Origin of the sequence: Micromonospora sp. WMMD710 (assembly GCF_029626045.1) — a bacterium.
In the GTDB taxonomy this organism is placed as follows: domain Bacteria; phylum Actinomycetota; class Actinomycetes; order Mycobacteriales; family Micromonosporaceae; genus Micromonospora.
Genome location: NZ_JARUBD010000001.1, coordinates 3650479 through 3765821 on the forward strand (window position 1 = coordinate 3650479; position 115343 = coordinate 3765821).

General features: G+C 72.5%; 107 protein-coding genes, 3 tRNA genes and 2 pseudogenes (2 of these 112 only partly in view). 35 read left to right on the plus strand and 77 right to left on the minus strand.

The features are described from left to right. The 4 genes in view from O7620_RS16735 to O7620_RS16750 are tightly spaced (at most 50 nt apart) and all read right to left on the minus strand, a layout consistent with a single transcriptional unit that may run on beyond the window. Nucleotides 1-736, minus strand: the 5' portion of a protein-coding gene (locus O7620_RS16735) for an ABC transporter permease (protein ID WP_278123732.1). The gene continues 482 nt to the left of window position 1, outside the view; 736 of the gene's 1218 nt are visible here — the first part of the coding sequence; it begins with the start codon at nt 734-736; the stop codon falls past the left edge of the window. Next, nucleotides 733-1425 (minus strand): ABC transporter ATP-binding protein, encoded by a 693-nt coding sequence (locus tag O7620_RS16740; protein ID WP_278127039.1) that lies wholly within the window; start codon nt 1423-1425, stop codon nt 733-735. Before O7620_RS16740 ends, O7620_RS16735 begins: the two co-directional genes overlap by 4 nt. A 50-nt stretch (nt 1426-1475) precedes the next feature. After that, nucleotides 1476-2582, minus strand: a complete 1107-nt coding sequence (locus O7620_RS16745; protein ID WP_278123733.1) for a peptidoglycan-binding domain-containing protein — start codon at nt 2580-2582, stop codon at nt 1476-1478. Further along, a complete protein-coding gene (locus O7620_RS16750) occupies nt 2572-3180 on the minus strand; it encodes a hypothetical protein (protein WP_278123734.1) in 609 nt (202 codons plus the stop codon). The genes O7620_RS16745 and O7620_RS16750 overlap by 11 nt, the downstream gene beginning before the upstream one ends. 113 nt (nt 3181-3293) lie before the next feature. Here O7620_RS16750 and O7620_RS16755 point away from each other — a divergent pair, with 113 nt between their 5' ends. The 3 genes from O7620_RS16755 to O7620_RS16765 all read left to right on the plus strand — a co-directional run bounded on the left by O7620_RS16755 (nt 3294) and on the right by O7620_RS16765 (nt 7512). After that, nucleotides 3294-3995: a response regulator transcription factor gene (locus tag O7620_RS16755; RefSeq protein WP_192580344.1), complete on the plus strand. Its 702-nt coding sequence runs from the start codon at nt 3294-3296 to the stop codon at nt 3993-3995. Further along, nucleotides 3985-5823 (plus strand): HAMP domain-containing sensor histidine kinase, encoded by a 1839-nt coding sequence (locus O7620_RS16760; RefSeq protein WP_278123735.1) that lies wholly within the window; start codon nt 3985-3987, stop codon nt 5821-5823. The genes O7620_RS16755 and O7620_RS16760 overlap by 11 nt, the downstream gene beginning before the upstream one ends. 93 nt (nt 5824-5916) lie before the next feature. Further along, nucleotides 5917-7512 carry an NAD(P)/FAD-dependent oxidoreductase gene (locus O7620_RS16765; RefSeq protein ID WP_278123736.1) on the plus strand — a complete coding sequence of 532 codons (1596 nt, stop codon included), beginning with the start codon at nt 5917-5919 and terminating at the stop codon, nt 7510-7512. A gap of 271 nt (nt 7513-7783) precedes the next feature. Here the strand turns inward: O7620_RS16765 and O7620_RS16770 are convergent, their stop codons facing one another. After that, nucleotides 7784-9364, minus strand: coding sequence for a Rieske 2Fe-2S domain-containing protein (locus tag O7620_RS16770; RefSeq protein ID WP_278123737.1), 1581 nt, complete (start codon nt 9362-9364; stop codon nt 7784-7786). A gap of 197 nt (nt 9365-9561) precedes the next feature. On the opposite strand from O7620_RS16770, the gene O7620_RS16775 reads away from it, so the two are divergent. Continuing rightward, the gene (locus O7620_RS16775; RefSeq protein WP_151490290.1) at nt 9562-9783 is read left to right on the plus strand and encodes a DUF2631 domain-containing protein; all 222 of its coding nucleotides are present in this window, start codon (nt 9562-9564) and stop codon (nt 9781-9783) included. A gap of 79 nt (nt 9784-9862) precedes the next feature. On the opposite strand, the gene O7620_RS16780 is transcribed toward O7620_RS16775, so the two are convergent. The 8 genes from O7620_RS16780 to O7620_RS16815 all read right to left on the minus strand — a co-directional run bounded on the left by O7620_RS16780 (nt 9863) and on the right by O7620_RS16815 (nt 19087). Continuing rightward, nucleotides 9863-11014 (minus strand): DivIVA domain-containing protein, encoded by a 1152-nt coding sequence (locus O7620_RS16780; RefSeq protein WP_278123738.1) that lies wholly within the window; start codon nt 11012-11014, stop codon nt 9863-9865. Nucleotides 11015-11045: 31 nt separating this feature from the next. Beyond that, nucleotides 11046-12203 carry a 23S rRNA (adenine(2503)-C(2))-methyltransferase RlmN gene (gene rlmN / locus O7620_RS16785; protein ID WP_151490292.1) on the minus strand — a complete coding sequence of 386 codons (1158 nt, stop codon included), beginning with the start codon at nt 12201-12203 and terminating at the stop codon, nt 11046-11048. A gap of 104 nt (nt 12204-12307) precedes the next feature. Then, nucleotides 12308-13777 (minus strand): phosphatidate cytidylyltransferase, encoded by a 1470-nt coding sequence (locus O7620_RS16790; RefSeq protein WP_278123739.1) that lies wholly within the window; start codon nt 13775-13777, stop codon nt 12308-12310. Nucleotides 13778-14051: 274 nt separating this feature from the next. Continuing rightward, a complete protein-coding gene (gene frr, locus O7620_RS16795) occupies nt 14052-14609 on the minus strand; it encodes a ribosome recycling factor (protein WP_088946658.1) in 558 nt (185 codons plus the stop codon). A gap of 87 nt (nt 14610-14696) precedes the next feature. Next, nucleotides 14697-15464 carry a UMP kinase gene (pyrH, locus tag O7620_RS16800; protein WP_151490294.1) on the minus strand — a complete coding sequence of 256 codons (768 nt, stop codon included), beginning with the start codon at nt 15462-15464 and terminating at the stop codon, nt 14697-14699. A gap of 161 nt (nt 15465-15625) precedes the next feature. Next, the gene (tsf, locus tag O7620_RS16805; RefSeq protein ID WP_151490295.1) at nt 15626-16453 is read right to left on the minus strand and encodes a translation elongation factor Ts; all 828 of its coding nucleotides are present in this window, start codon (nt 16451-16453) and stop codon (nt 15626-15628) included. A 134-nt stretch (nt 16454-16587) separates the two neighbouring features. Next, nucleotides 16588-17487 carry a 30S ribosomal protein S2 gene (rpsB, locus tag O7620_RS16810; protein ID WP_151490296.1) on the minus strand — a complete coding sequence of 300 codons (900 nt, stop codon included), beginning with the start codon at nt 17485-17487 and terminating at the stop codon, nt 16588-16590. Between the two features lie 373 nt (nt 17488-17860). Continuing rightward, entirely contained in the window at nt 17861-19087 is a 1227-nt protein-coding gene (locus tag O7620_RS16815) for a hypothetical protein (protein ID WP_347403771.1), read from the minus strand. Nucleotides 19088-19338: 251 nt separating this feature from the next. Between O7620_RS16815 and O7620_RS16820 the strand changes: the two genes are divergently transcribed. The 5 genes and pseudogenes from O7620_RS16820 to O7620_RS32090 all read left to right on the plus strand — a co-directional run. After that, on the plus strand, nt 19339-19698 hold the full coding sequence (locus O7620_RS16820) for a YraN family protein (RefSeq protein WP_151490298.1): 360 nt from the start codon (nt 19339-19341) through the stop codon (nt 19696-19698). 30 nt (nt 19699-19728) lie between these two features. Continuing rightward, nucleotides 19729-21249 carry a YifB family Mg chelatase-like AAA ATPase gene (locus O7620_RS16825; protein WP_151490299.1) on the plus strand — a complete coding sequence of 507 codons (1521 nt, stop codon included), beginning with the start codon at nt 19729-19731 and terminating at the stop codon, nt 21247-21249. After that, a complete protein-coding gene (locus O7620_RS16830; protein WP_278123741.1) occupies nt 21246-22433 on the plus strand; it encodes a DNA-protecting protein DprA in 1188 nt (395 codons plus the stop codon). Before O7620_RS16825 ends, O7620_RS16830 begins: the two co-directional genes overlap by 4 nt. A 281-nt stretch (nt 22434-22714) precedes the next feature. After that, complete coding sequence (locus O7620_RS16835) at nt 22715-23725, plus strand: tyrosine recombinase XerC (protein ID WP_151490301.1); 1011 nt, start codon at nt 22715-22717, stop codon at nt 23723-23725. A gap of 186 nt (nt 23726-23911) precedes the next feature. Next, nucleotides 23912-24607, plus strand: a pseudogene (locus O7620_RS32090) (aminotransferase class V-fold PLP-dependent enzyme); the annotation flags it as partial. Nucleotides 24608-24806: 199 nt separating this feature from the next. On the opposite strand, the gene O7620_RS16845 reads toward O7620_RS32090, so the two are convergent. Then, a complete protein-coding gene (locus O7620_RS16845; protein WP_347403772.1) occupies nt 24807-25520 on the minus strand; it encodes a M23 family metallopeptidase in 714 nt (237 codons plus the stop codon). Nucleotides 25521-25746: 226 nt separating this feature from the next. Between O7620_RS16845 and O7620_RS16850 the strand changes: the two genes are divergently transcribed. After that, entirely contained in the window at nt 25747-26874 is a 1128-nt protein-coding gene (locus O7620_RS16850) for a sulfite oxidase (protein WP_278123743.1), read from the plus strand. 52 nt (nt 26875-26926) lie between these two features. On the opposite strand, the gene O7620_RS16855 is transcribed toward O7620_RS16850, so the two are convergent. From O7620_RS16855 to proS, 12 genes are all read right to left on the minus strand, one after another. After that, nucleotides 26927-27250, minus strand: coding sequence for a DUF2469 domain-containing protein (locus tag O7620_RS16855; RefSeq protein ID WP_007075222.1), 324 nt, complete (start codon nt 27248-27250; stop codon nt 26927-26929). Next, nucleotides 27247-28059 carry a ribonuclease HII gene (locus tag O7620_RS16860; protein WP_278123744.1) on the minus strand — a complete coding sequence of 271 codons (813 nt, stop codon included), beginning with the start codon at nt 28057-28059 and terminating at the stop codon, nt 27247-27249. Before O7620_RS16860 ends, O7620_RS16855 begins: the two co-directional genes overlap by 4 nt. Next, the gene (locus tag O7620_RS16865) at nt 28053-28526 is read right to left on the minus strand and encodes an NUDIX domain-containing protein (protein ID WP_278123745.1); all 474 of its coding nucleotides are present in this window, start codon (nt 28524-28526) and stop codon (nt 28053-28055) included. Before O7620_RS16865 ends, O7620_RS16860 begins: the two co-directional genes overlap by 7 nt. 49 nt (nt 28527-28575) lie before the next feature. Continuing rightward, the gene (lepB, locus tag O7620_RS16870; RefSeq protein ID WP_151490306.1) at nt 28576-29211 is read right to left on the minus strand and encodes a signal peptidase I; all 636 of its coding nucleotides are present in this window, start codon (nt 29209-29211) and stop codon (nt 28576-28578) included. A gap of 10 nt (nt 29212-29221) precedes the next feature. Next, complete coding sequence (lepB, locus tag O7620_RS16875; RefSeq protein WP_151490307.1) at nt 29222-30091, minus strand: signal peptidase I; 870 nt, start codon at nt 30089-30091, stop codon at nt 29222-29224. Nucleotides 30092-30272: 181 nt separating this feature from the next. Further along, a complete protein-coding gene (gene rplS / locus O7620_RS16880; RefSeq protein ID WP_030335223.1) occupies nt 30273-30629 on the minus strand; it encodes a 50S ribosomal protein L19 in 357 nt (118 codons plus the stop codon). A gap of 143 nt (nt 30630-30772) precedes the next feature. Then, nucleotides 30773-31546, minus strand: a complete 774-nt coding sequence (gene trmD / locus O7620_RS16885) for a tRNA (guanosine(37)-N1)-methyltransferase TrmD (protein WP_151490308.1) — start codon at nt 31544-31546, stop codon at nt 30773-30775. Between the two features lie 10 nt (nt 31547-31556). After that, nucleotides 31557-32108 (minus strand): ribosome maturation factor RimM, encoded by a 552-nt coding sequence (gene rimM, locus O7620_RS16890; RefSeq protein ID WP_278123746.1) that lies wholly within the window; start codon nt 32106-32108, stop codon nt 31557-31559. Then, a complete protein-coding gene (locus tag O7620_RS16895; RefSeq protein WP_172862164.1) occupies nt 32108-32368 on the minus strand; it encodes an RNA-binding protein in 261 nt (86 codons plus the stop codon). Before O7620_RS16895 ends, rimM begins: the two co-directional genes overlap by 1 nt. Then, entirely contained in the window at nt 32343-32816 is a 474-nt protein-coding gene (gene rpsP / locus O7620_RS16900) for a 30S ribosomal protein S16 (protein WP_151490310.1), read from the minus strand. The genes O7620_RS16895 and rpsP overlap by 26 nt, the downstream gene beginning before the upstream one ends. 230 nt (nt 32817-33046) lie before the next feature. Further along, complete coding sequence (locus tag O7620_RS16905) at nt 33047-33667, minus strand: DUF402 domain-containing protein (RefSeq protein ID WP_151490313.1); 621 nt, start codon at nt 33665-33667, stop codon at nt 33047-33049. Between the two features lie 37 nt (nt 33668-33704). Further along, entirely contained in the window at nt 33705-35111 is a 1407-nt protein-coding gene (gene proS, locus O7620_RS16910) for a proline--tRNA ligase (protein WP_151490311.1), read from the minus strand. 309 nt (nt 35112-35420) lie between these two features. Between proS and O7620_RS16915 the strand changes: the two genes are divergently transcribed. Further along, entirely contained in the window at nt 35421-36023 is a 603-nt protein-coding gene (locus tag O7620_RS16915) for a TetR family transcriptional regulator (protein WP_151490312.1), read from the plus strand. Between the two features lie 497 nt (nt 36024-36520). Here O7620_RS16915 and O7620_RS16920 read toward each other — a convergent pair whose 3' ends face one another. From O7620_RS16920 to ftsY, 9 genes are all read right to left on the minus strand, one after another. After that, on the minus strand, nt 36521-37600 hold the full coding sequence (locus O7620_RS16920) for an amidohydrolase family protein (RefSeq protein WP_278123747.1): 1080 nt from the start codon (nt 37598-37600) through the stop codon (nt 36521-36523). A 54-nt stretch (nt 37601-37654) separates the two neighbouring features. Then, on the minus strand, nt 37655-39208 hold the full coding sequence (gene ffh, locus O7620_RS16925; protein ID WP_151493268.1) for a signal recognition particle protein: 1554 nt from the start codon (nt 39206-39208) through the stop codon (nt 37655-37657). Between the two features lie 114 nt (nt 39209-39322). After that, on the minus strand, nt 39323-39979 hold the full coding sequence (locus tag O7620_RS16930) for a response regulator transcription factor (RefSeq protein ID WP_278123748.1): 657 nt from the start codon (nt 39977-39979) through the stop codon (nt 39323-39325). Further along, nucleotides 39976-41139: a sensor histidine kinase gene (locus O7620_RS16935; RefSeq protein ID WP_278123749.1), complete on the minus strand. Its 1164-nt coding sequence runs from the start codon at nt 41137-41139 to the stop codon at nt 39976-39978. Before O7620_RS16935 ends, O7620_RS16930 begins: the two co-directional genes overlap by 4 nt. 373 nt (nt 41140-41512) lie before the next feature. Further along, nucleotides 41513-43789 (minus strand): [protein-PII] uridylyltransferase, encoded by a 2277-nt coding sequence (locus O7620_RS16940; protein ID WP_278123750.1) that lies wholly within the window; start codon nt 43787-43789, stop codon nt 41513-41515. 16 nt (nt 43790-43805) lie between these two features. After that, a complete protein-coding gene (locus tag O7620_RS16945) occupies nt 43806-44144 on the minus strand; it encodes a P-II family nitrogen regulator (protein WP_172862163.1) in 339 nt (112 codons plus the stop codon). A gap of 25 nt (nt 44145-44169) precedes the next feature. Then, complete coding sequence (locus O7620_RS16950; RefSeq protein ID WP_151490814.1) at nt 44170-45582, minus strand: ammonium transporter; 1413 nt, start codon at nt 45580-45582, stop codon at nt 44170-44172. A 275-nt stretch (nt 45583-45857) separates the two neighbouring features. Continuing rightward, a complete protein-coding gene (locus tag O7620_RS16955; protein WP_192580334.1) occupies nt 45858-46721 on the minus strand; it encodes an aminoglycoside phosphotransferase family protein in 864 nt (287 codons plus the stop codon). 6 nt (nt 46722-46727) lie between these two features. Further along, nucleotides 46728-47918 carry a signal recognition particle-docking protein FtsY gene (gene ftsY / locus O7620_RS16960; RefSeq protein ID WP_151490815.1) on the minus strand — a complete coding sequence of 397 codons (1191 nt, stop codon included), beginning with the start codon at nt 47916-47918 and terminating at the stop codon, nt 46728-46730. 184 nt (nt 47919-48102) lie between these two features. Between ftsY and O7620_RS16965 the strand changes: the two genes are divergently transcribed. From O7620_RS16965 to O7620_RS16985, 5 genes are all read left to right on the plus strand, one after another. Beyond that, nucleotides 48103-49830, plus strand: a complete 1728-nt coding sequence (locus O7620_RS16965; protein ID WP_278123751.1) for an alkaline phosphatase D family protein — start codon at nt 48103-48105, stop codon at nt 49828-49830. Nucleotides 49831-49840: 10 nt separating this feature from the next. Next, the gene (locus O7620_RS16970) at nt 49841-50281 is read left to right on the plus strand and encodes a MarR family transcriptional regulator (RefSeq protein ID WP_278123752.1); all 441 of its coding nucleotides are present in this window, start codon (nt 49841-49843) and stop codon (nt 50279-50281) included. Between the two features lie 145 nt (nt 50282-50426). After that, nucleotides 50427-52046 carry an MDR family MFS transporter gene (locus O7620_RS16975; RefSeq protein WP_278123753.1) on the plus strand — a complete coding sequence of 540 codons (1620 nt, stop codon included), beginning with the start codon at nt 50427-50429 and terminating at the stop codon, nt 52044-52046. Between the two features lie 9 nt (nt 52047-52055). Next, complete coding sequence (locus O7620_RS16980) at nt 52056-52550, plus strand: universal stress protein (protein WP_192580335.1); 495 nt, start codon at nt 52056-52058, stop codon at nt 52548-52550. Nucleotides 52551-52597: 47 nt separating this feature from the next. Next, entirely contained in the window at nt 52598-53131 is a 534-nt protein-coding gene (locus O7620_RS16985) for a DinB family protein (protein ID WP_151490818.1), read from the plus strand. Between the two features lie 7 nt (nt 53132-53138). Here the strand turns inward: O7620_RS16985 and O7620_RS16990 are convergent, their stop codons facing one another. The 3 genes from O7620_RS16990 to O7620_RS17000 form a co-directional block, all read right to left on the minus strand. Beyond that, the gene (locus tag O7620_RS16990) at nt 53139-53759 is read right to left on the minus strand and encodes an HAD-IA family hydrolase (RefSeq protein ID WP_278123754.1); all 621 of its coding nucleotides are present in this window, start codon (nt 53757-53759) and stop codon (nt 53139-53141) included. Next, nucleotides 53759-57373 (minus strand): chromosome segregation protein SMC, encoded by a 3615-nt coding sequence (gene smc / locus O7620_RS16995; protein ID WP_278123755.1) that lies wholly within the window; start codon nt 57371-57373, stop codon nt 53759-53761. Before smc ends, O7620_RS16990 begins: the two co-directional genes overlap by 1 nt. Nucleotides 57374-57722: 349 nt before the next feature. Continuing rightward, the gene (locus O7620_RS17000; protein WP_007456482.1) at nt 57723-57917 is read right to left on the minus strand and encodes a hypothetical protein; all 195 of its coding nucleotides are present in this window, start codon (nt 57915-57917) and stop codon (nt 57723-57725) included. Nucleotides 57918-58290: 373 nt separating this feature from the next. On the opposite strand from O7620_RS17000, the gene O7620_RS17005 reads away from it, so the two are divergent. Together O7620_RS17005 and O7620_RS17010 are read left to right on the plus strand one after the other, a co-directional pair. Continuing rightward, nucleotides 58291-59406 carry a CAP domain-containing protein gene (locus O7620_RS17005; protein ID WP_278123756.1) on the plus strand — a complete coding sequence of 372 codons (1116 nt, stop codon included), beginning with the start codon at nt 58291-58293 and terminating at the stop codon, nt 59404-59406. Nucleotides 59407-59523: 117 nt separating this feature from the next. Continuing rightward, a complete protein-coding gene (locus O7620_RS17010) occupies nt 59524-60366 on the plus strand; it encodes an endo alpha-1,4 polygalactosaminidase (RefSeq protein ID WP_278123757.1) in 843 nt (280 codons plus the stop codon). A 46-nt stretch (nt 60367-60412) separates the two neighbouring features. Here O7620_RS17010 and O7620_RS17015 read toward each other — a convergent pair whose 3' ends face one another. From O7620_RS17015 to rsmD, 9 genes and pseudogenes are all read right to left on the minus strand, one after another. Then, the gene (locus O7620_RS17015; RefSeq protein ID WP_278123758.1) at nt 60413-62632 is read right to left on the minus strand and encodes an MMPL family transporter; all 2220 of its coding nucleotides are present in this window, start codon (nt 62630-62632) and stop codon (nt 60413-60415) included. A 220-nt stretch (nt 62633-62852) separates the two neighbouring features. Next, entirely contained in the window at nt 62853-63710 is an 858-nt protein-coding gene (gene mutM, locus O7620_RS17020) for a bifunctional DNA-formamidopyrimidine glycosylase/DNA-(apurinic or apyrimidinic site) lyase (RefSeq protein ID WP_151490824.1), read from the minus strand. 217 nt (nt 63711-63927) lie between these two features. Continuing rightward, a pseudogene (gene rnc / locus O7620_RS17025) lies at nt 63928-64647 on the minus strand (ribonuclease III); the annotation flags it as partial. Next, on the minus strand, nt 64644-65627 hold the full coding sequence (locus tag O7620_RS17030; protein WP_151490825.1) for a phosphate acyltransferase PlsX: 984 nt from the start codon (nt 65625-65627) through the stop codon (nt 64644-64646). The pseudogene rnc and the gene O7620_RS17030, both read right to left, overlap by 4 nt. Before the next feature lie 114 nt (nt 65628-65741). Further along, complete coding sequence (gene rpmF / locus O7620_RS17035; RefSeq protein WP_030335284.1) at nt 65742-65915, minus strand: 50S ribosomal protein L32; 174 nt, start codon at nt 65913-65915, stop codon at nt 65742-65744. A gap of 5 nt (nt 65916-65920) precedes the next feature. Then, on the minus strand, nt 65921-66484 hold the full coding sequence (locus O7620_RS17040; RefSeq protein WP_151490826.1) for a YceD family protein: 564 nt from the start codon (nt 66482-66484) through the stop codon (nt 65921-65923). Between the two features lie 110 nt (nt 66485-66594). After that, entirely contained in the window at nt 66595-67092 is a 498-nt protein-coding gene (locus tag O7620_RS17045) for a hypothetical protein (protein ID WP_151490827.1), read from the minus strand. Between the two features lie 262 nt (nt 67093-67354). Continuing rightward, on the minus strand, nt 67355-67843 hold the full coding sequence (coaD, locus tag O7620_RS17050) for a pantetheine-phosphate adenylyltransferase (protein WP_278123759.1): 489 nt from the start codon (nt 67841-67843) through the stop codon (nt 67355-67357). After that, entirely contained in the window at nt 67840-68403 is a 564-nt protein-coding gene (rsmD, locus tag O7620_RS17055) for a 16S rRNA (guanine(966)-N(2))-methyltransferase RsmD (protein WP_278123760.1), read from the minus strand. Before rsmD ends, coaD begins: the two co-directional genes overlap by 4 nt. A gap of 305 nt (nt 68404-68708) precedes the next feature. Between rsmD and O7620_RS17060 the strand changes: the two genes are divergently transcribed. Then, nucleotides 68709-70235: a cell wall anchor protein gene (locus O7620_RS17060; protein ID WP_278123761.1), complete on the plus strand. Its 1527-nt coding sequence runs from the start codon at nt 68709-68711 to the stop codon at nt 70233-70235. Between the two features lie 185 nt (nt 70236-70420). Beyond that, nucleotides 70421-72283: an RICIN domain-containing protein gene (locus tag O7620_RS17065; protein WP_278123762.1), complete on the plus strand. Its 1863-nt coding sequence runs from the start codon at nt 70421-70423 to the stop codon at nt 72281-72283. A gap of 94 nt (nt 72284-72377) precedes the next feature. Here the strand turns inward: O7620_RS17065 and recG are convergent, their stop codons facing one another. Together recG and O7620_RS17075 are read right to left on the minus strand one after the other, a co-directional pair. Then, entirely contained in the window at nt 72378-74576 is a 2199-nt protein-coding gene (gene recG, locus O7620_RS17070; protein WP_278123763.1) for an ATP-dependent DNA helicase RecG, read from the minus strand. Beyond that, a complete protein-coding gene (locus O7620_RS17075; protein WP_278123764.1) occupies nt 74573-76186 on the minus strand; it encodes a DAK2 domain-containing protein in 1614 nt (537 codons plus the stop codon). Before O7620_RS17075 ends, recG begins: the two co-directional genes overlap by 4 nt. A 164-nt stretch (nt 76187-76350) precedes the next feature. On the opposite strand from O7620_RS17075, the gene rpmB reads away from it, so the two are divergent. Together rpmB and O7620_RS17085 are read left to right on the plus strand one after the other, a co-directional pair. After that, nucleotides 76351-76542 (plus strand): 50S ribosomal protein L28, encoded by a 192-nt coding sequence (rpmB, locus tag O7620_RS17080; protein ID WP_007456456.1) that lies wholly within the window; start codon nt 76351-76353, stop codon nt 76540-76542. Between the two features lie 178 nt (nt 76543-76720). Further along, entirely contained in the window at nt 76721-77977 is a 1257-nt protein-coding gene (locus O7620_RS17085) for an ATP-grasp domain-containing protein (protein ID WP_278123765.1), read from the plus strand. Nucleotides 77978-77987: 10 nt separating this feature from the next. Here the strand turns inward: O7620_RS17085 and O7620_RS17090 are convergent, their stop codons facing one another. Together O7620_RS17090 and O7620_RS17095 are read right to left on the minus strand one after the other, a co-directional pair. Next, nucleotides 77988-78449, minus strand: coding sequence for a GNAT family N-acetyltransferase (locus O7620_RS17090; protein ID WP_278123766.1), 462 nt, complete (start codon nt 78447-78449; stop codon nt 77988-77990). Between the two features lie 29 nt (nt 78450-78478). Beyond that, complete coding sequence (locus O7620_RS17095) at nt 78479-79468, minus strand: thiamine-phosphate kinase (protein ID WP_278123767.1); 990 nt, start codon at nt 79466-79468, stop codon at nt 78479-78481. A gap of 96 nt (nt 79469-79564) precedes the next feature. On the opposite strand from O7620_RS17095, the gene O7620_RS17100 reads away from it, so the two are divergent. Both O7620_RS17100 and O7620_RS17105 read left to right on the plus strand, forming a co-directional pair. After that, the gene (locus tag O7620_RS17100; RefSeq protein WP_088646044.1) at nt 79565-79798 is read left to right on the plus strand and encodes an Lrp/AsnC ligand binding domain-containing protein; all 234 of its coding nucleotides are present in this window, start codon (nt 79565-79567) and stop codon (nt 79796-79798) included. Further along, nucleotides 79799-80479 carry a DUF3515 family protein gene (locus O7620_RS17105; protein ID WP_278123768.1) on the plus strand — a complete coding sequence of 227 codons (681 nt, stop codon included), beginning with the start codon at nt 79799-79801 and terminating at the stop codon, nt 80477-80479. 46 nt (nt 80480-80525) lie between these two features. Here O7620_RS17105 and O7620_RS17110 read toward each other — a convergent pair whose 3' ends face one another. Both O7620_RS17110 and O7620_RS17115 read right to left on the minus strand, forming a co-directional pair. Further along, the gene (locus O7620_RS17110; RefSeq protein WP_278123769.1) at nt 80526-81626 is read right to left on the minus strand and encodes a D-alanine--D-alanine ligase family protein; all 1101 of its coding nucleotides are present in this window, start codon (nt 81624-81626) and stop codon (nt 80526-80528) included. A 179-nt stretch (nt 81627-81805) separates the two neighbouring features. Further along, nucleotides 81806-82024 carry a hypothetical protein gene (locus O7620_RS17115; RefSeq protein WP_151489780.1) on the minus strand — a complete coding sequence of 73 codons (219 nt, stop codon included), beginning with the start codon at nt 82022-82024 and terminating at the stop codon, nt 81806-81808. 276 nt (nt 82025-82300) lie between these two features. Here O7620_RS17115 and O7620_RS17120 point away from each other — a divergent pair, with 276 nt between their 5' ends. Both O7620_RS17120 and O7620_RS17125 read left to right on the plus strand, forming a co-directional pair. Next, complete coding sequence (locus tag O7620_RS17120; RefSeq protein WP_151489781.1) at nt 82301-83146, plus strand: helix-turn-helix transcriptional regulator; 846 nt, start codon at nt 82301-82303, stop codon at nt 83144-83146. Between the two features lie 5 nt (nt 83147-83151). Continuing rightward, nucleotides 83152-83352 (plus strand): DUF397 domain-containing protein, encoded by a 201-nt coding sequence (locus tag O7620_RS17125; RefSeq protein WP_151489782.1) that lies wholly within the window; start codon nt 83152-83154, stop codon nt 83350-83352. 98 nt (nt 83353-83450) lie between these two features. Here the strand turns inward: O7620_RS17125 and O7620_RS17130 are convergent, their stop codons facing one another. The 5 genes from O7620_RS17130 to O7620_RS17150 all read right to left on the minus strand — a co-directional run bounded on the left by O7620_RS17130 (nt 83451) and on the right by O7620_RS17150 (nt 88317). Continuing rightward, complete coding sequence (locus O7620_RS17130) at nt 83451-84500, minus strand: ROK family protein (RefSeq protein WP_278123770.1); 1050 nt, start codon at nt 84498-84500, stop codon at nt 83451-83453. Nucleotides 84501-84664: 164 nt separating this feature from the next. Further along, nucleotides 84665-85444: a putative protein N(5)-glutamine methyltransferase gene (locus O7620_RS17135; RefSeq protein WP_278123771.1), complete on the minus strand. Its 780-nt coding sequence runs from the start codon at nt 85442-85444 to the stop codon at nt 84665-84667. Then, on the minus strand, nt 85444-86571 hold the full coding sequence (locus O7620_RS17140) for a cystathionine gamma-lyase (protein WP_278123772.1): 1128 nt from the start codon (nt 86569-86571) through the stop codon (nt 85444-85446). The genes O7620_RS17135 and O7620_RS17140 overlap by 1 nt, the downstream gene beginning before the upstream one ends. 7 nt (nt 86572-86578) lie before the next feature. After that, on the minus strand, nt 86579-87586 hold the full coding sequence (locus O7620_RS17145) for an NAD(P)H-dependent glycerol-3-phosphate dehydrogenase (RefSeq protein WP_278123773.1): 1008 nt from the start codon (nt 87584-87586) through the stop codon (nt 86579-86581). Then, nucleotides 87583-88317, minus strand: coding sequence for a lysophospholipid acyltransferase family protein (locus O7620_RS17150; RefSeq protein WP_278123774.1), 735 nt, complete (start codon nt 88315-88317; stop codon nt 87583-87585). Before O7620_RS17150 ends, O7620_RS17145 begins: the two co-directional genes overlap by 4 nt. Nucleotides 88318-88443: 126 nt before the next feature. Here O7620_RS17150 and O7620_RS17155 point away from each other — a divergent pair, with 126 nt between their 5' ends. Genes O7620_RS17155 through O7620_RS17175 form a run of 5 tightly spaced genes read left to right on the plus strand, consistent with a single transcriptional unit; the run spans nt 88444 to nt 94194 of the window. Continuing rightward, complete coding sequence (locus O7620_RS17155; RefSeq protein WP_278123775.1) at nt 88444-89160, plus strand: NTP transferase domain-containing protein; 717 nt, start codon at nt 88444-88446, stop codon at nt 89158-89160. 22 nt (nt 89161-89182) lie between these two features. Further along, on the plus strand, nt 89183-89380 hold the full coding sequence (locus O7620_RS17160; RefSeq protein ID WP_278123776.1) for a cold-shock protein: 198 nt from the start codon (nt 89183-89185) through the stop codon (nt 89378-89380). 54 nt (nt 89381-89434) lie between these two features. Continuing rightward, nucleotides 89435-91783, plus strand: a complete 2349-nt coding sequence (locus O7620_RS17165; RefSeq protein ID WP_278123777.1) for an RNA degradosome polyphosphate kinase — start codon at nt 89435-89437, stop codon at nt 91781-91783. A 24-nt stretch (nt 91784-91807) separates the two neighbouring features. Continuing rightward, nucleotides 91808-93328: a CYTH and CHAD domain-containing protein gene (locus tag O7620_RS17170; protein WP_278123778.1), complete on the plus strand. Its 1521-nt coding sequence runs from the start codon at nt 91808-91810 to the stop codon at nt 93326-93328. After that, nucleotides 93316-94194: an NUDIX hydrolase gene (locus O7620_RS17175; RefSeq protein WP_151489792.1), complete on the plus strand. Its 879-nt coding sequence runs from the start codon at nt 93316-93318 to the stop codon at nt 94192-94194. The genes O7620_RS17170 and O7620_RS17175 overlap by 13 nt, the downstream gene beginning before the upstream one ends. 6 nt (nt 94195-94200) lie before the next feature. On the opposite strand, the gene O7620_RS17180 is transcribed toward O7620_RS17175, so the two are convergent. From O7620_RS17180 to leuC, 4 genes are all read right to left on the minus strand, one after another. Then, complete coding sequence (locus O7620_RS17180; protein ID WP_278123779.1) at nt 94201-96216, minus strand: endonuclease/exonuclease/phosphatase family protein; 2016 nt, start codon at nt 96214-96216, stop codon at nt 94201-94203. A gap of 141 nt (nt 96217-96357) precedes the next feature. Beyond that, nucleotides 96358-97005, minus strand: coding sequence for an HU family DNA-binding protein (locus O7620_RS17185; RefSeq protein WP_347403773.1), 648 nt, complete (start codon nt 97003-97005; stop codon nt 96358-96360). 172 nt (nt 97006-97177) lie between these two features. Further along, entirely contained in the window at nt 97178-97765 is a 588-nt protein-coding gene (gene leuD, locus O7620_RS17190) for a 3-isopropylmalate dehydratase small subunit (protein WP_151489795.1), read from the minus strand. Nucleotides 97766-97780: 15 nt separating this feature from the next. Continuing rightward, nucleotides 97781-99223, minus strand: coding sequence for a 3-isopropylmalate dehydratase large subunit (gene leuC / locus O7620_RS17195; RefSeq protein WP_278123781.1), 1443 nt, complete (start codon nt 99221-99223; stop codon nt 97781-97783). Between the two features lie 49 nt (nt 99224-99272). Between leuC and O7620_RS17200 the strand changes: the two genes are divergently transcribed. After that, nucleotides 99273-99959, plus strand: a complete 687-nt coding sequence (locus O7620_RS17200; protein ID WP_007456408.1) for an IclR family transcriptional regulator — start codon at nt 99273-99275, stop codon at nt 99957-99959. 81 nt (nt 99960-100040) lie between these two features. Here the strand turns inward: O7620_RS17200 and O7620_RS17205 are convergent, their stop codons facing one another. From O7620_RS17205 to O7620_RS17225, 5 genes are all read right to left on the minus strand, one after another. Beyond that, nucleotides 100041-101267: an IS110 family transposase gene (locus O7620_RS17205; RefSeq protein WP_278121797.1), complete on the minus strand. Its 1227-nt coding sequence runs from the start codon at nt 101265-101267 to the stop codon at nt 100041-100043. Nucleotides 101268-101705: 438 nt separating this feature from the next. After that, a tRNA-Glu gene (locus tag O7620_RS17210) sits at nt 101706-101778 on the minus strand. Between the two features lie 152 nt (nt 101779-101930). After that, nucleotides 101931-102003: transfer RNA gene (locus tag O7620_RS17215), tRNA-Glu, on the minus strand. Between the two features lie 134 nt (nt 102004-102137). After that, nucleotides 102138-102209: transfer RNA gene (locus O7620_RS17220), tRNA-Gln, on the minus strand. Between the two features lie 108 nt (nt 102210-102317). Continuing rightward, nucleotides 102318-103121, minus strand: coding sequence for a fumarylacetoacetate hydrolase family protein (locus O7620_RS17225; protein ID WP_278123782.1), 804 nt, complete (start codon nt 103119-103121; stop codon nt 102318-102320). A gap of 173 nt (nt 103122-103294) precedes the next feature. On the opposite strand from O7620_RS17225, the gene O7620_RS17230 reads away from it, so the two are divergent. Together O7620_RS17230 and O7620_RS17235 are read left to right on the plus strand one after the other, a co-directional pair. After that, nucleotides 103295-104698 (plus strand): hypothetical protein, encoded by a 1404-nt coding sequence (locus tag O7620_RS17230; protein WP_278123783.1) that lies wholly within the window; start codon nt 103295-103297, stop codon nt 104696-104698. A 34-nt stretch (nt 104699-104732) separates the two neighbouring features. Continuing rightward, nucleotides 104733-105611 carry a 3-methyladenine DNA glycosylase gene (locus O7620_RS17235; protein WP_278123784.1) on the plus strand — a complete coding sequence of 293 codons (879 nt, stop codon included), beginning with the start codon at nt 104733-104735 and terminating at the stop codon, nt 105609-105611. A gap of 48 nt (nt 105612-105659) precedes the next feature. Here the strand turns inward: O7620_RS17235 and O7620_RS17240 are convergent, their stop codons facing one another. From O7620_RS17240 to O7620_RS17280, 9 genes are all read right to left on the minus strand, one after another. Beyond that, nucleotides 105660-106253, minus strand: coding sequence for a TetR family transcriptional regulator (locus O7620_RS17240; protein ID WP_278123785.1), 594 nt, complete (start codon nt 106251-106253; stop codon nt 105660-105662). Between the two features lie 73 nt (nt 106254-106326). Beyond that, the gene (locus tag O7620_RS17245; RefSeq protein ID WP_278123786.1) at nt 106327-107325 is read right to left on the minus strand and encodes an aldo/keto reductase; all 999 of its coding nucleotides are present in this window, start codon (nt 107323-107325) and stop codon (nt 106327-106329) included. 110 nt (nt 107326-107435) lie between these two features. Beyond that, nucleotides 107436-107861, minus strand: a complete 426-nt coding sequence (gene arfB, locus O7620_RS17250) for an alternative ribosome rescue aminoacyl-tRNA hydrolase ArfB (RefSeq protein ID WP_278123787.1) — start codon at nt 107859-107861, stop codon at nt 107436-107438. Between the two features lie 34 nt (nt 107862-107895). Further along, a complete protein-coding gene (locus tag O7620_RS17255) occupies nt 107896-108192 on the minus strand; it encodes a hypothetical protein (RefSeq protein WP_151492551.1) in 297 nt (98 codons plus the stop codon). A 99-nt stretch (nt 108193-108291) separates the two neighbouring features. After that, nucleotides 108292-109152, minus strand: coding sequence for a trypsin-like peptidase domain-containing protein (locus O7620_RS17260; protein ID WP_151492552.1), 861 nt, complete (start codon nt 109150-109152; stop codon nt 108292-108294). 38 nt (nt 109153-109190) lie between these two features. After that, the gene (locus tag O7620_RS17265) at nt 109191-110150 is read right to left on the minus strand and encodes a VWA domain-containing protein (protein ID WP_151492554.1); all 960 of its coding nucleotides are present in this window, start codon (nt 110148-110150) and stop codon (nt 109191-109193) included. Continuing rightward, nucleotides 110147-111139 carry a DUF58 domain-containing protein gene (locus O7620_RS17270; protein WP_278127041.1) on the minus strand — a complete coding sequence of 331 codons (993 nt, stop codon included), beginning with the start codon at nt 111137-111139 and terminating at the stop codon, nt 110147-110149. Before O7620_RS17270 ends, O7620_RS17265 begins: the two co-directional genes overlap by 4 nt. A gap of 17 nt (nt 111140-111156) precedes the next feature. Next, nucleotides 111157-112206: a MoxR family ATPase gene (locus tag O7620_RS17275; protein ID WP_278123788.1), complete on the minus strand. Its 1050-nt coding sequence runs from the start codon at nt 112204-112206 to the stop codon at nt 111157-111159. Between the two features lie 340 nt (nt 112207-112546). Continuing rightward, entirely contained in the window at nt 112547-113056 is a 510-nt protein-coding gene (locus O7620_RS17280) for a hypothetical protein (RefSeq protein WP_151493043.1), read from the minus strand. Nucleotides 113057-113361: 305 nt separating this feature from the next. Here O7620_RS17280 and O7620_RS17285 point away from each other — a divergent pair, with 305 nt between their 5' ends. Further along, entirely contained in the window at nt 113362-114384 is a 1023-nt protein-coding gene (locus O7620_RS17285) for an endonuclease/exonuclease/phosphatase family protein (protein ID WP_278123789.1), read from the plus strand. A 50-nt stretch (nt 114385-114434) separates the two neighbouring features. On the opposite strand, the gene cimA is transcribed toward O7620_RS17285, so the two are convergent. After that, a protein-coding gene (gene cimA / locus O7620_RS17290; protein ID WP_278123790.1) for a citramalate synthase crosses the window boundary here: on the minus strand, nt 114435-115343 show its 3' portion. Its footprint extends 675 nt past the window's final position; the window shows 909 of its 1584 coding nt (coding positions 676-1584); its start codon lies beyond the right edge, outside the window — the gene reads right to left on this strand; the stop codon is at nt 114435-114437.

Genomic DNA, 115343 nt, shown 5'->3' on the forward strand with positions numbered 1-115343 from the left:
CGCGGACGTTCTCCAACGCGTCCTCGCGGGCCCGCACGTACACCACCGTGGGGTGACCGTCGAAGCCGAGCAGGTCCCGGGCGGCGTCCCAACCGACCAGCACCGACCGGTCGAGGTCCGGTGCGATAGGCAACGGCTCCAGTACGCCGATCACGGTGAACCAGCGCTCGGCGATGCGCACCTGGGGCGGCTGGGCCGGGTCCACGGTGCTGAACCCGAGACGGCTCGCGGCCACGTAACCGAGGACGGCGGTCGGCAGCTTCGCCGTGCCGTCGTCGAGGAAACGGCCGGTGCGGACCCGGCCGTTGACCGTGTCCAGCAGGTCCGGCCGCGTGGCCAGCGTGGCGAGCCCCGCCGTGTCGTACCTGTCCACCAGGTCGTTGCGGCGGACCGCGACGTGCGTGTTCGCGACGGCGCTCACCGTCTCGACCGGCCCGATCCGGTCCACCATCGCAACGGATTCCTCGGGCAGCAGCACTGGCGGATCCCGATCCGGCACCGGCTCGGCGCGCAGCAGATTCGTGCCGAGGGCGGAGAGCTGATTCATCAGGTCACGCTGACTGGACGCCGGGATGCCCACCACCACGATCATCGTGGCGATGCCGATGGAGATGCCCAGGGCGGAGAGGACCGCCCGCATCCGCCGGGTGGTGAGCCCGAGCAGACCGAGCCGGAGTACGTCGGTCGGGGCGAGCCGGGGTGGCCGGCCACCGTGTGCCGGCTTCTGCGTGCTCATCCGCGGCTCCTGTCAACGGTGTCGGAGACGATCCGCCCGTCGCGGATGTCCACCTGTCGGGGCGTACGGGCGGCGAGGTCCCGATCGTGGGTGATGACGGCGATGGTGGTGCCCTCCGCGTGCAACGCCAGCAGCAGAGCCAGCACCGCCTCCCCGTTGGCGGTGTCCAGGGCGCCGGTCGGCTCGTCGGCCAGCACCAACGCCGGATCGTTGACCAGCGCCCGCGCTATCGCCACCCGCTGCCGCTCCCCACCGGAAAGCTGGTGCGGCAGGTGGTCGACCCGGTGCGCCAGGCCGACCCGCGCCAACGCGTCGATCGCCGTACGGCGCCGCCGACGACGGGGTACGCCGGCGTAGAGCAGCCCGGTGGCGACGTTCTCGGCGGCGTCGAGCCCTCCGACGAGGTGGAACTGCTGAAACACGAAGCCGAGCCACCGGCCGCGCAGCGCGGAGAGCCGACGGTCGGACAGGTCGGTGACCTCCTGCCCGGCGATGCGTACCCGCCCGCTGGTGGGCAGGTCGAGGGTGCCCATGATGTTGAGCAGGGTCGACTTGCCGGAACCGGACGGTCCGACGATCGCGAGCAGTTCACCGGCGCGGACGGTCAGCGAAACGTCGTCCAACGCGGTGACACCATCCGGGTACGTCCGGCTCACCCGGTCGATGCTGAGGACCGGTTCCGCGTACACCGGGATGACCTCGGTCGGCGCGTCCCCGGCGCGGGTGGGGATCGCGGTGCTCACCCGGCCGTCACCACCTGGAGGCCCTCGGTGACGCCGGCACCGCTGACCTCGACGAGACCGCGGGAGAACATCCCGGTCTCCACGGCCAGCAACCCGCCGTCGGGCAGTTGGAGGGCGTGACCACCCTCGCGGAGCGCCACCAGCGCGCCGACCGGCACGGTCAGCACGTTCTTGCGGGTGCTCGTGGTGAACGTGACCTGGACCGACGCCGCGTCCAGCTTCGCCACGTCCGCCGCCTTGACCGGTGTGACGAGGACGTCCACCTTGGGTGGACCGTCCTGGCCGGCTCCCGCGTCCGGGCCGCCACCCTGGACGGTGTGCGAGATCGAGGCGACCCGGCCGGGGATCTCGGAGCTGTCCGGCAGGGTGACCGCCACGGCGGCGCCCACCCGGATGGTGGCGACCTCGGTCGCCTCCACCGCGACGGTCACCAGCTTGGCCTTCTCGGTGACGGCCAGCAGGTCACCGGCGACCGGATCACCGGGCAGGGCCTTCACCGCGCTGACCCGGACCGGCCCGGACAGCACCACGGCCTGCCCGACCTCGATCCGGCCGGTGGGTTCCAGGTCGAGCGCCTGCTGCCACTTCTTGATAGCGGCCACGAGCGCGTCGGTGAGCAGAGCCCGACCCGGGTCGATCTTCGTGCCGTCCTTGGCCCGAGTCGGCTGCGTACCGGTGGCGTACCCGAGCGCCTTCAGGTTGTCCCACACGATCCGCACGTCGCTGCCCACCAGGCCGGGCTTGTCGAGGGTACGAAAGAGCGGGGTGTCGCCGAACAGCACCGGCACCGGCCGGTCGTTGACCCAGTACAGCGGCTTGCCCCGGGCCACCGTGTCGCCCACCTTCGGCAGCCGGGTGACGATCCCCTCGCCCGTCCCCTTGACCACCCGCTCCGGGCCGAAGCCGAGCGTCCCGTCCAGGGACCGGCTGTCCGACAGGTCGGTGCGGGTCACCTTCGTCGTCGTCACCGGCGGCGGGGCGCTCGCCGTGTCGTCGGCGCCATCACGCCGCAGGGCCAGCACGCCGATGCCCGCGCCGACGGCGACCACCACGGTCACGAGCGCCACCACGATCGCCGTCCGTCGGCTCGGCCTACTTGCCACCGAACGCCTCCATCGTGCACTCCTTCTCGGCCTTTTCCATCGCCGGAGCGTCGAGGCCGCCCGTCGGGTCGGCAACTCCGTCGTCGTACGTCCAGCCGGAGCCGTCCGGTAACGCGTGGATTTTCATGCCGCGGCCGCGCAGACACTGCACGTAGTCGTTCCACTGGCTCACGTAGTTCGGGTTCCTCTCCTCGTCCAGCTCCGGTGGCTGAAGAGGCAGCTTGTTGGCGCACGCCACGTACGCCGCCTTCGGCTCGCCGCTCTGGTCCAGGGAGATCACGTTGCTCCCCTCGGCGGCCGCTGCCTCCATCCGGACCTTGTTCTCCTTCACCCCGTTGTCCCGCAGGCAGATGTTGTAGGTGTTCCAGAGCCGGTTCGTCTCGTCGTCGGTCATGTCCAGACGCAACTGGGGGCGGCCGGTCGCGGCCGCACCGGAGGCGGACGCGCTCGGCGCGACGGATGCCGTGGCGAGGGAGGCGACATCGGCCGTGCTGCCGGCGTCGGCGTCGGCGTCGGATGTCGCACCGCCACAGCCGCTGAGGACGGCGGCGAGCAGGGTGAGCACGACGAGCCCGAGTCGTTGTGGTGCCTTCGTCATGCCGAGCAGCATCACGAGCACTTGTCAGAGACCTGTCAGAGATTGGTGCTCATCCGGTAGCCCCAGCTCAGCGGCACCGCCAGCGGGCGGCTCGGCAACGTACAGTCGCTGCCGTGGGTGCGCGGGTGCTGGTGGCCGAGGACGACGAGAAGCAGGCCGAGTTGGCCCGCCGCTACCTGGAACGCGAGGGGCACACCGTGGTCGTCGTCGGCGACGGGCGGGCCGCCCTGGAGCAGATCCGCCAACGTTCACCGGATCTGCTGATCCTCGACGTGATGATGCCGAAGGTCGACGGCCTGGACGTCTGCCGCATCCTGCGCCGCGAGTCCGACCTGCCGGTGCTCATGCTGACCGCCCGGTCGACCGAGGACGACCTGCTGCTCGGCCTGGACCTGGGCGCCGACGACTACATGACGAAGCCGTACAGCCCTCGCGAACTGGTGGCTCGGGTGCGGACACTGCTGCGGCGGGGACAGCGGACGGCGCGGCTGGCCGATCCGGTGCTGCGCGTCGGCGCCCTGCACGTCGACCCGGTCCGCCACGAGGTACGCGCCGACGGACGACCCGTCGACTGCACACCTGGCGAGTTCCAGCTGCTGCAGGCGATGGCCGCCCAACCCGGACGGGCCTTCACCCGCGACCAGCTTCTCGGCTACCTGCACGGGTTCGACCGGTACATCACCGGCCGGACCGTCGACGTCCACGTCATGAACCTGCGCCGCAAGATCGAGGCGAACCCGCGCAAGCCGACCCGACTGGTGACGGTGTACGGCGTCGGCTACAAGCTCACCGAGGAGAGCTCCCATGCGGCGTGAGGTGCCGCTGCACCGCAGCCTGCTGCTCCGGCTGCTGGTGCTGGCCGTCCTCATCGCCGTCGGCTCGATCGCGGCGACCGCCTGGCTGGCGGTACGGACCACGACCGGGGCGATCCGGCAGGAACAGGGGCAGGCGCTCGCCGACGACGCCCGCATCTACGACACGCTGGTCGGCTACGCGGCGACCCACCCCACCTGGGACGGCGTCGACGCGACCCTGCGACCGCTCGCCGCGCAGGTCGGCCGGCGCATCACCCTGACCACCGAATCCGGCACGCCGGTGGCCGACTCGGCACCCGAGGCGGGTCCGCTGCCGTCGAAGCCGTCCGCGACCGTCGACGCGCTCGCCGTCGACACCGCCCTGGTCCTGGGATCCGGCACGGCCGTCGACGCCGCGCGTATCGACCCCCGCGCCTCCGGCCCGTACCTGCTCCCACCCGACGAGCGCCGGACGCTGCGCGACAGGGCGGACCAGGCCGCCCTGTGCCTGCGGGTACGGATCAGGATCGCGGTTGTCGTCGAGCTGGGGCCCACCGGCCGGCCCCGGCTCAACACCCCCGGCACCGACCTCAACGACAGCGACTCAGCGCGCTGCGACCTGGCACGCGAGGAGCTGGCAGCCCCGACAGCCACCGAACGCAAGGCGCTGGCACAGCTGAACGCGCTGGTGAACACCTGCCTGGCCCGGCGCAAACTGACGCCCGTGAACGTCGCCCTGGACTGGACCTGGACGACGCGGCCCCGCCCCGAGCGGTACACCGAGCCGGACCTCACCGGGGTCGCCCAGGATCACAGCCGCGCGGCCAACGCCTGCGTGGGCACCAGCCGGCGGGAACAGCTCCTTGCCTACGTCGCCCCGGCGGCGACCCTGTTCGTCAGCGATCCTGCTGGTCACCCCACCACGACCTTCGACCTGTCCCGGGCCAACCAGATCCGCATCGCGGCGGTCGCCGGCCTCGTCCTGCTGGTCAGCGTCGGGGTCACCGTGCTCGCCGGCATCCGGCTGACCCGGCCGCTGCACGCGCTGACCGGGGCGGCGCAACGGATGCGCGACGGCGACGGATCCGCCCGCGTCCGGGTCACCGGCCGGGACGAGATTGCCCGGCTGGCCGAGGCGTTCAACGACATGTCCGAGCGGCGTGAGCGTCTGGAACAGCTACGCCGGGCGATGGTCAGCGACATCGCCCACGAGATGCGTACCCCGGTCACCAACATCCGGGGCTGGTTGGAGGCCGCCGAGGACGGCGTCGCCGTCCTGGACCAGAGGTTGGTGTCCTCGCTGCTGGAGGAGGCGACGCTGCTCCAACACGTGATCGCCGACCTGCAGGACCTCGCCCAGGCGGACGCCGGTGCCCTGCGGCTGCACCCCGAACAGGTCTACCTCGCCGACCTGCTCCCCCAGGTGGCGGAGGCGCACCGCGTCCAGGCCGACCGTGCCGGTGTCACGCTCGCCCTGCGGGTCGACGCCGACCCGCAGGTGTACGCCGACCCGGTACGGCTGCGCCAGGCCGTCGGCAACCTGGTCGCCAACGCGGTACGCCACACCCCCGCGGGCGGCAGCGTGACGATCGACGCCCGGACTGCGGACGGCGAGGTGACCATCGCCGTCGCCGACACGGGCAGCGGCATCAGCGCCACGGACCTGCCCCGGGTGTTCGACCGCTTCTGGCGGGCGGAGAAGTCCCGCAGTCGGCAGACCGGTGGCAGCGGCCTGGGCCTGGCGATCGTCCGCAAGCTCGCCGAGGCCCACCAGGGCACGGTGACGGCAACCAGCGAACCCACCCGAGGCTCCACCTTCACCCTCCACCTCCCCGCTCCGCACTCTTGATCAAGAGGTTTGCGTCAACCGGACGGCGTCTGATGACGCAAACCTCTTGATCACCACAAGGGTGGGTGGGTGGGTGGACTAGGCTGCGGCGGCATGAGTGGTGAGATTCCGGCCCGCGCCGACGTCGTGATCGTCGGTGCCGGGCACAACGGCCTGGTCTCCGCGGTCCTGCTGGCGCGTGCCGGCCTGGACGTCCTCGTCCTGGAGGCCGCCGACGTGCTCGGCGGCGCGACCCGCACCGAGAACCCGTTCCCGAAGGTGCCGGGGCTGCGCCACTCCACCGGCTCGTACCTGCTCGGGCTGATGCCGCCGGAGCTGCTCGCCACCCTCGACGTACGGATCCCGGTGCTGCGCCGCGACCCGCACTACTTCCTGCCCACGCCGGGCGGCCTCGGCTCGCCGTACCTGCTCTTCGGCAGCGACACCACCGCGACCCGGGCACAGCTCGCCGAGTTCTTCTCCCCCGCCGACGTGGCCGCCGACGACGCCATGCAGGCCGAGCTGGCCGCGCTGCGCGAGGATCTCGCCCCGGCCTGGCTGGCCGAGCCGCTGACCGTCCAGGAGACCGCCGAGCGGTACGTCCGTCCGGCGTTGCGGCAGGTCTTCGTCGACCTCGTCCAGGGCTCGGTGGCCGACTACCTGGCCCGGTTCGAGTTCCGCTCCGAGCTGCTGGTCAGCATGTACGCCGTCACCGACGGGCTGTCCGGGCTCAACGCCGGCCCGGACGACCCCGGCACCGGCCACAACTTCCTCGTGCACAACATGTGCCGGCTGCCCGGCTCCGGCGGCACCTGGATGATCGCCGAGGGTGGCATGGGCACGGTCTCGCGCACGTTCGCCGAGGCCGCCCGCGCCGCCGGTGCGACCATCCTGACGGGTACGCCGGTGAGCGCGGTGACGCTCGACGGCGGCGCGGCCAGTGGCGTCGTGCTGGCCGACGGTCGGCAGGTCGCCGCCCGGGTGGTGCTCGGCGCGTGTGACCCGTACCGGCTGATGGACCTGTTGCCCGACGGCGCGCTGCCGGCGCCGCTCGGCGAACGGATGGCGGCGGTCCGCCGCCCCGGCACCACCCTGAAGCTCAACCTGGCGCTCACCGGGCTGCCGCACTTCTCCTGCCTGCCCGAGGGCACACCGAGCCCGTTCGGCTCGACCATCCACCTGCTGCCCGGCTCCGCGTCGCTGGTCGGTGGCGACACCACCTCACCGATGACCGCGCTGCGCGGCATGTGGGCCGACGTGCAGGCCGGGCGGCTGCCGGCGGAGCCCACCATCGAGTGGTACCTGCACACCACCGTCGACCCGTCGCTCTCCGACCCCGCCGGGCACCACTCGTCGGCGCTGTTCGTCCAGTCGGTCCCCTACGAGCTGGCCGGCACCACCTGGGACGCCGAGCTGCCCGGGTACGTCGACCGGCTCATCGAGATCGTCGAGCGGTACGCCCCCGGCACCGGCGACCTGATCGCCGACGCGGTGCCGCTGCCCCCGCCGGGCATCGAGGCGCACTTCGGCATCACCGGCGGGCACATCCACCACGTCGACAACACCGTCTCGTTCACCGACCGGATGCCGTACGCCACCGGCATCGACGGCGTGTACGCGGGCAGCGCCGGCTGCCACCCGGCCGGCAGCGTGATCGGCGCCGCCGGCCACAACGCGGCCCGCCGCATCCTCACCGACCTGGGACGCTGACCCTGTTCCCGGTCGCGCCGGCCGACGGTCGGAGATCCCCCGGACCGCCGATCAGGTAGTAGCCGACCAGCAGGAGGTACGCGCCTTCTCCCGGCCGCGTCCGTACCGGTACTCGCTCTCCCGCGCGTCCGCCCCCGCCACGCCCGCCCCGCTCTCGTCGCGCACCCCTCCCCGCGATCTTGCACTTTCGGTCGCCGTTCTGGGGCGATTGCGGTGCTTTGCACCCGCAGAAAGTGCAAGATCGCGGAGCGGAAGGGGCAGCGCCGCGGGGTCAGCTCAGGGCTTCGCCCGCCGGGGCGGGGGTTTCCGCGTCGACGCGGTGGGCGCGCACCTTGTGGCCCACGCTGGTCAGGCAGCGGCCGCTGGGCAGGTCGAAGCGCCAGCCGTGCAGCTGGCAGGTGAGCTGGTCACCCTCGACAATGCCGAAGCGGGTCAGGTCCGCCTTCAGGTGCGGGCAGCGCCGCTGCACCACCCAGTCGCCCAGCGTGATGTCCTCGGCGTCGGTGCTGCGCTCGTGCTCGTCGTACCAGCCCTCGGCGTACTGGAGACGCTCCTCCGACAGGCACTTGAAGAACGCGTAGACGAACTCGTTGTACTGGCCGATCCGGGCCGCCGAGAACCGGCAGGACAGGAAGAGCGAGTTGACCCAGTCCACCTCGTCGATGAAGAGCAGGTGCTCGATCAGCGACCGCTCGGTACGGAACCGGTAGCGGACCTTCTCGTCGGCGTACGGCCGGACCTCCTTGCCCGGGAAGTCCACCACGATCGACTCGACGCTCTCGCCGTCGTACCCCACCAGATCGAAGCGCACCGGACCGCCCACGCCCTTGGCCAGGTAGATCGACTCGTCGAGCAGCGGCTCGATCCGGCGCTTCATCTCGCCGAGCACGTCCACCTCGGGGTGCCGCCAGGACGCCTTCTCCGCATCGATGACGGGGCGCTTCCGCTCCCGCATCTCCTCCAGGTGGGCGACCTTGTTCGCGAAGAACTCGTCCACCGGCACCGGGTGGGTGGTGCTCGCGCCCTCGGTGGTGACCTCCGCGACGCTGCCCGGCAGCAGCACGATCCCGTTGGTGCCGCCGACCTTGGCGTACTCCGACAGGAAAACGGACTGGTCGGGGAAGATGTTGCCCTCGTCGCCGTGGATGTCGTTGAACTGCCACAGCGCGTCGTCGAGGAAGCACGGCGGGCCGGCGATCGGGAAGACGTGGTCGGCCTTCAGGTCGTCGATGTAGCGCCACGTCCGGTCGAACTGCCGGTCGCGCTTCTGCTTGCCGAACGCCGTCTTCGCCGCCTGCGGCAGCTCGTAGACCATCGGATACCAGATCGCCCCGGAGAACTGCAGCAGGTGCGCGTGCACGTGCCCCAACTCGGCGAAGACGCTCAGGTCGGTCGGTCGGGCGTCGTTCTGGTTGAGCAGCCGCACCCCGTCGTACTCCACCCAGAGCGACGAGTCGCCGATCGGGCCGTCGGTCGGGCTGGTCAGCGCCTGAATCATGATCTTCAGGCCGCCGGGCAGCTCCACCACCTGCTCGTTGGGCGCCTTCAGGAACTTCGTGAAGCCCAGCGCCCGGAACTCGTCCTCCATCTCCGAGGTGGGGAACTCGGGGAGCAGGACGGTGGCGTCCTTGGAGACGAAGTCCCGCAGGTGCTTCGCGTCGAAGTGGTCCCGGTGCAGGTGGGAGACGTACAGGTAGTCGACCTGGCCCAGGCTCTCCCAGTCGAGCAGGGAATTGTCCGGGAAAGGAAACCAGGAGGCGAAGTAGGCCGGGTTGACCCACGGGTCGCACAGGATGCTGCCCGCGGCCGTGTCGATCCGCATACTGGCGTGCCCGGTTCCGGTCACTCGCACCGCACAGTCCCCCTCAAACAGACAATCAGGTGTACGCCAAACGCTACCGGAGGGAGTCTGACCGTCGCCCCGCGACGCCGGTAGTGACGTCCGGCCTGGGCGGGCAGGGCCAACGGCCGGGAAACACCCACCGCGCCGCCCCGGGCAGGAGGCGTGCCAGACTAACCGGAGATCCGATCGCGAGGGAAGGACCGACAGTGGCAGGAAGCGAGCCGGTAACGTCGCCAGACCAGCACAAGCCCGGGCACCGGAAGGCCGGGCGCATCGGCGCGGTGCTGTCCGCGCTGGCGCTGCTGGCGATGATCTGCGGCAACCACGAGGGCAGGGTCGAGGACATCTGGCTGGTCGGCCTGGCCGCGCTGCTGCTGATCATCGTGATCGGCGACGCCGTGCTGCGGCGCAACGGCCTGCGTTCCTGACCTCGCCGGACACCCGGCTGACGTACGCCGAGGGCCCGCCCCCACCCGGGGACGGGCCCTCGTCGCGTACGCGTCGGACTCAGCGCCCGAAGAGGATGTCCTGCACGTCCTTGAGCGCGGCGTCGACCTCGGCCTCGAAGTAGCCACCGGGCACCAGGCCGAACCGGAGCGTATCCAGGTCCTTCGGGTCGACCGGCATCGGGTTGCGGCGCTGCATGCCGCCGAGCAGGGTCTCGAAGAACCGGTCCACCTGGTCCGGGTCGTACCCGCTGCCGAAGCGACGGACCTGGAAACTGCGCCGGATCTGGTCGACCCGGTACAGGTCACTGCCGGGAGGACCGGCCATCGGCGGGCCGCCCACCGGCGGGCCGGCCATCGGAGGGCCGGCCACGGCGGGCGGACCGGCCATCGGCGGACCACCGATGCCCGGCTGCGGCATGGGAGGCGGACCGGCCGGACCACGGCGCATGTCGCGCAGGTCCCGTTCCGGCATCCGAATCTCGGCGGTCATGTCGGCGCGACCGTGCCGGCCGGCCTCGAAGCCGTCGAAGCGCGGCTCCTCCGGCGGGTAGCCGCCGGACGAACGCGGGTCGTCGGGCGGCCCGTAGCCGCCGGGCATGCGCTGGTCGTCCGGGGGGCCGTAGCCGCCGGGCATCCGCGGGTCGTCGGGCGGCCCGTAGCCGCCGGGACCGGCGGGCAGGCCACGAGGCGGTACGCCGTGCCCGCCCATCGGACCGCCGGGGCCCATCGGGCCGGGACCGGCCGGACCACGCGGCGCGTCGTAACCACCACGGGGGGCGTCGTACCCACCGGCGAAGGCACCCGTCGGCTCGTCGTAGCGGCCGTACCGGTCGGGCGGGCCGGGCTGCGCCGGCATCGGCCGCGGCGGCATCGGCTGCGGCACCATGCCCCCACGGTCGTCACGCATCGGCGGACCCATCCGGTCCGGTGGGCCCATCCGGGGGTCACCGCCGCGCCCGGCGCTGGTGCGCTCCTCCAGCTCGGCCAGCTGTCGCTCGACGCGGTCCAGGTGCAGGTCGACCTGCCACTCGTCGTAGCCGTTGAACCGGACCCGGAAGACGACATCGTGGACCTCCTGGGAGGCCACCGGCGCGCCGACCTGCCGGCCGTCGAGCGTCGCCTCGACCCGGTCGAGGAAGGCATCCACCTCGTCGACCTTGTATCCCCGGCGGAGCGCCTTGCGCCGGAAACGCTGACCCTGACTCGCCACTATGTCTCCTGGTCTCGTTCGCCACGCCTGGTCACGCCGGTGCCTCTCCGGCGCGGTCGGTGTTGGTGTCGGTGTCCTCGGCGGCGGCGAGCTGGCCACACGCGCCGTCGATCTCACGACCTCGGGTGTCCCGTACGGTGGTGGACACCCCGGCGTCGCGCAACCGCCGGACGAACTCCCGCTCCACCGGCTTCGGGCTCGCGTCCCAGCGGCTGCCCGGCGTCGGATTGAGCGGGATGAGGTTCACGTGCGCCAACTTGCCGGCCAACAGCCGCCCGAGCAGATCGGCTCGCCACGGCTGGTCGTTCACGTCCTTGATCATCGCGTACTCGATCGACACGCGACGGCCCGTCCTGGCGGCGTAGTCCCACGCTGCGTCCAGCACCTCGGCTACCTTCCAGCGCTGGTTTACCGGCACGAGTTCGTCGCGCAGATCATCATCGGGGGCGTGCAACGACAACGCAAGGGTCACAGAGAGGTCTTCGCTGGCCAGTCGGCGGATGGCCGGAACCAGGCCCACCGTGGAAACGGTGATGTGCCGCTGGGACAGGCCGAGGCCCTCCGGAGCGGGGCTGACCAGCCGGCGGATCGCCGCGATCACCCGGTTGTAGTTGGCCAGCGGCTCGCCCATGCCCATGAACACGACGTGCGACAGTCGCGGCGGTGAGCCGGAGACCGCGCCGGACGCCGCCACGCCGGCCAGGTACACCGCCTGGTCGACGATCTCGGCGGTCGACAGGTTGCGGGTCAGCCCGGCCTGGCCGGTCGCGCAGAACGGGCAGGCCATCCCGCAGCCCGCCTGGCTGGAGATGCAGACGGTCACCCGGTCCGGGTAGCCCATCAGCACGCTCTCCACCAGCGCGCCGTCGTGCAACTTCCAGAGCGCCTTGCGGGTGGCACCGTCGTCGCAGGCCAGCTCCCGGACCGGGGTGAGCAGCGTGGGCAGCAGCTGGTCGGCCAGCCGCTCCCGGGTCGCCGCCGGCAGGTCGGTCATGGCCTGCGGGTCGCGCACCAGGCGCCCGAAGTAGTGGTTGGAGACCTGCTTGGCGCGGAACGCGGGCTCACCCAGGCCGGTCACCAGCTCCTGGCGACCGGCCAGGTCCAGGTCAGCGAGGTGCTGAGGAGGCATGGAGGCCCGGCGCGCGGTGGGGGCGTCCGAGATGGCGGGGATCAAGGGCAGGCTCGTCATGGCTGGTCCAGTGTGTCACGCCTCCGGCGGCACACACCCGTCCGGAGGTGCCGAACCGGTCCCGACCGCCGGATCGGGAGGACCGGGGCGCCGTGATCCATGCCTCACCCCACCACCGGCACGAAGATCGCCAGCAGCAGGTACGCCGTCGGCACCGCGAACAGGATCGAGTCCAGGCGGTCCATCAGGCCACCGTGGCCGGGCAGCAGGTTGCTCATGTCCTTGACACCGAGATCCCGCTTGATCATCGACTCGGCGAGGTCACCGAGGACCGCCGCGCAGGAGACCGCCACCCCGAACAGCGCACCCCACCAGGGAGCCACGTCCAACATCAGCCACAGCAGCAGGGCGCTGCCCAGCGCCGCGGCGGTGACCGAACCCGCGAAGCCCTCCCAGGACTTCTTCGGGCTGATCGACGGGGCCATCGGATGACGGCCGAAGGAGACCCCGGCGGCGTACCCACCCGTGTCGGAGAGGACCACCGCGATCAGCGTGGCCAGGATGCGCAGCGGGCCGTCGTCGGGCGCCGCCGCCAGCAGGGCCGCGAAACCGCCGAGGAACGGCACGTAGACCGCGATCAGGGTGGCCGCGGTGAGATCCCGCTGGAAGCCGGCCGGGCCGTCGCCCAGCCGCCAGATCATGGTGCCCAGCACGGTCACGAGCAGTCCCAGGCTGAGCGCGTCCGGGCCCGCGAACCAGGCCAGACCCACCGTCAGCACGCCACCGGCGACCAGCGGCACCAGCGGCGGATGCGCGCCGCTGCGGCGGACGGCGCGGGCCATCTCCCAGATGCCGACGGCCATGGCTCCGGCGATCACCGGCAGAAACGCCAACGGGTAGAAGACCAGCGGCACCACGATCAGCGCGCCGAGGCCGAGCCCCACCCCGATCGCCGCCGGCAGGTTGCGGCCGGCACGCCCGGTGCCCACCTGCTGGGTGGCCGGGCGGTCGACGCTGGCCCGCCGTCGACCCTTCGCCCGCCGACCGGTCGGCGGCTCCGGCTCGACCTCCGGATCCAGATCCGGTCCGATGTCCGCCCCGATGGGCGCGAGCTGCGCGGTCGGGTAGTCGACGTCGTCGTAGCGGACCGGGCCACCACCGTTGTCGAATCGCCGCGGCTCGTCGTAGCGGCCCGGCTCGTCGTAGCGGCCCGGCTCGTCGTAGCGGCCCGGCTCGTCGTAGCGCTGCGGGCCGTCGTGACGGGTCGGGGTGCCGTCGCGACCCGCGGGCGGACGGTCCGCGTACCGACCGGCACGGCCCCGGTCGTCGTACCGGTGAGGTTGGTTGCGGTCGTCCTCGTAACGGTCCCGGTCGTCGAAGCGGTCGTGCCGATCGCGGTCGTCGAAGCGGTCCCGGTCGTCCGGGCGGACCGCCCGGCCGCGCTCGTCGTACGGATCCGCCGGAACCGGCTCGGCGTACGGGCGGGTGCGGGGCTCGGCGTACAGCTCAGGGCCGGACGGACGGCGAGTCCACTGACCCGCCTCGATCTCGGTCTCGGGCCAGGGCAGGGCCACCGGGCGCTCCGGTCGGTCCCAGCCGCGCGGCTCTCCCGTGTAGGGGTCGGGGTGGGACATCACGCACCGCGACGTGGCGCGAGAACGACCACATGACGCAAGACCACAACCATCCCCTACACGCGCGGTGTTCCTCCGATTGACCGCCCCGACGGTCGGTCGATTCCCGGTGTTCACCACCCGGTGGCCGGGAATCCTGCCGAGCCTACTGCACCCGCCGATCGGGTGAGGCGGACGATGGCGCGCCCCGTCGCGCATACGGCACGAGGCCCGCCCCCGGTTCGGGGTCGGGCCTCACGTCGACTGCGTCACCTGGCGAACGCCGGGCCGGTCCTCAGACCTCCAGCAGCTCGGTCTCCTTGTGCTTGACCAGGTCGTCGATGCTGGCGACGTAGCGCTGGGTCAGGTCGTCCAGCTCCTTCTCGGCGCGGCGGCCGTCGTCCTCGCCGGCCTCGCCGTCCTTGACGATCCGGTCCAGCTCCTCCTTGCCACGGCGGCGGACGTTGCGGATCGCCACCTTGGCCTCCTCGCCCTTGTGCCGAGCCACCTTGATCATGTCGCGGCGACGTTCCTCGGTCATCTGCGGGAGCAGGATACGCAGCTGGTTGCCCTCGTTGTTCGGGTTCACCCCGAGGTCCGAGTCGCGGATCGCCTTCTCCATCGCGTTGATCTGCGAGTTGTCGTACGGCTTGATGATGGCCATCCGCGGCTCGGGAACCGCGATGGACGCCATCTGGGTCAGCGGCGTGGGCGTGCCGTAGTAGTCGATGATGACCTTGGAGAACATGGCGGCGTTGGCGCGACCGGTACGGATGGCGCCGAACTCCTCCTTGGCGTGCTCGACCGCACGCTCCATCTTCTCCTCGGCCTCGAGGAGGGTGTCGTCGATCACCGGTCTCCTCGCCTCCTTCTGTGCTCGTCGTGGGCTCTGCTGAAAGTCGTCAGGACCGCTGCTGCCGTCACCTCGGGCGGGGCGGGCTCAGGCGGTGATCAGGGTGCCGATCTTGTCGCCACCCACCGCGCGGATGATGGTGTCGTCACCCTGCGCACCGAAGACCAGCATCGGCAGGCCGTTCTCCATGCAGAGGCTGAACGCCGCCGCGTCGGCCACCCGCAGGTTGCGGCGCAGCACCTCGGAGAAGGTGATCGAGTCGAGCTTGCTGGCGGTGGGGTCGATCCGCGGGTCGGCGGTGTAGACGCCGTCCACGCCGTTCTTGCTCATCAGCACCACGTCGGCCCGGATCTCCAGCGCACGCTGGGCGGCCACCGTGTCGGTGGAGAAGTACGGCATGCCGGCACCGGCGCCGAAGATGACCACGCGGCCCTTCTCCAGGTGCCGGATCGCCCGCAGCGGGATGTACGGCTCGGCGACCTGGGCCATGGTGATGGCGCTCTGCACCCGGGTCTCGATGCCCTCCTTCTCCAGGAAGTCCTGCAACGCGAGGCAGTTCATCACGGTGCCGAGCATGCCCATGTAGTCGGCGCGGGCCCGGTCCATCCCGCGCTTCTGCAGCTCCGCGCCACGGAAGAAGTTGCCGCCGCCGACGACCACGGAAACCTGCACGCCGCGGCGGACCACGGTGGCGATCTGCCGGGCGATGGCCTGGACGACGTCCGGGTCGACGCCGATCGCGCCGCCACCGAACACCTCACCGGAGAGCTTCAGCACCACCCGGCGGGCGCGCCCCGGCGGCGGTGCCGTCGGATCGTCCACAGCCAGCGTCCGGTCACTCACAACCTGCGTCATCCGCCCCGCCCTTCCCCACGCGCACACCCCGTGCGCCGCGTACCGCGAACCTGCCGCTGCTGACCCTATGTGACGAGGAGGCCGCGGTGCCTGTCACGTACACCGGCGGCCTCCTCGTCGACGTCTCCTGCACACGGGCGCGCGCGGCGCCCGGTGGCGGCTCAGGCCTGGCCGACCTCGAACCGCACGAAGCGGGTGACCTCGATGCCGGCCTCGGCCAGCATCTGCTTCACCGACTTCTTGTTGTCGGCCACGGACGCCTGCTCGACGAGGACGTAGTCCTTGAAGAAGGCGTTCACCCGACCCTCGACGATCTTCGGTAGGGCCGCCTCGGGCTTGTTCTCCTCGCGGGCGGTCTGCTCGGCGATGCGCCGCTCGGACTCGACGACCTCGGCCGGAACCTCGTCCCGGGTGAGGTACTTCGGCCGCATCGCGGCGATCTGCATGGCCACACCACGAGCGTCGGCGTCGCCCGCCTCGTCGCTCTTGCCGGTGTACGACACCAGCACACCAACGGCCGGCGGCAGGTCCTGGGCCTTGCGGTGCAGGTAGACCGCGGTGGTGCCCTCGACCTTGGCGAAGCGGTTGAGCACCAGCTTCTCGCCGATCTTGGCGGACTGCTCCTGGATCAGGTCGGCGACGACCTTGCCGTCCAGCTCGGTGGCGAGCAGCTCCTCGGCGGTGTTCACGCCGGAGCGCTCACCGTGCTCGACGAGCTGCTGGGCCAGCGCGATGAACGACTCGGTCTTGGCGACGAAGTCGGTCTCGCAGTTGAGCTCGAGCAGCGCCTTGCCGGAGTGGGCGACCAGGCCGTTGGCGGCCGTACGACCGGCCCGCTTGCCGACGTCCTTGGCGCCCTTGACGCGCAGGATCTCGATGGCCTTGTCGAAGTCGCCCTCGGCCTCGGTCAGCGCCTTCTTGCTGTCCATCATGCCGGCGCCGGTGAGGTCGCGGAGCTTCTTGACGTCCGCGGCGGTGATGTGGGACATGGCTCTCTCTTCGGTGTTGAGACGGCGTGTGGATGGTCAGAGGTGCCGGTTACCCGGATCCGGACGGATCGTGCCCGGCGTACCGCCGCTGCCCGCTGTCCGGGAAAACGGACAGCGGGGCAGCGACGGTGCGGTCACTCCGCGGTCGCGGCCGCCGGCTGCTCGGTGGCGGCCTGCGCCGGCTGCTCGGCGGCGGGCTGCTCGGCGGCAGCGGCGGGCTGCTCGGCCGGGGTCGCCGACTCGTCGGCCTTCTTCGGCTCGAGCAGCTCGCGCTCCCACTCGGTCAGCGGCTCGTCGCTCGCGACGCCCGCCTCGGGCTTCTCGTCGCTGCCCCGGCGGCGGCCGGAACGCGCGATCAGACCGTCCGCGACGGCGGCGGCGACGACCTTGGTCAGCAGCTCGGCCGAGCGGATCGCGTCGTCGTTGCCCGGGATCGGGAAGTCGACCTCGTCCGGGTCACAGTTGGTGTCCAGCACCGCGATCACCGGGATGCCCAGCTTGCGGGCCTCGTCGACGGCGATGTGCTCCTTCTTGGTGTCGACGATCCAGACCGCGGCGGGGAGCTTCTGCATGTCCCGCAGACCACCGAGGGTGCGGGTCAGCTTGATCTTCTCGCGGGAGAGCTGGAGCGTCTCCTTCTTGGTGTAACCGGCGGCGGTGCCGCTCAGGTCACCCAGGCCCTCCAGCTCCTTCATCCGCTGGAGGCGCTTGTACACGGTCTGGAAGTTGGTCAGCATGCCACCGAGCCAGCGGTGGTTGACGTACGGCTGGCCGACCCGGGTCGCCTGCTCGGCGATCGCCTCCTGGGCCTGCTTCTTGGTGCCGACGAACAGGATGCTGCCACCCTCGGCGACGGTCCCACGCACGAACTCGTACGCCTTCTCGATGTAGTCGAGGGTCTGGCGCAGGTCGATGATGTAGATGCCGTTGCGCTCGGTCATGATGAAGCGCTTCATCTTCGGGTTCCAGCGCCGGGTCTGGTGCCCGAAGTGGACACCGCTCTCCAGCAGCTGACGCATGGTCACGACGGCCATGGTTGGGTTACTCCTCAAGATCCCTGGTTGTCACGCCCGACCGGTGGCCGGGCGTCCTGGTGCCTGGTCGCCGACCCATGGTGGACCCGATCAAGATCGGGACCAGGGAGGCCGTCGCTCCACGACGATTTCGTAAAGAGGGCACGCGAGGTCGACCGCGCAAGGCGGTCGCCAGTTGGCCAGTGTACGCCCCTCACCCGCCCAGCCGCCCCCGGGTGCTGCTCCGCCCCGCGTCGCGCGCTCCGTGCCGCGCGCCGCTTCCTGCTTGATCGCGCTCGTTCCAGGAAATAGTGGCCTCGCCGTCGTCGGAGGCCACTATTTCCTGGTTGTTGTGTGGAGCATCGACCGCGAATGAGCCGGCGAGCGCCGCGGATCACCCGGCGGCGAGCGCGGCGGCCACGAAGAGCACCAGCCCGACGGTCAGGTAGGCCGTCGGCGGGCGCAGCCAGCCGCGGCCGCCGTCGGAGAGCGCGAGACCGCCGGTCCGGAGCCCGTACAGCCCGGTTGCGAAGATCGGCAGCCCGGCGACCAGGGCGATGCCCACCACCACGTTCCCGGCGGACACCGGATCGCCGGTCGCCCCGGCCAGCAGCACCCGCAGCGCCGGAACCTCGAAGATCAACACCAGCAGCGCGAAGAGTACGGCCAGCACCGGCCGGCGGGTCCGGTAGACACCGTCGGCGACGACCGGGGGATATGCCGGCGGCTCCCCCGCGGGCAGGTCGACGCGGGGACCGATTCCCGGCATCGGACCGGTCGGCATCTCCAGCGGATGCGGCGCCTCACCGCCGGCCCGCGTCGGCTCCACGATCGGGTACGCGCTCAGCGGGGCGGGACGAGCCTGGTCGGCGAGCACCCCTCCCCCCGTCGACGCATCTCCGGCGGCCTCAGGTGGGGTGGTCGGTGCGACACCGACCGGCTCCCGCGCGGCCCGACGGCCGGGCAGCTCGCCGGAGATCTCCGAGGGATCCCGGTCCGCCCTGCGGGACCGGGTCGCCCGGTAGCCGTCCGCCTCCGACCGCGCGTCACCCAACGGGTCGACCGCCCCGAACCGTCCCGAGTCAGCCTCGAACCGGCCGGGCTGGGCGTCCACGGCACCGAAGCGCCCCGAATCCGGCTCGGGCGCACCGAACCGGCCCGCGTCCACCGCGCTCAGACGCCCCGAGTCCGACTCGGGCGCACCGAAACGCGCCCCGTCCACGCGCCCCGAATCCGGCTCGGGCGCACCGAACCGGCCCGCGTCCACCGCGCTCAGACGCCCCGAGTCCGACTCGGGCGCACCGAAACGCGCCCCGTCCACGCGCCCCGAATCCGGCTCGGGCGCACCGAACCGGCCCGCGTCCACCGCGCTCAGACGCCCCGAGTCCGACTCGGGCGCACCGAACCGACCCGCGTCCACCGCGCCGAAGCGGCCGGAGTCGGGTTCACGGCGGCGACCTGTGCCGGTGTCGTCGCGCTGCTCGGGAATCTCCCCCTCCCGGTAGCGCGGTTCGCCCGCGGCGCGCCACTCCGCCTCGCCGTAGCCGCGACCCCGCTCGTCGGGATACCAGCGCGACTCCTGATCTTCGGGAAAGCTCCGTCGTCCGTCCACGTCCGGCACCGTATGCGACCGGCCACGGCCGCGCCATTTCGGCCCGCCCGACCCGGCAGCGCGCCACCAATCATGATCACTTAATGCTCAGCAGTCACCAGGTGGCGCTGGGAACTACTGAGCATTAAGTGATCATGAAATACCGGGTGCCGTAGCACGGCGAGGGCTTGATCGTCCGGTTGTCCACAGGTCGCTCCCTGTCCACAGGCGCGGGGTCCTCGGGTCGCGGCACGCCCGCCTCGACGGGCACCGTGCCAGCCATGACGAAGCGGAACCAGGCGGTCGGCGCGTACGGCGAGCGGTGCGCCGCCCAGCACCTGACCGAGGCGGGGCTGCGCCCGATCGCCCGAAACTGGCGCTGCCCCGCCGGAGAGATCGACATCATCGCCTGGGACGGCCCGGTGCTCGCCATCTGCGAGGTGAAGACCCGTCGGGGCGACGACTTCGGCACACCGGCCGAGGCTGTCGTACCAGCCAAGGCCCGCCGCCTGCGGGTGCTGGCCGCGCGCTGGCTCGCCGAGACCGGGACGAGCGCCGACGAGGTGCGCTTCGACGTGCTCTCGGTGCGGCTGCCCGACGCCGGCCCGGCCCAGGTCGACCACCTCAAGGGTGCGTTCTGAGATGCGCACCCCGAAGGGTCGGTGACCGCCATGAGCTACGCGAAGGTGCTGTGCGTGGGGCTGGTCGGGGTCACCGGTCACCTGGTCGAGGTCGAGGTCGACCTGGCCGCCGGGCTGCCGGCCGTGGTGATCTCCGGACTACCGGACACCGCCCTGCACGAGGCCCGGGACCGCGTCCGGGCGGCCGTGGTCAACTCCGGCCAGCGCTGGCCGAACCGGCGGATCACCCTGAACCTGCTGCCCGCGACGCTGCCGAAGTTTGGTTCGGCCTTCGACCTGGCCATCGCCGCAGCGCTGCTCGGCGGTTCGGGTGAGCTGCCGCTGCTCCCGTTGGAGGGGGTGGTGATCCTCGGCGAGTTGGGGCTGGACGGGACGGTCCGGCCGGTGCGCGGCGTACTCCCGATGGTCGCCGCCGCGGCCCGGGCCGGCATCGAGCGGGTGATCGTGCCGGCCGGCAACGCCGCCGAGGCCGCGGTCATACCCGGGGTACGGGTGCGCGCGGTCGACACCCTGCACCGGCTGGTCGCGTTCGTCCGCGACGGCAGCCCGCTGATCGAGCCACCGGCGGCCACCCCGGCGCCGGCCGTCGGTGGCCCGGACCTGTCCGAGGTCGCCGGGCAGGGGGTGGGCCGGCGCGCGTTGGAGGTCGCCGCGGCGGGCGGGCACCATCTGGCGCTGCTCGGTCCTCCGGGCGCCGGCAAGACGATGCTGGCCGAACGGCTGCCGTCGGTCCTGCCCGAGCTGGACGACGACGCGGCGCTGGAGGTGACCACGCTGCACTCGGTCGCCGGGCTGCTGCCCCCGGGCGGTCAGCTGCTGCGCCGCCCGCCCTTCCAGGCACCGCACCACACGGCCACGATTCCGTCGCTGGTCGGCGGCGGTTCGGGGCTGGCCCGGCCCGGCGCGGTGTCGCTGGCCCACCGGGGGGTGCTCTTTCTCGACGAGGCCCCCGAATTCAGCAGAGGCGCGCTGGAGGCGCTGCGCCAGCCACTGGAGAGCGGCCGCATCCGACTGAGCCGCAGCGGGGGCGGCACCGAATACCCGGCCCGAACCCAGCTGGTGCTGGCCGCCAATCCGTGTCCGTGCGCGACACCGGCCGGCGACGCGCACTGCGAATGCACCCCGCTGGTGCGCCGCCGCTACCTGGGCCGGCTCTCCGGGCCGCTGCTCGACCGGATCGACGTGCAGGTGCGCCTGATGCCGGTACGGGCGGCGGAGCTGATGGCGTCCGGTGGTGACGCCGAGTCGTCGGCGGCGGTGGCCGCGCGGGTGGCGGCGGCGCGCGCGGCGGCCGCCGACCGTTGGGCCGGCCTGGGCCGACGGCTCAACGCCGAGGTGGGCGGCCCGCACCTGCGCCGACCGCCGTGGCGGCTACCCGCCCGGGTCACCGCCGAGCTGCGAGGTCGGCTCGACTCCGGCTCGCTGTCGGCGCGCGGCTTCGATCGGGTGATCCGAATGGCCTGGACGATCGCGGATCTGGACGGCCGGGACCGGCCGGATCTGGGCGACGTACGCGAGGCGACCCAACTACGGACGGGGGAGGCGACGTGAGCGCCGACGAGGAGAGCAGGCTGGCCCGGGTGGCGCTGACCTGGCTGGCCGAGCCGGGCACCCGTGTGGTGCACCAACTGGTCGAGCGACACGGTCCGGTGGCGACACTGGACCTGCTGCTCGGTGGCGGCAGCCCGGACGCCTGGCTGCACGGCACGGTGGCCGCCCGGTCGGCGGCCGGCGACGCCCGGGCTGTCGCGGCCGAGGCACTGGAGCGGGCGGACCGGCTCGGCGCCCGCCTGGTCACCCCCGACGACGACGAGTGGCCGATCCGCGTCCGTGGTCTCGCGACGCTGCGACTTCCGGACGTGACCCGCCGGGTGGACGGTGAGACCGCCCCACCGCTCTGCTTCTGGGTACGCGGGAGCTGGCCGCTGGGCGAGGCGATGGAGCGCTCGGTGGCCGTGGTCGGCGCGCGGGCGGCCACCGGCTACGGCCAGCACGTCGCCACCGAGTTGGGGTACGGACTGGCCGAGCGGGACTGGACCGTGGTGTCCGGTGGTGCCTTCGGGATCGACGCGGCCGCCCACCGGGGTGCCCTGAACGCCGGCGGGTTGACCGTCGCGGTGCTGGCCTGTGGTGTGGACCGGCCGTACCCGATGGGCAACACCGCGCTCTTCGACCGGATCGCCGACACCGGGCTGCTGGTCAGCGAGTGGCCGCCCGGTGCCGAGCCGCTGCGGCCTCGGTTCCTCATCCGTAACCGGGTGATCGCCGCAGGCACGCTGGGCACGGTGGTGGTGGAGGCGTCGGCGCGCAGCGGCGCGACGCAGACCGCGCGGCGTGCCATCTACACCGGCCGCGCGGCGATGGTGGTGCCGGGGCCGGTGACCTCGGCGATGTCCGTCGGCGCACACGAGTTTCTCCGCGAGCACCTCAAGGCGCGGCTGGTCACCGGTGTGGCACACGTCCTCGAGGAGGTCGGCCGGATCGGCGCGGACCTGGCCCCACTGGCCCGAGGCCCGCAACGGCCGACCGATGCGCTGGACGACGACACGCGTTCGCTGCTGGAGGCGCTTCCCCGTCGGGGCGCGATGGACGTGGACCGGCTCGCCGGCCGCGCCGGTGTCGACGTGCGGACCGCGCTGCGCAAGTTGTCGCTGCTGGAGGAGCTGTCGATGGTGGTCCGACGCGACGACGGTTACGCCCTCGCCCCGCCCCCGAAGCCGAAGCGGGGCACCTGAGTCGACGACGACCCGTTACGGTGCTCGGTCATGGGTGCGATCAAGCCGTGGCACATCACCACGCTGTGCTGTCTCGTCACGTCCGTCGCACTCCTCGGCGGGCTGGTCGCCCTGCTGATCAGGAGGGCCAACCGCCGGTAGTCGCAGCCGAGGGAGCTGCCGCCGGCGTGGCCGGTGACGCACGACGATCGGCCGTACGCTGGTGCCGTGCCAGCCGTCACGAGGGGTGCCCGAGCCGACAGACGAGCGCGGCCTGCTGCCCCCCGCCCGGTGCGGCCGCGATGAGCCGGCCCGACCGGGGCACCCGGGCCAGGCACCAGGAGCTGCCGCCGGCGCTGCGCGACGCGGTCGACGACTTCGCCGAGCACCTGTCCCGGGTCCGCAACCGGTCGGCGCACACCGTCCGCGCGTACGTCACCGATGTGGTCTCGCTGCTCGACCACGCCGTGCGGATGGGCTGCGTCGACCTGGGCGAGCTGGACCTGTCCGTGCTGCGCAGCTGGCTCGCCCGGCAGCGGACCACCGGTGCCGCCCGTACGTCGCTGGCCCGGCGAGCCGCGTCGGCTCGGGCGTTCAGCGCGTGGGCGCACCGCGCCGGCCTGCTCCCCGCCGACGTGGGTGCCGCACTGGCCAGCCCGCGTGCCCACCGGGAGTTGCCCAGCGTCCTGCGCGCCGACCAGGCCGCCGCCCTGGTCGAGGCACCAACCCGGCAGCGGGCCACGCCAGCCGCCGCGACGACGACGGGAGCGACCGCGGACGACGACGCGAGGAGGCGGGCGGGCGCCGAGGCGGTGCTGCTGCGCGATCGGGTGTTGCTGGAGTTGCTCTACGCCACCGGTGTGCGGGTGAGCGAGGCGTGCGGGCTGGACGTCGGCGACGTCGACCACGGCCGACGGGTGATCCGGGTGTTCGGCAAGGGCGGGCGGGAACGATCGGTGCCGTACGGGGTCCCGGCGCAGCGGGCGTTGGACGACTGGCTGCGCCGGGGGCGTCCGGTGTTGGTAACTGCCCGCTCCGGCAGTGCGCTGCTGCTCGGCGCCCGCGGTGGTCGGCTCAACCCGACGACCGCGCGCTCGGTCGTCGGCGGGTACGCCGAGGCCGAGGGTCTGCCCCGGACCAGCCCGCACGGGCTGCGGCACTCCGCCGCCACCCACCTGCTGGAGGGCGGTGCGGACCTGCGCGCCGTGCAGGAACTGCTCGGCCACTCGTCGCTGGCCAGCACGCAGATCTACACGCACGTCTCGGTGGAACGGCTGCGGGCCGCCTACCGCCAGGCGCACCCGCGCGCCTGACCAGGGCCGGAGGGCTCACCACCGAACGGTTACGATCATCGGGTGAGCGTCCCGCAGCCTCCTGAGCCGATCCCGGGCGCCCGCCTGCTCTTCTCCCTGGATCCGGCGGTCAGCCATCTCAACCACGGCTCGTTCGGCGCGGTGCCGATCGGCGTGCAGCGCGTCCAGCAGCGGCTGCGCGACGAGATGGAGGCCAATCCGCTGCGCTTCTTCACCCAGGGGCTGGTCGGCCGGGTCGCGCACACCCGCCGGCACCTCGCCGGGTTCCTGGGTGCCGACCCGGACGGCAGTGCCCTGGTCGGCAACACCACCACCGGCGTCGCCGTGGTGCTCCAGTCGGTGGGCCTGCGACCCGGCGACGAGGTGCTCAGCACCGACCACGGGTACGGCGCGGTCAGCCTGTCCATCCAGCGGGAGTGCCGGCGGATCGGGGCGGTCAGCCGTGTCCTGCCGATCCCCCTGGCCGCCACCGACGAGCAGATCGTCCAGACCATCCGGGCCGGCCTGCGCCCGGGCAGGACGCGGCTGCTCGTCGTCGACCAGCTCACCTCGGCCACCGCCAAGCTTTTCCCCGCCGCCGCCATCGTCGGGGTGGCCCACGAGCACGGCGTGCCGGTGCTGGTGGACGCCGCGCACGCGCCGGGCATGCTCTCCACGACGGTGAGCAGCATCGGCGCCGACTTCTGGGCGGGCAACCTGCACAAGTGGGCGTACGCCCCGCGCGGGACCGCCCTGCTGGCGGTGGCCCCGCAGTGGCGGGACCGGATCGAGCCGCTGGTGGTGTCCTGGGAGCAGGAATCCGGTTACCCGGCCCGGGTGGAATGGCAGGCCACCCTCGACTACACGTCCTGGTTGGCGGCGCCGGCGGGGCTGTTCACGTTGCGTAGCCTCGGCGTCGATCGGGTGCGGGCGCACAATGCCGCTCTCGCCGCGTACGGCCAGCGGGTGGTGGGGGACGCCCTGGGGGTGCCGCCCGCCCAGTTGCCCGACCCCGGCGGACCGGGGGTGGCGCTGCGCCTCATTCCGCTGCCGGCCGGCACGGCGCTCAGCATCGAAGCGGCGCGGGCGTTGCAGACGCGGATCAGCGAGCGGCTGGCCACCGAGGTGGCCGTGATGAGCTGGGACGGCCGGGGGTGGCTGCGGCTGACCGGTCAGGTGTACAACACCGCCGACGAGTACGAACGGCTGGCCGTGCGGCTGCCGGCGCTGCTCGCCCAGCGCTGAGGCCACGGACCGGGAGCAGGCGTACCGGGCCGAGGCCGAGCAGGGCGAGCGGGTCGAGGTACTCCTCGCCCCGGCGCAGCCCCCAGTGCAGGCACGCCTCGACCGGGCAGCCCGGATGCCCGGGCAGCAACTCGCCCAGCGGTGCGCCGGCGGTGACCGGCTGGCCTGCGCGTACGGCTGGTTGGACCGGCTCGTGGGTGGTCCGCAGCCCGTCGGCGTGGCCCACCGTGACCACTGGCCGGCCGGCCACCAGACCGGCGAAGAGCACGGTGCCCGGCCCGGCGCTACGGACCACCGCGCCCGGCGGGGCGGCCAGGTCGACGCCCCGGTGCCCGGGCAGCCACGGCCGGGGTGGCGGGTCGAACCGGCGCACCGGGCGGGGCTGCCCGTCGACCGGCCAGCGGAACCGACCCGGGCCGGCGTCCACCGAGGAGGACGCCAGGACAGCCTGCGCCGGCGGATGGCCGGGCACCGCCGCCACGAGGACGGCCAGACCGCAGAGTTGGACGGTCAGCGCGAGGGGAAACGCGGCACAGAGCAGCACGGTGCGCGGGACGGATGGCGGTCGCATGAGGGCAGCCTCGGGCCGGGGCGGGGCCCTCCGCGACCCCGGGCGACGGAACTGTGGATAACCGGAGGTGCTGTGGACGACCATCCAGAGGCGGCAATGATCTGCTATGGCGGACGTCGCTTCCGCTGACCCCGCCGTCCGGGCCGGGCCGTGTTCGGGCCGCCGCGGAGGGCCTAGGCTGGGCCGGGTGCGGTGTCGCGCCGCCGCTCGGACCGGGGAGGCCAGCATGACGACTGTCGATGACCGGACGCCGACGGTGGCCGACGTGAGCGGCCCGTCCCGGCTCGCGGAGCCGGATGAGGCGATCAGCGCGGAGGAGTTGCAGCTCGCCGCCCGTAACCACGGCATTCCGCTGGAGGCGCTGCGCTACGACGTCACCCCGGCCGGGCTGCACTACCTGCTGATCCACTACGACATCCCGGAACTGGACGCGGCCACGCACACACTGACCGTCGACGGCGCGGTCGATCGGCCGTTGGCCGTCACCCTGGCCGAGTTGCGCGAGCGGCCCCGGGTCACCCACCGGGTCACCCTGGAGTGCGCCGGCAACGGCCGGGCGCTGCTGCACCCTCGGCCGGTCAGCCAGCCGTGGCTGGTGGAGGCGGTCGGCAACGCCGAGTGGACGGGTACGCCCCTCGCTCCTCTGCTGCGCGAGGCGGGCCTCGGGCCGGACGCGGTCGACGTGGTCTTCACCGGCGCCGATCACGGTGTCGAACGCGGGATCGAGCAGGACTACCAGCGGGCGCTGCCGGTCGCCGACGCGCTGCGCGAGGAGGTGCTGCTGGCGTACGAGATGAACGGTGCTCCCCTGCTGCCGCAGCACGGCGCGCCGCTGCGACTGATCGTGCCGGGCTGGTACGGCATGGCGCACGTGAAGTGGCTCCACTCGATCGAGATCCGGACCGAGCCGTTCGAGGGCTACCAGAACGCGGTGGCGTACCGGCTGCGCCGCGATGCCGACGACCCGGGCACGCCGGTCACCCGGATCGAGCCCCGCGCGCTGGTCCGCCCGCCCGGGTTCCCCGACTTCATGTCCCGCCGTCGGGTGGTGCGGGCGGGGCCGTGCACGGTGGACGGTCGGGCCTGGTCGGGGCACGCGCCGGTGGTCGCCGTGGAGGTGACCACCGATGACGGGCAGAGCTGGGTGCCGGCGGAGCTGGACCCGGCGGACGGCGGCGACTTCGCCTGGCGGCGGTGGCGGTACGAGTGGACGGCCACCCCGGGCCGGTACGTGCTCGGCGCGCGGGCCACCGACGCGTCCGGACGGACGCAGCCGGTGGAGCAGCCGTGGAACCGGGGCGGCTTCGCCAACAACCTGGTGCAACGGGTCGAGGTCGTGGTGCCGGCCGAGTGACCGGCGGGCTACGCCACGGGTGGGGGGCCCGTAGTGCGGCCGGGTGGTGCGCTCAGCCGCCGAAGCCGGAGTCGGCGGGCAGCGAGATGTCCGGCTTCTCCAGCTCCTCGACGTTGACGTCCTTGAAGGTCATCACTCGGACGTTCTTCACGAAGCGGGCCGGACGGTACATGTCCCACACCCACGCGTCGTGCATCTCGACCTCGAAGTAGACCTCGCCGTCGGAGTTGCGCACGTGCAGGTCGACCTGGTTGGCCAGGTAGAACCGACGTTCCGTCTCCACCACGTACGAGAACTGGCGGACAATGTCGCGGTACTCCCGGTAGAGCTGAAGCTCCATCTCGGTCTCGTACTTCTCGAGATCTTCCGCGCTCATCGCACTCCGCCTTCCATGACCACATCTTCCCCCACCGGCGCCGGAGGCCGAGGCTGCTCGCCCAACGCCACGCCGACGGTACCCCCTGACGCCCCGGAGCGCCCCATCGGCTCGTCCGCACCCACACCGGCGGGCCGGCGGGAGCGCGGGGGCCGGCCGTCGCGGCCGGAAACCGCGGCGACATTGACGTACGAGAAACGGTGCTCCCGGCACGGCCCGTGCTCCCGCAGGGCGGCGCTGTGCTCCGGGGTGATGTAGCCCTTGTGCTCGGCGAACCCGTACGCCGGGAACACCTCGTCCAGCTCCACCATGATCCGGTCCCGGGTGACCTTGGCGAGGACGCTGGCCGCCGCCACGCAGGCGGCGACCCGGTCACCCTTCCACACCGCCAGCCCCGGCACGCCCAGGCCGTCCACGCCGAAGCCGTCGGTCAGCACGTACTCCGGACGGGTGGTCAGCGAGGCGAGCGCCCGGCGCATCGCCGCCAGGTTGCACACGTGCAGGCCCCGGGCGTCGACCTCGTCGGCCGGGATGACCACCACGGCGTACGCCAGGGCGCGGTCCACGACCTCCGCGTACACCCGTTCCCGGCTGGCCGGGGTGAGCAGCTTGGAGTCGGCCAGCCCGTCGATCTCGCCACGGCGCCCCTCCGGCAGCACCGCGGCGGCGGCGACCAGCGGGCCGGCGCACGCGCCCCGGCCGGCCTCGTCGGCACCCGCCACGTGCCGGAAGCCGCGCCGTTGCAGCGCTCGTTCCAGCGCGTACAGCCCGGCCTCGCGGCGTACGACGGTGCGCGGCGGGGTCAGCACGACGGCTCCGCAGCCGGCGGCAGGAGCCGGGCCAGCAGGTCGGGCAGCTCGGGTGGGTAGTACCGCTCGCCGCTGGCGGCCAGCTCGGCCGGCGGCCACCAGCGGTGACCGGCGATGCTGCGCTGCTCGATGTCGTTGAAGCCGATGGTGTCGACCTGCCACGACGGCACCCGGAGCAGGAAGAAGTCCTGTTCCTGGCGGTAGAAGTTGCCGTCGAACGGAAACTCGGTCGTGTCGGACCAGACGGGCTCGCCCAGCTCGGCGGGGTCGATCCGCAGCCCGGTCTCCTCGGCCAACTCCCGGGCGGCGCCCGCCGCCGGCGACTCCGCCGCGTCGAGCCCGCCGCCCGGCGTGAACCAGTAGCGGTGCCCGGGACGGGCCGGGTCGAAGCCGTGGAAGAGCAGCACCCGACCGGCCGCGTCGACGAGCAGCACACGGGCGGCGCGTCGAGGGGTGTAGACGGTCACCGCACCAGCCTGCCAGACCGGCGGCGGTTCGCCCACGCCCCCATCGGTCCTACGGCTTGGGAATGCCGTCGAACTGCTCCGGAACGGTCAGCCAGGTGGCCCGGCTGACCGGCCAGAAGACGGTGAACGCCCGCCCGACGACCTCACCCTCGGGAATCGTGGCCTCGGTGATGTTCTGCCCGGACTGCTGCCAGTGCTCCAACGAGTCACCCGACGCCGACCGGTGGTCGCCCATCACCCACAGCCGGCCCTTCGGCACGGTGATGTCGAACTCCTGGTCGGCCGGCTTGTCGCGGATGCCGTCCATCGAGAAGATGTACGGCTCGTCCAACGACGTGCCGTTGATGATCAGCCGCTCCTGCGGGTCGCAGCAGACCACGTGGTCGCCGCCGACGCCGATCACCCGCTTGATGAAGTCCTCACCGTCGGGGTTGCCGCTCCACTCCGTCGGCGCCTTGAACACGATCACCTCGCCGCGGTGCGGTGACCGGAAATCGTAGACCAGCTTGTTGACCAGCACCCGGTCATCGATCTTGAGGGTGTTCTCCATGGACGGGGAGGGGATGAAGAAGGTCTGCAGCACGAAGGCGCGGACCAGCACCGCGACCAGGATCGCCACACCCAGCAGGATCGGCAGCTCCTTCCAGAAGGAGCTACGCGGCTTGTCGGTCTGCTCGTCAATCACGCCAAGGAGCCTACGTTGCCGAACTGGACGTCACCGTCCGGAACGCGCGGGAACCCCGCAGCGCCACCGCCAGGGGAAGCATCAGCAGCACACCACCCTGCGGGGTCGGCCGGACCGGAGGCGCACCCGACGAGGCCGTGACCGGCCCGGCCACATCCTCGAAGGTCGGCGGCACCGACAGGGCACTCCAGCGCGACGACGGCCACACCACCATGAAGGCCCGGCCGACGACGTTGTCGATCGGCACCGGACCCTGGCAGCGCGCGTCCTGCGAGACCTCGCGGTGGTCGCCCATGACGAAGATCTGACCCGGGGGTACGACCACCTCGTCGAAGCGCCGGGAGCGGCACTCCTGCGGGTTGGGCGGCAGGTCCAACGGGGAGTCCCGCAGGACGTACGGCTCGTTGAGCGGGGTGCCGTTGACGGTGACCCGGCCCTGGGTGTCGCAGCACTTCACCCGGTCGCCGGGAAGCCCGATGACCCGCTTGATGAAGTCCTTCTCACCGGGGCGGCTCACCCCGACCAGGTCGCCGACGGTACGCGCGAGCTTGCCGGCGAAGCCCGGCTCCGGCTGCTCGTCGACCTGCGGCGCCCAGCGGTCGGTGCCCCGGAACACCACCACCTCGCCGCGTACCGGGTCACGGACGTCGTAGACGACCTTGTTGACCAGCACCCGGTCACCGATGAGGAGAGTGTCCTCCATCGAACCGGACGGGATGAAGAACGCCTGGAGCAGGAACGTGCGGATCAGCACCGCGAGGCAGAACGCGACCACCAGCAGCAGCGGAAGCTCCTGCCAGAGGGGCATCTGGCGGCGGCCACGGCGGACCCGCCGGCGCCACGGATCGACGGTGCCGTCCTCGTCAAGCGTCTGCACCACGCCACTCCCCGGTCCGCAGAAACACCACCGCCCGGGAGCCTCGTCGAGGCTCCACGGGCGGTTGTGGACGGCTGCCCGCCACGTGGGCGGGAACGCCGCCTGGCTGCGCCCGTACGACCAGGGTAGTGCGGTCCGGTCGGTACGGCATACGCGCAGCTCAGGCGGCGTGGCGAGCGGGAAGTCAGCTGGGCTGCTTCTCCCGCTTCTCCTTGATCTTGGCCTTCTTGCCGCGCAGCTCGCGCAGGTAGTACAGCTTGGCGCGACGCACGTCACCGCGGGTCACGACCTCGATCCGGTCGATGCCCGGGCCGTTGAGCGGGTAGGTCCGCTCGACGCCGACACCGAAGCTGACCTTGCGGACCGAGAAGGTCTCGCGCAGACCGTCACCCTGACGGCGGATCACGACGCCCTGGAAGATCTGGACACGGGACCGGTTGCCCTCGACGACCCGCGCGTGCACCTTGACGGTGTCACCGGCACGGAAGTCGGGAAGGTCGGTCCGCTTCGACTGGGCGTCAAGGGCGTCCAGGATGTTCATCGCTGCGTCCTCGTGAGGCTCACGGCGCACCGTCACTCGGTGCGCGGGTGGGTGATTCTGATCCCCGGGTGGTGGTCGGCGGGCCGACCCCGGTCGGGGATCCTCGCAGCCGCCCGCGGGCGCGGACGGATGCGGCAACCCCCCTACTTTGCCACATCCCCCGGCGGCAGCTGAAATCCGGCCCGATCCAGTGCCGCGATGTCCCGTTTGTCGAGCTGATCGGGCGGCAGCGCGGCCAGCAGGTCCGGACGCCGGGCGGCGGTCCGCAGCAGCCCCTCCTCGCGCCGCCACCGCGCGATCCTGCCGTGGTCGCCGGAGCGGAGCACCTCCGGCACGTCGTGCCCACGCCAGCTCGGCGGCTTGGTATAGATCGGCGCCTCCAGCAGCCCGTGCGCGTGCGACTCCTCGTCCAGCGAGCCGGCGTTGCCCAGCACCCCGGGCAGCAGTCGGGTGACCGCCTCCAGGATCACCAGCACCGCCACCTCGCCACCGAAGAGCACGTAGTCGCCCAGCGAGACCTCGGTGACCGGCATCCGGGTCGCCGCGTGCGCCAACACCCGCTGGTCGATCCCCTCGTACCGGCCACAGGCGAAGAGCAGGTGCGGCTCGGACGCCAACTCGTGCGCCATGGCCTGCGTGAACGGGGCACCGGCCGGCGAGGGCACCAGCAGCCGGGGCGGCGGGGCCTCGGCCGGCGCGAGCGCGTCCAGCGCCGCGCCCCACGGCTCGGGCCGCATCACCATTCCCGGGCCACCGCCGTACGGGGTGTCGTCGACCGTGCGGTGCACGTCGTGCGTCCAGGTCCGCAGGTCGTGCACGGCGAACTGGAGTACGCCGTTGGCCCGGGCACGACCGATCAGCGACAGGTCCAGCGGGGCGAAGTACTCCGGGAAGATCGACACGACGTCGACGCGCATGGGGGTGGTCCTAAAGATCGAGCAGTCCGGCCGGCGGGTCGACGATCACGCGTCCACCGGCCAGGTCGACCTCCGGAACGATCGCCCGGACGAACGGGATCAGCGCGGTACGACCCTCGGGCCGCCGCAGCACCAGCAGGTCGGAGGAGGGCGCGTGGTCGATCCGGGACACCTCGCCCAGCCGCTCGCCGGCAGGGGTGACCACGGCCAGACCCACCAACTGGTGGTCGTGGAACTCCTCCGGGTCCTCCGGAGGGTCGACGTCGGCGCTGTCCACCACGAGCAGCGTCCCCCGCAGCGCCTCGGCGGCGTCGCGGTCCAGGATCCCGTCGAAGGCGACGAGCATCCGGCCCTGGTGAAAGCGGGCTTCCTCGATGGTCAGCTCGGCCGGCACCCGGAACGGCCCACCCGGACCGTCCGCCGGCGGCGGGACCGCCCCGGGTTCGGTGCGCAGCACCGAACCCGGGGCGAACCGTGCTTCGGGCTCGTCGGTCCGCACTTCCACGGTGACCTCACCGCGGACACCGTGCGGCTTGCCGATCCTTCCGACGACGAGTTGCATCAGTACGAGTCGACGATGTCGACGCGTACTCCGCGCCCGCCGATGGAGCCGATCACCTGACGCAGCGCCTTGGCGGTCCGGCCGGACCGCCCGATCACCGTGCCGAGGTCCTCGGGGTGCACGCGGACTTCCAGCCGCTTGCCCCGACGGGAATCGACCATCCGCACCCGGACGTCATCCGGGTGGTCGACGATGCCCTTGACCAGGTGCTCCAACGCCGGACGCAGAGGCATGTCAGGCCTGCTCACCGGCGTCGGCAGCGGCAGCCGGGGCCTCGGCCGGAGCCTCGGTCTTCGGCGCCTCGGCCGGAGCCTCGGCAGCCTTGGCGGCCTTCTTGGCCGGCTTGGCCGGGGTCTCCGGGGCCAGCCCGGCGGCGGCCTTCGCCTCAGCCTCGTACGCCGCCTTGCGGTCGACCTGCTCGGCCTTGACCTTCAGCGGCGGCGGGGCCGGCAGGCCCTTGAACTTCTGCCAGTCACCGGTCAGCTCCAGCAGCCGCTGCACCGCCTCGCTCGGCTGGGCGCCGACGGACAGCCAGTACTGGACCCGCTCCGACTTGACCTCGATGACCGAAGGGTCCTCCTTCGGCTGGTACACCCCGACGAACTCGATCGCCCGGCCGTCACGCTTGGTGCGCGAGTCGGCGATGACGATGCGGTACTGCGGGTTGCGGATCTTGCCCATCCGCAGGAGCCGGATCTTTACGGCCACAGTTGTTTCGCTCCTGTTGCGATCTCACCGGCCCGGTACGGGCGGTGTGCATGGGTGAGCGCCGACCGGCACAGTGGGGTTGGGCCGGAGACTACTCGGTGGACTGGCAACGCGCCCGGGTTAGAGGGCGCCGAACGCGCGCCGGATACCAGCGACCCATTCTGCCAGATCCGCTGCCGATCTCCCGCATCGGACCCGCACACCACCGCACCGGTGACCCGGAACACCCCTCAGCGCACCGGCGGACGGTCCCATCCCGGCGGAAGTTCGTCCGGTACGTCCCAGTCTGACGGCGGGGTGAAGTCGCGCCAGGTGCCGTCGAACGGGAACTCGCCAGCCTCCGCGAGGGCGATCACCCGCTCCCCCTCGGCCCGGACCGCCTTCTCGTCGCTCACCCAGTAGTCGTCGCCGAAGGCGAGCCGCTCGACGAACTCGTCCTCGTCCTTCCACTCCCAGCTGAGGTCCGGGCGTACCACCACGTCGAGGTCCTGATCCACCACGTCGACGCCGGCCACCGGGCCGTCGTCCCAGCGCACGCCGGGTTCCTCCAGGTTGACGTACCAGTGGGCGAAGCGGCCCTGCGCATCGCGGAACCACCACACCGAGTGCGCCGCCCCGGTGGGCAGGAACTTCAGCAGCGGCGGCCCGTTCCAGCGCCCGTGCGCCAGCCGGTACGACGACGAGATCCACTGGGCGAACGGCACGGACCGCATGTTCAGGCCGGCGTCGGTCACCTCGTGGGCCACCGGGGAGTCCCGGGCGATCCAGACCAGCAGACCCCGCTCGTCGTCGCTGACCACCCGGCCCGGCCGGACCCACCCGATCCGGCCGTGCCGCACGTTCCGGTGCATGATCAGCCGGCCCGGCTCGAACCGGTCGACGAGCACCTCAGTAGGCGCGGGCGAGGATGGCGACCAAGTCCGGCTCGTCCTCCGAGTCCGGTACCGAGCCGTCGGCACGCAACAGGCAGCGCACCGTGACGCCCTGGCCGTTCGCCTCGGCCTCGCCGGCCACGCCGACCACCGACCACGGCACCCGGGCCCAACCGGTCGCGGCGGCGTCGATCGCCTCGGCGAGCGTGGCCACCTCCACGGTGCGCGACTGGCGGTTGGCCAACGCCTGGTCGTGCAGCACCTGCTGGTCGGCCTCCAGCGCGGCGAGGACCGCGCCGACCACGTCGGCGACCGGCGTCGGGGCCTTCGACCCGTCGGTACGGCGCACCACCGTCGCGTTGCCGACGGCCAGGTCACGGGGGCCGACCTCGACGCGTACCGGATAGCCACGCAGCTCGGCGTCGACGGCCCGGCGGCCGAACGCGGTGTCGGTCCGGTCGTCGAGCGCGACCCGGACACCGGCGTCCCGCAGGCCGTCGAGCAGCTTGGCCGCCGCCTCGGCGACGCCCTCGCCGTCCTTGACGATCATGACGTACGCCTGGATGGGCGCCAGCCGCGGCGGCACCCGCAGACCGTTGTCGTCGCCGTGCGCCATGATCAGGCCGCCCAGCATCCGGGTCGACGTGCCCCACGAGGTGGTCCAGGCGTGCTCCCGACCGCCCTCCTTCGAGGAGTAGCTGATGTCGAACGCCTTGGCGAAGTTCTGGCCCAGCTCGTGGCTCGTGCCCAACTGCAGCGCCTTGCCGTCGCCCATCATGCCTTCGCAGGTGTACGTGGCCGTCGCGCCCGCGAACCGCTCACGGGCCGTCTTCAGGCCCACCACCACCGGGATGCCGAGCACGTTGACCATCAGGTCCTCGTACGCCTCGTGCAGGATCCGCCGCGCGTACGCCCGCGCGTCCTCGCGGGTGGCGTGCGCGGTGTGCCCCTCCTGCCAGAGGAACTCACTGGTACGCAGGAAGATCCGTGGCCGCAGCTCCCACCGGACCACGTTCGCCCACTGGTTGAGCAGCAGCGGCAGGTCCCGGTACGAGTCGATCCACTTGGCCATGAACTCGCCGATCACCGTCTCGCTGGTGGGGCGCACCACCACCGGCTCGGCGAGCTGCTTGCCGCCACCGTGAGTGACCACCGCCAACTCCGGCGAGAAGCCCTCGACGTGCTCGGCCTCACGCTTGAGGTAGCTCTCCGGGATGAACAGCGGGAAGTACGCGTTCTCCGCGCCAGCCGCCTTGATCCGGGCGTCCATCTCGAGCTGCATCCGCTCCCAGATGGCGTAGCCGGCCGGTCGGATGACCATGGTGCCGCGGACCGGGCCGTTGTCGGCCAGCTTCGCCTTGGCGATCAGGTCCTGGTACCAGCGGGGGAAGTCCTCCGCGCGGGGAGTGAGCACGCGTGCCATGACCGCACATCCTATGCGTCACGCGGTGCGACGCCGCGCCCGGGAGCCGTCGTGCCGTGTTGCACCCGCCCGCCACCGCGACCGGTGGCGGTGCCGCGCGGGCTACCAGCCCGTGCTGGCGGCTCGACCACGCACGCCAGCGCACGGACCGGCCAGCGCACGGACCGGCGGGCTGGGCGGGCCGCGCGGCTCGACGCTGGCGGGCCCGCGGGGTCGCGGTGGCAGCTCGACGCTGGGACGGGCCCGCGGGGTCGCGGTGGCAGCTCGACGCTGGGCGGGCCGGCGGACCGCCCGTAGAATTCGACCACCATGACTACATCGACGGACTCGCCCCGCCAGCGGCTGCGGGACACGATCGTGGACGCCGCCCGCGCGCGGACCATCGCCGCAGGCTGGGACGCGGTCCGGATGGGCGGGGTGGCCACCACGGCGGGGGTGAGCCGGCAGACCGTCTACAACGAGTTCGGCAGCAAGGCGGGGCTGGCCGAGGCGCTCGCCCGCCGCGAGGTGGACCGGTTCGTCGGCGACGTCCGGGCCGCCCTGCTCGCGCACGGCTCCGACGTACGCGCCGGCGCACACGCGGCGATCGCGCACACCCTCACCACGGCCGCCGACAACCCGCTGGTCAAAGCCATCCTGACCAGTGCCCGAGGCGGCTCCGACGAGTTGCTCCCGTACCTCACCACCCGGGCCGAGGTCGTGCTCACCGAGGCGTCCGGCGCGCTGATCGACTGGGCCGGCGACCACCTGCCGGGAGCGGACCAGGCCGCGCTGGCCTTCGCCGCCGACACGATCGTCCGGCTCGTGGTGAGCCACATCGTGCTCCCCCGCTCCCCGATCGACCAGACCGCCACGGCCCTGGCCGACCTGGCCGTACACCTCTTCAGCGCCGCAGCCCGCCTCACCCACTGACCAGCCCCGGGTACCCCGGCACGCCCCTACCCCGCCACGCGCCGCACACCCCGCCCCGCCGCCCCGCCGCGCTGCCCGCAGCCCCGCGCCGCCACACCGCCCCGCCCCCGCGCTGCCCGCAGCCCCGCGCCGCCACACCCCCCGCCGCGCTGCCCGCAGCCCCGCGCCGCCACACCGCCCCGCCCCCGCGCCCCGCCCAGCCCCAAGATCCGCGCAACTTCCGGGATAGTGCTGCCTCCCGCCCGCTGGAGGCAGCACTATCCCTGATGTTGCGCGGATCTTCCTCGTCGATCTCGGCCCTCCGCGCCAAGATCGCGCTCGATCCTGGATGTAGTGGCATCCCAGGTCGCCGAGGCCACTACATCCTGGATCGAGCGCGATCTTGCGAGGGGCGCGTCGCGCGAGCGGCGCCCGGCGCGGAGCACGAGCGGCGCCCGGCGCGGAGCACGAGCGGCGCGGCGCGGAGCAGGGCGGGGGCGGGGACGGGGACGGGACGGTTAGCGGATCACTCGGCCGCGCAGGATCGTGCGGGACGGAGCCCGGACGACGCGTAGGTCGCGGCGGGGATCCTCGGGGTAGACGGTCAGGTCGGCGAGGCCGCCCTCGACCAGGCCGGGGAAGCCGAGCCAGTCCCGGGCACGCCAGGAGGCGGCGGCGAGCACGTCGAGCGGTGCCATGCCGGCTTGCTCGTGCAGCAGCAGCATCTCGTCGGCGGCGAGCCCGTGGTCGATGCCACCGCCTGCGTCGGTGCCCACGTAGATCGGTACGCCCGCCTCGTGCGCCGCGCGCACCACCTCGGGGAAGCGGTCGCGCAACGAGAGCATGTGCTCGGCGTACCCGGGGAACTTGGCCCGCGCCTGCTCGGCGATGCCTCCGAAGGTGGCAATGTTGATCATTGTGGGGACCAGGGCGGTGCCCTGGCGGGCCATCTCGTCGATCAGGTCGAGGCTGAGCCCGGTGCCGTGCTCTACCGAGTCGACCCCGGCCCGCACCATGATCTCGACCGCCGACTCGGAGAAGGTGTGCACCGCGGCCCGTACCCCGGCGTCGTGCGCGGCCCGCACGGCGGCGGTGAGGGTGTCCGCGTCCCAGGACGGCGCCAGGTCGCCCACGCCACGGTCGATCCAGTCGCCGACCAGCTTGACCCAGCCGTTGCCGGCCCGTGCCTGCGCGGCCACCGTGGCGGCGACCTCGGCCGCACCGACCTCCACGCCGATGTCGCGCAGGTAGCGCTTCGGCGGCGCGACGTGCCGGCCGGCGCGGGCCAGTCGCGGCAGGTCCGGCTCGTCGTCGAGGTCGGGGTACGGGTACGGCGAACCGGCGTCGCGGATCGCCAGCACCCCGGCGTCCCGGTCGACGTGGGCCAACTCGCGGGCCTGGTCGAGCGAGGTGATCGGTGCGCCACCTCGGGCGATGCCGATGTGGCAGTGCGCGTCAACGAGCCCCGGCAGGACGAAGCCGCCGTCGACCACGGTCTCCGCCTCGGGCACCGGGGTGAAGGTCACCCGGTCGCCGACCAGCCAGAGATCCCGGACCTCGTCGTCGGGGAGCAGCACACCACGCACGTGAAGAGCCATGCGCACAGTCCTACCCGATCACCTCGGGGTCCGCGACGCCGCCACCGACACGCGTCAGCGGGGGCGGTTGTCGCCGCCCTTGCCGAGCTTGTTGAAGTCGATCTTTGGAAGCTTGAAGCCGGGCGGCAGGCCCTGGCCACCGGCGAGGTCGTTCGGGTCCATCCCCGGCGGGAGCTGCGGCATGCCACCCGGGAGGCCGCCCGGAAGGCCGGCACCGGTACGCGGCCGACCGCCACCCTTGGTGCCCTTGCGCTTGTTCTTCGGCGACTTGGTCGCCTTGCGCCGGCCGCCGCCGGGCAGGCCCATCATGCCGCCCATCTGCTTCATCATCTTCTGCGCGTCGGCGAAGCGGTTGAGCAGCTGGTTGACGTCCATCACGGTGACCCCGGAGCCGTTGGCGATACGCGCCCGGCGGGAGCCGTTGATGATCTTCGGGTTGGTCCGCTCGCCCGGGGTCATCGACCGGATGATCGCGGTGACCCGGTCGAAGTGGCTGTCGTCCAGCTCGGCGAGCTGGTCCTTCATCTGCCCCATGCCGGGCATCATGGCCAGCACGTTGGCGATCGGGCCCATCCGCCGCACCGCGATGAGCTGGTCGAGGAAGTCGTCCAGGGTGAACTGCTCACCGCCCATCAGCTTGGCGGTCATCTTCTCCTTCTGATCGGAGTCGAAGGCCTGCTCGGCCTGCTCGATCAGAGTGAGGACGTCGCCCATGCCGAGGATCCGGCTGGCCATCCGGTCGGGGTGGAAGACGTCGAAGTCCTCCAACTTCTCGCCGGTGGAGGCGAACAGGATCGGCTGCCCGGTGACCTCGCGCACCGACAGCGCGGCGCCACCGCGGGCGTCGCCGTCGAGCTTGGAGAGCACCACACCGGTGATGCCGACGCCGTCACGGAACGCCTCGGCGGTGCGGACGGCGTCCTGACCGACCATCGCGTCGATGACGAAGATGACCTCGTCCGGCGAGACGGCGTCGCGGATGTCGGCGGCCTGCTGCATCATCTCGGCGTCGATGCCGAGCCGGCCGGCGGTGTCGACGATGACGATGTCGCGGGCGGCACGCTTCGCGTGCTCGATCGACGCGCGCGCCACCTGCACCGGGTCACCGGTGCCGTTGCCGGGCTCCGGGGCGTACACCTCGACGCCGGCCCGACCACCGAGCACCTGGAGCTGCCCGACGGCATTGGGACGCTGGAGGTCGGCGGCGACGAGCAGCGGCTGGTGCCCCTGGCCCTTGAGCCAGCGGGCCAACTTGCCGGCCAGGGTCGTCTTACCGGAACCCTGGAGGCCGGCCAGCATGATCACGGTGGGCGGCTGCTTGGCGAACTGGAGTCGCCGGCCCTCACCGCCGAGCACGTTGATCAGCTCTTCGTTGACGATCTTGATGATCTGCTGGGCCGGGTTCAGCGCCTGCGAGACCTCGGCGCTGCGGGCGCGCTCCTTGACGGCCGCGATGAAGCCCTTGACCACCGGCAGCGCAACGTCCGCCTCCAGCAGCGCGAGGCGGATCTCGCGCGCGGTGGCGTCGATGTCGGCGTCGGTGAGCCGCCCCTTGCCGCGGAGCTTGGTGAAGATCCCGGACAGGCGGTCACTCAAGGTGTCAAACACGCGAACATCCCGTTTGTCAGTGTTCCGGCGGGCACAACGCGGCCGGCAGTGCGGAGTCCGGCCACCGCTAGGGTAGCCGCCCGGCCGCGGGGCCGCTGTCGCCCGGCCCGGCCCTCACCCCGAGACCAACCCCGACTGGTACGCGAAGACGACGAGCTGGGCCCGATCCCGGGCTCCCAGCTTGCCCATCGCCCGGCTGACGTGGGTCCGCGCGGTCGCCGGGCTGACCACCAACCGGGCGGCGATCTCCTCGTTGTTCAGCCCCTCACCGACCAGGCCGACCACCTGGCGCTCCCGGTCGGTGAGCGTGTCCAGCCGGGGGTGCGGACGGGGCACCCGCGACGGTCGGGTGGCGAACTCCCGCACCACCCGCCGGGTCACCGACGGCGACAGCAACGCCTCCCCCTCGGCCACCAGCCGGATCGCGCGCAGCAACTCGGCCGGCCGGGTGTCCTTGGTGAGGAACCCGCTCGCACCCTGCCGCAGGGCGTCGAAGACGTACTCGTCCAACTCGAAGGTGGTGAGCACCACCACCCGCGTACCCGTCAGGTCGGGGTCGGCGACGATGCGGCGGGTCGCCTCGATGCCGTCGATGCCGGGCATCCGGATGTCCATCAGCACCACGTCCGGCCGTTCCCGCCGGGCCAGCTCCACCGCCCGCAGGCCGTCGGCCGCCTCGCCGGCCAGCGCCAGGTCGTCCTCGCTCTCCACCAGCGCGCGCAGCCCGAGCCGGACCAGGTCCTGGTCGTCGGCGATCAGCACCCGGATCACGTCGCGGGCTCCACGGGCAGCCCGGCGTACACCCGGAACCCGCCCCCGGCGCGCGGCCCGGTGGTCAACCGTCCGCCCAGCGCCGCGACCCGCTCCCGCATCCCGGCCAGACCGTGACCGCCCTCGTCGTCGACCGGAGCAGCCCCGGCGCGGCCCGTCCCCACCCCCCGGTCGGTGACCTCGACGGTCACCTCGTCCGCGCGGTAGCCCACGGTCACCTCCGCGCTCGCCACCCCCGCGTGCCGCAGCACGTTGGTCAACGCCTCCTGCACCACCCGGTACGCGGCCAGGTCCACCGCGGCGGGCAACTCCCGGGGGTCACCGACCACGCGTACCTCGACGGCGAGCCCGGCCCCGGCGAGCCGCTCGCGCAACGCCGGGAGGCGGGCCAGGCCGGGTACCGGCTCACGCTCCGCGCCCCGCCGCACCGCGCCGAGGGTGACCCGCAGTTCGTCCAGGGCCTCCCGGCTGGTCCGGCTGATCGCGGTCAGGGCCACCTCCGCCTGCTCCGGCCGCTTCGGCAGCAGGTGCAGGGCGATCTCCGCCTGCATGCTGATCGCGGCGAGCCCGTGCCCCACCACGTCGTGCACCTCCTGCGCGATGCGCAGCCGCTCCTCGTCGGCCTGCCGTCGCGCCTGTTCGACACGGCTGCGGGCCTCTTCGGCACGGGTGCGCGCGGTCGCCTCACGACTCACCCGCACCACCACCCCCACCGCGAACGGTACGACCACCCAGGCCGACGCGGGCAACACTCCCGCCCAACCGGGGGCCGGGCCCCGACCGAAGAAGACGTGCGCCAACAACAGCGCGAACGCGGCACCGGTGGCGAGCGCCGCCGGACGCACCGGCAGCCACACCGCCACGGTGTACACCGCGATCAGGAACGTGAGCAGGATCGGCCCGTACGGGTAGCCGATCACCAGGTACGTCGAGGTGGCCACGGTGACCACGGCGAGGGTGACGACCGGAGTGCGGCGCCGGACCACCAGGGCGAGCGCGGCGACGGCGAGCAGCACCCGGCAGGTGGTGTCGACCGGCGTGGACCCCGGCTGATTGTCGCCGGCCAGACCGGTGGCGAGCAGCCCGAACCCGAGCAGCACCAGGGCGAGCGCGGCGTCCGCCGCCGTGTCCCGCCGCCCGTGCCGACCACTCTGCCGCATGCCGTCATTCTGCCCGCGCCGACGCTCCCCGACGTGCGTCCACGAGCGGCACCGCTCCTACGTCCCGCGACGTACCCGGCCTTGCCGTCGGCGAGGGCGAGGCGGTCCCGCTGTCACCCTCGGGGCTGAGCACCACCGGCGCACGCTGACGGCGGAGAGAGCAGCCGGCAGCCGGTGGCGGATGCCCCCGTGAGCGTGATGACTGTGCGGCATATTGATGCCGCACAGTCATCAGGCCCACAACGGAGACGGCTTCGCCCCGGCACGCGCCGGGCCCGTCGACGCGCGCGGGCCCTGCCGCTCGGGACCGCAACCGCAACCGCAACCGCAACCGCAACTGCAACTCCTGGAGGATCCGAAGCACATCCCGGGGTCAGACGGCGGCGAGGACCGCGGCCTCCAGGCGGGCCCGGGTGGCGTCGTCGGGCCATCCGCCGACCAGGTAGAAGGCGTCCACCACGTCGGCGCCGAGGGTGGAGATCCGGGCCGCGCGGACCAGGGCGCCGGCCTCGTCGAGCGCGCACGTCACCCGGTAGAGCAGTCCGGCGGCGTCGGCGGCGCGCAGTTCCAGCAGCACGGCGTCGGTGGCCGCCTCGCGGTGCCAGACCACCCGGGGAGCCGCGCCGCCGCCACGGCTGGCGAGGGCACGGCCGCGTAGCCGCTGGGTGACCGACACGTCGCCGGCTACGGCCCGGCGCAGGTCAGCGCGAAGTGGCACCGGGTCCGGCGGTAGGCCGTAGCGGGGTTGCACCCGGCACTCGACCAGAGCGCGGCCGTCAACCGCCGAGGCGTCCGCGGAGATCACTTCCAGTCGGTGCAGCGCCAGGCAGCCGGCCACCGTGGCGAGCAGACCACGCCGGTCGGCCGCCGCCACCGCCACCCGGTCCCCGGTGAGGTGGACGACCGGCAGCGGCCCGGCCAGCAGCGCCGGGTCCGGGGCCGGCGGCTCGGGCAGGACGCCGGTGTCCAGCGCGGTACGGACCCGCGCGACCAGCTCGGCGACCAGCCGCCCCTTCCAGTCCGACCAGGCCGCCGGCCCGGTCGCCGCCGCGTCCGCGCGCACCAGCGCGTGCAGCAGATCGAGCGTGCCGGTGTCACCGACGGCCTCCGCCACCGAGGCGATGGTGACCGGGTCGGCCAGGTCCCGGCGGGTGGCCACGTCGGGCAGCAGCAGGTGCAGCCGCACCAGTGTGCCGATCAGCTCGGTCTCGGCGGCGGGCAGACCGATCCGGGTCGCCACCGCCTCGGCGAGTGGCACCCCGACGGTGCTGTGGTCACCGGGGAGGCCCTTGCCGATGTCGTGCAGCAGCGCACCGAGCAGCAGCAGGTCGGGGCGTTCCACCTCGCGGGTGTGCCGGCTGGCCTCGTGAGCGGTCTGCACCAGGTGCCGGTCCAGGGTGTAGCGGTGCACCGGGTTGTGCTGGGGCAGGCTGCGCAGCCGGGTCCACTCCGGCAGCCAACCGTCGACCAGCCCGTACCGGTCGCACGTCTCCCAGGCCGGCACCAGGCCGGCACCGGCGCCGAGCAGGGTGGTCAGCGCGGCCCGGGCCTCGGCCGGCCAGGGAGCGGGCAGCGGTGGGCAGTACGCCGCCAGCCACTCGCAGGTGGCTCGGGCGATCGGCAGCCGGGTGGCGGCCGCCGCGGCGGCGATCCGCAGCGACAGGCTCGGGTCGGGGCGCGCTCCGATCGCCGTCCGCGCGAGCACCAGCTCACCGTCGTGTTCGACGACGTCGCGGGCCACCGGACGGCGCGCGGGGCGACCGTTTCCGCCTCGGGACCGGCCGGAGCGCAGCCGGTCGGCGGCCCGGAAGGCGTCGTCCAGGGCGTGGCTGACCGTACGGGCGTCCCCGGCGACCCGGCGCAGCAGCGCGTCGCCGTCCTCCAGGCCCAGCAGTGTGGCCACGCCGTCGCGTTCCTGGGCGACGAGCCGGTCGACCCGGCGGCCGACCTGCTCGTGCAGGGCGTCACGGGTGTCCAGCAGGCGCAGGTGGGCGGCGCGCACGGCGGGGCGCAGCGCGTCGGTGATGCCGGCGGCGGAGATCGCGCGCAGCAACCCCACGTCGCGCAGCCCGCCGGCGGCCTCCTTGAGGTCGCCCTCCAGCAGGAAGGCGAGTTCGCCGTGTGCCTGCCAGCGTGCGTCGGTGACCTCCCGCAGACCGGTCAGGTGCCGCACGGCGGTACGCCGCCAGTGGTCGGCGGCGGTGCGGATCAGTGAGTCGGCCAGCGCCCGGTCGCCGACCACCAGCCGGGCGTCGAGCAGCCCGAGAGCGACCTTGACGTCGTCCTGGGCGACGGACAGCGCCTCGGAGACGGTGCGTACCGAGTGGTCGAGTCGCAGGCCGGCGTCCCAGATCGGGTACCACAGCGAGGCGGCCAGCTCGTCCGTGCCGGGCACCCCGGCGTGCAGCAGGACGAGGTCGAGGTCGCCGTACGGTGCGCACTGCCGCCGCCCCAACCCGCCGACGGCGAGCAACGCCACCCCGTCGCGCGCCGGCAGCAGCCCGCGCAGAAAGGTGTCGTACGCGGCTGCCCGCCCCCGCCGAGCGGCCTCCCCGATCCCCCCGCGTACGCCGACGACCTCGTTGATCAAGAGGTTCGCGTCACCGTCACCGGTGTGCCCGGACGCGTTCCCGTTGATCAACGAGGTCATGTCGGTCGTGGCCGGATCAGAGAGCGTCGAGGCCGCGCTCGCCGGTACGCACCCGGACGACCTCCTCGACACCGGTGACCCAAACCTTGCCGTCGCCGATCTTGCCCGTACGGGCGGCGCCGACGATGGCGTCCACCACCTTGTCCACGTCGATCTCGTCGGTGAGCACCTCGACCCGGATCTTGGGCAGGAACTCGACCGTGTACTCGGCACCCCGGTAGACCTCGGTGTGCCCCTTCTGCCGCCCGTACCCCTGCACCTCGCTGACGGTCAGCCCGGCCACCCCGAGGGCGTGCAGGGCCTCCTTCACCGCGTCCAGTTGGTACGGCTTGATGACCGCGGTCACCAGCTTCATGTCCAACCCCTCCATCCCAGGAACGTTAACCGGCGACCTTTTCGCTGACCGGCTCGGCGGGCTCCGCCTCCGGCTTGGCGGCGCTCGTGGTGCCGCCACCGGGGGTGCCGATGCCGGCCATCGCGAACGCGCTGCCCGTGCCGCCGCCCGCCGGGGACAGGTCGTAGCTGCTCTCGGCGTGCTCGGCGATGTCGATGCCCTCGACCTCGGCCTCGCCCTTGACGCGGAAGCCGATGGTCTTCTCGATGACGAAGGCGAGCACCCAGGCGATGCCGAACGACCACGCGGTGACGATCAGGCCGGCGAGGGCCTGCCGCCCGAGCTGGGTCGCGCCGCCGCCGTAGAAGAGGCCGTCCGAGGCGCCCACCACGTCGGAGATCGCGGCGTTGACCGAGTTGGTGGCGAAGAGACCGAGCCAGAGCGACCCGATCCAGCCGCCGACGAAGTGCACGCCGACCACGTCGAGGGAGTCGTCGTAGCCGAGCCGGTACTTGAGGCTGACGGCGAGCGCGCAGACCGCACCGGCGATGATGCCGAGCAGGACGGACGCCCACGGGGCGATGAAGCCACAGGCCGGGGTGATGGCGACCAGGCCGGCGATGGCGCCGGACGAGGCACCGACCATCGTCGGCTTACGGTCCTTGATCCACTCGACCGCGATCCAGCCGAGCACCGCCGCCGCCGTGGCGAGCTGCGTGTTGATGAAGGCGAGACCGGCGACCGAGTCGACGGTCAGCTCCGAGCCGGCGTTGAACCCGAACCACCCGAACCACAGCAGACCGGCACCGAGCGCGACGAGCGGGATGTTGTGCGGCTTCATGCCCTCACGTGGCCAGCCGAGTCGCTTGCCGAGCACCAGAGCCACGGCCAGGGCCGCCGCACCGGCGTTGATGTGCACCGCGGTGCCACCGGCGAAGTCCAGTGCGTGGATGTCGGCGCCGATGATGCCGCCGCCCCACACCCAGTGCGCGACCGGGAAGTAGACCAGGGTGGCCCAGCCGAACGCGAAGAGCAGCCAACCGGCGAACTTGGCCCGGTCGGCGATGGCACCGCTGATCAGCGCGACGGTGATCACCGCGAAGACCATCTGGAAGGCCATGAACACGTAGAGCGGAATCCCGATGCCGCTGGGGTTCTCCGCCGTGGCACCCCACAGGTCGGTCTCGGCGAGGAAGGTCTTGGTGCCGAGGTATGCGCCCGGGTCGCCCCAGAAGCCGTTCACGTCGGTCCCGAAGGCGACGCTGAAGCCGTAGAACCACCACAGAATAGAGATGAGCCCGATGGCGGAGAAGCTCATCATCATCATGTTGAGTACGCCCTTGGCCCGGTTGAGGCCGCCGTAGAACAGCGCCAGTCCGGGGGTCATGAGCAGCACGAGCGCGGTCGAAACCAGCAGCCACGTGGTATTGGCGCCGTCGATCGTCGGTGCTTCAGGCACGCTGGCCTCCTAAAGGTGAAGTCCTCCTTCGCGGCTTTCCGGGGCAGCGTCGCCCGTAGGCCGGTTGCGCGGAAGCTTCGCGGCCGGCTGTTTCACCCAGGGTCCCGTGCTGGTTTCCGTTTGGTGACGGGTTGTTTCGTACGTGTCACGAATTCCGCACAGTACGCGGCATGGACGGTGGTGGATCGCCCGGACGGCGGGCGTCGATGGCTGACCGGCCAGGCCCATCGGCAGGCCCGCTTGCCGGGACCGCCCGAGCATCGACCGGTCACCGCTCAGCGGAGGGCGTTCTCCAGGGCGTGCCGCTCGTAGTCGAGCAGCCGCAGGTCGCGCATCGGCCGGCGCAGGTGCCCCTTGTGCACGATCCGGACGAACGCCGGCTCACCGGCCGCGGCCATCCGGCGGATCCCCTCGACGTGGTCCACGATCCGCTTGCGGATGGTCCGGATCAGCCGGTGCCGGTCCCGAGGGATCAGCCCGTACGCGTCGGCGAAGAGGCGCAACCGGCGCGGCCGGTCCGGACGCTTCCAGCCCAGCGTGATCGAATCCCGGTCCGCGAAGATCGGCACCCACGTCCAGGCCGCGTACGCCACGTCGTAGATCCGGGCGCCGGGCGACGCGAGGTCGAAGTCGATCAGCCCCAGCGTGCCGTCCGGACGCCAGATCACGTTGTGCGGCGCGGCGTCGTGGTGGCAGATCACCTCGGTGTCCGGCGGCGGCGGCCCGAACGAGCGCCAGACCGCTCCCGGCGGCGGCGTGAAGCCGTACTGGGCGTCGTGGAACATCCGCAGCATGGTGGCGACGGTCACCAGCGCCTCGTCGGTCACCCAGTGCGGGGCGAGCGGGTACTCCCCGCACTCCCCCTCCAGGTACGACAGCACCTCGCGGTTGCGCTCGTCCATACCGAGCGCCCGGGGCGCCCCGGTGAACCCGACGTACTCCAGGTGACGCAGCAGGGCGTGCACGGACGGGGTCCACGGTCCGGCGTTGCGACGGACCGTGTCCCCCACGCGGACGACGGTGCTCACGTTGCCGCCGTGCAGCGGGATCTCCTGCGAAGTCACGTACGGTCTCCCGAGGCGCTGCGAGGGGTGGCCGGGGTCACGCCAGCCCGCGTACGCGCGATCGTCAGTGGTCACCCGAGACTACGCGTCCCGTCCGGTGGCCTCGGTCCCCAGCAACGCGTCAACGAACTGCGCGGGGTCGAACGGGGCCAGATCGTCCTTGCCTTCGCCGAGGCCGACGAGCTTCACCGGGATGCCGAGCTTGCGCTGCACGGCGATCACGATGCCGCCCTTGGCGGTGCCGTCGAGCTTGGTCAGCACCACGCCGGTCACGTTGACCACCTCGGTGAAGACCCGCGCCTGCTCCAGGCCGTTCTGCCCGGTGGTGGCGTCGAGGATGAGCAGTGTCTCGTCGATCGGACCCTGCTTCTCCACCACGCGCTTGACCTTGCCCAGCTCGTCCATCAGGCCGACCTTGTTCTGCAGGCGGCCGGCGGTGTCGATGAGCACGGTGTCCACGCCGGTGTCGATGCCGCGCTTGACCGCGTCGAACGCGACGCTGGCCGGGTCGGCGGCCTCCGGGCCACGGACGGTCTCCGCGCCGACGCGCGATCCCCAGGTCTCCAGCTGGTCGGCGGCGGCGGCCCGGAAGGTGTCGGCGGCGCCGAGCAGTACGGTGCGGCCGTCGGCCACCAGCACCCGGGCGATCTTGCCGCAGGTGGTGGTCTTGCCGGCACCGTTGACGCCGACGACCAGGACCACCGCGGGGACGCCGTCCTTCGGGGCGGTCCGCAGCGAGCGGTCCAGGGTCGGGTCGAGCGCGTTGACCAGCTCGGCGGCGAGCAGCGCGCGCAGCTCGGAGGCCGAGCGGGTGCCCAGCACCCGGGTCCGCTCGCGGAGCCGGTCGACGATGTCGCGGGTGGCGTCGACGCCGACGTCGGCGGTGATCAGGCTGTCCTCGATCTCCTCCCAGACGTCCTCGTCGAGGTGGTCGCGGGCGAGCAGGCCGAGCAGGCCCTTGCCGAAGACGTTCTGCGAGCGGGACAGCCGCGAGCGGAGCCGGACGAGCCGCCCGGCGGTCGGCTCGGGCACCTCCACGGTCGGCGCGGGCGCCTCGAGCACCGGCGGCGGTTCGACCAGGACACCGGTGGACAGATCGGACTCGGGTGCCTCGACCGGTGGGCCGGCGAGATCCTCTTCGGCCCGGGTGTCGACCTCGGTGCGTGGCAGCGGAGGCTCGGGCCGCCGCCGCAGACGCGGCACGACCAGCCCGACTGTGCCGGCGATCAGCACACCGAGCAGGACCAGAGCGAGGACGAGATATTCGGCCATGCCGGAATCCTGTCAGATGCCGGCGGCGGCGTCCCAGCCACCGCACCCCGAGCGATGCCCGGGATCGCAGCCGACCGCCGGCCGGGCGACGCCCGGGATCGCAGCCAACCGCCGGCCGGGCGACGCCCGGGGTCTCAGCCACCGCACGCGGCCGGTGCGGGGAACCGGCGGTAGGCTCGGCCGCATGCCCGCCGCACACCTTCTCATCGGCCCACTCCTGCGGCGAGTGGTGGACACCCGGGCGACGATCTGGGTGGAGACGGCGGCGCCCGCCGTGGTCACCGTCCGCACCGCCGACGGGGCCACCGGCACCGCACCCACCTTCTCTGCGTACGACCACCACTACGCGTTGGTCGTGGTGGAGGGGCTCACCCCGGACAGCGCGACCACCTACGAGGTGCTGGTCGACGACGAGGTGGTCTGGCCGGTGCCGAGCAGCGGCTTCCCGCCGAGCGTGATCCGCACCCGGGCCGCCGACGACCGGGACCAGCCGGTCAATCTGATCTTCGGCTCGTGCCGGGAGACCACCCAGCACGCCACCACCCGCAAGCTGCCGCCGGACGCGCTCGACGCGTACGCCCGGCGGTTGATGGCCGACCCGGAGTCCAACCCGCTGCCCGACCTGCTGGTGCTGCTCGGTGACCAGGTCTACGCCGACGTCACCTCGCCCACGGTGCGCCGGCTGCTGCGCCGGCGCCGGCGGCGGCCCAAGGGTGCCCCGGCCGACCAGGTGGTGAGCTTCGACGAGTACACCAAGCTCTACCTGGAGTCGTGGCGCGATCCGGAGATCCGTTGGTTGCTGTCCACCGTGCCGAGCGTGATGATCTTCGACGATCATGAGATCATCGACGACTGGAACACCTCGGCGGCGTGGCGTGCCGAGATGCGCGAGCAGCCGTGGTGGCCGGAGCGGATCGGCAGCGGGCTGGCCTCGTACTGGGTCTACCAGCATCTGGGCAACCTGTCCCCCGACGAGATCGCCGCCGACCCGGTCTTCGCGAAGGTCGCCGCCGCCGAGGACGCGACCGGCGTACTGCGCGAGTTCGGGCACCGGGTGGATCAGGAGTCCGACCTGGCGCACGACACGGAGCGTTGGCGCGCCGTGCAGTACCAGTGGAGTTACGCACTGGACCTGGGACGCACCCGGCTGGTCATGCTGGACAACCGGTGCAGCCGGGTGCTCGACGCGGGCAGCCGGGCGATGCTGCCGCCGGGTGAGTGGTCCTGGTTCCTCGACCAGGCGCACGGGATCTACGACCACCTGGTGGTCGGCGCTTCGCTGCCGTGGCTGCTGCCGCAGGGCATCCACCACATCGAGGCATGGAACGAGAAGTTGGCGGACTCGCGCCGGCCGTGGGTGGCGCGCGGGGCGGAGAAGCTGCGCCGCGCACTGGACCTGGAGCACTGGGCCGCGTTCCGGCGCTCCTTCGAGGCGATGGCGGAGACGTTCGCCCGGATCGGCACCGGCACCCCGAGGGAGTCCGGCGCACGGGTGGGCGCCGGTCCGGCGTACGCCCCGCCGGCGTCGATCAGCGTGCTCTCCGGGGACGTGCACCACTCGTACGTGGCGCGGGCTCGGTTCGCCGACCCGGCGGTGGTCACTCCCGTACACCAGCTCACCTGCTCGCCGATCCACAACCAGGTGCCGGCCGGCATCCGTCCGTTGATGCGGCTGGGCTGGTCGGCCGGGCCGGCCGGGGCGACCCGGGCGTTGGCCCGCTCGGCGGGTGTCCGCCGCCCGGGGGTGCGCTGGCGCAAGCTGGCCGGCCCCTACTTCGGCAACGCGGTCGCCACGCTGACCCATCAGGGGCGGGGTGCTGACGTGACCATCGAGGGCACCACGAAGGACGGTCTGCTACGCCCGGTGATGCGACGCCGACTCTCGGGCGGCGGCGGGTCGACCGCGCCGTAGTCTCTAGGCCGTGGATGAGCACCTGCCGGAGCCGATCCGGGCGGTCGAGCACGAGTTGACCGCTCTGCTGCGTCGTGGCCGGGCGGTCTCCTGGGAGATCGCCCGCGAGGTGCACCCGAACCTCGAACCGAACACCTACGGGCTGCTGCTCTGGTTGCGGCGTAGTGGGTCGATCCGGTTGACCGAGTTGGCGGCGCGGCTCGGCGTGGGCAAGGGCACGCTGAGCCGGCAGATCAACGCGCTGGAGGCGCTCGGGCTGGTCCACCGCGACCCCGACCCGAGCGACCGGCGGGCCGCGCAGATCAGTCTCACCGAGGAGGGGCAGCACCGGTTCGACGTGGCCCGCGCCGCGCGGCTGGGTGAGTTCCTGCGGGCCCTGGACGGCTGGCCGGAGCGGGATGTCGAGGAGTTCGCCCGGCTGTTGGGTCGGTTCAACGACTCCTGGCAGTAGCGCCGCGCGGCGGGGAATACGGTGCCGGTCCCACAAGTTGTTGCTTCAGGCAACCAAGGCTCGGTTGCTTCGGGCAACTCCCAGGCGGCCCACGCGTACCAGGTCAACCGCCGTTCCACCTCGACTCCGCTCGGAGGCAACAACGATGACCCAGGCGACAGCGCCCACCCAGGCGACCGCCGTCACCATGACCCACCGGCAGATCCTGGAGGCACTCTCCGGCCTGCTGCTGGGCCTGTTCGTCGCGATCCTCTCCTCCACGGTCATCTCGAACGCGCTGCCGCGGATCATCACCGAACTGCACGGCGGCCAGTCCGCGTACACCTGGGTGGTCACCTCGGCCCTGCTCGCGACCACCGCGACCACCCCCATCTGGGGCAAGCTCGCCGACCTGACCAGCAAGAAGACCCTGGTCCAGCTCGCCCTGGGGATCTATGTCCTGGGCTCGGTGCTGGCCGGCCTCGCGCAGGGCACCGGTGAGCTGATCGCCTGCCGGGTGGTCCAGGGCATCGGCGCGGGCGGCCTCACCGCACTGGCCCAGGTGATCATGGCCACGATGATCGCCCCGCGCGAGCGGGGTCGCTACAGCGGCTACCTCGGTGCCGTGATGGCCGTCGGCACCATCGGCGGCCCGCTGATCGGCGGCGTGATCGTGGACACCTCCTGGCTCGGCTGGCGCTGGTGCTTCTACGTCGGCGTGCCGTTCGCCATCGTCGCGCTGATCGTGTTGCAGAAGACGCTGCACCTGCCCGTGACCAAGCGTAAGGCGGAGATCGACTGGTGGGGTGCCACCCTGATCACCGCGGCCGTCTCGGTGCTGCTGATCTGGGTCTCGCTCGCCGGCGACCAGTTCGCCTGGGCGTCCTGGCAGACCGCCGTCATGGTGCTCGGCGCGCTGGTCCTCGGCGCGCTGGCGATCCGGGTGGAGACCCGGGCCGCCGAGCCGATGATCCCACCGCGACTGTTCCGCAACCGCACCATCAGCCTCGCCGTCGTCGCCAGCATCGCGGTCGGTGTCGGCATGTTCGGCGCGTCGATCTTCCTCGGCCAGTACTTCCAGATCAGCCGCGGCCAGACCCCGACCATGTCCGGCCTCATGACCCTGCCGATGATCCTCGGCCTGCTCGTCGCCTCGACGGTGGGCGGACGGATCATCACCAGGACCGGCCGTTGGAAGCGTTTCCTCGTGGCCGGCTCGGTGCTGCTCACCATCGGCTTCGCCCTCATGGGCACGCTGCGCGCGGACACCAGCTTCACCCTGCTCAGCGTCTACATGGTGCTGATCGGCGTCGGCCTGGGCCTGACCATGCAGAACCTCGTCCTCGCCGTGCAGAACACCGTCGGCCCGCACGAGCTCGGCGCGGCCAGTTCGGTGGTGGCGTTCTTCCGCAGCCTGGGCGGCGCGATCGGCGTCTCCGCCCTCGGCGCGGTGCTGGCCCACAAGGTCAAGGACTACACCGCCGACGGGCTGGCCCAGCTCGGCATCCCGGCGTCCAGCTCCGGCAGCGGCGGCACCCTGCCCGACGTGCACACCCTGCCCGGCCCGCTGCGGGTCGTGGTGGAGAGCGCGTACGGCCACGGCGCCGGTGACATCTTCCTGGCCGCCGCTCCCTTCGCGCTGCTCGCCCTGATCGCGGTGACCTTCATCAAGGAGGTGCCGCTGCGCCAGCACAACGGCAACCCGGTTTCCGACGAGGTCGAGCGGGAATCGACCCTCGCAGCCGGTGCCGGAGCAGCCGTCGTCCGTACCGGCGAGCAGAGGTGAGGTAGAGCGATGAGCGTGGGAGCACCGGACCGCGAGGAGTACGGCCCCCGGACCCGCCCGCTGCCCTTCGAACGCGGCACGGACGGCCCGCGGGTGATCATGGTGGGCGTGGACGGCACCCGTACCTCCGAGCGGGCCGGCTCCTACGCCGCCGGGATGGCTCGCCGGCAGGGAGCCGCCCTGGTGGTCGTCTTCGTCAGTTCGGCGAGCGGGCTCACCGCCCTGGTGCCCGGGATGGACGCCGGCGCGGTCCAGCGCACCCACGACGAGTTGGCCGACGAGCTGCGCCGGGAGTGCCGCCGTGGGGCCGAGCAGTGGGGCATTCCGGTGACCCTGCTGGTCCGGCGCGGCGACGCGTACGGCGAGTTGTGCGCGGCGGCCGACGAGTTCCAGGCCGACATGGTGGTGGTGGGCGCCTCCGAGCAGGCCGGTCACCGGCTGGTCGGCTCGGTGGCGACCCGCCTGGTCCGCACCGGCCGCTGGCCCGTCGTGGTGGTGCCCTGACAAGAATCTCGGTCGCGCTTGTCGTACCCGGGTCGCAGGATGGCCCGATGACGACGTGGAGAGCACCTGAGATCGACCGCAGAGACGAGCCCCTGGTCGCCGACGAGCGCGCGATGCTGGAGGGCTGGCTCGACTACCACCGCGACACCCTGCTGCACAAGTGCGCCGGCCTGACCGCCGAGCAACTGCGGACGGCGAGCGTCGAGCCGTCCGACCTGAGCCTTCTCGGGCTCGTCCTGCACATGACCGAGGTCGAGCGGTCCTGGTTCCGCCAGCGCTTCGCCGGCCAGGACCTGCCCGACCTCTTCGACTACGACACCGACAACGACGCCGAATTCCACGCCGCGGCCGAGGCGGACGCGGAGGCCGCCTTCGCCACCTTCCGGGCCGAGGTCGACGCGGCCCGCGCGGCGACCGAGGGGCGATCCCTGGACGAGACGTTCACGCTGACCCGCGGCGACGGCGCCGCCCGCACCTTCAGCCTGCGCTGGGTGTACGTGCACATGATCGAGGAGTACGCCCGACACAACGGCCACGCCGACCTGATCCGGGAACGCGTCGACGGCGTCACCGGCGACTGACCGGCGCTCAGTAGCTGAGGGCGGCCCGCAGGTAGCGCAGATCGGCGTGGCCGCCCCAGCGGTGCGCCGACAGGCCTGCGGAGCGGGCGCCCCGCACGGCCCAGTCCTCGTCGTCGACGAAGAGCACCCGCGCCCCAGGGGTGGCCAGCGCCTGGCAGGCGGCCTGGAAGTACTCCGGGGCCGGCTTGTGCACCCCCAGCGTCGAGGAGTTGACCACCACGTCCACCTCGTCGGCGAGGCCGAGTGCGGCCAGGTCGGCGTCGAGCAGGTCGGTGGCGTTGGTGGCCAGGCCGACCCTGATCCCGGCGGCGCGTACCTCCCGGACGAAGTCGAGCACCTCGGTGTCCACCTCGCCCCGGTAGCGCTGCCACTGCTCGACCGCCGCCCGGGCCCGGTCCGGGCCGCCCGCCGGCTCAGCGAGGGCGTCGGCCACGCTGCTCACCCACTCGGCGTGGCTGACCTGGCCGGTGAGCACCGGCTGGAGCCGGCCCCACTGCATGGCGATCTCGGTGAGCACCCCGTCGGCGAGGCCGTACTCCCGCTCCACCCCGGCGGCGACCGCCGGGTCGAACCGGCGCAGGACGCCGTCCAGATCCAGCAGGAGCGCCGTCGCGCGTTCCCGAGCCACTACCCGTTCTCCTCGCCGCGGCCGCGCCGCTGGTCGTCCTCGTCGGCCCGGTTGAGCCGTTGGCTGATCACCTGGGTGACCCCGCTGCGCATGGTCACCCCGTAGAGCGCGTCAGCGATCTCCATCGTCCGCTTCTGGTGCGTGATGACGATCAGCTGACTCTTCTCCCGCAACTGTGCCAGCAACGTGATCAGCCGGCCCAGGTTCACGTCGTCCAGGGCCGCCTCCACCTCGTCCATGATGTAGAACGGGCTGGGTCGGGCGCGGAAGATCGCCACCAGCATGGCCACCGCGGTCAGCGACCGCTCGCCGCCGGAGAGCAGCGACAGCCGCTTGATCTTCTTGCCCGGCGGTCGGGCCTCCACCTCGACGCCGGTGGTGAGCAGGTCGTCGGGGTCGGTGAGGATCAGCCGGCCCTCGCCGCCGGGGAACAGCACGGTGAACACCTGCTCGAACTCCCGGGCGGTGTCGGCGAACGCGCTGGCGAACACCTCCAGGATCCGCTCGTCGACGTCCTTGACGACGGTGAGCAGGTCCCGCCGGGTGGCCTTCAGGTCTTCCAACTGCTCGGAGAGGAACTTGAAGCGCTCCTCCAGCGCGGCGAACTCCTCCAACGCGAGCGGGTTCACCTTGCCGAGCAGGGCCAGTTCACGTTCGGCCTTGGCGGCCCGCTTCTCCTGCACCGGCCGCTCGTAGCGGACCGGCTCGGGCACCGGCAGCCCGTCGCGTTCGGCCGCCGCGACGTCGACCTGAGTGGGCGGGACCGGCTGGTTGGGGCCGTACTCGGCGACCAGCGTCTCCACGTCCAGCCCGAAGTCCTCGGCGGCCTTCGCCTCCAGCTGCTCGATGCGCAGGCGCTGCTCGGCACGGGCCACCTCGTCGCGGTGTACCTGGCTGGTCAGCCGCTCCAGCTCCGCGCCGAGTCGCTTGGCTGCCCCGCGTACCTCCTGAAGCTCGGCCTCGCGGCCGGCGCGTTCCCGGGCGACCGCGTCGCGGTGCTCCTCGGCCGCCGCGATCGACGTGGTGAGCCGGGTGAGGGCCTCCCGGGCGCCGCCCGCGACGGCCCGGGCGATGCCCGCACCCCGGGTGCGCGCGGCCCGCCGGGCCGCGGCGCGCTCCCGCGCGGCCCGCTCGGCGGTGGCCTGCCGGGCCAGCGAGTCGGCCCGGCCGGCGATCGAGGAGACACGCTCCTCGGCGGTACGCACGGCGAGCCGGACCTCCATCTCGTTCTGCCGGGCCTGCGGCACCATGGCGGCGAGCTGGTCCCGTTCCTCGGTGGAGGGCTCGGCGTCGACCGGGGTCTCCTCGGCCAGCCGCAGCCGCTCCTCCAGCTCGTCGAGCGTGCTGAGGTCCCGTTGCCGGGCCGCCTCGGCGCGGGAGCGGGACTCGCCGAGCCGGTCGGTCTCGGCCTTCGCCGATCGGGCCGCCGCGCCCAGCTCGGCGAGCCGGCGGGCAGCGGCGTTGCGGTGGCTCTCGGCCTCGCGCTTCTCGGCGGCGGCGTGCTGCACGGTCTCCTTGGCGGCGGCCACCTCGGCGCGCGCCTCGACGAGCTGGTCGCGCAGGTCCGCGCCGGCCCGCTCGGCGGCCAGGCGGTTGGTGCGGGCCTCCTCGACGGCCGCCTGCACCTCGATGTAGCTGGGCGCCTTGGCCGACCCGCCGGCCGCCGCGTACGCCCCGACCACGTCACCGTCGGGGGTGACCGCGCGCAGCTCGGGGTTTCCGGCGACCAGCTCCGCCGCGGCGGCCAGATCGTCGACGAGTGCCACGTCGCGCAACGCCCGGTGCACGGCCGGGCGCAACTCGGCCGAGCACTCCACGAGGTCGGGTGCCCAGCGGGCGCCGTCGGGCAGCTTCGGACGCAGCGCGTCGGCGGAGCCGGTCATGCCGGGCCCGGCCGGGCTGCCGACCAGCAGACCGGCCCGGCCGGCGTCGGAGATCTTCAGTAGCCGCATCGCCTCGACGGCCTCGTCCACCCCGCTGACGGCGACCGCGTCGGCGAGGCCGCCGAGCGCGGCGGCCAGCGCGGCCTCGTTGCCCGGAGCGACGGTGAGCAGCCCGGCGAGGCTGCCGAGCAGGCCGGGTACGTCGCCGGCGCGGGCGAGCAGCGCGCCCGCCCCGTCCTTGCGGCGCAGGCCCAGGGCGAGTGCCTCCTCGCGGGCCTTCCAGGTGGCGGCGTCCTTCTCCGCCGCCCGCTCGGCGTCGGCCAGCGATCGGACGCCTGCCTGCGCCCGTTCCTGCTCGGCGACGGCCTCGGCGTGCCGCGCGTCCAGGTCGGCGTTGTCCCGGTCCGCCTCGGTGGACTGTGCGGCCACCGCGTCCAGGTCGGCCTGCGCCTGCTCGGCACGGGTCAACGCGTCGGCGTGCGCGACGGCGAGCCGTTCGATCTCCTCGCCAGCGCTGGTGGTCCGCGCCCGGGCCGAGTTGACCTGGCCGGTGAGCCGGGCCATCCCCTCGCGCCGGTCGGCGATGGCCTTGGCGGCGGCGACCAGTTCCCGTTCGGCGGCGGCGAGCTGCCGTTCCAGCTCCTGGCGGTGCTCCACCGCCTCGGCCAGCCGGATCTGGTCGTCGGTGAGCGCCGCGCGCAGGTCCTCCTCCTGCTCGCGGACCCGCTCCGCCTCGGCCTCCAGCTGCTCCGGGTCGCGGCCGGGCCGCTCGTCGTCGCCGCTGGCGCTGAGGTGCCGCAGCCGCTCCCGGGCCAACTGCTCGATGGAGCGGAAGCGTTCCTGCAGCGCGGACAGCTTGTACCAGGTGTCCTGGGCGGCGGCGAGCAGCGGGGCGTCCTCGGCGAGGGCCGTCTCCAGCTCACCGAGCCGGCCCTGCACCTCGACGTGTTCACCCTCGATCTGCTCGCGCCGCTCCCGCAGCGCGGTCTCGTCGGCGATCTCCCGGTCCAGGGTGGTCCGCAGGGTCGCCAGGTCGTCGGCGAGCAGTCGCAGGCGGGCGTCGCGCAGGTTCGCCTGGATGGCGGCCGCCCGGCGGGCCACCTCCGCCTGCCGGCCCAACGGCTTGAGCTGGCGGCGCAGCTCCGCGGTGAGGTCGGTGAGCCGGTTGAGGTTGGTCTGCATCGCGTCGAGCTTGCGCAGCGCCTTTTCCTTGCGCTTGCGGTGCTTGAGGACGCCGGCCGCCTCCTCGATGAACGAGCGGCGGTCCTCCGGCTTGGCGTGCAGCATGCCGTCAAGGCGGCCCTGACCGACGATGATGTGCATCTCCCGGCCGATGCCGGAGTCGGACAGCAGCTCCTGGATGTCGAGCAGCCGGCACGAGTTTCCGTTGATCTCGTACTCGCTCTCGCCGGAGCGGAACATCCGGCGGGTGATGGAGACCTCGGTGTACTCGATGGGCAGCGCGCCGTCGGTGTTGTCGATGGTGAGGGTGACCTCGGCGCGGCCCAGCGGCGCGCGGCCGGCGGTGCCGGCGAAGATGACGTCCTCCATCTTGCCGCCGCGCAGCGCCTTGGCGCCCTGCTCGCCGAGCACCCAGGCGATGGCGTCGACGACGTTGGACTTGCCGGAGCCGTTCGGGCCCACCACGCAGGTGATCCCGGGCTCCAGCTTCAACGTCGTGGCGGAGGCGAAGGACTTGAAGCCCTTCACCGTCAGGCTCTTGAGATACACCTTCTCGATCCTCGTCCGGTGGCCGCCGTACCGTCGCCGGCTGCGCGGACCTGGGTGAACCCGCAGACTAACCCGGTGGCGCGAGTGGGCCGGCACGCGACCCGCCCCGGAGGGCGTCGGTCGAGGGCACGGGATGCGTTCCGACGGTCACGCGGAAAGGCAAGCCTCTTTCATGATCGGATTGTCGGTCGGCCCGTTTCTCGGAAAGTGCCGACGCGTTTCCGATGCGACCCAGTGCAAGATCAGAAATCGTCGGCCGCGAAACAGAGCCGGACAGCGTTGCGCGCCGGCACGTGACGTGTCGGCGCGCTTTTCTGCGATGGTGCGATTCAGTTTTCCGACCCGAAGATCAGGTCAACGCCGGTTCGGCCAGACGGAGCAGGTCGTCCGCCTCCGCCGCAGCCGCCGCGAGCCGATCATTGTCGGCACGCAGACGCGTGATCTCGAACTCCAGTGCCTGAACCCTGGCACGCAGTCGGGTGACCTCGTCGAGCAGACGCCGGTCGGGCGCTGCACCTACGTGGCCGTAGAGGGCCTTCGCCATGCTGACTCCTTGATATGCGCTGCCGGAAAGGCCGGCCAACGCGCGCCCATTTGTACGCGGCTGTCATTCCAGGCTGTATCTGGGCATGACCGGGCGCGACTGGCGACACCTATATATTGAGCCGCAAATCCCTCCTTCGTCAAGTTCTCGCAGGCCGTAGATCATCTCCACGTCGACCTGTCCACTTGTCGGGGGGCTGCCTTCTCGGCACGGACACTCTCTGTCCGGACGCCTTTACTGTACGCCCGGATCCGGGGAAGTCAGCACCTTGGCGTCCGACTTCCCCTTAACTCTTCCTTAGCCACGTTGCCGCAGGTCGCGGGCGAGTCGTAGCGTCACCCCGGCCAACAACCGACCCCGTGGAGGCAGAGGCGTGTACGGCTGGACCGACCCGATGGACCCGAACGGCGCACCCCGGCGCGCCGAGCGGCAGACAGACGAGCCGGACTGGCTGACCGACCGCCCGGAACCCCGCTCGGCGTACCTGTTCGGCGACGACCCGGACCGGCCCGGCGACGAGTGGCAGCGCGAGCAGCCCACCGCCCGCTGGGACCACGAACCGGACGTCCCCGCCGGGCCGCGGGACGCGCACCCCCCCGCCTGGACGGCCCACCAACCGGCCGACGACCCGACCGCCGGCTGGCACGGCAGCGCCGACACCACCGGCGACTGGCGCGCCGACACGGGGACGACCGACGGCTGGCGCGCCGATGCCACCACCGAGCGGTCCGGCCAGGGCCGGCACCGTTCCCCGCGCAGCTGGCGTCGACCGCTGATGATCGGCGGTGCCGCCGCGGCGGCCACCCTCGTGGTGAGCTTCGGCGTCGGGGCGCTCGCGATGCCCGGTGACGACCCGGCCGGCGACCCGACGGCCGTCGACGACACGTACGCCGCGTCGGCGGCGCCGACCGACCAGCCGACCCTGGACACGCTCGCCGCGCCCTCCCCGAGCGGCACGACCACGGCGGCCCAGCCGAGCCCGTCGCCCAGCAAGACCGTGCAGCCCACCCCGGCGTCGTCGCGGACCACCGCGGCGTCGCGGCGCAGCGCCCCGCGCAGCAGCGCGCCGAGCACCGCCAACGGCTCCGGCGGCTCCAGCGGCACCGTGAGCAGCCAGGCGCGCGAGGTGGTGGACCTGGTCAACGCCGAGCGGGCCAAGGCCGGCTGCAAGGCGCTGAGCATCGACGACAAGCTGATGACCGCCGCCCAGAAGCACAGCCAGGACCAGGCCGACCACCAGAACATGTCGCACACCGGCAGCGACGGCAGCAACGCCGGCGTCCGGCTGGACCGCGTCGGTTACGCGTGGCGCACCTACGGCGAGAACGTGGCCTGGAACCAGAAGACCCCAGCCGCCGTGATGGACGCCTGGATGAACAGCTCCGGTCACCGGGCGAACATCCTGAACTGCGCGTTCACCGAGATCGGCGTCGGCATCGCCAGCAGCAACGGCCCGTACTGGACGCAGGTCTTCGCGGCGCCGCGCTGACCGCGCGTCGTCCGCGCCCCCGCGCTCGTTTGACCCGGTGAGGTACGTCGGGCCGAGTGTGGGGCCGGCGTACCGGCCGAGGGCGGCGACGGGCCGCCCGCGACCCGGGAGCTGCCGATGCGGATCCGGCCGCGGCGTCGCGCCGCGACGCGCCCACTGCGCCGCGTCCTGGCCGCCGGCCTCGCGGCGGTCCTGGTGGTGCCGGCGTACGGCTGCCGGGCCGAGCTGACCCCGCCCGGCGCGCCCACCGCGTGGCCGTCCGACCAGTCCCGCCAGTGGCAGTGGCAGTGGCAGCTCAGTGGCCCCCTCGACCCGGCGGTGGACGCGGACGTCTTCCTGCTCGACCCGGTGGACACCACCGCCGCACAGACCGCCGAGCTGCGCTCCCGCAACCGCCGGCTCATCTGCCAGGTGTACGTCGGGTCGGCCCGCGCGACCGACCCGGACGCCAGCCGCCTCCCGGACGCCGTGCAGGGCTCGGTCGGGCGTCGGGCCGGCAGCCGGTGGTTGGACGTCCGGGCGTGGGACGCGCTGGAGCCGGTCCTGGCCGACCGGTTCCGGCTCTGCCGGGGCAAGGGCTTCGGCGCGGTGGCGTTCGCCGACGCCGACGGGTACGCGTCGCGCACCGGCTTTCCCCTCGACTTCGACGACCAGCTGCTGTTCAACCGCCGGCTGGCCGAGCTGGCCCGGAAACTGAGCCTTTCCCCCGGCCTGGTCAACGACGTGCCGCAGCTCGCCGCGCTCGCGCCCGACTTCGACTTCGCGGTCAACGAGGAGTGCGTCCGGCTGGCCCAGTGCGCCAAGCTGCTGCCGTTCGCCGACGCGGGCAAGCCCGTCTTCCACGTCGAGTACACCGGCTCGACCGACGACTTCTGCGTCACGACCATCGGCTACGGCTTCGCCTCGATCCGCAAGGAACGCACGCTGGACGCCTGGCGGGCGCCCTGCCCGCTGCCCTGAGAGGGCCGGCCGGGCCACGGTCGCGGCCCGGCCGTCAGCACCTCGTTCAGGGCACCGGCACCAACTCCGGGGCGGGGGCCGGCGGATCGGCGGGGGCGGATGCCGGACGCTCGCGCAGGAAGCGTGGTGCCCACCAGTTGGCGTCGCCCAGCAGGGTCATCAGCGCCGGCAGCACCACTCCCCGGATGATCGTGGCGTCCAGCAGGATGGCCGCCGCGAGGCCGATGCCGAGCTGCTTCATGTCGATCGTGCTCAACGTGGCGAAGATCGAGAACACGCCGACCATCACGATCGCCGCGCTGGTCACCACGCCGGCCGACGAGGTGATCCCGTACGAGATCGCGTCGCGGTTGGGCATGCCGGCCCGGACCCCCTCGCGGATCCGGCTGACCACGAACACGTGGTAGTCCATCGAGAGTCCGAAGAGCACCACGAAGAGGAACAGCGGCAGCCAGGACACGATGGCGCCCATCGAGGTGAAGCCGAGCAGCCCCTCGGCCCAGTCACCCTGGAAGACCAGCACCAGCAGCCCGTACGCGGCTCCGGCGGACAGCAGGTTCAGCACGATCGAGCTGGCCGCCACCACCACCGATCGGAAGGTGAGCACCATGACCAGGAAGGTGAGCACCAGCACGAAGCCCATCACCAGCGGCAACGTGCTCCGGACGTGCGCCGCGTAGTCCTCGCTGTCGGCCACGCTGCCGCCGACCGCGTACTCGATGCCGGGGATGCTGCGCAGTTCGGCCGGGACCAGGTCCGCGCGCAGCCTCTCCAGCGACCGCACCGACCGGTCGTCCCGACTGGAGTACGGGGTGGCGACGTCCAGCACCGACACCCGCCGGTCGGCCGACACCTGGATCTTCGGGCCGTCCGCCTCGGTCGGGGCGAACAGCGGGTCACCGGCGGCCCGGCCGGCCAGGTCGGTGAGCGCGGCGCGGACCCGGTCGGCCTGCTCGGCGGGCGCCCGGACGGCCACCACGTGGTTGGTGCCGGTGCTCGGGAAGGCGGCGGTGAGCCGGTCGTACGCCTGCATGGCCGGCGTGGTGCGCGGCAGGTCCTCCATGCCGGGGAACTTCAGCTTCATGCCGAGCGCCGGCGCGGCCAGCGCGAGCAGTAGCCCGACCGAGATCACCAGGGTCGCGACCGGCGCGCGTAGCGCGGGCCGGAGCACGGCGGGCCAGAGCCGGGGCGCGCGGGGCTGCCCGTGCCGGCCGGTACGCGGGGCGGTCAACCGCCAGAGCAGCGGCACCCGGGGCCGGTCGACCCAGCGGCCGAGCCTGGCCAGCAGGGCGGGCAGCACCGTCAGCGACCCGGTGACCGCGACGGCGACCACCAGGATCGAACCGACGGCGAGGGACGAGAAGACGACGTCGCCGGCGAGCAGCAGCCCGGCCATCGCGATGATCACGGCGAAGCCGGAGACCACGACGGCGTGCCCGGAGGTCTCCGCGGCGATCTCCACGGCGTCCAGGCCGGACCGGCCCTTGGCGCGTTCCTCACGCTCCCGACGGATGTAGAACAGCGAGTAGTCGACCCCGACCGCCATGCCGATCAGCAGGATCACCGGGGACGTGGTGTCGGTGGCCGGCACCAGGTGGGAGGCGAGGGTGGACAGACCCATCGCGGCGGCGACCGAGGAGAGCGCCAGCAGCACCGGCACGCTCGCCGCGATGAGCGCGCCGAACGCGATGATCAGGATGGCCAGGGTGACCGGCAGGCTGAGCAGCTCGGCACGTTTGAAGTCCTTGCCCAGGGTGTCGTCGAGGGCTTGGCCGATCGACGGCCCGCCGACCTGTTCGACGCGTACCTGCGGATGCGCGCCCTGCACGGCTGCGGTCGCGTCACGCAGCGGCTGCACCCGGTCCGACGCCGTCTCCGGGTCGCCGGACATGGTGATCGGCAGCAGCAGCGCCGAACCGTCCCGGGCGGAGACGGGCTGACCGACCTCGGCGACCCCGGTGACCGAGCGCAGCCGGGCCGTCGCGTCGTCGGCGGCGGCCTTCGCCGCCGCCTGGTCCAGCGCACCGCCCCGGGAGGTGATGAGGACGATGTCCACGGCCGGGTCGGCGAAGGCGCCGGAGTCCACGATGAGGCCGGCCCGTCCCGCCTCGCCGATCGCCTGGTCGCCGCTGGTGGCCTCGTTGAGACCGGCGGCGTTGCCACCGACGAAGCACACCGCCACGAACACGACCCACAGTGCGATGGCCCGCCACGGGTGCTCGGCGCTCCACCGCGCCATCCGCACTGTCACCGGTCTGCTGCCCATCTCGCGTCCCCCTGTCCCGTCAACCCCCTGTCAACGGTGCTGACGTTAGGAACGTGACGAGGCGGTCACATCGGGGATCGGCCCTGGCCCGTCCCGGAACCGGTCCACCGTGCCGGCGGGTCGGTCGGCGGGCGTGGACCGGCGATTCGGGCGGGCTGGGGGGTGCACCCCGGAGCGTCCGGCCGCGACCCGCCGGTACCGACCCGGAGCCGGCTCCGGGTCAACCCCGAAGGGAACCCCGGGGCCGCGGCTGGCAGCGCGGGCAGCTGTACGAGGATCGGTTCATGAACGCCTCGCGGCGGATCGGTGTGCCACACCGCCGGCACGGCTCACCCTCGCGCCCGTAGACGTTCAGCTCCCGGTCGAAGTAGCCGCTCTCACCGTTGACGTTCACGTAGAGGGCGTCGAAGCTGGTGCCGCCCTCCTTGATCGCCTCGGCGAGCACGTCCCGGACATGACCGAGCAGGCGCTGCGCGGCCGGGCCGGTCAACGCGTCGGTGGGTCGGGCACCGTGCAGCCGGGCGCGCCAGAGCGCCTCGTCGGCGTAGATGTTGCCCACCCCGGAGATCAGGGTCTGGTCGAGCAGTGCCCGTTTCACCTCGGTGCGTCGCCGGCGCAGCGCGGCGACGAACGCCGCGTCGGAGAACTCCGGGTCCATCGGGTCGCGGGCGATGTGCGCGATCTCCGCGGGCAGCTCCGCGCCACCCTCGCTGACCGACAGCCCGCCGAACGTGCGCTGGTCGACGAAACGCAACTCCGGGCCGTCGTCGGCGAACCGGAACCGCACCCGCAGGTGCGTCTCGTCCGGGGTGCCGGGCGGCTGGAGCAGCAGCTGCCCGGACATGCCCAGGTGCCCGATGACCGCGTCGCCGCTGTCCAGGGGGAGCCACAGGTACTTGCCGCGCCGTCGGACGTCCAGCACCGTACGGCCGGCGAGCACGTCGGCGAAGTGGGCGCCACCGGGGACGTGCCGGCGGACCGCACGCGGGTGGCGCACCTCCACCGAGTCGATCCGGCGGCCGGTGACCCACTGGGCCAGCCCCAGCCGGACGGTCTCCACCTCGGGCAGCTCAGGCACGCCGTGATCCCGCCTCGTGGTCCTCGGTAGCACCGACCGAAGTCTGGGCCGCGCCGCTGGTCGACGACTCCTGTGCCGCGACGTCGGCCGGCATCACCTGCGCCAGGTGGTCGGCCTGCTCGGTGCGGGCCGCCCGCTCCGCCCGCTCCAGCGGCCCCACCGACTCCCGATCGGCCGAGCCGTCCTGGTCGGCCCGACCGTCCTGGCCGTTCGAACCGTCCTGGTCGTTCTGGTCGGCGAGGGTCCGCCAGGCCGCCTCCGCGGCCCGCTGCTCGGCCTCCTTCTTGCTGCGCCCCTCGGCGCCGCCGTACCGGTTGCCGGCCACCACCACCCACGCGGTGAACGTCTTGAGGTGGTCCGGGCCGGTGCCCTCGATCCGGTACTCCGGCACCCCGAGCCCGAGCGCCGCCGTCAACTCCTGGAGGCTGGTCTTCCAGTCCAGCGCGGCGCCCCGCCCGGCCGACTCGGCCATCAGCGGGTCGAAGAGCCGGTGGATGACGATCCCCGCGGTGTCCAGCCCGTACTGCAGGTAGATCGCCCCGAGCAGGGCCTCCAGGGTGTCGGCGAGGATGCTCGCCTTGTCCCGGCCGCCGGTGGTCTCCTCGCCCTTGCCGAGCAGCAGGTACGCGCCGAGGCCGTCCGGGCCCAGTCCACGGGCCACGTCGGCGAGCGCCCGCATGTTGACGACGCTGGCGCGCAGCTTGGCGAGCTGCCCCTCGGGCAGGTCCGGGTGGTTGTGGAAGAGCGCCGTGGTGATCACCACGCCGAGCACCGAGTCGCCGAGAAACTCCAGCCGCTCGTTGGTGGGCAGACCGCCGTTCTCGTACGCGTACGAGCGGTGGGTCAGCGCGCGTTGCAGAAGCTCCGGTTCCAGGCTCACGCCGAACGCGGCTTCCAGGTGACCGACGGACGCCCGCCGCCGCTTGTCGTTGCTCATGTGCGTACCTCGGTGTCGGTGGAGCGGTCGGTGTTCTCCGTCGCGACGTCGCCGTCGAGCAGGGCGGAGACCAGGTCGGTGGCGCGCCGCCGCCACAGGTGGGCGGCGAGGGCGATGCCGGAGGCGACATCGTCGGCGCGAGCGGAACCGTGGCAGACGACCACCGTTCCCGCCACGCCCAGCAGTGCGGCGGCGCGGGGGGCGCCGCCCCCGACAGGTGGACCGCCGGCCATGGCGTACGCGCCCTCGATGGCCTTGAGCAGCACGTTACCGGTGAAGCCGTCGGTGACCACCACATCGGCGCGCGCGCCGAGCGCCACGTCGTACCCCTCGACGAGGCCGACGTAGCGCGCCCCACCGGGCAGCGGCTCGACGGCCAGCAGCGGGTCGGTGGCCCGGCGGACCCGGTCGCCCTTGCCGGCCTCGGTGCCGACCGAGAGCAGGCCGACCCGGGGCTCGGCGACCGAATGGGCCACCGCGGCGTACGCGGCGCCCATCACGGCGTGTCGGGCGAGGGTGGCGGGGCGGGGCTCCAGCGAGCCGCCGACGTCGAGCAGGACGACCGGACCGGCGACCGCGGGCAGGGTGGCGACCAGGGCGGGCTGGCGGATCTCCGGCCAGCGGCCGAGGCCGAGGACGGCAGCGGTGACGGTGGCGCCGGTGGAACCGGCCGAGACGAGGGCGTCGGCGGTCCCGTCGCGCACGGCGGTGACCGCGGCCCGCACGGTGCTCTCGGCGCGGGCGGCACTGGGATGGTCGGCCATGCCCACGACATCGCGGACCGGCCGGACCGTGATCCGGGCCCGTTGGGCGGGATCAAGGGCAGCGATCAGCTCGTCGGCGACCTCGGTCGGGCCGACGAGCAGCAGGTGCAGGTCCGGGTCGGCGCGCACAGCTCGCAGAGCGCCGTCAACCACGACGGCGGGAGCATCGTCCCCGCCGAGGAGGTCAACGGCGATCCGCGCGGTGCCCGGCTCCACTGGAACGCCGACCGGGTTGGGCCGGCGGGCGTCGGAGGGAGCCGGGGCACCGGGCGAATGCCAGGGTGCGCGCGCCGCCCGACCTGAGGTCGGGGGCGTCACTCGGCGTCCAGGTCAGACCTCGAGAACCTGGCGGCCGTTGTAGGTGCCGCAGACGGAGCAGGCGGCGTGCGGCAGCTTCGGGGACTTGCACTGCGGGCACGCGACGGTCGCGACCACGGTCGCCTTCCAGTTCGCCCGGCGGGACCGGGTGTTGCTGCGCGACATCTTGCGCTTCGGGACGGCCACGGTTCTTACTCCTCTGTACGGGTCAGTTGCGACAGGCCCGCCCAACGCGGGTCGATCTGCTGGTGACTGTGGTCGGCCGGCAGATCGTCCCAGTGCGCCCCGCATTCGGGGCACAGTCCTGGGCAGTCCTCCCGGCAGAGCGGGTTGGTCGGCAGCGTGAGCACCAACGCGTCCCGCAGCGCCGGCTCCAGGTCGATCAGATCGCCCTGCATCCGGCCCACCTCGTCCTCGTCGGTCGTGGCGTCCGTGGTGCTGTTCTCGTACGCGTACAGCTCCTGGATCGTCACGGCCATCGATTCGTTGATCTCGCGTAGGCAGCGCCCGCACTCGCCCCGGATGGGACCGGTGATGGTCCCGGAGACGAGCACACCCTCGGACACCGACTGCAACCTCAGATCGAGGTTGAGGTCCGCGCCCTCCGGCACGCCGATCAACTCCACACCGAGGTCCGCCGGTGCCGGCACGACCCGCTGGACCTCACGCAACGCACCAGGGCGGCGCGGCAGGTCCCTCGTGTCGAGGACCAGCGGCGACCTGGGGTCGAGTGTCGATGGCGAGTGCTTGGGCATAGTCAGACTCCGGCCGGTGAGAGGCCGACAAAAAAGGTTACCTGGGCGACCGCCGGACCGTCGAACCGGGGGCGACGCCCGCCCGAGAATGTCGGCTGGTGAGGTGCCGCTCAGAAGGGTAGCGGGCGTTCGGCCTCATCCCCACCGAAGGTGCCGATCTCGCGGAGCGCGTGCATCTTGTCGCGCCCACGCTCTATCGAGGCGAGGGCCCGGGTGAGGAACTGCTCGAAGTTGGCCAGCGCCGTGTCGACGTAGTCGTCGACCTCCTCACGCAGGCGCTGCGCCTCGGCGCGGGCCTCGGCGATGATCCGGGCGCCCTCGTGCTCGGCGGAGACGGTGATCTCGTTCACCGAGACGAGGCGGGCGTGTTCTGCCTCACCCTCGCTGATGATCCGGTCCGCCTCGCGCTTGCCGGCCTCCATGATCTTGTCCCGCTCGTCCAGGAGCGCGGCGGCCCGGCGCAGGTCGGCGGGGAGTTCCGCGCGCATCTCGTCCAGGGCGGCGATCATCTCGCCCCGGTCGACCATGCAGTTGTTCCGCGACATCGGGACGGAGCGGGCCTGCTCCACCAAGGCGATCAGTTCGTCGATGCGATCGAGCGGGTCCACCGGTACCTCACTCCTGTCGTTCGTCGGCCGACCTCCATGATGCGGGCTACGGCCGGTTCCCCGCTCTGTCAATCATGTCGTGCCCGCCCCACACGTGCCCCATCCACCCCAACCCGGCGCGTCGCGACGCCGTCACTCCCCGCCGCCGCACCACCTGATTCGCCGATCGTGCACTTTCGGTCGCCGCAAAGCACCCCGTAAGGGGGCGATCCGGGAACAGTAGGTGCACGATCGGCGCGGGGTGGAGGGGCGCAGGGCGCGGTCAGGTCCGGGGTGGGGGGCCCAGGCGGGACTGGAGGGCCTCGCGGACCGGGTCGGGGACGTGGGCGGAGATGTCGCCACCCCACTTGGCCACGTCCTTGACCAGGCTGGAGGAGAGGAACGAGTAGAGCGGGTTGGTCGGCATGAACAGCGTCTCGACGCCGGCCAGACCGATGTTCATCTGCGCCATCTGCAACTCGTAGTCGAAGTCGCTGACCGCCCGCAGGCCCTTGATCAGCACGCTCGCCTGCTGAGCCCGACAGAAGTCGACCAGCAGCCCCCGGAACGACTCGACCCGCACGTTGCCGTACGAGGCGGTCACCTCGCGGAGCATGTCGATCCGCTCCTCGACGGTGAACAGGCCACTCTTCGACTGGTTCACCAGCACGCCGACGATCACCTCGTCGAACAGCCGGCTGGCCCGACCGATGATGTCGAGGTGTCCGTTGGTGACCGGGTCGAAGGAGCCGGGACACACCGCACGTCTCATGATCGGCGACCGTACCAAAGGGTGGTCTCGCCGTACCGGCGACTGCGCTGCGGGGTGATCCCATCCACCCAGTCGAACTCCCTGGTCCGGCGGGACCGCTCGACCACCACGAGCGCGTCGGGCGCCAGCCAGCCGCCGTCGACCAGCGTGGTCAACAGCGCGGTGATCTCCGCGTCCGGCACCGCGTAGGGCGGGTCGGCGAAGACCACGTCGTACGGGTCGCCGTCCGGACCGGCCGCCAGTACCGTCGCCACCTTGCCGGTGACCAGCCGTACGGCGGAGCCGGCCCGCAGGGTCGTCACGTTCTCCCGGATCACCCGGGCCGCCTTCGGGTCCGACTCCACCAGCAGCACGTGCCGGGCACCCCGGGACAGCGCCTCCAGACCGACCGCGCCGGAACCGGCGTACAGGTCGGCGAAGCGCGCGCCGTCGAGATCGACCTCGGACTCGACGGCGCTGAACAGCGCCTCCCGGACCCGGTCGGACGTCGGTCGGGTGCCGGCGCCGGGAGGCGCGGCGATCCGCCGGCCACCGAGCGACCCGGCCACGATCCGGGTCACCGTCTCCTCCTGTTCATGACCCCGACGCTACGCGACCCGTCGGACCCGCCAGCCGACACGGTCGGTGCCGCCACGCAGATCATGTGATCACTTCTCGTATATCTATGATCTCAACTTCATAACATCCGTCTTAGCAGATCCTGAGCGCTGTATCACGCGCGGCGATCTCGCTAGGGTCTGCCGGGTGTCGGCGGCAACCCACCGACCCGCGGCTCGGGAGGGCGCCTCTCCGATCGGACGTGCAGTGACCGTCCACTGTCACTCCCGTGCCACACCCCTGACGCTTCAGCACTCCAGGAGTACCTGTGATCCGTCCCAAGCTGTCGCTCCAGCGACCGCTGGCCATCCTGGGAGCCGCCCTCATCGGCCTCACCGGGGTCGTCGCGGTCGCCACCCCAGCCAGCGCACACCACACCACGATCACCGCCACCGCCGAATGTGACCGGCTCACCGGCGAGCGCGTGATCACCTGGAAGGTGGTGAACAGCGAAGACAAGAAGGACGCGACCGTCCAGAGGGTGACCGCTGACCCGAACACCCCGGTGACCTCTCTGGTCGAGGGCGTGAAGGAAGCGAAGCCGCTGCAGGGGTTGGTCATCCCGCAGGCCTCCTACAAGCTGGCCACCCAGCGCGTGCCCGGCAACACCACCGTGGCACACCTCCAGGTCTACGCCGAGTGGATCAAGGGCGACAAGGTCACGGCGAACAACACCGCCAACGGCGAGATCAACCTCGCGGCCGACAAGTCCTGCACCCCGGCTCCGAAGTGCGTCGAGGTCGACAAGGCCAAGTACAGCCACACCTTCGACGGCCCGAAGGGGACGGCCACCGTCAAGCTCGACGGCGACCTGCCGCTCTGCGGCGAGGGCAAGCAGTGGTTCACGCTGGTCTCGTACTTCGCGCCGCGGCCGCAGTTCGCCACCCCGCAGTACGTCTACGGCACTCCGGACAGCGACTGGATCGGTGGCACCCAGACCGAGATCACGCTGAACGTGGAGATCCCGGACTGCCACACCCAGGTCGACCTGATCTGGGGCGGCAAGGACGAGGTCATCGACGAGCTGGTCGACGGTGGCAAGCGCTACGACAACAAGAAGCTCGGCTCGCCGGGTGCCCCGGGCAACCGGTCCAAGGGCCCGCAGGGCTGGTACAACGGCGGCAGCAAGAGCTGCACCACCCCGGCCTCGACCTTCGCGTCCACGTGCGACGGTTCGGTCGCCGTCTCGCTGAGCAACGACGGCAAGATCAGCAAGTACGCCGTCGAGTTCGAGGTCAAGGGCGAGAACGGCTTCACCAAGAAGGTCTCCGTCGCGCCCGGCAAGGCCGACACGAGCATCGTGGTGCCCGCCGCCGACGCCGGCAAGATCGAGGTGCTGGTCGACGGCAAGGTCATCGAGAACGGCACGTACTCGTGGCAGCGTCCCGAGGACTGCCCGCTGCCGGCCGTCACCACCAAGGCCGACTGCAAGACCTTCGCCCTCACCGTGACCAACCCCGAGGGTGGGCTCCCGGTCAAGTCGACGTTCACCTACGAGGGCAAGACCGAGACCCGTACGGTCGCGGCCGGCGCGTCGGAGACGGTGACCTTCAAGGCCGGCAAGGACAAGACGGCGATCGTCGCCCTGCCCGACATGGACCTTGAGATGGAAGCCATCTACACGCCGGAGGGCAACTGCGGCGGCGCCGGTGGCGGCGGCGGCGGCGAGGAGCCGAGCCTCCCGCTCACCGGTGCGGCGGCGGGCGGCATCGCCGCCGGCGCGGTCGCCCTGCTGATCGCGGGCGCGGTGCTCTTCATCATCGCCCGTCGGCGTCGGGTGACCTTCACCGCCTGACCTGACCTGCGCTGAAGCCCGAGGGCGCGTCGACCATCCGGTCGGCGCGCCCTCGGGCATTTCTGTCGGCGGCACCTGACCCACAGCCAGCGCACCGCGCGAGCCATGCGGGACGTCCTGCTCGACGGGCCAGCCAGGTCGATCATGGAAATTACCTCTGAACCGGATCCGGAAACCTCCGTTGTATGGACGCCCACCATTTCGGACCGCTCGCCCGATTGAGAGGTAACACGTTGGCGTTTTCTCTACCTGGAAGGCTCGTCGATCGCGGGATCGCCGCCGGCCTCGGCCTGGCCGTCGCCGTTGCGATCGGCATCGCGGTGCATCCGACCGCGGATGCGGCGCCGGCGAACTTCAGGGTTCTCGCGTTCTACAACGCCCAGAGCGGCGACTCCGCTCATGACGACTTCGTCAATGATGCGAAGGCAGGATTCCCCCGGCTCGGCGAGGAGAGTGGTTTCACCTGGGAAAGCACCACCGACTGGGGCCGCCTCTCCGGTGATCTGTCGAACTACAAGGTGGTGATGTTCCTCAACGACGCCCCGCACGATGGCGGACAGCGGGCCGGATTCAAGCGGTACATGGACAACGGTGGAGCCTGGATGGGCTTCCACGTCAGTGCGTTCACTCAGAACGCGGGTTCCTGGGACTGGTACTACAACACGTTCCTGGGGTCAGGGAACTTCAGGAACAACTCCTGGGATCCGACCACGGCAGTTCTGCGGATAAACGACCGGAACCATCCCTCCACCGCCGGGCTGCCGGCGACCATCAAGTCGTCGGTGAGCGAGTGGTACACGTGGAGCAACGACCTGGGGCGGAATCCGGACATCGACGTGATCGCGTCGATCGACGAATCCAGCATCCCGGTCGGCACCAGACAAAAGTTGACCGGTTCCATTCCGGTGATGTGGACCAACAAGAATTACAAGATGCTGTACGCGAATTTCGGCCACAACGCGAGGCCCTACAACAAGAATATCCAGAAGTCGTCCACGTTCGACAGCGATGAGCAGAACCAGTGGATGATCAACGGCCTGCGCTGGCTCGGTGGCCGTCCCAGCAGCGAGAGCCCGTCCACCGGGGATTTCATCGACCCCGTCACGTATTCGTTGATCAACAATAACGGCGGCAAAGCCTGGTATTCGTTGGTCAACAAGAACAGCGGCAAGTGCGTGGAGGCGCGCGACGACGGTATCAGCAGTGGCACCGCCATTCAACAGGGCAACTGCACCGACTCGAAGGCGCAGCAGTTCAAGTTCCTGGCAGTCGACGGGGGTTTCGTCAGAATCCTGCGGCGGGACACCAAGAAGCAGGTGCTCGACGTGACCGACAGGTCAACCAAGGACAATGCCAAGATCCAGACCTGGTCGTACGTCGGTGGGACCAACCAGGAATGGCGGCCCGTCAAAGAGGACGGTGGCTATTACCACTTCATCAGCCGCAACAGCCGGAAATGCCTGAGCGTCCCCGATTCGGCGCTGGGCAACGGGATCCGGCTGGTCGTGCTCAGCTGCAAGCAGACCAACGCCCAGTCGTTCTCGCTCAAACCGCACGATAGCGACGCAGGCGACGCAAACCCCAACCCCGGCGATCCCGACCCCAACCCGGGCGACGCAGACCCCAACCCCGGCAACGCAGACCCCAACCCGGGCGACGCAGACCCCAACCCCGGCAACGCAGACCCCAACCCCGGTGACCCAGGTCCGTGCGGCGAGGGCGAGTTGTGCTTGTACGAGGAGGCGAACTTCCGCGGCGGCGTCCACCCTGTCGCGCATAATATCAGCAATGGGATGAAACTGCCTTGCGACGTGGACCTTGCCGCCCATGATGGGTTTGGTGCGAGAGACAAATTCGATAACGGGCATGCCGTAGACAACCAAACGTCATCCGTCATCAACAATACCGACCATACCGCTCATCTTCACCTTGACATCTTGGGGAAGGGCGGGGAAATTCAGGTTCGAGCCCATAGCAAGTTGGCCGAAATCCCTGACGGGGACGACGGAATTTCAAGTGCCTGCGTGTTCGATCAGGCGACCAACTGACGTCGGCAGACCACGGCGCACCCCGAGCCGACCACCCGCAGTTGCGGTTTGGCCGGCTCGGGGTGCGCGATCATTCGCAGCACGGTGGCCGACGTCAGCCCTTCTCCAGGTACTCCGCGCGGTCCTCGTCGACGAGGGCAGCGACCGACGCGGCCAGCGCCGGATTGGCGGTCAGCTCCGGGTCCTCCTCGATGAGGGTGATCGCCTCGGCGCGGGCGTCGCGAATCAGCTCGGTGTCGCGTTTCAGGGACAGCAGCCGCAGGTGTGAGCGATGCCCGGACTGGGTGGCGCCCAGCACGTCGCCCTCGCGGCGCTGCTCCAGGTCGAGTTCGGCGAGTTTGAAGCCGTCGCTGGTGGACGCCACGGCGTCCAGCCGTTCCCGCGCCGACGACCCCTCGGCCGCCTCGCTGACCAGCAGGCAGAGCCCGGCGGCGGCACCCCGGCCCACCCGGCCCCGCAGCTGGTGCAGTTGGGAGACACCGAACCGGTCGGCGTCCAGCACGATCATCACGGTCGCGTTGGGTACGTCCACGCCGACCTCGATGACGGTGGTCGCCACCAGCACGTCCAGGTCACCGGCGGCGAAGGACCGCATCACCGCGTCCTTCTCGTCGGCCGGCAGGCGGCCGTGCAGCACCCCGATCCGCAGCCCGTGCAACGGCCCATCGGCCAGCAACGGGGCCACCTCGGTCACCGCCACCGGCGGGCGGCGACCGTTGTCGTCCTCGGGTGGCGGCTCCTCGTCGGACACCGGCCCGTCACCGATTCGCGGACAGACGACGTACGCCTGATGCCCGGCGGCCACCTCCTCGCGCAGCCGGCGCCAGGCCCGGTCGAGGAAGGCCGGCTTCTCGGCGGCCGGCACCACGTGCGAGGCGATCGGTGAACGGCCCCGAGGCAGCTGGGAGAGGGTGGACACCTCCAGGTCGCCGTAAACGGTCATCGCCACCGTGCGCGGGATCGGGGTGGCCGTCATCACCAGCGTGTGCGGCGGCTGGTCGGCCTTGGCGCGCAGCGCGTCGCGTTGCTCCACCCCGAAGCGGTGCTGCTCGTCGACGACCACGAGGCCGAGGTCGGCGAAGTCGACGCCCTCGTAGAGCAGGGCGTGGGTGCCGAGCACGATGCCGGCGGCGCCGCTGGCCACCTCGCCGAGCGCCCGCCGGCGGGCGGCCGCGCCCAGCGAGCCGGTGACCAGCTCCACCCGGGTCGCGTGCTCGGCGGAATCCAGTTCACCGGCGCGCCCGAGTGGCCCGAGCAGGTCGAGCATGCCCCGGTAGTGCTGTGCGGCCAGCACCTCGGTGGGTGCCAGCAGCGCCGCCTGCCCGCCCGCGTCGACCACCTGGAGCATCGCCCGCAGCGCCACCACCGTCTTGCCGGAGCCCACCTCGCCCTGCAACAGACGGTGCATGGGGTGCGGGGTGGCCAGATCAGCGGCGATCTCCTCGCCCACCTCGCGTTGACCGGAGGTCAGCTCGTACGGCAGCCGGGCATCGAAGGCGTCCAGCAGCCCGCCGGGGCGCGCCGGGCGGGGCCGGGCCGGCCAGTCGGCGGCCCGGTGCTTGCGCTGCACCAGGGTCAGCTGCACGGCGAACGCCTCGTCCCACTTGAGCCGCCGCCGCGCCCGGTAGAGCGCCTCCTTGGTGGACGGCCGGTGGATCTCCCGCAGTGCGGCACCCAGGTCGACCAGGTTGCGGCTGGCCCGCACGGTGGCCGGCAGCGGGTCCTCCGGCGGGGTGAACGTGTCCAGGACGACCCGGACGCAACGGGCGATCACCCAGGTCGGCACGGCCGCGGCGGCCGGATACACGGGGATCAAGGCGCCGGCGAACTCCTCGATCTCGTCGCTGACCGCTGCCTCACCGTCGCCGCCCTCGCCAAGCAGGACGTACTCCGGGCCGTTGAGCTGACGTTTGCCCCGGAACTCGGTGACCTTGCCGGCGAACAACCCCCACCGGCCGGGGCGCAGCTCCCGTTCGCGCCATGCCTGGTTGCCGAAGAAGGTCAACGTGAGCAGGCCGCCGGAGCCGTCGCCGACGGTCACCTCCAGCAGGTTGCCCCGGCGTTGCCGCATCGGGCGAACCGCCGTGCGCTGCACCTGGGCCAGCACGGTGACCTGCTCGCCCACGTCCAGGGAGCGGATGTCGGTGTGTTCGCCGCGCTCGTCGTAGCGGCGTGGGAAGTGGTAGACCAGGTCACCCGCCGTGTGCAGGTCGAGGTACGAGGCCAATGCCTTGGCCGTCTTGTCCCCGACGAGCTTCTTCAGCGGTGTGTCCACGGTGGACGGCTCGCTCATTCGACCCCCACCAGCAGTGGATAGAACGGTTGACCGCCCGGGTACGCGTGCACCTCGACGAACGGCCAGCGCCGCGCGACGTGCGCGCGGACGGCGTCGGTGAGCCCGGCCGGGGCGTCCACCCCGGCCAGCAGGGTGACCAGTTCCCCACCGCCGCCGAGCATCCGGTCGACCACGGCGGCGCAGATGTCGGTGAGGTCGGTGCCGATCAGGTTCACCTCGCCCTCGACCAGCGCCAGCACGTCGCCGGGCTGGCACGGACCGGCGACGGTCAGCGCCTCCCGGCTGGCGTGGCAGACCTCGGCGTAGCGGCAGGCGCCGGCCGCCTCGGCCATCGCGATCACGTCGTCCTCGAAACGGCGGGTGTCGTCGCGCACCGCGAGGGCGGCGAGTGCCTGCACCGGCGAACGGGTCGGCACCACGCTCACCTTGATGCCGTACCGGTGTGCCTCGCGGGCCGCCGCACTCGCCACGGCCTCCGTGTCGGGGTCGTTGGGCAGCACCACCACCCGGGCGGCGTCGGCGCTGCGCACCGCGTCCAGCAGTTCCCCGATGGACGGGTTGCCCGGCACCACCGTGGCACCCTCCGCGGCGAACAGCTCGGCGATCCCGACGCCGGTGGCGACCACCACGGCAGCCCGGCCCTCCGCCGCCGGGCCGGGCGACGGCTCCGGCTGGTCGGCGAAGCGGGTCACCGAGATCCGGTACGGGCGGCCCGCAGCGACGCCCGCCTCGACCGCCGCGCCCACGTCGTTGACGTGCACGTGCACGTTCCAGGTGCCGTCCGGCTCACGCCCGTCGCCGACGACGACCAGGGAGTCGCCCAGCGCGTCCAGCGTCCGTCGCATCGCGGCGACCGCCTCGGCCGGGGCGTCGAGCAGGAACTGGACCTCGTAGGCGTACTCCTCGGAACCGGTCTCGCGCGCGGCGGTGGCCGCCGGTCGCGCGGCGCGCGGGGCCGGCGCGGCCCGCACGGCGCTCTCGCCCGTGAGCACCTCGACCAGGGCGTCGAGCAACACGCACAAACCCTTGCCGCCCGCGTCGACGACGCCGGCACGGGCCAGGGCCGGCAGTTGCTGCGGAGTCCGGGCGAGCGCCTCGGCCGCCGCTCGCGCCGCGGCGCGGGCCACCACGCACAGGTCGTCGGTGTCCGCCCGCTCGGCCGCGCCAGCCGCGGCGCCGACCACCGTGAGCAGGGTGCCCTCCACCGGCCGGCTCACCGCGGTGTACGCGGCGGTGGTCGCGGCCCGCAGCGCGACGGCCAGTTCCCGGCCGCGCACCGCCGGCACGGCGGCGACGGCATCGGCGAAGCCGCGCAGGATCTGCGACAGGATCACCCCGGAGTTGCCTCGTGCCCCGAGCAGCGCGCCCTGGGCCATCAGCCGCGACGCGTGCCCGTGCGCGGTCGACCCGCTGTCGGGCAGAGTGTCCAGGTCCATCGCGAGAGCCTGCTGCGCCGATGTGAGAGTGAGCACCAGATTGGTGCCGGTGTCGCCGTCGGGCACCGGATAGACGTTGAGCTGGTCGATCTCCCCCTGGTGGCGCTTCAGCGCGGCCAGGCCACCCGCACACCAGCGGCGAACCGCGGTGGCGTCGAGGGTGTCCAGCACGGCCAGAAGCCTACTGGCGCGGGCTGACACCCGTCGGACTCGTCCGGCGTGTCCGCTGGACCGGGCCGGTTGGCCGGGTCGGTGGGTCATCGGGTAACCTGACCAGGTTGCCCGGGCAGCACCTGCCGGCGACCTCATGAACGTATCAATCCCAGGAGTATCCCGTGGCTAGCGTGTGCGACGTCTGTGGCAAGGGACCGGGCTTCGGCCACAACGTGTCCCACTCGCACCGGCGGACCAACCGCCGCTGGAACCCGAACATCCAGTCGGTGCGTACCCCGGCCGGTGGCGGCAACACCAAGAAGTTGCAGGTCTGCACCTCGTGCATCAAGGCCGGCAAGGTCACCCGCGCCTGACGCGCGGCACCAACCTCTGACATACGGCTCAGCCGGCGGACCTCTGCGGTCCGCCGGCTCTGTCGTATGTGTGTACGGCTCGCTGACGAGTAGACGACGAGGCGATCACCGCACGGCGCCGCCCGGTTAGTGTCGCGCTGCGCCCGGCGTCCGGTCCGGGCCGGTGGAGGGGTGACGGGTGCGGCTGGACCTGGGCCGGGATGAGCTGGTCATGATCGGCGCCGCGCTGGACCTGCTGCGCGGGCTCGGCGAGGTGCTGCCCGACGGCAGCGTGGTCGTGGTCGAGGAGCCCGATCTGATCCGCAGCCGCGATCTCGAACGACACTGCGCGGCACTGCCGTACGTCTCCCGGGTGGTGGCGGCGGAGTACCAGACCGGCCTGGACGCGCGGTGCCTGCTCGCCCGCGAACCGACGCTGGCCGCCGCGCGCCTGGTCGTGCCCGGCCAGGAGTACGGGGTGCTCGCCGCCGCCCAGCTCGCCGACGCGCTCGGCCTGCCCGGTGCCGGCGTCGACGCCGCCGAGACCTTCACCGACAAGCACCGGATGCGGCTGCTCGCCGCGACGGCGGGCCTGCTCAACCCGGCGTACGCGCTGGTCGGCACCGCCGCCGAGGCGGTCGCCTTCGCCGAGCGGCAGAGTGGGCCGTGCGTGCTGAAGCCGACCCGCCGCGCCGGCAGCCTCGGCGTGCAGATCGTCCCCGACGCGACGCTGATCGCCGCCGCCTGGGCCGCCACCGCCGACCCGGAGACGCCCACCGACGCCACCGCCCGTGGCCTGCCCACCGCCGTCCTCGCCGAGCAGGTGCTGATCGGCACCGAGCACAGCGTGGAACTGCTGCTGGCCGACGGCGAGGTGCGCTTCGCCAACGTCACCGACAAGCGGGTGCTGGCCGGCCGGTGGCCGGTGGAGACCGGGCACACGGTCCCGTCCGTGCTGCCCGACGACGCCCGCCGGGACCTGATCGAGGTGGCCTGCCGGCTGGCCGCGGCGGCCGGCTTCCGCACCGGTGTGCTGCACAGCGAGTGGATCCGTACCGCCGATGGCCCGGCCCTGGTGGAGTGCGCCGCGCGGCTGCCCGGTGACCTGATCGCCGGGTTGATCTCGTTGGCCTACGAGTGCGGGTTCGTCCTCGCGTACCTGCGGACGCTGCGGGGTGAGCGCCCCGCGCTGCCGGCGCGGCCCAGTGGCGCGGCGGCCATCGAGTTTCTGCTCGCCGCTCCCGGCACGGTGACCGCGGTCGACGGGGTGCGCGCGGCCCGTCGGGTGCCCGGCGTGCTGGACGTCGGGGTGGCCGTGACGGTGGGTGATGAGGTGGCGGAGGTCACCTCGTCGGCCCGGCGCAGCGGCCAGGTGCTCGCCTGGGGTGCCGATCCGGCGGAGGCGACCGATGCGGCGACCCGGGCCGTCGCGCAGATCCGGATCACGACCGGCTGAGCCCGGCCGGTCAGAGCGTGCGGCCGAAGGAGACGCAGCCCTCCGCGTCCTTGTAGAAGCCGAAGTTCGGGATCCGCTCGTAGCCGGCGGCCGTGTACATGGCGATCGCCTCGGGCTGCTTGTCGCCGCACTCCAGGACGATCCGCTTGCGGCCCTGCTCACGGGCCGAACGCTCGACCGCCGCGAGGACGCGGCGGGCCACACCCCGCCCACGGGCCGCCGGAGCGGTGTACACCCGCTTCAGCTCCGCGCTGTCCGCGCCGTGGCTGCGCCAGCCCCCACAGCCGACCGGCTCGCCGGCCAGGTAGGCGACGAGGAACGCGCCGTCCGGCGGTTGGAACTCGGCGGCGGCCAACGGGGTGTCGTCGCCGGTGCCGCCGTAGCGGGCACCGAGGTCGGCCAGCGCGTCACGGATCAACTGCTGCGCCACCGGTGCGTCGAACCGCACCAGCCGGATCTCGATATCACTCACGGTGTCCAGGGTACGGCGGGCGCCGGGCCTCACCGAAAGTGGTCCCAGCCGGTCGGGCCGTCGTAGGGCGCGCCGTCGACCGTCACCCCGGCACCGTCCGTCACCAGACCGATCGGCCGCCACTCCGGCGGCAACGCCACCGCCGGGGGGAAGGTCGCGGCCAGCGCGTGGTCGTCGCCACCGGCCAGGATCCAGGTGTACGGGTCGACGCCGAGCGCCTGCGCCGCGTCGGCCATCTGCCGGGGGACCTCGAACGCGTCGCGCCGTACGTCGATCGCCACCCGACTGGCCGCCGACACGTGCCCCAGGTCGGCGAGCAGACCGTCCGACACGTCGATCATCGACGTGGCACCCAGCCGGGCGGCCTGCGGCCCGGCTCGGTACGGCACGACCGGCCGCCGGTACGCCTCGACCAGCAGCCGGGGCGTACGGAAGCCGCGGGTGAGCACGGTCAACCCGGCCGCCGCGTACCCGGTGCGCCCGGCCAGGGCGAGCACGTCCCCCGGACGGGCTCCCGAGCGCACCACCGGCGGCCGGCCGTCCAGGTCACCGAGCGCGGTGACCGCCACGGTCAGGGTGGGGCTGGCCGACATGTCCCCGCCGACGACGCTCGCACCGACCGTGCCCGCCTCCGCGGCCAGCCCGTCCGCCAACTCCTCCGCCCAGCCGGTGGGCAGATCCGCCGGCATACAGAGAGCGACCAGCAGGGCGGTCGGGGTGGCGCCCATCGCCGCGATGTCGGCCAGGTTGGCGGCCGCCGCGCGGTGGCCCACGTCACGCCCCGACGACCAGTCGCGCCGGAAGTGCCGCCCGTCGACCAGCACATCGGTGGAGGCCACCACCCGACCGTCCGGCGCGGCCACCACCGCCCCGTCGTCACCCGGGCCGAGCAGGGTCGTCGGCCCGACCGGGAGCCGGGCGGTGATCCGCCCGATCAGCCCGAACTCGCCGATCCCGGCCACGCTGGCGGCACCGCCGGCGTCCCGTCCGTTCCGCCCGGCACCGCCGCGCTCGCTCACCGCTGCTCCTTGACCACCGATAGGGATCAGACCTGCTCCGTAAGGTAGTTTCACCCTTCGGGCCGCCCCGCGGCGGCGACGGACGGAGGTCGAGTCGTGGTACAGGCGTACATCCTCATCCAGACCGAGGTCGGCCGGGCACGTGACGTGGCCGGTCTCATCGCGGACCTTGCCGGCGTGGTACGCGTCGACGCCGTCACCGGGCCGTACGACGTGGTCGTGCTCACCGAGGCGAACACCGTCGACGAGCTCGGCAAACTCATCGTCAGCAACGTGCAGATGGTGCCCGGCATCACCCGCACCCTCACGTGTTCGGTGGTGCGGTTGTAAGTGGACGAGATGACGACCTCCTCCGCTGCTCTGGACGACGACGAGACGCGCGGCGCGGCCGAGCCGGCTGACGGTATCCGCGAGCCGGGCGACCCGGACGTCGACGCGCCGGGCGGCCGGGACCGGACGATTCGCGGTGCCGCGCTGCTGGCCACGTTGATCGCCCTGCCGGTCACCCTGCTGATCGCGGTGCTGGCCTTCGCGAAGCTCTCTCCGGACACGCCGGCCGCCGCGCCGAGCCCGTCCGCGAGCGCGTCCCGGGCGCAGTCCTCCGCCCCGGTGGAGATGGCCGCCCCGGCGCTGGCCGCCCGCCCGGCCACGGTCTGCCGCGCGTTGGTCTCCCAGCTGCCGCAGACCATCCGCGACCTGGCCCAACGCCCGGTCACCGCCGGCCCGGAGCAGAACGCGGCGTACGGCGACCCGGCCCTCACGCTGGCCTGCGGCGGCACCGAACCGACCGTGCCGGCCACCGACGAGGTCTGGCGGGTGAACTCGGTCTGCTGGCACCCGGTCGAACAGGGCGACGCGACGGTGCTCACCACGGTCGACCGGGAGACGCCGGTCACGGTCCGCATCCCGCGCTCCTACGAACAGCCGTTGCAGTGGGTGGCGCCGATCTCCAGCACGATCGTGGCCTCGGTGCCCTCCGGCGGCAACATCCCCGCCGGCTGCCAGGGCTGACCTGACCCGGCCCGCGCCGGCTCGGCGCGGGCGGGGCCCGGCGGCCTCAGTGCAGGCCGACGCCGCGCCGTTGGGCGGTACGGATCAGGCGGTTGACCAGCTTCGGATACTCCAGGCCGGAGGCCGCCCACATCCGCGGGAACATCGACGTCGGGGTGAACCCGGGCATCGTGTTGATCTCGTTGAGGTAGACGTCCAGCTCGGGGGTGACGAAGAAGTCGGCCCGCGCCAGACCGGCGCAGTCCAGGGCGGTGAACGCGCGGACGGCGTACTCCTGCACCTGGCGGGTCACCTTGTCCGGCAGCCCGGCCGGGATGTCGTACTCGCACGAGTCGTCGAGGTACTTCGCCTCGAAGTCGTAGAAGTCGTGGTCGGCGACGACGCGCACCTCGGCCAGGACGGACGCCTCGGGCGCGCCGCCGGCCTCGCCCTCCAGCACACCGCACTCGACCTCGCGGCCGACGATGGCCGCCTCGATGATGACCTTGGGGTCGAACTGTCGCGCGGTGGCGACCGCCGCGTCGAGCTGCGCCCAGTCGGTGACCCGGGTGATGCCGAACGACGAACCGGCCCGGGACGGCTTCACGAAGACCGGCAGGCCGAGCCGGTCCTTGTCCTGCTCGCTGAGCGTCATCCCGTTGCGCAGCACCGCGTACGGGCCGACCGGGATGCCCTCCACCGCGCAGAGCTTCTTGGTGAACTCCTTGTCCATGGCGGCGGCGGAGGCGAACACGTTCGCGCCCACGTAGGGGATGCCGGCCATCTCCAGCATTCCCTGGATGGTGCCGTCCTCGCCGTACGTGCCGTGCAGCACCGGGAAGACCACGTCCACGTCGGCGAGCACCCGGGGGCCCTCGGTCGGGTCGAGCACCATCAGCCCGTTGCCGGTGGGGTCGGCGCGCAGCACGACGTCGTCGCCGGAGTCGGAGGTGATCTCCGGCAACTGGCGGGCGTTGATCGCGAGCTGGGCGGGATCGCCGCTGGTCAGCACCCACTGGCCGGCCCGGGTGATGCCCACCGGCACCACCTCGTACTCGTCCGGGTCGAGTGCGCTGAACACGCTGCCGGCGCTGACGCAGGAGATGCCGTGCTCCGGGCTGCGGCCGCCGAAGACGATCGCCACACGGGTCTTGCCTGGGGTGGTCACTCCGGTCACCTCTTCGTACGCGACTGCGGCTGGTCGTGCTCGCCGGTGGCGCTCACCCGGTTGACCTTACTGTGCGTGGCGATAGGCCGAGGCGATACCCGGCGAGCCACGGCAAGACACGGCAATCGGTCAACAGAGCATATACGGTGCGTGACGGTAGATCCTCCGCGCGGGTCTGCTCAGTCCCGGGAGTGCCGGCGGCCGACCGCTATCACCTTGACCCGCTGTCGGCCGGCGCGGACCATGCCCAGCGCCATGAAGGCCCCGGCGATCCGGTCGGCGGCCTCCCGACTGCTGGCGCCCACGACCTGCCGACGCCGCTCGGGGGCGGTCCGCTCGTTGCGCTCGATGCCGTCGACGGCACGGACGTCGGTGAGCACCACCAGGAAGCGGGTCATCCCCGGCCGCCCGGACGCACGGCAGGGGGCTGCGGACCGTCACGCACGTCGTCTCCTTCCGGTGGGCGGGGATGGCTGCGGCACGCGGCGATCGGGCACGGGGGAGAAACCCGATCACCGCGCGCCCCATCCCCTCCGGTCGCTCACCACCACCGTCGCCACGACAACCGGCGGTGAGGACGCCATGACAGATTGACACGTGTACAGCCGTGAATGCAACTCTCATCGACGTTCTCTCATGCAGACGTTCCCACAAATGTGTGCGACCATCGATGCATGGCCCCGAAGACCGCCCGTGCCCGCCGGCTCGGTATCGCCCTGCGCCACCACCGGGAAGCCGCCGGGCTGACGTTGGAGACCGCCGCGGATGAGATCAACAGCACCCGCAGCACCCTCTCCCGGTACGAGAACGCCCAGACGCTGATCACCCCGGCCACCGTCCGCGCCCTGCTCACCTCGTACGGGGTGGCCGCCGAGGAGGTGGCATCGGCGGTGCAGCTCGCCAAGGACGCCCGCAAACCTGGCTGGTGGGTGTCGTACTCGTACCTGCTGGACCCCCGCACCATCGACTTCATCGCCCTGGAGGCGGAGGCGACCGCCATCGCCAACTTCGAGCCCTCGGTGGTGCCCGGCCTGTTGCAGACCGCCGACTACATCCGCGGGGTCATGCGCGGCGGCCCACACACCCTCGGCGACGACCTCGTGGAGCAACGGGTCAAGGTCCGGCTCGACCGCCAGCAGCGGCTCACCGGTGACGATCCGCCGATCCTCGACGCGATCATCGACGAGGGCGCACTGCTGCGCCCGGTCGGCGACCAGTCGGTGATGGACGGGCAGCTACGCCACCTCGTCAAGATGGCCGAGCTGCCGAACATCACCGTCCAGGTGATCCCGCTCTCCGCCGGCTACCACCGGGGCACCCGGGGTTCACTGCACATCCTGGAGTTCGCCGACCCGGAGGACCCGATCATCGCCTCGGTGGAGACCGTCGCCGGCCAGATGATCCTCGACCGGGCCGGCGAGACGCGTACCTGCACCAAGATCATGGAGCACCTGCGCAGCGTGGCGCTCAGCCCGGCGGACAGCCGGGCGATGCTCCTGTCAGTCCTGAAGGGACGGTAGGACCGATGACACCGACGATCACAGCGGCCTTGGCTGCGGCGGCGTGGCGCAAGAGCAGCCGCAGCGGCGACGAGGGCGCCTGCGTGGAGGTGGCCGCGATCCCGCGGCTGGTGGCCGTCCGCGACTCCAAGGACCCCGCCGGCCCGGCCCTGCTGTTCGCCCCGGCCGCCTGGGCGGCCTTCGCCCAGGCGCCGCCCCTCGGCTGACCGGTCCCCCGGCGCGCGCCGGTCGACACCGCGCTGGCCGTCCGGGCCACCGCACGGGCCGTCGACCGGCGCACCGCGGGCGCTCGACGGCCGCCGGCTCAGGCGACCAGCGGACGGGACTCCGGCACGGGGCGCAGCGCCTCCAGGGCGGCGATCGCCACGCCCCGGGCGCCGGCCATGTCCCGCTCCGGCACCAGGGCGAAGGTGGCCACCGCCGCCTGCTCCTCCCGGAGCACGGTGTGCTCGCGGACCGTCGCCAGGAACCAGTCGCGGAACTCCGGTGCCGCCTCCACCACCCCGCCCCCGACGAAGTACGCGTGCGGATCGGTGAAGTTGGCCGCCACGGTGAACAGCCGGCCCAACGCCATGGCCTGCTGGGTGAAGAGGTCCCGGGCCAGCGCGTCCCCGCGCTCGCCGTACCCCCGGACCAGCTTCGCCGCCCGGGCCACCGGCTCGGCGGCCAGCGGATGGTCGGGGTAGCGGGTCAGCCAGTACGGCAGCAGGTTGTGCTCGATACCGGTCAGCGAGGCGACGCTCTCCACGTCGCCGGTGAAGCCGCAGGCACAGTCGGGCTCCGGCTGCCCCGGGCCGAGCAGTCCGTTCAGAGGGATGTGCACGTGGCCGAGTTCCCCGGCCATCCCGGCGGCGCCGGCGATCACCCGCCCGCTCTCGACCACCCCGCCGCCCAGCCCGGTGCCGACGATCGCGGCGACCGACGACCGGTTCATCGCGTCGGCGCCGAAGAACACGTGGTGGGCGTAGAGCGCCGCCGCGTTGCCGTCGTTGTGGTAGATCACCGGTAGGCCGAGACGCCGCTCCAGCGCGCCCCGCACGTCGAAACCGCGCCAGGCCGGCTGGGAAAAGTTGGTGGAGCCACGCGACGAGATGACGCCGGCGGCGCTGGCCGGGCCGGGCGTGTCCAGCCCCACCGCCTGGACCAGCTCCCGCGGCACCCCGGTGTGCGCCAGGGCGCCGTCCAGTGCCCGGGCGAGCGCCTCGATCGCCGCCTCCGGCCCCTCGCGCACCTCGCTGGGGATCTCCAACAGCCCGTCCACCAGGAACCGGCCGTCCACCGTCAGCACGGTGGCGTTGTTGCTGGTGCCGCCGTTGTCCAGCCCGACGACCACCGGCACCCCTGCGCTGCCCACCGAAACCGCCTCCCGCCCTCATGAGTGTGAGCCGAGGCTAGTGCCACGCCCTCTCCCCCGCCACGCCGCCCACCGCAGCCCGGCCGGGGGTACCGGCCCTGCGGCGGTGACACCCCTGAAGTGCTGTCCCCAACCCCAGAGCCCCAGAGCGCTGGTGGACCGGTTCAGCCGGGGCGGCGGGCGGTCACCACGGTGGCGTCCAGGTCTTCGTCGTGCCGCACGTTCGGCACCAGCCCGGCGGCGCTGAACGCGGCGCAGAGCGCGTCCACCTGCGATTCGCCGGCCTCGACCGCCAGGTGTCCACCGGGGGCCAGCCAGACGGCCGCGTCGACGCCCACCCGGCGCAGCACGGTGAGCCCGTCCGGGCCGCCGTCGAGCGCCACGGGGGCCTCGTGCAGCCGTGCCTCCGGCGGCATCAGGGCCACCGCGTCGGTCGGCACGTACGGGGCGTTGGCGACCACCAGGTCCAACTGACCGCGCCAGCGCGGCGGCAACGGGGCGAACAGGTCCCCCTCGAACACCTCGGCGGCCAGCCCGGCGAGGTTGCGGCGGGCGCACGCCACCGCCGCCGGGTCGATGTCGGCGGCGGCCAGCCAGCGCGGAGCGAGCCGGTGCGCCAGCGCGACCGTGGTGGCCCCGGAGCCGCAGCAGAGGTCGACCACGGCCGGGGCTGGACCGGTCAGTGCGGCCGCCGCGTCGACCAGCAGGGCCGTCCGACCGCGCGGCACGAACACGCCCGCGTCGACGGCGATCCGCAGCCCGCAGAACTCCGCCCAGCCGAGCAGGTACTCCAGCGGCTCGCCGGCCACCCGACGATCGGTCAGGTCGGCCAGCGTCGCCGGATCATCGGTGGCCGCCAGCAGCAGGTCCGCCTCGTCCTCGGCGTAGACGCAGCCGGCGGCACGCAGCCGGCCCACGAGGGCGGGTCGATCGGTGATTGTCATCAGACCCCGGAGACCGGCCCGGCGGTGTCCAGCGCGGCCGCGATGTCGGCCACCAGGTCGGCGGTGTCCTCCACGCCGCAGGAGAGCCGCACGAAGCCGGGGGCCGTGTCGTCGCCCCACTGGGCCCGCCGGTCGGCGGTGGTGTGCAGGCCACCGAACGAGGTGGCCGCCGCCACCAGCCGGGCAGCCTCCACGAAACGGCTCACCCGGTCGGCGTCACCCAGGTCGAACGACAGCACCCCGGGCATCCGGCGCATCTGCGCCGACGCCACCGCGTACGCGGGGTCGTCCGGCCGCCCCGGCCAGCGCACGCCGGTCACGTCCGGCCGGCCGGCGAGCAGGTCGGCGACGGCGGCGGCGTTCGCGCTCTGCCGGGCCAGCCGCAGGTCGAGGGTCGCCAGCGACCGGTGTGCCAGCCAGGCGTCGAACGCGCCGGGCACGGCCCCGGTGGTGGTACGCCAGAGCGTCACCGCCTCGATCAGGTCGGCGGACCGGCTGGCCAGGTAACCCAGCAGCACATCGGAGTGGCCGGTGAGCGCCTTGGTGCCGGAGGCGACCACCAGGTCGGCGCCGAGGTCCAGTGGTCGCTGCCCGAGCGGGGTGGCGGTGGTGTTGTCCACCGCGAGCAGCGCGCCGGCGGCGTGCGCCCGCTCCGCCAGGGCCGCCACGTCGACCACGTCCAGGCCCGGGTTGGCCGGCGTCTCCACCAGCACCAGCCGGACGCCCTCCAGAGACGGGTACGGCCCGACGGTCGGCACGAAGACCACCCGGACGCCGATCGTCTCCAGCACCGCGGTGGCGAACGCCCGGACCGGGAAATAGCCGTCGCTGGGCAGCAGCACGGTGTCCCCCGGGCGGAGCAGGGTGAACAGCATGCCGGTGATGGCCGCCTGGCCGGTGGCGAAGACCCGGCAGTCACCGCCCTCCAACTCGCCCACGGCCGACTCCAGGAGACGTCGGGTCGGGTTGTCGGGTCGGCCGTAGCCGTTCGGCGAGCCGGCGGGGCCCTGCCACGGGTCGAGGTGGTACGGCGCGGCGAAGACCGGCCCCGGCAGGAACGGATCCCCCGGCGCCGGTTCGGGCAGTCCGGCGCGTACGCAGCGGGTGCCGTCGCCCAGCTCGGTCATCGGGTCCTCACTCGTACGACTCGGGTTTGGCGGTCCGGCTCATCAGGGTCTCCACGGCCAGGCGAGGGTCCATCCCCTCGTGGCAGATCCGCTCGACGTGCTCGGTGATCGGCATCTCCACGCCGTGCGCGCGGGCCAGGTCGCGGATCGCCAGGCAGCTCTTCACGCCCTCGGCGGTCTGCCGGGTGGCGGCCTGGGCCTGCTCCAACGTCTCGCCCCGACCCAGGTGCTCACCGAAGGTGCGGTTGCGGGCCAGCGGGGACGAGCAGGAGGCGACCAAATCACCCATGCCGGCCAGGCCGGCGAAGGTGATCGGGTCGGCACCGAGCGCCACACCCAGGCGGGCCGTCTCGGCCAGGCCCCGGGTCATCAGCATGGCCCGGGTGTTGTCGCCGAAACCCATCGCGGTGGCGATGCCGTACGACAGGGCGATCACGTTCTTGACCGCGCCGCCCAGCTCGCAGCCGATCACGTCGTCGTTGGTGTAGGGGCGCAGGTAGGGCGTCCGGATCGAGGACTGCACGAGCACGGTGCGGTCACTGTTCGTTCCGGCGACCACGGTGGCGGCCGGCTGCTCGGCGGCGATCTCCGGGGCCAGGTTCGGACCGGAGACGACCACCACCCGATCGGCGGCCACGCCGGCGGTCTCGACGATGACCTCGCTCATCCGCTTGGTGGTGCCGAGCTCGATGCCCTTCATCAGCGACACCAGGGTCGCCTCGGGGTGCAGGTGCCCGGCCCACTCGGCGAGGTTGCCCCGCAGGGTCTGCGACGGCACGGCCAGCACCACCAGCTCGGCGCCGGTGATCGCCTCGACGGCGTCGGCGGTGGCGGTGACCCGGGCCGGCAGCAGCAGGTCCGGCAGGTACTCCGGGTTGCGGCGCTCGGCGCGGATGCTCTCGGCCACCGGCGCGCGGCGGGCCCACACGGTCACGTCCCGCCCGGCATCGGCGAGGATCTTGGCGAACGCGGTGCCCCAGGAGCCGGCACCGAGCACCGCGACGTGGCCGCTCATGCGGCTTCGCCCTGCTGGGGCTGGGCGGACGGTCGGGCCGGTCGTTCCCACAGCGGCGGCGGGGTGCCGCCACGGATCTCGACGAGCATGTCCCGCAAACGCAGCATGATGGCGTCCGTCATCTCCTCCAGGGTCGCCCGGGTCGGCGGGGCGTCCGCCCACCGGCTCAGGTCGACAGGTTCCCCGGCGACCACCGTCACCGGGATCCGGGGGCGCAGGTTCAACCGGCTGGTCCGCGGGTCGAAGATCCGCTCCGGCCCCCACATCACCAGCGGCACCACCGGCGCGCCGGTGGCCAGCGCCAGCCGGGCCGCGCCGGTCTTGGCCTTCATCGGCCACAGCTCCGGCTGCCGGGTGGTGGTGCCCTCCGGGTAGATCACCACGGCGCCGCCCTCGTTGAGCGCGGCGACCGACCTGTCCAGCGAGCGGACCGCGTCCACGCTGCCGCGCTCGACCGGGATCTGCAGGCAGCGGTGCAGGATCCAGCCGACCACCGGCACCCGGAACACGCTGGCCTTGCCCAGGTACTGCGGCCAGCGCCCGGAATCGTAGACGAAGTGCGCGGAGACCAGCGGGTCGGCGTGCGAGATGTGGTTCGCGACGACGATCACGCCCCGGTCGGTGGCGAGGTGCTCCTGGCCGCGCCAGGTACGCCGGGTCCACACGGTCATCACCGGCTTCACCAGCCCCACGGCGAACCGTTGCCAGAACCCCAGCCTCCGCCGTGCCACTGTGCCTCCTCATCGCGCCCCGACCCGCCGCGAGCACCGCCCGCGACACCCGCAGCGGAAATCATGCCTGCTCGCCCCCGGTACGGCCAGCGAGGGTCCCACCGTCCGGCTGGCAGGATTGCGGACGTGAGTCAGCCGAGGTGGGCCGTGGTGGTGCCGGTGAAGCGTCTCGCCGCCGCGAAGAGCCGGCTGCGGGGCGCGCTGCCGGGCGTACCGCACGAGGAGCTGGCACTGGCGCTGGCGGCCGACACGCTCCGCGCGGTGCTGGCCTGCCCGGCGGTCGCCGAGGTCCGGGTGGTCACCGACGACGCCCGGGTGGCCGCGGTGGCCCGGGCCACCGGTGCTCGGGTGCTGGCCGACGAGCCGGACTCCGGCCTGAACGCCGCGTTCCGGCACGGCGCGGCGGCCGGGCCCGCCGGCTGGGTGGCGGGGCTCACCGCCGACCTGCCGGCGCTGCGCCCGGCCGAACTGGCCGCGGCGCTGCTCGCGGCGGAAAAGCCCGCGGCGGAATCGCCCGGGCCGCTGCTCGCGGCGGAATCGCCCGGGCCGCTGCTCGCGGCGCAGACCGGTCGGGACGGGGTACGCCGGTTCGTGCCGGACGCGCCCGGCGGCGGGACCGTGCTGCTCACCGCGGCGCCCGGCGTCGCGCTGGATCCGCGCTTCGGGGTGGGCTCGGCAGCGGCGCACGCGGCGAGCGGGGCGCTGCCGCTGACCGGCGACTGGCCCAGCCTGCGCCGCGACGTGGACACGGCGGCGGATCTGAGCGCCGCCGCCCGGCTCGGGCTCGGGCCGCGCACGGCGGCGCTACTCGACGCCGGCTGCCCGGCCGCCTCCGCGAGCTGACCCACCGGTGTACGGTGCCAGCATGCAAGGCACGGTGGCCAGCTACAACGCGGCGACGCGCAGTGGCGTCCTGCTGCTCGACGACGGCACCGAGCTGCGTTTCCCCGCGCGGGCGTTCGATGCGTCCGGGCTGCGGCTACTGCGGCTCGGCCAGCGGCTGCACATCGACACCGATCCCGACGGCGAGGTCGTCCGGGTGACATTGCCGACGATGATCTGAGCTGGCGGGGCCAAGTTCATTTTGCGTTAACCCGAATCGGGTGATTATGAGCGGGTGAGCACCCCTCGCGAGCACCCGGCCACCCCTCCCGCCACCGACCCCCTGAACGGCACCCGCATCCGCGGTGCCGACGGCCGCTTCCGCCCGTCCCGAGCTGAACGCGCCGGCGCCGCCCGCGCCGACACGCTCGGCGACGACCCGGGCGCGGCCTCCTCCGGGCTGGACGAGGTCCTCGACTCCGCCGGCACGCCGACCGAGACGGACGGTCCGGCCGCCGGTGGAGTCCAGCCCACCCTGACCGGTGGCGTCGAGGAGGACGACGAGGCGTCGGCGCCCCCGCCGCTGCCGGAGGACCGGTTCCTCAACCGGGAGCTCTCCTGGCTCGACTTCAACGCGCGGGTGCTCGCGCTCGCCGAGGACCCGCGCACGCCGCTGCTGGAACGGGCCAAGTTCCTCGCCATCTTCGCCAGCAACCTCGACGAGTTCTACATGGTGCGCATCGCCGGGCTGAAGCGGCGGCTCTCCGCCGGCCTGCCGGTACGCGGCGGGGACCGGCTGCCCCTGCGTACCCAGCTGGAGCTGATCGCCGAGAAGACCGCCGAGCTGGTCGCCCGGCACGCCGCCTGCTTCGTCGACGACGTGCTGCCCAAGCTGGCCGACGAGAGCATCCGCATTCTGCGCTGGGCCGAGCTGGGCGATCCCGAGCGGGAGCGGCTGCGCACCTACTTCCGGGAGCACATCTTCCCGGTGCTGACGCCCCTCGCGGTCGACCCGGCGCACCCGTTCCCGTACATCTCCGGGCGGTCACTGAACCTGGCGGTGGCGGTCCGTGACCCGGACGGCGGCTCCGAACTGTTCGCCCGGGTGAAGGTGCCGAACAACGTCCCCCGCTTCGTCCGGGTGGACCGGGACCAGCCGGGCGTCCGGATGCTGCCGGTGGAGGACCTGATCTCGGTGCACCTGGGGCAGCTGTTCAGCGGCATGCAGGTGGTCGAGTGCCACCTGTTCCGGGTCACCCGCAACGCCGAGGTGGAGGTCGACGAGGACCGCGACGAGGACCTGCTCCAGGCCCTGGAGCGGGAGCTGGCCCGGCGCCGGTTCGGCCCGCCGGTCCGCCTCGAGGTCGCCGCGTCGATCTCCGACCACGTGCTGGAGCTGCTCGTCCGCGAGTTGGACATGGACGACCAGGACGTGCTGCGGGTGCCCGGGCTGCTGGACCTGTCCGCGCTGTGGCAGGTGTACGGCGAGGCCGACCGGCCGGATCTCAAGGACCCGCCCTTCGTACCGGCCACCCATCCCCGTCTCGCCGAGGGCGAGGTGCCGCGCAGCGTCTTCTCCACGCTGCGCGACGGTGACATCCTGGTGCACCACCCGTACCACTCGTTCGCGACGAGCGTGCAGCGCTTCATCGAGCAGGCCGCCGCCGACCCGAACGTGCTGGCCATCAAGCAGACCCTGTACCGGACCAGCGGTGACTCGCCGATCGTGGACGCGCTCGTCGACGCGGCCGCCGCCGGCAAGCAGGTGGTGGTGCTGGTGGAGGTGAAGGCCCGCTTCGACGAGGTGGCCAACATCGGCTGGGCCCGTACGTTGGAACGCGCCGGCTGCCACGTGGTGTACGGCCTGGTGGGGCTCAAGACGCACTGCAAGACCGCGCTGGTGGTGCGGCAGGAGGGCAACCAGATCCGCCGGTACTGCCACATCGGCACCGGCAACTACCACCCCAAGACCGCCCGGTTGTACGAGGACTTCGGCATGCTCACCGCCGACCCGGAGATCGGTGCCGACCTCACCGACCTGTTCAACGTCCTCACCGGCTACAGCCGGCAGACCGCGTACCGTCGGCTGCTGGTCGCGCCGCAGGGCATCCGCAGCGGCCTCATCGAGCGCATCGAGCGGGAGATCTCGCACGTCCGCCTCGGCATGCCCGGCCTGGTCCAGTTCAAGGTCAACTCGCTGGTCGACGAGGGCGTGACCGACGCGCTGTACCGGGCGTCCCAGGCCGGTGTGCACGTCGACCTGCTCATTCGGGGCATGTGCACGCTGCGCCCGGGGGTGCCGGGGCTGTCGGAGAACATCCGGGTCCGCTCGATCCTGGGCCGGTTCCTGGAGCACTCCCGGATCTTCCGGTTCGGCAACAACGGCGAGGCCGAGTTCTGGATGGGCTCGGCGGATCTCATGCACCGCAACCTGGACCGCCGGGTGGAGGCGCTGGTGCAGGTGAGCGACCCGATCGCCCGAGCCGAGTTGGATCACGTGCTGACCGCCGCGATGAGCCCCGACGTGGACGCGTTCGAGCTGGCCGGCGACGGCACCTGGACCCGGCGTACCAGCGGCGACGAGGCGGCCCGGGCGCACCTGCAGGAACTGCTGCTGCGCCGCGTCGGTGGCACGGCCGGCTGACCGATCGCGGCATAGGGTGAGCTGATGGTGGAGGAGGAGCAGAAGTACGAGGTGGACGACACCTTCGTACTGCCGGACCTGTCCGCAGTGGCCCCGGCCGGCGGTCGGGTCCGGTCGCTGCCCTCGGTGACGCTGGTCGCCCGCTACCTCGACACGGTCGACCTGCGGCTGGCCCGGGCGGGCGCGTCGTTGCGGCACCGCAGGGGCGACGAGCTGCCGTGGACGGTGAAGCTGCCCACCGGCACGCCCGGCGTCCGGCACGAGGTGTCCCGCCCCGGGCCGAAAGGGCAACCGCCGCCGGAACTGGTGGAGCTGGTCACCGCCCTGCACCGGGGCGCGCCGCTGGCACCGGTGACGGTCGTCCGCACCGTGCGGCACGCTCACGAGGTGTGCGACCGGGCCGGCACGGTGCTCGCCGAGGTGGTGGACGACCGGGTGACCGTGCTCGACGACGCCGGCACCACCACCGGCGGCTTCCGCGAGCTGGAGGTGGAACTCAAGGCCGGTGACCGGGAACTGCTGGACCGGGCCGGCGCGGTGCTGCGGGAGGCCGGCGCCCGGGGCGGTTCGTTCGTCCCGAAGCACGTCCGCGCACTGGGCGCGGCGGCACAGGCCGAACCGGACCTGGTCGGGCCGGCCGGGCTGCCGTCCGACCCGAGCGCCGGCGACGTGGTGACCGAGGCGGTTCGCAAGGAGGTACGCCGGCTGCTGGCGCACGATCCGCTGGTGCGGCTGCGCGCTCCCGCCGCCGGCGGCGACACCGCCGTGCACCAGATGCGGGTGGCCTGTCGGCGGTTGCGCAGCGACCTGCGCACCTTCAAGCCGCTGGTGCGCAGGAGCTGGGCCCGGCCGCTGCGCGACGAGCTGCGTTGGATCGCCGGGGTGCTCGGCGCGGCCCGCGACGCCGAGGTCCTGCGGGAGCGGTTACGGCGTACCGCTGGCGCCGACCCGCTCAGCCCGCTCGACCCGGCCGCCGTGGACCGGCTGGACGAGGCGCTCGCCGCGCGGCAACGGGTGGCGCACACCGCGATCGACGAGGCGTTGCGCTCCCCGCGTTACCTGGCCCTGGTCGACGCGCTGGTGCTGGCGGCACGCGCGCCCCGGCTCACCGGCCGGGCGGCGAAACCGGCCGCGCGGGCGCTGCCCAAGCTGGTGGCCCGCCCCTGGCGGCGGCTGAGCGGGCCGGGGGGCGTCGACGGGCTCGACCCGTCCTCGCCCGACGAGCGCTGGCACGCCGTCCGTAAGCAGGGCAAGCAGGCCCGGTACGCGGTCAACGCGGTGTCCCCGGCGGTCGACACGGCCGCACGGAAGCTGTCCCGCGCGCTGGCCGGCGTGCAGGACGTGCTCGGCGAACACCAGGACGCCGCCGTGGCGGCGGAGACCTGGTTGGAGCTCGCCGCCGAGCGGCCGGACGACCACGAGCTGGCGGTCACCGCCGGGCGGCTGGCCGAACGGGAACGGGAGTCGGTGCGCCGGATGCGGGCCCGCTTCCCGGCCGCGTGGCACCGGGCGACCCGACGGCGGCGGACCCGTTGGCTGCCGTGACCGGCATCCGGGCGGCCGGCGGGGTGGCCTGGCGGCCGTCCGACGACGGCGTACGGGTCTGCGTCGTGCACCGCCCCCGCTACGGCGACTGGACGCTGCCGAAGGGCAAGCTGGAGCCCGGCGAGCACCCCCTGGCCGCGGCGGTCCGCGAGGTGGCCGAGGAGGCCGACGTACGGGGCGTGCCGCAGGTACGGCTGCCCTCGGTGCGCTACCGCAGTGAGGGCCAGGCCAAGCTTGTCGACTACTGGTCGATGCTCGCCGTGGCCACCGGTGGCTTCCAGCCGGGCACCGAGGTGGACGACATGCGGTGGCTCGCCGTGGACGACGCGATCCGGCTGGTCAGCTACCCGCACGACGCCGAGGTGTTGGCCGCGTTCGCGGCGCTGCCGCCGGTGACCGCGACGGTCGCGCTGGTCCGGCACGCCCATGCCGGCAAGCGCGCCACCTGGTCCGGCCCCGACACGGCGCGCCCCCTGGACGCCGAGGGCTGGGCCCAGGCGTCCGCCCTGGCCGGCCTGATCGCCCTGGTCCGGCCGGACCGACTCGTGTCCGCGTCACCGCGGCGCTGCGTGCAGACCCTCGATCCGGCCGCCGCGCTGCTCGACCTGCCCATCGAGATCTGCGGCGACCTGGACGAGCCCCAGCCGGGCCAGCAGGCCGACGAACAGGTGCTCGCCACCGCCGCCCGGGTGCTGGAGTTGGCCCGCGCCGGGGGGCAGGCGGCGGTGTGCAGCCAGGGCAAGGTGCTGCCGGGCGCGTTGGAGCGGTTGTCCGGTCGCGCCGACGAGGACTTCACCACGCCCAAGGGCGGCGGCTGGCTGCTCGCCTTCACCGCCGACCGGCTGCTCGCCACCGACCGCCTGTAGCCGACCTCAGCGCGGTGGCAGGGTGAGGGTCACCGCGACCGGCAGGTGGTCGCTGGCCGTGCCGCGCGGCGCGACCGGGCCGGTCGCGCTCAGGCCGGGCGAGACGAACACGTGGTCGATCTGCTCCCGCGGGTCGTCGGCGGGACTCGTCGCCAACGGTCGGGCCGCCGCCAACGCGTCGATCAGGCCGACGCCGGTGAACTGGGCGAACGCCTCGTCGCCCGGCTGCGTGTTCAGGTCACCGGCCACCACCAGCGGCCGTCCGTCGGCGTACCCGACGGCGAAGTCGGCGACCGCGCGGGCCTGGACCACCGGGCCCCGGCCGGGCGGCGGTTGCAGGTGGGTGCTGACCACGGCGGTACGGACGCCGTCACCGAGGTCCAGGGTGACGGCGAGGGCCTGCGCTCCGGTGGGCGCGCCGACGGCGGCCAGCGGCAGCGTCCGCGGATCGCGCACCGGCCACCGGCTGAGCACCGCATCGCCCCAGACCGGGTCCGCAGCCGGCCCGAAGACGTACGGCATGCTTAGCCGATCGGACAGCAGGTCCAGGGTGTCGTGGCCGCCGTTGAGCAGCCAGGCCCGGTCCACCTCGCTGAGCAGCACCGCGTCGGGCCGCTGCCGCTCGATCGCGCCGGTCAGCCCGGCCAGGTCGAAGCGGCCGTCCAGCCCGAAACCCATCCGGATGTTGTACGCCACCACGGTCAGCCGCTGCGGCGGGCCGTCCCGGTTGCTGGCCACCGGCAGTTCGTCGGCGAGCAGCGGCGCCAGCAGGGCCAGCGCGGTGACCGACGCGGTGACCCGCAGCGGCGAGAACGGCCCGGCGACCCGGGGTACGGCGGGGCGGGCAATGAACGCCACCACGGCCACCAGAGCGGCGACCAGCACCGGCACCGCCGCGTTGGGGTAACCGAGGTCGTAGGCGGAGTAGTAACCGACCGCTCCGAGCGCGAAGACGAGCATCCCGGCGGCGGCCGCGTACCCCCGACGGGCCGCCCACCGCGCGCCGCCCGCCTCGTCGGCGGCCGTGCCCACGACGTCGGCGCTGCCGCCCGTGCCCACGACGTCGGCGCTGCCGCCCGTGCCCACGACGTCGGCGCTGCCGGCCGCGCCCGCGACGTCGGCGCTGCCGGCCGCGCCCGCGGGCTTGGTGCCCGTGGCGCCGGCGTCGTCGGTCAGGGCCAGGCAGGCGCCGAGACCGACGGCCGCCAGACCGACGGCCGGGAGCAGCAGGTCACCCCGGTCGAGGGCGAAGAGCACCGCGCCGGCCAGCATCGCCACCGGACCGAGCACCCGACCCCACCGGCGGGGTGGCGCGGTCAACGCGGCGAGCAGGAATCCGGCGACGGCGATCGGCACCGGTGCCATCCCGAACAGCGGAGAGCGGGCCACGCCGCCGCCGACCAAATACGACATCCCGGTCTGGGCCAGCGCCGGCGCGAGCGCCACCATGCCGGCCAGCAGCAACGCCGGCCCGGCCAACAGCCAGGCCCCCGCCCCGCTGCGGCTGACCGGCGGGGCGGGCACCGTCGTAGCGAGCAGGAACAGCGTCACCGCGACGGCGCTGAGCAGCCAGGCCACCCAGTCGCCCCGCCAGACCAGGTCGACGGTGTCGAGCACCGCGTGTACGGCCGCGTTGACCGCCAGGCCCAGCGCCAGGCCCGGCACCGGCCGGTCGGTGCCGGCGGCGACACCAACCAGCCACACCAGCCCGGCCAGCAGGCCGGCAGTGGCCAACCAGAGCTGCGCACGTCCGCCCGGAGCGGCGGTGAGGGCGAGGCGGGCACCGGCCAGCACGACGGCCGCGGCGACGGTGACCGGACGGGCGCCCACCCGGCGGACCACCGCCGGTGCTCCCAGCGCGAGGACGAACCAGCCGAGGGCGAAGGCGCCCATCAGCTCGGCGGGCGTGGACGCCGCCTGACCGAAGATGGTGATGATGCCGGGCAGCCATACCCGCAGCACGTCGATGAGCAGGAGTACGCCCAGCGCGAGCGACGCGCTGGCGAGTTGGCGGTAGCGCACCGGCGCCCCATTTCCCGTCGGCGGGCCGGCGGAGGGGGGGCCGGCACGGCGATTCTGCGCGCGCGGACCGACCCGGTCAACGATTCCGGTACGCCGAAAGGGCGCCCACCGCACGGGTGGACGCCCTTTCGACAGGGTTGGTCAGCGCTTGCTGGCCGCCTTCTTGGCCGGAGCCTTCTTCGCGGGCGCCTTCTTGGCCGCCGTGCTCTTGCTCGCCGCCGCGGTGGTCTTCTTCGCCGTGGTGGACTTGGTCGCCGCGGTGGTCTTCTTCGCCGCCGTGGTCTTCTTGCTGGCGGCCGTCTTGGTCGCCGTCGTGCTCTTGCTCGCCTTGGCCGGGGCGGTCTTCTTGCTGGCGGCCGTCTTGGTCGCCGTGGCGGTCTTGGTCGCCTTGGCCGGGGCGGTCTTCTTGCTGGCCGCCTTGGCGGTGGTGGCCTTCGTGCCGGCCGCCTTCGTGCCGGTGGTCTTGGCCGTCGCGGTGGCGGTCTTCTTCACCGCCGCCGTGGCCTTCGGCACCTTGCCGCTGGCCACCATCTCCTTGAAGCCGGCGCCGGGGCGGAAGGTCGGCACGGACGTCTTCTTGACCTTCACCGCCTCGCCGGTACGCGGGTTGCGCGCTGTTCGCGCGCCACGCACACGCTTTTCGAATGCTCCGAATCCGGTGATCGCCACCTTCTCGCCCTTGGTGACCGCCGCCTGGACCTCGGTGAGGACCGCGTCGAGCGCGGCCGTCGCCATCTTCCGGTCCCCCAGGCGAACAGCGAGCGCCTCGATGAGCTCGGCCTTGTTCACGACTTCCTCCCGATTGTGCAACTGACTCGACGCGAGCCATTCTGCGCGCACGGTATGCCCTGTGCTGCCGGGACACAAACATTCGGTGGAAAAAAGCCCTTGTGTCGTAACGGATTCACCCCTACCGGTCGGGCCGGTAGGGGTGAAATCGGCTGTGCGGTCGGACGTACGGCTATGCCACCGAGGGCAGGAACGGCAGTCGACGCGCCTCGTACGAGTCGATGTCGGCGGCGTTGCGGAGGGTGAGTCCAATGTCGTCCAGGCCCTCCAGCAGCCGCCAGCGGCTGAAGTCGTCCAGCGGGAAGGACCAGTTCGCGTCGCCCGCCCGGAGCTGACGGGCGGTCAGGTCGACGGTCACCGGGGTGGTCGGATCGGCCTCCACGAGGTCCCACAACTCCTCGACGGCTTTCAATTCCAACTCGACCGGCAGCAGACCTTCCTTGAGGGCGTTGCCGCGGAAGATGTCGCCGAAGCGGGGAGCCACGACGGCACGGAAGCCCCAGTCCCGCAGTGCCCAGACGGCGTGCTCCCGAGATGAGCCGGTGCCGAACTCCGGGCCGGCGATGAGGATCGACGCCCCGGAATAGGATTCATCGTTGAGCACGAATGCCGGGTCTTCCCGCCACGCGCTGAAGAGCCCGTCAGCGAAACCGGTCCGGGTCACCCTCTTGAGGTACACGGCCGGGATGATCTGGTCGGTGTCCACGTTGGATCGCCGCAGTGGCACGGCCGTACCGGTGTGGGTGGTGAACCTGTCCATCTCCTGGAGTCCCTTCTACAGGTCGGCGGGGGCGGCCAGCCGGCCGACCACGGCGGTGGCGGCGGCGACCGGCGGGGAGACCAGATGGGTACGCCCGCCCCGGCCCTGCCGGCCCTCGAAGTTGCGGTTGGAGGTGGAGGCGGAACGCTCGCCCGGCTTGAGCGTGTCGGGGTTCATGCCCAGACACATGGAGCAGCCGGCGAACCGCCACTCGGCGCCCGCGTCGGCGAAGACCTTGTCCAGTCCCTCGGCCTCGGCCGCCTCGCGTACGGCGGCGGAGCCGGGCACCACGAGCATCCGGACCCCGTCGGCGACCCGGTGGCCCCGCAGCACATCGGCGGCGGCCCGCAGGTCCTCCAGTCGCCCGTTGGTGCAGGAGCCCACGAAGACCACGTCGATGGGCAGCTCCCGCAGCGGCGTGCCGGGGCGCAGATCCATGTACTCCAGTGCGCGGCGGGCCGCGGTGCGCTCCGAGTCGGTGGTGAACTCCTCCGGGTCGGGCACCGGCGCGCTCAGCGGCGCACCCTGCCCCGGGTTGGTGCCCCAGGTGACGAACGGCGTGATCCGGCTGGCGTCCAGGGTCACCTCGGCGTCGAAGCGCGCGCCCTCGTCGGTGGGCAGCGTCCGCCACCACGCGAGCGCCGCGTCCCAGTCCGCGCCCCGCGGCGCGTTCGGCCGACCCTTGAGGTACGCGAAGGTGGTCTCGTCCGGCGCGATCATGCCGGCCTTGGCGCCCCACTCGATGGACATGTTGGCGATCGTCATCCGCCCCTCCATGGAGAGGGCGCGGATCGCCTCGCCGCGGTACTCGACGATGTGTCCGCGACCGCCGCCGGTGCCGACCTGCGCGATCAGCGCGAGCACCAGATCCTTGGCGGTGACGCCGGGGGCGAGCTGGCCGGTGACGGTCACGGCCATGGTCTTCGGCCGGCTCTGCGGCAGCGTCTGGGTGGCCAGCACGTGCTCCACCTCGCTGGTGCCGATGCCGAAGGCGAGCGCGCCGAACGCGCCGTGGGTGGCGGTGTGCGAGTCGCCGCAGACGATCGTCATGCCGGGCTGGGTGAGCCCGAGCTGCGGGCCGATCACGTGCACGATGCCCTGGTTGTCGTCACCGAGCGGGTGCAGCCGCACGCCGAACTCGGCGCAGTTGCGGCGCAACGTCTCGATCTGCGTCCGGGACGTGGGGTCCGCGATGGTGAGCAGGTCACCACGGCGGAGGCGGAACGCCGGGTCGGCGTACCCGGTCGGGGTGTTGTGGTCCTCGGTCGCGAGGGTCAGGTCGGTCCGGCGCACTCGGCGCCCGGCGAGCCGCAGCCCGTCGAACGCCTGCGGGCTGGTCACCTCGTGCAGCAGGTGCAGGTCGATGAAGAGCAGGTCCGGCTCACCGGCGGCGGACCGTACGACGTGCGCGTCCCAGACCTTCTCGGCCAGGGTCCTCGGTTGAGTGACTCCCACCATCTGGACATCCTAAATTCTGGGAGGTAAGTTTCGGCTTGTGGGACACAGTATGAGCGGTGTCGGCGTTCTCGACAAGGCGGTGGTCATCCTGGCCGCCTGCGTCGACGGCGCCAGCCTGGCCGAACTCGTTGAGCGTACGAAGCTGCCCCGGGCCACCGCGCACCGGCTCGCGCAGGCACTGGAGATCCACCGGATGCTGGTCCGGGACACCCAGGGCCGATGGCGCCCCGGCCCCCGGCTCGGCGAGCTGGCCAACGCCGCCCCGGACGTCCTGCTGACCGCCGCCGAGCCGCTGCTCGCCGCGCTGCGCGACGCCACCGGGGAGAGCGCCCAGCTCTACCTGCGCCGCGCCGACGAGCGCATCTGCGTGGCGGCGGCGGAACGCGCCAGCGGCCTGCGGGACACCGTCCCGGTCGGCTCGGTGCTGCCCATGACCGCCGGTTCCGCGGCCCAGATCCTGCTGGCCTGGGAGCCGCCGGAAGCGGTCATGCCCCTGCTGCCGCGCAGCAAGTTCACCGGCCGCACGTTGGCCGAGGTCCGCCGCCGGGGCTGGGCGCAGAGCGTCGCCGAACGGGAGGCCGGTGTGGCGAGCGTCTCCGCCCCGATCCGCGACCGCACCGGCAGAGTCATCGCCTCGGTGAGCATCTCCGGCCCCATCGAACGCCTGGGCCGCCGCCCCGGCGAACGCCACGCCATGGCGGTGGTAAGAGCCGGCCAACGCCTCTCCGGCCTCTAACTCGAAAATCGACCGTGACTTGACGTGCGGCAGCATCCCGCGTCGCGAAGCGGCGCGGGATGGGTGTTGTTGCGTGGTGCGTTAGGCGGCGAGGTCGAGGGTGACGCGGTAGCCGAGGGCTTCGAGTTGGTGGACGTGGTTGCGTTTGCGGCGTTCGGTGTCGGTGCGGCTGAGGTAGAAGTCGGCGCCGAGATCACGGAAGCCGGCTGCGGGGTCGGACAGAAGGTGCCAGATGATCGTCAGGACCGAGCGGCCGACCGCGACGATGGCGCGTTTGGCGCCGCGTCTTCGCGCGATGCGCCGGTAGCGTTCGCCGAGGAACGTGCTGGTGCGGGCGGCGGAGACCGCGATCTGTCCGAGGACGCGGGCGAGGTAGCGGTTGCCGTGCCCGGTTGATCCGGTGCCTTTGCGGCGGCCGGCTGATTCCTTGACGCCGGGCGCGAACTTGGCCCAGCCGGCGAGGTGGGCCGGGGTCGGGAAGCGGGTCATGTCCACGCCGATCTCGGCGATGATCGCGGCAGCGGCGGCCGGCCCGACCCCGGGGATCTCAAGCAGCCGGGCCGCCGCCGGGGCGAAAGGGGCCAGTTGCGCCTCGATCCGGGCGTCGACCTCGCGGATGTCGGCCTCGACCTGCTCGACGCGGGCGATCATCTTGCCCAGCAGGAACGCGTGATGATCGGTGAAATGACCGGTGAGAGCTTCCTGCAGGGCGGGGATCTTGCGGCGCAGGCTGGAGCGGGCCAACTCGGCCAGGGTGTGTGGGTCACGCTGCCCGGCGATCAACGCCGCCATCATGGCCCGCCCGGACGTGCCGAACAGGTCGCTGACCACGACCGACAGTTTGATCTGCGCGTCTTCGAGCAACTTCTCCGCCCGGTTGCGTTCCGCCCCCGCCTCAGCGATCAGATCGACCCGGTAGCGGGTCAGGTCCCGCAGCATCCGGATCGGCGCCGGTGGCACGAAACTCGGCCGGATCATCTGCCGTTCGGCGACCTTGCACAACCACACCGCGTCCAGCTTGTCGGTCTTCGGCCGGCCCGGTAGGTGTTTGACGTCGCGGGCATTGACCAGCCACACCTCGAACCCGTGCGCTTCCAACAGGTAGAACACCGGCTTCCAGTAGTCACTGGTGGCCTCCATAACCACCCGGGTTACCCCCAGCGCTGCCAGGCGCTCGGCCAGCCCGATCAGTGATCGGGTCATCGTCGGATAGGTCCGCACCTCCTGCAGCCGCCGTCCGGGCTTCGCCTCGTCCGGAACCCGTGCGCAGCACACCAACGACGCCTTGCCGATGTCCAACCCCGCCACACGCGTGATGATCTGCTCTTCATCCTGGGCCTGTTCCAGCAACCGAAACCCTCCCCACCAGCGCGAACATCAGGGCGGTCGCCCGCGGCAGCCACAGAACGGGTGAATCTAACTCGCGTGCTCGCAGCAACAGTGAAAGGCCCACAACGCGACTACCAGCGTCCGACTAACCCACGACCTCACACGGACCAAGGAGCGACGACGTCAGCGAGCGACCGACACGATTTTCAGCCCGGAACGGGCCACCTCGCCAGAGGCGACAAGGACTAACCCCCACCCTGCCCACCCTGACCCCGACCCACCCTGGCCCGCGTTGATCATGGGGTTGGCGTGACGAGCGACGGCGTGTCGCGTCCGCTAACCTCATGATCACCGAGGGTCGGCGGGGGACGGGACGGGAAAGGCTCACCTCGCGGAGCGAGGTGAGCCTTTGGTTTGTAGCCCCGACCGGATTCGAACCGGCGCTACCGCCTTGAGAGGGCGGCGTCCTGGGCCGCTAGACGACGGGGCCAGAACTTCCTGTTCACCGCCCTCACGAGCGGTGCCGCTGTAGTCTAGCGGCACCATCGTCGGGCGCTTTGCACGGGGTGCGGGCCGCACAGGGGGCCGGATCCCGGACACGAAACAGCCCGCCTCACCAGGTGAGACGGGCCGTGCACGATGTAGCCCCGACCGGATTCGAACCGGCGCTACCGCCTTGAGAGGGCGGCGTCCTGGGCCGCTAGACGACGGGGCCAGAACCACTTCTGCTCCCCCACCCTTGCGGGCGGAGGAGCTGCACTCTACCAGAGACCACTCTCCGCCCCCGGAGGGGCGGAGTCGAACTCCGCCAGAATCCAGCGTCCGGAATTCTCGCGAATTCCAGCTGCGCTGGGGTACCAGGACTCGAACCTAGACTAACTGAACCAGAATCAGTCGGGCTGCCAATTACCCCATACCCCATTGGCCCCTTGCGGCGCCGGGAGTGAACTTTACCCTCCCGGTGCCGACAGGCCAAATCCGATCCCCCCGAACCGCCCTTGAGCTGCGGAAACAGGGGCATCCGACGGATCAGGCGACGGGGACCACCGGGTTGCTGAGCTCCCCGATGCCCTCGATCCGCACGGTGACCGTATCCCCCTCAACAAGTGGGCTAACCCCCGCCGGCGTGCCGGTGAGCACCACGTCGCCGGGCAGCAGCGTCATCACGTGCGAGATGTACGACACCAGACCCGGCACGTCGAAGACCATGTCCTTCGTCCGGCCGAGCTGGCGTACCTCCATCTCCTCCGGGTTGCGACCCACCTCACAGCGAATCTCCAGATCGGAGACGTCCAGCCCGGTGGTGATCCACGGGCCGATCGGGCAGAACGAGTCGAAGCCCTTGGCCCGGGTCCACTGCCCGTCGGACCGTTGGAGATCCCGAGCGGTGACGTCGTTGGCGCAGGTGTAGCCGAAGACGGCGCGTTCGGCGGCGGCCCGGTCGGCGCGGCGCGCGCCGGGCGCGCCGATCACGACCGCCAACTCCGCCTCGTGCTCGACCTGCTTGGAGAAGATCGGCAGCCGGATGGCGTCCCGGGGGCCGATCACCGAGGTGGACGGCTTGAGGAAGAGCAACGGCTCCTTGGGCACCTCGTTGCCGAGCTCGGCGGCGTGGTCGGCGTAGTTGCGACCGACGCAGACCACCTTGCTGGGCAGGATCGGCGAGAGCAGCCGGACGTCGGGGAGGGCCCAGCGGGCCCCGCTGAAGGAGAGATTGCCGAACGGGTGGCCCTCGATCTCGGCGATGGTCAGGCCCTGCGGCCCGGCCTCCGGCTCGCCTTCGACGGCACCGAACGACATTCCCTTGGCATGAGCGAAACGAGCGATACGCACCCGGCCAATCTAGCCCCGCCGACCCGCTCAGCGGCCAGGACGGGCCGCCGGGTGTGCGCAACCCGTCAGGGCGCGCACCCTACCCGAGGCGGTGGCGACCGGGGCCGACTTCCGCACTTCGTACCCGCACGGAGGTGACGCGCCCCTAGCGTCGGCTCCGGAGGTTCGTTCGTATGCCTGCATCGACACGACACCACAGAGCCCTCGCAGTGTTCGTGCACTGCCTCGGCATCCTCGCCGCACTGCCGGCGCTGCCATCGGCGGCACCGGAGGAGGCGGCAGCCGCACCACGACCACCGGCGGCCACGCCAGCACCGGCAGCGGCCACGCCACCGGTCCCCGGCGCTGCGTCACCGGTGGCGGTGGCCGCACGGGCGAGCGCGGAACCCACCCCACCCTCGGCGCCGCCGGCGGTGGCACCGCCCTCGCCCACGCCGGCGGCGAGGCTCCCGCAGCCGGTCACGGTGGCGGTCGCCCCGGAGAGCAGTCCGGCGCCGAGATACCGGATCCACGTCCGCAACGTGGGTAACTCACCCATCGACACGACCGTCCGCCAGGAGCTGCCGCCCGGCGCCTCGGCCACCGCGATCACGGCCGGCGGTCGATCCACCGGGGGCGGCTCCGCCAACGAGGTGACCTGGCGGTTGCGGCTGCCCGCGCACAGCAGCACGACGTTGGGCACCGCGCTCGCCGCGACCGCGCCCGGCCAGCCACTCACCGCGCCGGCCTGCGCGTTCACCAGCGACGGCAGCCGCCCGTACGACTGCGCCACCGCCACCTGGCACGGCGCCGCGGCCCCGGCCGAGGTCTCCGAGGCGCCGGCGTGGCGGCGGTACCCGGTGCTGCTCGCCGGGCTGGCCGTCCTGCTGCTGATCGCCGCCGGCGCGGTCGGGTTGTGGCGGTGGCGCCGCGGGCGGCGCAGGCTGACCGCCGCAGCCCTGGCCGGTGGTGCGGGATCTGACGGCGGACGCGGGACGATCTACCCGCGCCCGGCCACCCCGACCCCGCCGAGGCGTCGGCGTACCCCGCCGGTCTGGTTGCTGGTCGGTGCGGCCGTGGCGGTGCTGGCCGGAGTGGTCGGCACGGCGGGCTGGACGGCGACCCGGCGGGTCGCGGCGATCGACACCCAGAAGCAGCCGACCAGCGGCGCGTGGCGGGGCACGGGTGTCTCCGGGCCGATGGGGGTGCCGCTGCGGGAGTCGGCGTTCGAGTTCACCGTGTACCGGATGTCCTGCGGCGTGCCCGGCACGGCCCGGTCGGCCGACGGCGGCGGTGCGGCTCCCGCGTCCGGTCAGCGTTGTCAGGCCACCGTGGGGGTGCGCAACATCACCGGTGCCCAGCAGCCCTGGCACGGCCAGCTGCAACGGGCCTACCTGCCGGGCGGGCGCTGGGTGAGCACCGACGAGTCGGCCACCCGGTCGGCGAACCTGGGTCGGGACGTCTTCGCCGATCCGATGGCAGCCGGCAGCAGGGTGGTGCTGCCGCTGGTCTTCACCGTCGACGGGCGCGACCCGCCCCGGCAGCTGGAGCTGCGCAGCGGGGTGTTCTCCGCCGGCGTGCGGGTGGACATGCCCTGACCGGCGGGTGGGCGGCGGTCGTACCCTGGGGTCCGTGACCGCCGCCCTCTCCCCCGCCGTGCTCGACGTGGCGGCCTGGCAGGCCCGCCGCCGGGCCCACGAGCAGCGGGTCGACGTGTGGCTGACCCCACACCTGGCCCGCCGCCGGCGGGGTGAGCGGCATCCGGTGGCCGACTTCCTGTTCACCTACTATTCGCACCGCCCGGCCCAGCTGCGCCGGTGGCATCCGGGCGCGGGGGTCGAGCTGCACGATGCCGATCCGGCCGAGTTCGGCCGGGACTACCGCGCGACCGCCGCCGGGGTCACCGTCGACACCGATGGGGTACGCGCGCGGCGCGGTGAGTCGATCGCCTGGATCCGCGGCCTGCTGTCGGCCACCGCCGGGCGGACGCCGCACTTCGGCTGCTTCGGGATGCACGAGTGGGCGATGGTCTACCGGCAGACCCGCGAGGAGCTGCGACACAACGCGTGGCCGCTGCGACTGACCCCGGAGCGGACCGCCGCGATCGTCGAGGAGCGGGGCGTGCGGTGCAGCCACTTCGACGCGTACCGGTTCTTCACTCCGCCGGCCCGGCCGTTGAACCTGCTCACCCCGACCCGGGAGACGCAGCACGCGCACGAGCAGCCGGGCTGTCTGCACGCCAACATGGATCTCTACAAGTGGGCGTACAAGATGTCCCCGCTGGTGCCGTCCGAGCTGGTCGCGGACTGCTTCGAGCTGGCCCGGGACATCCGCACGCTGGACATGCGGGCCAGCCCGTACGACCTGTCCGGCCTCGGCTACCCGCCGGTCCGCGTGGAGACCGTCGACGGCAGGCACGAGTACGTCCAGGCCCAGCGGTCCTTCGCGGAACGCGCCGAACCCCTGCGAGCGCGCCTGATCGCGGAGTGCGAACGACTCCTGCCGGCGTAGCGCCGTCGCGATCGGGCTCCGGTCCGGGCTGCGACGGGTGGCCGGCGTCTAGGCGGTGCGGGACCGCAACCCGTCGAGGAGCAGCGCGACCACGGCCTCCAGATCGTCGTCGAGGCCGGGTTCGCTCCACTCGCTGCGGTGCGACGGATGGTGGAAGCGAGCGGTGGCCTGCAACAGCGCCCGCCCGGCCACCGCCGCGTCGGGCACGGCGAAGTCACCGGCCGCCACCCCGTCCGCGACGATCATGCTGAGCTGACCGGCGAGCACCTCCAGGTGGTTCGCGACCGCGCCCTCGGAGAGTGTGGCGAGCTGGTGGAAGTTGTCGAACAGCTCCGGGTCCTCCCGGGCCATCCGCCGTTTGGTGCCGCTCAGCTCGGCCAGCCACCGACGCAGCCGCTGCGGGGCTGCTTCGGGGCTGGTGGCCACCTCGATCAGCGGTGTGGAGACCCGGGCCAGCCAGCGTTCGGCCACCGCCTCGCGGAGCGCGGCCTTGCTGGCGAAGTGCCGGTAGACGCTGCCGTGGCTGACGCCCAACGCGCGGGCGACGTCCAGGACGGTGGCCTTGGCCGGCCCGTACCGGCGCAGCACCTCCTCGGCGGTGTCGAGGATGCGGTCGGCGGTCAGCGCGGTGGCGTCGCTCATGAGCCCAGCCTCCCTGACCGCCGGGACGGCCGTGGCACGACCCCCGGCCGGTGGTCGTGCCCCGGCCGGGCGGTCATGCGCGCTCGCTGTCCAGGTGCGCCATGTGCGCCTCGTCGTACCGGGTGCCGGCAGCCGCACCGACGGGGACGGCGGCCTCGATGGCGGCCAGGTCCGCCTCGGTCAGGGTGACCGTCGAGGCGCCCAGCGCCTCGGTGAGCCGCTCCCGGGTGCGGGCGCCGATCAGCGGCACGATGGTCGCGCCGCGGGAGAGCACCCAGGCGATGGCGATCTGTGCCACGGTGACGCCGCGCGCCTCGGCGATGGCGCGCAGCGCGTCCACCAGGGCGAGGTTGCGGTCCAGGTTCGCGCCGGCGAACCGGGGCAGGTGGCTGCGGAAGTCGGTGCCCGCGGTCTGCCGACCGGGCGTCCAGTGGCCGCTGATCAGGCCGCGGGAGAGCACCCCGTACGCGGTGATCCCGACGCCCAGCTCGCGGGCCGTCGGCAGGATCTCGGCCTCCGGGTCGCGGGAGATCAGCGAGTATTCGATCTGGAGGTCGCTGATCGGGTGCACCGCGTGTGCCCGGCGCAGCGTCTCCGCGTTCACCTCGGACAGGCCGATGTGCCGGACGTGACCGGCCTTGACCAGCTCGGCCAGGGTGCCCACCACCTCCTCCACCGGGACGTCCGGGGTGATGCGGGCGGGGCGGTAGATGTCGACGTGGTCGGTGCCGAGCCGACGCAGGGTGTACGCCAGGAAGTTCTTGATCGCGACGGGTCGGACGTCGTTGCCGTTCCACCCGCCGTCGACGTCGCGCAGCGCGCCGAACTTGACGCTGATCAGGGCCCGGTCCCGGTCCCGGCCGCGGAGCGCGTCGCGCAGCAGCAGCTCGTTGTGGCCCATGCCGTAGAAGTCGCCGGTGTCCAGCAGGGTGATGCCGGCGTCCAGGGCGGCGTGGATGGTGGCGATGCTCTCGGCCTCGTCGGCGGCGCCGTAGAGGTCGGACATGCCCATCAGGCCGAGCCCGAGCGCGGAGACGGCGGGACCGGTCGTGCCGAGGGTGCGGATGTCCATGGGTCTTCCTCTCACATGGGGTGACCCACTCACCGTACATCCTTCGGCTGACAGATTCCAGATTCTGTCATCGGTGAGATGGCGGTCTCCCCGCCCGAGCACGGATTGAGCTACTCGCCGTCGACGCGACGGTCGCGCTTGCGCTGGGACTGGCGCTTCTTCTGGGCCAGCCGGCGCTCCTTCGCGCCCCGCGACGGGCGGGTGGCCCGACGAGGCGGCGGTGGCGGCGCGGCGGCCTCCCGCAACAGCGCGGCCATCCGCTCCCGGGCCGCCTCCCGGTTGGCCAGCTGCGCCCGGTGCTCGCTGGCGGCGATCGTCAACACACCGTCCACCAGACGGTTCGCCAGTCGGGCCAGCGCCCGTGACCGGACCGACTCCGGCACGGCCGGAGAGTTGGCGAGGTCGTAGCTCAGCTCGACCCGGGAGTCGGCGGTGTTCACACCCTGCCCACCCGGCCCGGACGAGCGGGAGAAACGCTCCCGCAGCTCGCCGGCGGGGACGACCCACCGGTCGGTCACCCGCAGTCCGTCGTCCACGCCCCGAGGCTAACGCCCCACGACCCGCCGGAGGTCAGCGGTGCGCAGACTCACTCTGCGTCGTCGACGGGCTGGGCGCCGGGCCGGCGGTCTCGTCGTCGGCGCCCACCGCGGCGTACGCCACAGCACCGAAGAGCAGCAGCCCGATCACCGCCGCCTTCACGGCGACGCCACGGATCAGCAACCAGGCGCCACGGCGTGCCGTGGGCACCGTCTTCTTCACCGTCTGGTAATCGGCCCACCCGCGTCGCGCCCGGGCGTACGCCGACCCCACCGCACATCCGATGACCAGGCCCACCAGCAGGAGGACCGCAAGAAGGGGACTCTCCACCTCCGCCAGTATTCACACCGAGCGTAATATTTCCATGGCCCGATACCGCCGGGCCGGATATCCGACAGTCGCGCCCGCCCCATCGGGCGTCCGGGCAGCTCAGCCGCCCTTGCCGATGATCGTGTCGGCGGTCTGCTGCACCTGCTCGATGGGAATGGCGAAACCGATGCCGATCGAGCCGTTGCCGTCGATCGTGGCGATCGCGGTGTTCACCCCGACCACCTCACCGCGCGCGTTCACCAACGGGCCGCCCGAGTTGCCGGGGTTGATGGACGCGTCGGTCTGCACGGCGCTGTGCCGGTTGTTGCCCAGCCGCACCTCGCGGTCCAACGCGCTGACGATGCCGGCGGTGACCGTCCCGGACAGGCCGAGCGGCGAACCCACCGCCAGCACCGGCTCACCGACGCGGGTGGCGCCCGGCTTGGCCAGCGGCAGCGGGCTGAGCCCGGCCGACGGTGGCACCTTCAGCACCGCCAGGTCGCTGCGCGGTTCCCGGCCGACGACCTGGGCGGCGAACCGACGGCCGTCGGGCAGCTCCACCGTCACCGGCCCGCCACCGCCCTTGGCCAGGATGTGGTCGTTGGTGATGAGGTGTTGCTGGTCGTCCACGGCGAACCCGGAACCCGTGGCGGAGGCGCCGTTCCCACCGCCGGCGAGCACCGACACCACGCCGGGCACGGTCCGCTCGGCGGCGGTGACCAGTTCCGCCGGCACCGGTGCCGCGGATGCGGCGGCCGGGCCAGCGCCGCCGTCCCGGCCGGCCACCACGCCACCGGCCACGGCACCCGACACGGCGGACAGCGCCACCACCGCCAGCGCGGCGAGGAGTCGGCGTGGTCGCCGCCCGCCCGGATCCCGACCGGCCCCGGGCGCGTCCCACCACCCGCGCCCGTCCGGGTCGAGTTCCGGCGAGATGAACCAGGGACCGCGCGGTTCGCCCAGTCCGGTCTGCACTGCCATGCGTACTCCTCACGGTCGACGTCGGTTGAGCGCGGCGGTCAGGGCAGTCGGGAGAACCAACGCATCGAGCCGGCGGCGGCACCCATCGCGAACACCAGTCCGAGGCCGATGAACCGCGCCGACACGTCCTGCCGTTCGGTGCGGTAGCCGACCGAACTGCCGATGTCGTCGTAGACGGCGCGCAGTTCGTCGGTGGTGCTGGCCTCGTGGAACATCCCGCCGGTCTCGTCGGCGACCGCCCTGAGGGTCTGCCCGTCGACCGGCACCTGGATCGGCCGCCCGCCCCGGTCCACGAACCCGGACGGGGTGCCGAAGGAGATCGCGTGCACCGGCACCTTCGCCGCCACCGCGTCCGCGGCCGCCTCCATCGGGTCCATCCCGGACGTGTTGGCCCCGTCGGAGAGCAGGATGATCCGGGCCGGCGGCGGCTCCTTCGCCGCCTGGCTGTCCAACCCCTTGACTGCGCCCAGCGAGGTGTTGATGGCCTCGCCGATCGCGGTGCCCTGCACCCCGGTGACCCCTTCGGCGAGCCGGTCGATCCCCTCGTCCAAGGCGTCCCGGTCGGTCCCCGGGGGCACCAGGACCGCGGCGCTGCCGGCGAACGCGACAAGGCCCACGTTGAACTCGTCGGGCAGCCCCTCGACGAAGCGGCGGGCCGCCTGCTTGGCCGCGGCCAGCCGGTCCGGATCCACATCGGTGGCGAGCATGGAGGTGGACACGTCGACGGCCACCATCACGGTGGCACGTTCCCGGGGCACCCGGACCTCGGCGGTGGGCCGGGCGAAGCCGACCACGAGAAGGGCCAGCATGGCCAGGAACAGGCCGGCCGGGACGTGCCGGCGCCAGGCCGGTCGCTGCGGCGCCACCCGGTCCAGCAGCCGCAGGTTGGTGAAGCGGACCGCGTAGCGGCCGCGTCGCCGCTGCACGACCAGGTACGCGACGACCAGGGCGAGAACCCCGAGGAGCAGCCAGAGACGCAGCGGCGACTGCCAGATCACGCGGCACCTCCCCGGGCCGCCCCGGCGGGCGCGGCGGCCATCCGGCGCTGGGCGTGCACGTGCCGGACGATGTCCGCGCTCCAGTCCCGGTCGGTGCGCAACGCCAGGTGGCCGGCCCCGCTGCGACGCAGCGCCTGGTGCACCTGGTCGCGTTGGGCGACGGCCGCCTCCGCGTACCGTTCCCGCAGCCCACGGTCCGATGTGCACACCTCGCGGTGCCGGCCGGTCTCCGGGTCGACCAGCGTGATGATGCCGACGTCCGGCAGCTCCAACTCGCGCGGGTCGGTCACCTCGATCGCCAGCACCTGGTGCCGCACGGCGAGCCGGCGCAGGGTCCGCTCCCACGGAGGCGGCTGGCCCGGGTCGTCGGGCAGACCGTCGAGGAAATCGGAGACCACCACGACCAGCCCCCGCCGGTTGGCGGTCCGGTGCAGCGCGTCGAGCCCGTCCACCAGTTCCGGCTGCGCCGACGGCCCGCGCCCCGACCGGTCGGCGGGCGCGGTGGCACGCGGGGCCGCCAGCAACGCGCGCAGCAGGCCCAGCAGATGGGTACGCCCGCTGCGCGCCGGAAATCGGCGTACCCCGTCGGCGCTCAACACCTGCGCGCCGAGGCGGTTGCCGACACCGGCCGTCAGGAAACCGATCGCCGCGACCGCGGCCACGGCCAGTTCGCGCTTGTCCAGCTCGGCGGTGCCGAACTCCATGCTGGCGCTGGCGTCGACCAGCAGCCAGGTGGTCAGTTCCCGGTCGGCGTCGACCTGCCGGACGTGCGGCACCGCGGTCCGGGCGGTCACCGCCCAGTCCATCCGGCGAACCTCGTCCTCGCCGGGCCGGTACTCCCGGCTGCCGGCCGGTTCGCTGCCCGGGCCGGGTAGCAGGCCGCGGTACTGGCCGTGCAGGAGGCCGTTCAGCCGGCGGGTGACGGTCAACTCCAGGCGACGCAGCCGCTGATCCGGTGCCAGCTCGACCAGTCCGGGGTCGGCCGGCACGCCGACACTCGCGCGTCTCATGCCGTCGCCAGGTCGGGGGTCTGCTGCGGGTGTCCGTTCGCCAGCCGGGGAGGTGGCACCGCCTCGACGAGTCGCCGGACCACGCTCTCGGCCGACACTCCGTCGGCCACCGCGTCGAAGGAGAGCACCAGCCGGTGGGCGAGCACGTCGACGGCCAGTTCGCGGATGTCCTCGGGCAGCACGTACTCCCGCCCGCGCAACAGCGCCTGGGCCCGGGCGGCCGCGACCAGGCCGAGGGTGGCCCGCGGGCTGGCACCGTACGCGAGCATCGGCGCGATCTCCGCCAGTCCGAACCGGCCCGGGTCACGCGTGGCGAGGATGAGCCGGACCACGTACTCGGCCAGGGCGTGGTGGACGAAGATCCGTTCCGCTCGGGCCTGCAGGTCGAGCAGCCGTTGCGCGTCGAGCACTCGGCGCGGGGTCGGCCGATCGGTGCTCATCCGGTAGAGGATCGCCAGCTCGTCGGCGTCACTGGGGTAGTCGACTACCACCTTCATGAGGAACCGGTCGCGTTGCGCCTCGGGGAGTTGGTAGACCCCCTCGGATTCGATCGGGTTCTGGGTGGCCAGCACCAGGAACGGCGCCGGGACCGGCCAGCTGCGCCCGCCGATCGAGACCTGCCGCTCGGCCATGGCCTCCAGCAACGCCGACTGGACCTTGGCCGGGGCACGGTTGATCTCGTCGGCCAGTACCAGGTTGGCCATGATCGGGCCCAGCTCGATGTCGAAGGTCTCCTTCGAGGCCCGGTAGATCCGGGTGCCGACGATGTCCGAGGGCACCAGGTCCGACGTGAACTGGATCCGGGAGAAGGTGCCGCCGACCACGGTGGCCAGGGTCTGCGCGGCGAGCGTCTTGGCCACGCCGGGCACCCCCTCCAGGAGGCAGTGCCCATTGGCGACCAGTGCGGTGAGCAGGCGTTCGACGAGCCGATCCTGCCCGACGATCACGCGTTTGACCTCGAAGAGGGTCTGTTCCAGCTCGACGCCGGTCGGTTCCTGATCGACCGGGCTGGGCATGCTGGCCAGGGTGTCCGAGATGTCCGTCACGGTGCTTGCTTCCCGTGGCGGGGGGCCGGCAAACGTCGGATTGTGAGCGCCGGACGGGTCCGTCGCGGGCCGGACGGGGATGCACCGCCCGGACGGGGGACGACCGGCACGAGCCGGTCAGCAGGGACACGACGGACACGAGTCGGTCAAGGACCGGCGGGCCAACCAGGCACGAGTCGGTCGACGACCCGGCGGGCCGACCAGGCACGAGTCGGTCGACGACCCGGCGGGCCGACCAGGCGCTAGCCGGTCGACGACCCGGCGGGTCGGCCTCGGCCTACGGTGAGCGGGCACGGGTGCGGCCCCCGCGTACGAGACGCGGGGGCCGGGCCCTACTCCGTCAGGGAGTGTGGGTGAGCAGGGTGAAGCCCAGGTCGGCCGGGGTGCCGGACGAGTTGCGGGTCTGGATGAAGACCGCGTTGGGCGTGCTCAGCCGCGGGGCGACCGAGACCTCTCCGGCCGGCGGGATGCAGCAGGAGTCGGAGCGGGAGATGGTCGCCAGGAAGGCGCCGGCCGACACGGTGTAGCCGAACTGCACCTCGTACTGTCCGGGGCCGTACTTGAGCACGGTGCCGGTGCCGCGGGCCTTGGTGCCGTTGGAGTTGACGACCGTGTAGACGGTGGTGGCGACCAGGGTGGTGGCCCCACCGGCCTTCAGCGCGGCCTGCGCCTTACGCGCCGACTCGGCCGTCACCGGCGGCTGGTTGTCTACGCGCTTCGCCGTCGGCTGGACAGCCTGCTGCGGCGCCTTAGCCGAGGGCTGGGCAACAGCGATCCCGCCCCCGGCTAGGGTCAGCGCCAGGACGGCGAACGTGACCGCCGCCGCCTTACGTCGGAAGGATGTGTTCATGACAGGTCCCCCTTGTGTGACCGTGCGAATTCGGCCGACCCGCGGGGCGGGACGGATGATTGCCTGAAAATAGGTTTACGACGGATAAAGGAAGTGGATTCCTCGACGATCCACATCCCACCTGAGCTGGGGTTACTACTCAGAGTTGCGTCGTTTAGACCAGATGGAACGTAGCACCATAAAAAGCCGAGCGTCAATAGTTGATCACACTTTAGTGAGCTGTCGGTCAGCCGTCAGTTAATTGTGAAAGGTGAGCGCATCACCATTCATGAAATGCGTCGACCGCTCCCACTAGGCTGACCGCCATGATCGTCGACACCTCGACCGCGCCGCTCCGACGCCCCCGCCGGCGGGTCGGCACCGTCCTCAGCTGGTTGGCGGTCGGACCGGTGGCCGCCTGGGCCGCGATCCGGATCGCCGGCCTCGACCGGGGGCCGCTGGTGCAGGCACTCGCCTTCACCCCGTACGTCGCGGGATGGAGCGTGCTGACCCTCGCCCTCGCGGTCGCCCTGCGGCGCTGGTGGTCGGCGGCGGTCGCGGCACTGGCCGCCGTGGCGCTGCTCGGCGTGGTCGCGCCCCGGGCGCTGGCCGCCCCGCAACCGGCGGCGACCGGCCCCACCGTCCGACTGCTCACCGCCAACCTGCTCGCCGGCGCCGGGGACGCCCGGACCCTCGTCGACCTGGTCCGCACACACCACGTCGACGTGCTCACCGTGCAGGAGTTCACCCCGGACGCGCAGGCCGCCCTGGACCGGCTCGGCCTCGACCGACTACTTCCCCACCGGCAGCTCAACCCCCAGGACGGCACCCCCGGGTCGGGGCTCTACGCACGCTGGCCGATCAGCGGTGCCGGCATCCGGCACAACCGTGGCGGCTGGGGCTTCAGCCAGGCGTACGGCACGCTGGCCGTCCCCGGCGCACCTCCGGTGCGCGTCGAGTCGGCCCACCCCTCGGCGCCGTACGCAGTGGATCAGGTCGACGCCTGGCGGGCCGACCTGACCGCCCAGCCACCGGCCACCCCGGATGGTGAACTGCGAATCCTCGCCGGGGACTTCAACTCCACTCTCGACCACAGTCCGCTGCGCGCCCTGCTGCGCACCGGCTACGTCGACGCCGCCGACGCCACCGGTGAGGGACTGACCGGCACCTGGGGCCCGTACGACGGCGATCTCATCCCCCCGGTCACGATCGACCACGTGCTTGTCGACCGCCGCATCGCCGTCCGCGCGCTCAGCGTGCACACCCTCCCCAACAGCGACCACCGCCCAGTCCTCACCACCCTCACTCTCCCCACCCCTCGCGATCTTGCACTTCCTGCCCCGAGGTAAGGCGCATAAGCCGTGAATCAACGACAGAAGGTGCAAGATCGCGAAGGCTGTCAGACACGGGTGGGGGCTAGGCCGTAGGTCAGGGCGTCCACCAGGGCGTGCCAGCTTGCCTCCACCACGTTGGGGTGGACGCCTACCGTGGTCCAGTCGCGGCCGGTGCCGTTGGCCGTTTCCAGCAGGACCCGGGTGACCGCGCCGGTGCCGTGGTTGCCCTCCAGGATGCGCACCTTGTAGTCGGCCAGCTCGAAGTCACGCAACTGTGGATAGTGCCGGGCCAGCCCCACCCGCAGCGCCTCGTCCAGGGCGTTGACCGGGCCGTTGCCCTCGGCGGTGGCGATCACGCGTTCGCCGCGTACGCGGATCTTCACGGTCGCCTCGGAGACCACGGCCCCGTCCTCGCGGTGTTCGACGAGCACCCGGTACGACTCCAGGGTGAAGGGTCGGGCCGGGCCGCCCTCCGGCAGTTCGGAGCGGACGAGCAGCTCGAACGAGGCGTCGGCGGCCTCGAAGGACCAGCCATCGGCCTCCAGTTCCTTGATCCGCTTGGTGACCCGGGTCAGCGCCTCCGGACGGCCGGCCAGGTCCAGGCCGAGCTCACGGCTCTTGAGCTCGACGCTGGCCCGGCCGGCCATCTCGGTTACCAGGATCCGCATATCGTTGCCCACCACCGACGGGTCCACGTGGTTGTAGAGCAACGGGTCGACCTTGATCGCGCTCGCGTGCAGCCCCGCCTTGTGAGCGAATGCTGCGGCCCCGGCGTACGCCTGGTGGGTGTCGGGGGCGATGTTGGCGATCTCGGCGATGGCGTGCGAGACCCGCACCATCTGTTCCAGGCAGCCGTCCGGTAGGACGGGCATACCCAGCTTGAGTTGGAGGTTGGCGACGACGGCGAAGATGTCGGCGTTGCCGGGGCGTTCGCCGTACCCGTTGGCGGTGCCCTGGACGTGGCGGACGCCCGC

Bases quoted from the DNA above. Each gene is read 5' to 3' on its own strand.
- O7620_RS16750 (WP_278123734.1), bottom strand. From the start codon at position 3,180: ATGACGAAGGCACCACAACGACTCGGGCTCGTCGTGCTCACCCTGCTC.
- O7620_RS16760 (WP_278123735.1), top strand. From the start codon at position 3,985: ATGCGGCGTGAGGTGCCGCTGCACCGCAGCCTGCTGCTCCGGCTGCTG.
- O7620_RS16765 (WP_278123736.1), top strand. From the start codon at position 5,917: ATGAGTGGTGAGATTCCGGCCCGCGCCGACGTCGTGATCGTCGGTGCC.
- rlmN (WP_151490292.1), bottom strand. From the start codon at position 12,203: ATGACGAGCCTGCCCTTGATCCCCGCCATCTCGGACGCCCCCACCGCG.
- O7620_RS16790 (WP_278123739.1), bottom strand. From the start codon at position 13,777: ATGTCCCACCCCGACCCCTACACGGGAGAGCCGCGCGGCTGGGACCGA.
- pyrH (WP_151490294.1), bottom strand. From the start codon at position 15,464: ATGACGCAGGTTGTGAGTGACCGGACGCTGGCTGTGGACGATCCGACG.
- tsf (WP_151490295.1), bottom strand. From the start codon at position 16,453: ATGTCCCACATCACCGCCGCGGACGTCAAGAAGCTCCGCGACCTCACC.
- rpsB (WP_151490296.1), bottom strand. From the start codon at position 17,487: ATGGCCGTCGTGACCATGCGTCAGCTGCTGGAGAGCGGTGTCCACTTC.
- O7620_RS16820 (WP_151490298.1), top strand. From the start codon at position 19,339: ATGACGAAGCGGAACCAGGCGGTCGGCGCGTACGGCGAGCGGTGCGCC.
- O7620_RS16825 (WP_151490299.1), top strand. From the start codon at position 19,729: ATGAGCTACGCGAAGGTGCTGTGCGTGGGGCTGGTCGGGGTCACCGGT.
- O7620_RS16835 (WP_151490301.1), top strand. From the start codon at position 22,715: ATGAGCCGGCCCGACCGGGGCACCCGGGCCAGGCACCAGGAGCTGCCG.
- O7620_RS16845 (WP_347403772.1), bottom strand. From the start codon at position 25,520: ATGCGACCGCCATCCGTCCCGCGCACCGTGCTGCTCTGTGCCGCGTTT.
- O7620_RS16850 (WP_278123743.1), top strand. From the start codon at position 25,747: ATGACGACTGTCGATGACCGGACGCCGACGGTGGCCGACGTGAGCGGC.
- O7620_RS16855 (WP_007075222.1), bottom strand. From the start codon at position 27,250: ATGAGCGCGGAAGATCTCGAGAAGTACGAGACCGAGATGGAGCTTCAG.
- rplS (WP_030335223.1), bottom strand. From the start codon at position 30,629: ATGAACATCCTGGACGCCCTTGACGCCCAGTCGAAGCGGACCGACCTT.
- trmD (WP_151490308.1), bottom strand. From the start codon at position 31,546: ATGCGCGTCGACGTCGTGTCGATCTTCCCGGAGTACTTCGCCCCGCTG.
- rimM (WP_278123746.1), bottom strand. From the start codon at position 32,108: ATGCAACTCGTCGTCGGAAGGATCGGCAAGCCGCACGGTGTCCGCGGT.
- O7620_RS16905 (WP_151490313.1), bottom strand. From the start codon at position 33,667: ATGCACCGGAACGTGCGGCACGGCCGGATCGGGTGGGTCCGGCCGGGC.
- proS (WP_151490311.1), bottom strand. From the start codon at position 35,111: ATGGCACGCGTGCTCACTCCCCGCGCGGAGGACTTCCCCCGCTGGTAC.
- O7620_RS16915 (WP_151490312.1), top strand. From the start codon at position 35,421: ATGACTACATCGACGGACTCGCCCCGCCAGCGGCTGCGGGACACGATC.
- O7620_RS16920 (WP_278123747.1), bottom strand. From the start codon at position 37,600: ATGGCTCTTCACGTGCGTGGTGTGCTGCTCCCCGACGACGAGGTCCGG.
- O7620_RS16935 (WP_278123749.1), bottom strand. From the start codon at position 41,139: ATGCGGCAGAGTGGTCGGCACGGGCGGCGGGACACGGCGGCGGACGCC.
- O7620_RS16940 (WP_278123750.1), bottom strand. From the start codon at position 43,789: ATGACCTCGTTGATCAACGGGAACGCGTCCGGGCACACCGGTGACGGT.
- O7620_RS16945 (WP_172862163.1), bottom strand. From the start codon at position 44,144: ATGAAGCTGGTGACCGCGGTCATCAAGCCGTACCAACTGGACGCGGTG.
- ftsY (WP_151490815.1), bottom strand. From the start codon at position 47,918: ATGGCCGAATATCTCGTCCTCGCTCTGGTCCTGCTCGGTGTGCTGATC.
- O7620_RS16965 (WP_278123751.1), top strand. From the start codon at position 48,103: ATGCCCGCCGCACACCTTCTCATCGGCCCACTCCTGCGGCGAGTGGTG.
- O7620_RS16975 (WP_278123753.1), top strand. From the start codon at position 50,427: ATGACCCAGGCGACAGCGCCCACCCAGGCGACCGCCGTCACCATGACC.
- O7620_RS16980 (WP_192580335.1), top strand. From the start codon at position 52,056: ATGAGCGTGGGAGCACCGGACCGCGAGGAGTACGGCCCCCGGACCCGC.
- O7620_RS16985 (WP_151490818.1), top strand. From the start codon at position 52,598: ATGACGACGTGGAGAGCACCTGAGATCGACCGCAGAGACGAGCCCCTG.
- O7620_RS17000 (WP_007456482.1), bottom strand. From the start codon at position 57,917: ATGGCGAAGGCCCTCTACGGCCACGTAGGTGCAGCGCCCGACCGGCGT.
- O7620_RS17010 (WP_278123757.1), top strand. From the start codon at position 59,524: ATGCGGATCCGGCCGCGGCGTCGCGCCGCGACGCGCCCACTGCGCCGC.
- O7620_RS17015 (WP_278123758.1), bottom strand. From the start codon at position 62,632: ATGGGCAGCAGACCGGTGACAGTGCGGATGGCGCGGTGGAGCGCCGAG.
- O7620_RS17040 (WP_151490826.1), bottom strand. From the start codon at position 66,484: ATGCCCAAGCACTCGCCATCGACACTCGACCCCAGGTCGCCGCTGGTC.
- coaD (WP_278123759.1), bottom strand. From the start codon at position 67,843: ATGAGACGTGCGGTGTGTCCCGGCTCCTTCGACCCGGTCACCAACGGA.
- O7620_RS17065 (WP_278123762.1), top strand. From the start codon at position 70,421: ATGGACGCCCACCATTTCGGACCGCTCGCCCGATTGAGAGGTAACACG.
- recG (WP_278123763.1), bottom strand. From the start codon at position 74,576: ATGAGCGAGCCGTCCACCGTGGACACACCGCTGAAGAAGCTCGTCGGG.
- O7620_RS17115 (WP_151489780.1), bottom strand. From the start codon at position 82,024: ATGACCCGCTTCCTGGTGGTGCTCACCGACGTCCGTGCCGTCGACGGC.
- O7620_RS17120 (WP_151489781.1), top strand. From the start codon at position 82,301: ATGGCCCCGAAGACCGCCCGTGCCCGCCGGCTCGGTATCGCCCTGCGC.
- O7620_RS17125 (WP_151489782.1), top strand. From the start codon at position 83,152: ATGACACCGACGATCACAGCGGCCTTGGCTGCGGCGGCGTGGCGCAAG.
- O7620_RS17135 (WP_278123771.1), bottom strand. From the start codon at position 85,444: ATGACAATCACCGATCGACCCGCCCTCGTGGGCCGGCTGCGTGCCGCC.
- O7620_RS17140 (WP_278123772.1), bottom strand. From the start codon at position 86,571: ATGACCGAGCTGGGCGACGGCACCCGCTGCGTACGCGCCGGACTGCCC.
- O7620_RS17145 (WP_278123773.1), bottom strand. From the start codon at position 87,586: ATGAGCGGCCACGTCGCGGTGCTCGGTGCCGGCTCCTGGGGCACCGCG.
- O7620_RS17160 (WP_278123776.1), top strand. From the start codon at position 89,183: ATGCAAGGCACGGTGGCCAGCTACAACGCGGCGACGCGCAGTGGCGTC.
- O7620_RS17170 (WP_278123778.1), top strand. From the start codon at position 91,808: ATGGTGGAGGAGGAGCAGAAGTACGAGGTGGACGACACCTTCGTACTG.
- leuD (WP_151489795.1), bottom strand. From the start codon at position 97,765: ATGGACAGGTTCACCACCCACACCGGTACGGCCGTGCCACTGCGGCGA.
- leuC (WP_278123781.1), bottom strand. From the start codon at position 99,223: ATGGTGGGAGTCACTCAACCGAGGACCCTGGCCGAGAAGGTCTGGGAC.
- O7620_RS17200 (WP_007456408.1), top strand. From the start codon at position 99,273: ATGAGCGGTGTCGGCGTTCTCGACAAGGCGGTGGTCATCCTGGCCGCC.
- O7620_RS17230 (WP_278123783.1), top strand. From the start codon at position 103,295: ATGCCTGCATCGACACGACACCACAGAGCCCTCGCAGTGTTCGTGCAC.
- O7620_RS17240 (WP_278123785.1), bottom strand. From the start codon at position 106,253: ATGAGCGACGCCACCGCGCTGACCGCCGACCGCATCCTCGACACCGCC.
- O7620_RS17245 (WP_278123786.1), bottom strand. From the start codon at position 107,325: ATGGACATCCGCACCCTCGGCACGACCGGTCCCGCCGTCTCCGCGCTC.
- O7620_RS17260 (WP_151492552.1), bottom strand. From the start codon at position 109,152: ATGGCAGTGCAGACCGGACTGGGCGAACCGCGCGGTCCCTGGTTCATC.
- O7620_RS17280 (WP_151493043.1), bottom strand. From the start codon at position 113,056: ATGAACACATCCTTCCGACGTAAGGCGGCGGCGGTCACGTTCGCCGTC.
- O7620_RS17285 (WP_278123789.1), top strand. From the start codon at position 113,362: ATGATCGTCGACACCTCGACCGCGCCGCTCCGACGCCCCCGCCGGCGG.